This is a genomic window from Mycobacterium sp. IS-1556 (assembly GCF_001499985.1).
GTDB lineage: Bacteria > Actinomycetota > Actinomycetes > Mycobacteriales > Mycobacteriaceae > Mycobacterium.
Genome location: NZ_LQIM01000034.1, coordinates 284417 through 383486, shown reverse-complemented (window position 1 = coordinate 383486; position 99070 = coordinate 284417). Strand labels below are relative to the sequence as shown.

Here is a 99070-nt window from a genome sequence, read left to right as displayed (position 1 = left end):
GACTCAAATCCACCTCAACACCAGAAGGAGCGAACGAAACCATAACCGCATCATGACAGCACCCACCGACAAATCCGACCGACCACTGACACTGCCTGCGAAATCACGCAAATAGCCGCCGCAGCAGCTGTTTTCGATCAGCGATTCACTCGCCGTGGATGTTCAGGCCGTGGGCGGCGGCGTAGGCCAACGCTTGGTCGACATCGATCTTTGCGCCGCGCAGGCTCGCGGTGGTCCACAACGTGGCGTCCGTTCGGGCGCCGCGCAGGTCGGCCTCGTCCAATCGGACGTTCTGCAGCCGGGCGCCGCTCAGATCCGCGCCGCGAAGCACCGCCTTGCGCAGATCGGTGTCGACAAGACCGGCCTCGCGCAACCGGCACCCGGCCAGATCCACCCCGCGCAGGTCACATCCGCCGAGGACCGCCAAGGTCAGGTCGACGTCGACCAGGGTCAGCGGCCGCAACCGGCTCTCGGTGAACACCGAGCCGAGCATGCTGCACTGCCGGAAGATGCCGTGGTGCAACGTGGCCCGCTCGAAGCGGCAGTTGCGGAATGCGGAGCCGACGTGCTCCGATTCGGTGAAGTCGACGCCGCGGAAGTCGCACTCGTCGAACACGGTCCGCGCGGTGCGCAGCCTGCTGAGGTCCTCATCGCGGAAGTCGTGACCGACGAATTCGCGTTCGGTCCAGACCTCTTCGTCAGAACTCACCCGATCAGCCGCGCAACGAGGTCAAGCTGTCGAGCGCGTACTCCGTGATCGCGATCAGCGCCGCCTTGGTGGAGCGCCGGTCGCGAGCGTCGACGGTGATCACCGGGATGTGCTCGGCCAGGGCCAGCGCCTTGCGAACCGCCGCGGCCGGATGCCTTGGCGCACCGTCGAACTCGTTGACCGCGATCAAGAACGGCAGATTTCGCGCCTCGAAGAAGTCGACCGCGGCGAAGCTGTCCTGCAGGCGGCGCACATCGACCAGGATGATCGCGCCGATCGCGCCGCGGACCAGGTCGTCCCACATGAACCAGAACCGGCGCTGCCCGGGCGTCCCGAACAGGTACAGAACCAGATCCTCGGCGAGCGTGATGCGGCCGAAGTCCATCGCCACAGTCGTGGTGTTCTTCTGAGGGGTGGCTTCCAGGCCGTCGAGGCCCGCGGACGCCGTCGTCACCAACGCCTCCGTCCGCAGCGGCATGATCTCTGAGACCGCGCCGACGAACGTCGTCTTGCCGGCGCCGAATCCGCCGGAGATGACGATCTTCGTCGAGGCAGCCTGCCCCGACGTGTTCGGCGCCCGGCGCTCCTCAAAGTGCCCTGAGGCCACGCAGTGTCCTTCCTATCAGCTCACGTCGTTCGTCGATGGTGGTCGACTCGCTCAAGGTGCCGCGCACCGCCACATAACCCTGCGTCACCAGATCCCCGATCAGCACGCGCGCCACGCCGAGCGGCAAGGATAACTTCGCGGCGATCTCGGCAACCGACGGGCGGTCGACGCACATGGTCAGGATCTGGCCGCGCACATCGCTGCTCGGCCATCGCGTCGGCTTGTCCGAGTCGAGCGTCTCGATCGGCGCTTCCAACGGGAGGTAGACGCGGGAGTCGGTGCGGCCCGCGGTCAGGATGTAGGGCCGAACGAGACTCGGCTCTTCCCCGACATCGCGTTCCCACCGCGATCTGCCGGCCGCCTCGTCAGCCTCGTCCCAACCCTTCGGATCATCCATGGGCCGCTCACGAGTGCTGAGGCGCGCGCCGTCGAGCGGACTGGACGACGGTGCCCACCCGTTCGACCAATACCGCCATCTCGTAACCGATCTGGCCGATGTCACAGTTGCGGGTCGCCAAGGTGGCCAGGTTCGAGCCGTCGCCGACCCGCATCAGCAGCAGGTAACCGTTCTCCATCTCGACCACCGACTGCAGCACATGGCCGCCGTCGAACAGTTGCGCCGCGCCGGTGGACAGGCTGGCCAGACCGGACGCCACCGCCGCGAGCTGGTCGGCGCGTTCGGTCGGGATGTGCTCGCTGGCGGCCATCAGCAGACCGTCGGCGGACACCAGAACGGCGTGGGACACTCCGGACACTTCGCGGGCGAATCTCGAAACCAGCCAGTCGAGCGAGTCGCGCTGCGTCGATCGCGCCGGGTAGGTCATTCGGTATCTGTTCCTCTGTTTCCCGTGGTCTCTCTTGCGTGCGAACGGCCGGCATGCACCCCGCCGAAGTGGCTGCTGATGCTCGCGCGAACGGCCTCCGGGTCCCGCTGCGGCGCACCTGCGGATGAGGTTCGCTCTCCCGCGCCGAACTCAGCCGCCGATGCTACCGTCTCGTCGCCGGCGGCAGCGGCGCCCGGCACCAGGCGCGCGCCGGGGTCACGCATCGGAAGGCCCTCGTCGGTGACGCGGGTGACCGGAGCCTCGTCGGCGGCGGCCGCAGCCGACCAGCCATGGTCCCAGACGGACTCCCAGTTCAGGTCCTCGCTGTTGGCCAGTTCAGTCGGATCGACCAGCCACTCCGACAGCATGCTCTGATAGATCGCGTCGTCCGAAGCGGCTTCCCCCGACGGTTCGACCGCAGCAGCGCGCGACGGTTCCGGTTCCGGTTCCGGCGCCCGCTCGCTCGCCGTCTGCGCCCGCGCCGCGAAGAACTCGGAGGTGTCCGTCGGCCGCTCGGCGACGGGCGTAGGGGGCTGTGCGGCGGTGACGTCGGCGATTCCACTGGCGCCGGGGTTGCGTTGCGGCAGAAGCGAAACCGGCGCCTCGGCGTGCCCGTTGAGGTGTTCCGGCTCGGCGTGCCGGCCGTCGCGGTTCGCCTCTCGGTGATCGTCGTCGAGCGCCAACGCCGTCGCGATCCCCGCGTGGGCGTCGGCGGGCATCGCGTACTCGGGTTCGCTGAACTGATCGGGCTCGCCGGCCCGCCTGAGCAGCTCGGCGGGTACGTACACGCCCGCGGTGGTGCCCGAATTCGGTTCGCCCGCAACGGTGCTGCGCAACCGGACCACCAGCCCGTGCTGCGTCGCGAGACGGCCCACCACGAAAAGGCCCATGTGGCGCGCCGTGTACGGGTCGACCTCTCCGCCGGACTGCAGGCGGGTGTTGGCGACCCGCAGGTCCGACTCGGTCATGCCCAGTCCGATGTCGCTGACCTCGATGACCAGTCCGCCATTCGCCGTGTGCACCGCCGAGACCCGCACCTGCGAGATCGGCGGGGAGTACCGCAGCGCGTTGTCGAGCAGTTCGGCCAGCAGGTGAACCAGGTCGCCGGCGACCGCACCGCTGACCTCGCTGTCGGGCACGGTCGCGGTCACCACGCGGGTGTAGTCCTCGACCTCGGACGCGGCGGCGTTGATGACGGCCGATACCGGGACCGGTTCAGCTTGTTCGCGCGGCACCCTGGCGCCCGACAACACCAGAAGGTTGGCACCGTTGCGGCGCATCCGGGCGGCCAGGTGGTCCAACCGGAACAGGCTCTCCAGCCGCTCGGGGTCTTCCTCGTCGCGCTCCAGCCGGTCGATCAGCGACAACTGCTGGTCGACCAGCGACCTGCTGCGGCGCGAGAGGGTTTCGAACATGTCGCCGACCTGCAACTGCAGCCGCGATTGCTCAGCGGCCAGGACGACGGCTTGCTCGTGTAGTTCGTCCACCGCGTGCGCGACCTGACCGACCTCTTCGGAGGTGTGCACCGGAATCGGCGTGATCGGTGGAGCGTCGCCCCCCGCGCGCACCCGCTCGATCTCCTTCGTCAGGTCGTCGTGGGCAACCTTGAGCGCGCTGTCCCGTAGCCGGCGCAGCGGGCGCACCAGCGTGCGCGCCACCAGGATCACGATGATCAGCGCCAGCAGGATCGCCCCGCCGACGATCGCCGCGTCGCGGATCGAGGTGGTGCGCTGCGCGTCGGCCCGCTCCTGGACGGCGGAGGTGACCGCGGTGGTGATGCGGTCGATGATCTGGCGGGCGATCTGCTCGGTGGCGGCCACGGACGCCAACAGTTCGGGGTTGTTGACCAGGGGCACCGCCGGGTTGGTCATCAGCGCCATCCGCTTGACGAACTCGGCCTGAAGCTTCTGCGCCTCCGGCGATCCCACCCCGAGCACCTGGCTCATCCCGAATAGCGTCGACGGCTCGGTGCCCGCGAGCGCGATCACCGCGGTCCGCAGCTCGGGCTCGGGCAGCTCGGCACCGCGGGTGAGCGCCAGCTTCTGCATCGTCATCTGGCCGCGGGCGCCGATCGCGCGGGACAGGCCGAGCGTCTCGGCGCGGATGCGCTCGTCATCGACGCGGACCGATCCGGTGACCGCATCCTCGGCTGGCAGCAGCAGCAACGCGTAGGCCTGGATGGTGTCGCGCAGCCCGATGGTGTTCGAGGCGACCTTGTCCACCAACGCCTGACCGTCGTCGATCATGGTCGTGACACCGCGACGCACGTCGGGTGCGACGTCCGTGCCGTCCAACCGGCGATGCAGTTCCCGACGGCTGCTGTCGAACCGGGTCAGTGCGGCCTGGATGTCCCCGCCGGTGGAAGTTGCCAGCATCGCGCCTTCCAGCGCGGCCATGTAGCTCTCGATGGCGGGCACCATTTCGGTGCGCTCGGCGGCGCGACGCAAATCCGATTCCTCGGTCACGCTGCCGTAGATACGCAAACCGCCGAATGTTCCGGCCAGAATCAGCGGCACCAATACGATCGCGAGCACTTTCCAGCGGACGGGCCAATTCGACAGCGCCCACCGCGACGGCCGCTTTACCGGTGGCTCCGGTTGGGGCTCGAAATCCACGAGCGTGCCATCGGCCTGCTTGAGCTGGGAGAACACGCTCATCGACGCGCGCCCCCGCTGTCGGCCGGCGGCCCGGGATTCAGTAACGGCGCATCGTTCATAAGGCTTCCCACTGATTTCCTACTGATATTGCCCCGCCCCCGGCGGGCACGTTCTGGCCCTGGCAATTGGTCGAGTATGCCAGCGATGTGCGGCCGATTCCACAATTCTTACTGAACAGACAGAGTTCATAACCGCAGCTCAGAGCAGTTGTGCGAATTCCGGGCAAATACCGGAACGCGATTGTGATGCGGGCGCGCCGGCCGCGGATTACGCCGGCCGGAGAAGCGCGACGAGGAAGTCGGAATTGTCGGTGAACGGCCGAACGTCCCAGGTGGACAACAGAAGGTCGGGCGCCAAGCCCGCGGCGCCGGCGTCGTCGAAGAATTCGGCGAATTCATAGTCGCGGCCGGCGCCGAAGCCGATCACCGCCCGACCCTCGACGCGCAGATGGGCACGCAGCCGGGAAAGCACCTGCACCCGGGTGCTCGGCGCGAGGAACGTCATCACGTTGCCTGCCGACACGATCACGTCGAACGGTTCGGTGATTCCCCGTGCGGGCAGGTCGAGCTCGGCGAGATCGCCGACCAGCCATCGCGGGCCGGGGTGGTCCTGTTCGGCTGCTTCGATGAGTGCCGGATCGACGTCGACGCCGACGACGCGGTGACCGGCCGCGGCCAGGTATCCGCCGAGCCGCCCTGGACCACAACCGGCGTCGAGGATGTGGGCACCGCGCGGCGCCATGGCGTCGACGAAGCGGGCCTCGCCGGCCAGATCTTCGCCGGCGCGGGCCATCGCGCGGAAGCGCTCGATGTACCAGTGCGAGTGCCCGGGATCCGCCGACACCTTCTGCATCCAGAGGCTCTGCGCGACCATGGAAGCATTATCGCAGCAGACGGTCGGCGAGCCGGTGGCGGTGACGTCGTAGCGCTCTCACGCTGAAGAGGTCGTAGTTGTTCAGGTTGATGTTCTTTGCGCCGCGCATCGCTCCCAACACCGGGAATGCGATCCGGATGGTGGCCGCGACCGGGTGCGAACTGCACCTGGTCGAGCCGATGGGGTTCGACCTGTCCGAACCGAAACTGCGCCGCGCCGGCCTGGACTACCACGACCTGGCGTCGGTGACCGTGCACCGCGGCCTCGCCGCCGCCTGGGCCGCGCTGGCGCCCGAGCGCGTCTACGCGTTCACCGCGCACGCGGCGACCTCGTTCACCGACGTCGAGTACCGGGCCGGCGATGTGCTGATGTTCGGGCCGGAACCCACCGGATTGGACGCCGAGACGCTGGCCGATCCGCACATCACCGCCCAGCTGCGGATCCCGATGCTGGCGGGCCGGCGCTCGCTGAACCTGTCAAACGCAGCCGCGGTCGCCGTGTACGAGGCGTGGCGCCAACACGGGTTCAGCGGAGCGGTGTAGTCACCTTCCGATGTGGGCCCACGCCCGAAGGGCAGGGACGCTCGTGCGGAGCGCGTTACCAGCTGTTGAAGTGCGCGATCTGCTCGACGGGCAACCGCTTGGCGGGGCGGAAGTCGGTGCCCTTGGTGTAGGCGATCGGGAACAGGCCGCCCTGGCTGTACTTGTCATGCGGGATGCCGAGCAGTTCGGCGGCCTGCTTCTCGCCGTCACCGAGCAGATGCAACGTCGTCCATGCGGAGCCGAGCCCGCGCGAGCGCAACGCCAGCATGTAGCTCCACGCCGCCGGCAGCAGCGAGCCCCAGAAGCTCGCACTCCCCGCGCCGGGTGCACCGTCGACGCGACCCTCGAGACACGGGATCAGCAGCCACGGGACCATCTCCATGTTCTCGGCCAGGTACTCGGCCGACGACACCACCGCCTGTCGCCGTTCCCCGCGGCTGTCGCCGTCGGTGTACTCGGGTTCGGGCATCGTTCGGTACAGCTTCCAGCTGGTGCGGTAGATGTCGGCGAGCGCCTTCTTCTTGTCGGGCTCGTCGACGAAGACCCACTGCCAGCCCTGGGCGTTGGATCCCGTCGGCGCCTGCACCGCGAGCTCGAGACATTCCAGCAGCAGCTCGCGCGGCACCGGCTTGTCCAGATCCAGCCGCTTGCGCACCGAACGGGTGGTGGTCAGGACTTCGTCCACGGACAGGTTCAAGGTCATTTTTCGAGACTACATTCGCCTCATGGCAATCGAATTCACGAAAGAGGTGGCGGACAGGCTCGCCTCCGACAAGTACGGCTGGTTGACCACGGTGGCGAAGTCGGGACAGCCCGTGCCGAAGTTGGTGTGGTTCTTCTTCGACGGGTCCGACGTGTTCGTCTACAGCGAACCGCGCGCCGCCAAGGTCAGACACCTCAGGGCGAATCCGCGGGTCAGCCTGAACCTGGATTCCGACGGGAACGGCAGCGGGATCATCGTCGTCGGCGGCACCGCGACCGTCGACGCCGAGAACGCGAACCCGTTGCAGGACGAGCGGTACCGCGCCAAATATGGCGAGTACGCGGCCAGCCTCGGTTTCAGCGAGGAGTTCCTGGCCGCCTACGACACGCGGCTGAAGATCAGCGTCGACAAGGTGTGGACCACACCGACCGGGGGTTAGTTCGGCCCCCTTTTCTGGCGAGGTACCGGGGCGCTAAACCGTGAGTGCGCTCAGCGTCTTGGCGGCGGCTCGCTCGCCGCTGCGCACAGCGCCTTCCATGTTGTCGGGCCAGCTGCTGCGCTCCGCGCCGGCGAACTCGATGACGCCATGGCCCTTGCTCAGCAACGGACCCACCGCGCACACCTCGCCGGGAGCGAACACCGCGTCGCAGCCCTCGATGTAGTCCTGCTCGGCCCACCGCACGACGGTCGGGCAGCGCAGTTGATGTGGTTGCACCCCGAACGCCTCCGCCAGATCGGCGAGCAGTACATCGTCGTCGATGGCCGTCCCCGTGGCCGGGCAAAAGCCCGTCACCCGGTCACCACGCCGCCAAGCTCCCCACAGCACGTCACCGCCCAACACCGTGTTGTGGCGCACCGAGTGTCCGCGCGGCAGCAACGCGATCACCTTTGTTCCGGCGTCGATGTGCAGTTCGGCTAGTCGCGCCAGATCCGGTGGCAACGGAGGATCGAATACGACGCGGGGCAGTTGCGTCACCGGAATCGCCACGATGACCCGCTCCGCGTCCACGGTAAGGTTGCCCGCCCGGACCTCAGCACCATTGGCGCGCTGCGTGATTCGGCTGACCGGTGTGTTGAGCCGAACAACGTCGCCGAGCGGCGCCGCCATCCGGGCGGCGACCTGTTGAGCGCCTTGGCTGATGCGCCACTGGAACACAGCGGTCATGCTGCGCCACGGGCCGCCGGCAATGCGGAGCAACCAGAGCAAATGCAGCAGCGACATCGAGTCCAGGTTCTCGCGGGCAAGGGAACCGACGAGCCGTTCGAGCAAGTACCGGCTGCCGCCGTCGAGACGGCGCTCGTCGAGCCATTCGGCGACGGATCGTCTGTCGAGTTCGGCTGCCCGCGATGACCTCCACGGTGCGTCGGAATCGATCCTCCGGGACAACCACGCGAGGGAACTGAACGCACGTACCAAACCCAGCCAGGTGCCTGGTGGCGGTAATCGTCGACGGGCCCGCCGGCCCGGCAGTCGCCAAACCATGGGGTATCCGACGTGGCGGGCCGGCTCGACGTCCAACCCGAGCTCGCGTACCAATCGATGCATTCTCCGATGGGCCCGGCCGATCCATTCGCCGCCGAAGTCGGCGACTGATCCGTCCAGATCGCGCGACCGCGCCCGGCCGCCGACCTCGTCACGAGCCTCGGCGACGAACACGCTTTTTCCCGCCCTGCGCAGGTGGCGAGCGGCGGCCAGACCGGCGAGTCCCGCGCCAACCACCGCGACGTCGACACGCAGAGCGGTATCCTCTGCAGCCATGAGACAAACGTATCAGACAAATGTCTCAATCGGAACGGAGTGGAAATGACTCGACGCACCGGAAACCGGCAACGCTTGCTGGATGCAGCCATTCGGTGCATCGAGGACCGGGGCTACGCGCGGACCACCGCCCGTGACCTCGTGCAGGCGTCGGGGACGAACCTCGGCGCGATCACCTACCACTTCGACTCCAAGGAGGCGCTTCTCAACGAGGCACTTGCTGAATGCAGCCGTCGCTGGCTGCAACAGATGCAGCAGGCCGAAACCGCAGTGTCGTCAGGCGATCCGTTGGCAGACACCATCGCCGCTGCGTATGGCGCCCTTCGCGATGGGCGGGTGTTTGCCGTGGCGTATGTCGAAGCGTGGGCCCAGGCGGAGCGCAACCCCGCTCTGCGTGCGCAACTGGCCGCGCACTACCGCGAATTCCGCACGGCCACGGCGACACTCGCTCAGTCCCTGACCCGCTCGTCGTCGCTGCCCGACGCGGAAGCTCTGGCGGCGATACTGGTGGCGGTCGCCGACGGCCTTGTCGTTCAGTGGCTGCTCGACGCCGACTCGTTGCCGGAACCTGCTCGGCTGGCCCGGGCGCTCACACAATTCGGTGTCACGTAATGGGCCGAGACGTCGAGCCGTTGGCGTGCGCCCGCCGCTGGCCTACTTCGCCAACTCGGACCGCCCGCGTGCCGCGAGGTTCGCCGCCACTTCCCGCTCCCACACCCCCATGGCCTGGGTGGTGTCGACCTCGAGTTCGAAGCGGTCGGTCATTTCGGCGGTGACGTCGGCGACGTCGACGTAGAACTGCTCGTACCACCGCCGGTGCTGGTAAACGGCGCCATCCTCTTCCGTCAGCAGCGGGTTGTCGATCCGCGTCTTGTTCTTCCAGATTTCGACGTCCTCGAGGAACCCCTCACCGAAGGACCGGTTCATCGCCGCGGCGAGCTTGTTCGCCTTGTCCGGGGGAAGGCCGGGCATCTGCTGCACGGCGACGCCCCATTGCAGCACAAACGAATTGTGGGTGACCGGATAGTGGCAGTTGATCAGCACGACCTCGACGGTGAAGCCGGGACCGAGATCGTTGTGCAGCCAGTTGATCATGTAGGCAGGGCCGAAATACGTGGCCTCGGAACGCAGATATGTGCCGTCCCAGAGTTTTTCGGGATTGGGCGTGGAATCCGGACGTGGTTTGGATTCCATGTACTGGCTCGCCATGTGACCCTCGATCACATTCTTGAAGTAGGTCGGGTAGGCGTGATGGATGTAGAAGAAGTGCGCCATGTCGACGTTGTTGTCGACGATCTCGCGGCAGTGCGAACCCTCGATCAGGATCGAGTTCCATTGCCAGGGCGACCAGATGCCGTCGCTGTATCCCTCGATCTCCGGCGGAGTCAGCTCCGACGGCGGCGAGGAGCCTTCCGGGTCGTGCCACACCAGCAGCTGGCCGTTGACCTCGCAGGTGGGCCACTTGCGGGTTCGGGCCAGCCGCGGTACCCGGCGCGCATAGGGCACATCGACGCAGCGACCGGTCGAGCCCTGCCACCGCCAATCGTGAAAGGGGCACGCCAGGTTGTCCTCTTTGATGGACCCGCGGGAAAGATCGGCGCCCATGTGCCGGCAGTAGCCGTCGAGGACGTACAGCTCACCGGTCGAGTCGCCGTACACCACGAGTTTGGAGCCGAACGCCTCGACACCGTGCGGTTGCCCGTCACGGAACGCGTCAGCCAGACCGAGACAATGCCAGCCACGGGCGAACCGCGTCATCGGTGCGCCGGTGTCGATCTCGCGAATGTCACTCATCGGCTGTTGATTCCTTACGCGAGCGCTCGTCATGGTCCCTGCCTAACATGTCTTTGATTGCCAGGTGGCTGAACAGCATGCTGGTTCCGATCGGATTGCCGCCGCCCGGATAGGCCGTGCCGCTCGGCGCGGCCATCGTGTTGCCGGCCGCATACAGCCCGCGAATCGGGTTGCCGGAGGTGTCGAGGACCCGCGCCGCGGTGTCGGTGCGCAGACCACCCTTCGTGCCGAGATCGGAGATGCCGAACATGGCGGCGTGAAACGGCGCCTTCTCGATCGCGACGAGTGGTGAGCCACCGCCGAAGAAAGCGCGGTCGTACGCTTCGTCACCCCGGCCGAAGTCCTCATCGGTGCCGTCGGCGACGAATTCGTTGAACCGCGCGACCGTCGCCGCCAGATTCTCCGCGGGCACGGCGATCTTGTCGGCGAGCTCCTCGAGCGTGCCGGCGGTGTGCCAGAGCCCCGCCTCGATGTACTGTGCCGGCTCCACCATCGACACGTTGGTGGCCTTGACCGGCGGTATCTCACCGTCCCGGTCGTCGTAGATCATCCAGTACGGCAACGTGATCGAGCCATCGGTCAATTGGGCGAGAATGTCGCGGCCGATTCGGTCGTACGGCGCGGACTCGTTGACGAACCGCCGGCCGTCCTGGTTGACGAAGATGCCGCCGGTGAACCACAGCGCAAACGCCGAACGCCCGTCGGGATGCGTCATTCCCGGCGACCACCACGCCTGATCCATCAGATCGGTGTCCGCGCCGACCGCGACGGCCGCCTGCAACGCTTCGCCGCGATTCCCCCACGGCCCCATCGTGTCTCGTACCGCACCGGGTACGCCGTAACGGCGACGGAGTTCCTCGTTGCCCTCGAACCCGCCGGCAGCCAGCAGCACGCCCCGCCGCGCGCGGATGGCCCTGCGTTGCCCCTCCGTCTCAACGATCGCGCCGACCACTCGGCCGTCCTCGAGCACCAACTCGACCAGCGCGGTGTTGCGTCGCAGCGCTGCGTGTGAATATTGGCCGATGGCCTTGAGGAACCGGGCGATCAGAGCGCGACCGCCGATGAAGTAGTCGTCGGGCCGTGGCGTGCCGAGCCGATCGGCGTCGAGCGGGCCGCGCACCAGCTCACGCAGTTCCGGTGCCTTGGCAACGGCCAACGGCCGTGCGGCGATATGCCGTTGGCCGTCAAGGCGCGCCTTGGGCACCTTGCCGAAATAGTCCGGCCAGGGCAGCACCTCGAATTTCAGATGCGAGTCGTGTTCGAGGTATTCGATCAGCGGGGCACCGCCGCGGACGTAGGTCTCCTGAAGTTCATACGGCGTGCGGTCTCCGACCACGGCGTGGTAGTACTCGAGCGCATCCTCGATCGTGTCGTCGGTACCGGCCCGCACCAGAACCGGATTGCACGGGAACCACACCCCGCCGCCGCCGGAATATGCTGTTGTGCCGCCGAATTGATCGGTCGCTTCGACGAGGATGACGTCGAGTCCCTCGCGCGCGGCGGTGTACGCGCCGGTGACACCGCCGCCCCCCGATCCGGCGACCAGCACGTCACATTCGTCGTCCCAGCCACTCATGCGTATTGCTGCCGCCCGTGAAGCTCGAATTCGGCGTCCAGTGACCGCTTTTCGTCGTCACTCATACGCTGGTACACGGGTGCACCTCTCCCGGTCCACCGGTACACCGGCTCGTCGGTGTGCCATCGCTGTCGTTGCAGTTGGCGTTTGAGCACCTTGTTGGAGCCGGTGACGGGCAGTCGGGTCGACAGCCTCAGGAACCGAGGAACGCCCTTGCTTCCGAGGTCCTGTTGGCTCGCCAGATAGGCGGTGAACTCCTCGATGTCGAAGGCGTCCGGATCGGCCACCTCGATCGCGGCCATCACCTGATCGCCCGAGCGTGGATCCGGCACCGCGAACACCCCCGCCGCGACCACCCGCGGATGACGTCGCAGCACCCGTTCGATCGTCAAGGCCGAGGTGTTCTCGCCGTCGACCCGGATCCAGTCGCCACGCCTGCCGGCGAAATAGAGGAAGCCGGCCTCGTCGAGGTAGCCGAGGTCTCCGCTCCAGTACCAGCCGTTGCGGATCCGTTCGGCGTTGGCCTCGTCGTTGCGGTAGTAGCCCTCGAAACTGCGGGTGCCGAATTTGTCGACGATCTCGCCGACCGCCGCGTCCGGATTGCGTACACGGCCGTATTCGTCGAGAACCGCTCGCGCACAATCTTTCAACGTGTCCGGGTGCACCACCGCGACACCGTCGTGTAACGGGCGGCCGAGCGCTCCAGCGGGCGCGTGCGGATCAGGAGCCACCACCGCGCCGCCCTCGCTGGACCCGTAGCCCTCGAACAGTTCCGCGCCGAACCGGCGGCGGAACTCGGTCTGGTCGTCAGGTGACGCCTCCGTGCCGAAGCCCCGAACCAACGGGTTGTCGGCGTCGTCCGGTCGCTCCGGGGTGGCCATCAGATAGGCCAGTGCCTTTCCGACGTAGGTGAAGAACGTGGCGCCGAAATACCGCACGTCCGGCAGGAATCCGGACGCCGAGAACGACGGTGTGAGGCACACCGTGGCGCCGTTGGCCAGCGCCGGTGCCCACAGCGCCATGATCGCGTTGCCGTGGAACAACGGCATGCAGCAGTACTCGACGTCGGCTCGCGAATGTCCGAATTTCTCGGTGGCGGCGTAAGCGATACGGGCCAGCCTGCCTTGACTGCATTTGACCGCCTTGGATGCGCCCGTCGTGCCGGAGGTGAAAAGCAGGAGCAGCAGCGAGTCCTCGTCCACGCCCGCGGTGACACTGGGTTCGACCCGATGCGTGTCGACAGCCCTGCCGTAGCCCGGATCGTCGATCACGAGGAATCGATCCGCGGCCAAGCCGAGTTCCAGCTCGCGCAACCGATCGAACCCCGCGGTGTCGGTGACGATCAATTGGCAATCCGCGTGGCGTATTTCGGCTGCCAGCTCGGCCGCACCCCGAGTGGGGTTGATGCCGACCACCGTCGCTCCGACCAGGGCGGCGCCGCCCAGCCAGAACACGAAATCCGGGACATTGTCCAGCAGCACCCCGATATGAAACGGGCCGTCGCACCGCATCGCCTGGGCCAGCGCACCGCGCGCCGCGGATTCACGCACAACCTCATCCCAGGACCAATCCCGCTGGCGGGTGCGCAGACCGAGATGCTCGTCACCGAGGCGATCGAGCAGCAGGTCCGCGATGGACTGGCGTCTTGACGAGACGTCGGAACGCATTTCAGGCGGACGGATGGACAAGGTCCAGGTAGGCCTGCGGCAGTTCCTCGCGCGACAGTTTGGTCATGCTGACCACGCCGGGATTGTAGGAGTCCTCGCCGAGGATCTTTCCGTTTTCGTCGATCGGCCACAGCAGCAACTGTCGGAACACGACGAGGTAGTCGGCGTCGACATCGTCGACGGGAATCCCGATGCGTTGGGCCTCTGCGCCGGGGTAGATCTGTTTGAGCAGACCCTCGGTCACCAGGCAGTGGTCGTCGACGACGAGCCGCTGCACCTCGAACTCGAGAATGTTTGTCCGGGTGGCAAGGAAGTCGGTGTAGTAGGTCTGCACACCCGCGGTGGTCTTGGGACCGAAGTCGCCTTCGGCGCCCCAGAAGTGGTAGTCCGGATGCGGAGCCAGCGTGGCCATCAGGCGATCCATATCCGGGGCGGCTTCGGCTTTCATGTGCTCGATCACGGCGTTCAGCACGAGGCGGTGCCGTTCATTGGTGGTGTCGGCCAGGCGCTTTTCCAGCGGTTCCCACGTTCGGGTGGGATCGATAACTGCCATGTGGTCATCATCACGGAGCCGCAGCGTACAGTCACCCGCCGTCCGTCGATCAAATCCGTTGATCCACCCGACATGTGTCGGGCTCGAGCAACTCCTCCGACGACAGGGCGATGCGGCGCACCATGAGCACCAACGTCGCCAGGAACCGGTCCATCGGGTCATCGAGATCCCACCCCATCGTGCGCGCCACCTGGGCGAGGCGAGCCGCGACGGTGCTGTGGTGCACGTGCAACTCCGCGGCCGTTCGGCGCAGCGAGCCGAACACAAGGAACGCCTCGACGGTCTGCACCGCGAGCGCACCCGTCGGCGCCGCCGCGATCTCGTCGATGCGGGCCATCTCCCGGTTGCCACGCACCCGATCGAGCGGCAAGTCGGCCAGCAGCTCGAGCAAACTGAGCCGTTCGTACGCGATGGCTCGCCTGCCGTAACCGGTCGACGATGCGAAGCGCAACGCGCGCATGGCTTGATGCCAGGACGTCGGCGCGGCGAACACACTCCCACTGGAGCCGATTCCGACCCATGGTCCGCGGTCGGAGTTTGCGCGTCGCGGGGACGGGAACGCGTCGACGATCGCCCGCTCGAGCCCGTCGGAGAGCGCTCGGGTATCGCCGGCGTGCTGGCACAGCACCGCCGTGGCGTTGCCGATCGCGACCGTGCGCACCGCCACATCGGCGAGTTCGCGGGTGATGATCTGCAGCGCATCGGACGGTGATTGCGCAGAAACGGCGAGGACGCGAACCTTGCGGGTTTCGTCGAGCCCGAGCAGGCGAATGGCCCGTGCCCGGTCCTCTCGATGTTCCTTTTCCGAAAGCACGACCTCTAGCAGTGCCGGATCACCGAGCTGCGGTGTGACCGAGCTGCGTGTCAGAACCCTTCGCAACGAGTGGCGCACGCGGTCGATGAGCACCGGGTCCAGCTCCGAAGGGCCGCCCGCACGTTCGACCCACACGACCGGTTCGTCGTCAAGCGACGGCGCCGCCGGGACGTTCCCCGCGGTGTCGAGCGCACCCGCCGTGTCATAGAGGATGACGACGCCGGATGCCCACCGCGCGCCGACCGGGCATTCGGCCAGCAATGCGGCCGAGCGCACAACGGTGTCGGCGCTCGCCGCTGACTCGTCGACCTCGTCGAAGTAGGCAATGATCCGCAACACCGACGCGGGGTCGGATCCCAGCTCCGACATCCGAACCGGGCGGCGGCTCATGCCGCCAGCTTAAGCCGTCGGCTGGGTTGACGTTTCACCATCGAGTGGCTGGGCAACTCGGATGTGACAGTGGGTCAGGAAGGGGCCGGGTCATGGTCGATGGACATTTCACGTCAAAGTGCCGATACGTTGCAGCGCCCGCGTTGCTCGGGGTGTTGGTGGTGGCATTCAGCGGATGCGCCGGCGGTAGCGACGAGGATGCAGGTTCGGCGGGGACCACCCCGGCGCCGGAAACGACAGCTGCTGCGCCCGCGGTGACATCTTCTGCGCCGGCCACGGCTACTCCGGCAAACACCGGCATCGACGCGCTGCGCCGGGCCGGAAGCACTGCGACCGCAGCCGTGCCCGAGAGCACGCTGATCTCCATCGAAACCGAGCGAGATGGCCGGTGGGAGGTTCAGGTCGTCACTGCCGACGGCACCGAGCACGAGATGGACGTCTCCAACGACGGCGCCACGGTGACGATGGGGCCGACGGCCAAAACCGAGGACGAAGCCGACAAGGCCAAGCACCGCGAACGGGTGCAGGCCGCTCAGGTGGACTACCAGGCAGCGGCGGACAAGATCCTCGCCGAGGTGCCCAACGGCACCATCACCGAACTCAACCTCGATAGCAACAACGGAACGACGGTCTGGGAAGCCGATGTCGTCGACGATTCTCAGACCAAGCACGAAGTCACCATCGATGCCGGTTCCGGCCAAGTGCTGCAAAACACGACCGGACGCTGAGCATCGCCTGCGAAAAAACGGCGGGTCGCCGGCCTGAGTAGTCCGGTGAGTTAGCGGAAGTCGCGGGACTTCGAGCCGATGGCCAAGGTGAGCTTGCCCATCCGCTCGGCGACGACGGTGACCGCGCCGGTCGCGTTCTGCACCTGACCGCGAATCAACAATGCCGCGGCGGTCTGCGCCAACTTGCGGTGCCGCGCCCACACCCCGCGCGAGCAGATGATGTTGACCATCCCGGTTTCGTCCTCGAGGTTGAGGAACGTGGCGCCCTGGGCGGTCGCGGGCCGCTGGCGGTGCGTGACGGCCCCGGCCACCAGCACCCGGGAGCCGTCGGGCACGTCGAGCAGCTTGCCCGCCGGTATCACCCCCATGGTGTCGAGATCCTCGCGCAGGAACTGCGTGGGATAGCTGTCGGAAGAGACGCCGGTCGCCCAGACGTCCGCGGCGGCCAACTCGAGTTCGGTCATACCGGGCAGTGCGGGAATGTGTGACGACGCCCCCACCCCGGGCAGCCGGTCGGGCCGCTGGGTGGCGGCCGCCCCCGCCGCCCACAGTCCTTCGCGCCTGCTGATGTCGAAGCAACCCAACGCTCCCGCGGTGGCCAACGCCTCGGTCTGCGGCACCGACAGTTGCACCCGGCGGGTCAAGTCCAACAGGGAGACAAACGCGCCGTTGGCTTTTCGTTCATCGACCAACTTCTCGGCCAGCTCGTCGCCGATGTGGCGGACATTGCCCAGACCCAATCGGACCGCGTTTCCTGCGTCTTCGAGGGTGGCGTGCGCCAGGCTGGCATTGACGTCCGGGCGCCGGACGACGACACCGTGTCTGCGAGCGTCGGCCACCAGCGACTGCGGGGAATAGAAGCCCATCGGTTGCGCGCGCAGCAGCGCGGCGCAGAACGCGGCGGGGTGGTGCAGCTTGAACCACGACGAGTAGAACACCAGCGACGCGAAACTCAGCGAATGGCTTTCCGGGAAGCCGAAGTTCGCGAACGCTTCCAGCTTCTCGTAGATCCGGTCGGCCACCTCGCCGGTGATGCCGTGCCGCTGGCGCATACCGTCGTAGAACCTGCCGCGAAGCCGGCGCATCCGCTCGGTCGACCGTTTGGACCCCATCGCGCGGCGCAGCTGGTCGGCCTCGGCGGCGGAGAATCCCGCGCAGTCCACCGCGAGCTGCATGAGCTGCTCCTGGAACAGCGGTACCCCCAAGGTCTTGTGCAACGCCGACGCCATCGACGGATGTTCATAGGTGACGGGCTCTTCCCCGTTGCGCCGCTTGATGTACGGATGCACCGATCCGCCCTGGATCGGGCCGGGCCGGATCAGCGCCACCTCGACGACCAGGTCGTAGAACACGCGGGGTTTGAGCCGCGGCAGGGTGGCCATCTGCGCGCGCGACTCCACCTGGAACACCCCGACGGAGTCGGCCTTTTGCAGCATCTCGTACACCGCGGGCTCGGACAGGTCCAGCTGGGCCAGGTCGACGTCGATACCTTTGTGCTCGCGCACCAGGTCGATGCAGTAGTGCAGCGCCGAGAGCATGCCCAGGCCGAGCATGTCGAACTTCACCAAACCGATTGCCGCACAGTCATCTTTGTCCCACTGCAGCACACTGCGGTTCTCCATCCGCGCCCATTCCACCGGGCACACGTCGGCGATGGGCCGGTCGCAGATCACCATGCCGCCGGAGTGAATGCCCATGTGCCGCGGCAGGTTGGAGATCTCCTTGGCCAGCTCGATCACCGGCTCGGGGATGTCTTCAACATGCGGCGTCTCGGTGAGGTTGCCCCACTGCCCGAGCTGCTTGCTCCAGGCGTCCTGCTGACCCTGCGAGAAACCCAGGGCGCGAGCCATGTCGCGCACCGCGCTGCGGCCCCGGTAGGTGATCACGTTGGCCACCTGGGCGGCGTAGTCGCGGCCGTATCGGTCGTAGACGTATTGAATCGCCTTCTCCCGCAAGTCCGATTCGATGTCGATGTCGATGTCCGGGGGGCCGTCGCGCGCCGGGGACAGGAACCGCTCGAACAGCAACTCGTTGGCCACCGGGTCCACGTTGGTGACGCCGAGCGCGTAGCAGACCGCGGAGTTGGCCGCCGATCCCCTGCCCTGGGCCAGAATGCTGTTCTCTGCGCAGAACCGGGTGATGTCGTGGACCACCAGGAAATAACCCGGGAAGGTCAGTTGCTCGATGACCTTCAGCTCGTGCTCGATCTGCGCGTACGCCCGCGGCGCCCGCTCCGGCGGCCCGTACCGTCGGCGGGCACCCTCCATCACCAGATGCCGCAGCCAGCTGTCCTCGGTGTGCCCGTCGGGGACGTCGAACGGCGGCAACCGGGGCGCGATCAACGAGAGCCCGAACGCGCACTGCTCGCCGAGGTCGGCCGCGGCGAGCACCACCTCGGGACGGTCGGCGAACAGTCGCGCCATCTCCGCGCCCGACCGCAGGTGCGAACCGCCCAGCGGGGCAAGGTAACCGGCCGCCTCGTCCATCGAGTGCCTGGCGCGGATCGCCCCCATCGCCATGGCCAGCCGGCCCCGCGACGGCTCGGCGAAGTGTGCGGCGGTGGTCGCGACGACGTTCAGGCCGAAGCGCGGCGCGAGTCCGGCCAGAGCGGCATTGCGTTCGTCGTCACACGGATGCCCGTGGTGGGTGAGTTCGATGCTGACCCGGTCCCGGCCGAACCGGTCGACCAGGTCGGCCAGCGCGTCGGCGGCCGCGTCGGGACCACCGGTGCAAAGCGCTTGTCGGACATGGCCTTTGCGGCATCCGGTGAGGATATGCCAGTGCCCGCCCGCAGCCTCGGTCAACGCGTCGTAGTCATAGCGCAGGACTCCCTTCTCGCCGCCGGCCAGATGCGCCCTGGCGAGTTCGCGTGACAGCCGCCGGTAGCCTTCGGGGCCGCGCGCCAGCACCAGCAGATGCGGCCCGGGCGGATCGGGATCTTCGGTGCGGTTACCCCCGCCGAGCGACAATTCGGCGCCGAACACCGTCGACATCTCCAGTTCCTTGGCGGCTTCGGCGAAGCGCACCACCCCGTAGAGGCCGTCGTGGTCGGTCAGCGCGATCGCCCGCAGATCGAGTCGGACCGCTTCCTCGACGAGTTCCTCCGGTGTGCTGGCGCCGTCGAGGAAGCTGTACGCCGAGTGCGCGTGCAGTTCGGCGTACGGCGTCGACGAGGCCGGCCGGTCAACGTCGGCCGTGTACGCAGCACGCTTGCGCGACCAGGCCGGGCTGTCGCCGCCGTCGCCGATCTGCTCGTCTATGGGCCAGCCGGCACGGCGCGGTTTGCCGTTGAGCACCCGCTCCATTTCCGTCCAGCTCGGCGGCCCGGTATGCCAGCCCACCTATGCAGTGTATCGAACATGTGTTCGGTCATGAAGCGAGGTGTTTCGGGTATGCGAAAGACCATGGTCCGAGCTGCGACGGCCGCCGATCAGGTGCGAGGAATCATCGTCGACGCACCCGACGGCGTGCCACCACCCGACGTAATGGACGCGCTCATCGGGGACGCACGGGTGGTGCTGATCGGCGAGAGTTCACACGGCACCCACGAGTTCTATCGAGCCCGGGCCGAGATGACGAAGTGGCTGATCGAGGAGAAGGGCTTCCTCGCCGTCGCCGCCGAGGCCGACTGGCCCGACGCCTACCGGGTGAACCGATATGTCCGCGGCATCGGAGGCGACGCCGACGCCGAGCAGGCCCTGCGCGGTTTCCGTCGCTTCCCCACCTGGATGTGGCGCAACACCGTAATCCGCGACTTCGCCGAGTGGTTGCGTGCCCACAACCGGAACAGGGCCTACGAACAGCAGGCGGGCTTCTACGGCCTCGACATGTACAGCCTGCACCGGTCGATGGAGGAGGTGATCGGGTACCTCGACAAAGTCGACGCGGCCGCGGCGGCGCGCGCGCGTGAACGTTATTCGTGCTTCGACCACGCCTCATCCGACGAAGACGGCCAGGCCTACGGTCACGCCGCCGCGTTCGGCGCGGGTCAGGACTGCGAGCAGGCGGCCATCGACCAACTGCTCGACGTCCAGCGCCATGCCGTCGAGTACGCCCGCCGCGACGGCCTGCTCGCCGAAGACGAGGCCTTCTATGCCGAACGCAATGCGCACGTGGTGCGCAACGGCGAGGCGTACTACCGCGGCATGTTCGCCGGCCGCGTCAACACCTGGAACCTACGCGACACACACATGGCCGACACGCTCGACGCGTTGCTGCAGCACCTCGATCACGACGGCTCCGGCCGAGCCCGAATCGTGGTGTGGGCACACAATTCTCACGTCGGCGACGCCCGGGCCACCGAGATGTCCGCCGACGGGCAGACCACGCTGGGCGCCCTGGCCCGCCAGCGCTACGGCGAGCACACCCGACTGATCGGATTCTCCACCTCCACCGGCACGGTGACTGCGGCCAGCCGGTGGGGCGGCGCCGCCGAGCGCAAGATGGTCCGGCCCGCCCGGCCGGACAGCGTCGAAGGCCTGCTGTCGGAAGTGGGTGCACGCTCCTTCTATGTGGCCATGCGTGCGGACGGCCGCGTCGCAGCCGAGCCGCTCGACCAGACGCGGTTGGCCCGCGCCATCGGCGTCATCTACCGACCGCAGACCGAACGCCAGAGCCATTACTTTCATGTCCGGCCGGCCGGTCAGTTCGACGCGGTGATCCACATCGACCGCACCCAAGCGCTCGAGCCGCTCGAGCGCACCAGTGAGTGGATCGAAGGCGAAGTGCCGGAGACGTATCCGTCCGGGCTGTAGCGCGCGCAGTCCTACGCTCGATATTGCGCGGAGGGCTGCGGTTGTTTCGTCGCAACAACCCTGTGTGCAATCTCGACGTTGGCGTCGTCAGACTGTTACGGCAGGTCCTCTGGGCCGAGTTGTTCGCGCGGCACCACCACCATCGGGACGTGGAGCACGCGCAGCATCTTGGCCGCCGTCGACCCCAGGAACAGCCGCCGCGGCGCGCTGAGTCGGCTCGACCCGACCATGATCAGATCCCCGTCCTGCCAGTCCAGCTTGCTCACCGCCTCTTCGACCGTCGCACCATCGACGATCGTCGACGCCACGGGAAAACCCTGCGGCAGCTCGGCTTTCGCCGACTCGTGAACGTAGCGCGCATGCGCCAGCGCCCGCTCCCGCGCCGCGTCGCCGTCCTTACGCAATGCCCCGAACGTCGGGTCCAAGGCCACCAGCGACACCAACCGCAGCGGCGTACCTGCCGCCCGACTGAATTGAACTGCGGTGTCCAGCAGGATGTCTGCGCCTGCGCGCTCCCCGATCGCACATGTCACTTCTCGCACGCGGTCGATGCCCGAGTCGCGGGTTCCCCGAGGCGCCACCGCGACCGGCACCGGAGCCGAGTGCAGCAGCTCGTTGACCACCGACCCCAGTGAGAAGCCACCCGCCAGACCGCCGCCCGCTGCGCCGACGACGATCATGTCGGCCTCGACGCGCGCCGTCTCCTGAATGAGCCCGTCGGCCGACGAGTCGTCGAACCGGACATGGCTGCTCACGACGATGTCGTCGGGCACCGTGGCACTGGCGGCGGTCAGCCACTCCCGAGCCTGCGCGATGAGGTGCTCCTCGAAATCGCCGATCGGCTTGATCGACGGGGCCACCCGGTCCGGCGGCAGCACGATGCACAGGTCGAGCTCAGCGCCGAGCGTACGGGCCAGCCGCACCCCGAGCGCCACCGCATCGGCACCGCCTGAAGTGGCCAGATAACCAACGACGAGCCTCATGGTCGACCATCCTGTCAATCCAGACCAGGCGATGCCGGCGGATCGACCAAATGCCGGTCAGTCCCGGTATTCCGCGGCGCCGTCCTCGAGGACGAGGCGGGCGTTCGAACCGTCGGGATCGGCGGCCTCCGTGCGGAACACCGCGCGGCCGGCCTCGGTCCGCCAGATCGACGTCGTGAGCGTCTCGCCCGGGAACACCGGCGAGGTGAACCTGGCGTCGATCGCGCTGACTTTCGTCGCATCGCCGCCGCCGAGTTCGGCGACCAGCGCGCGGCCCGCGACGCCGTAGCTGCACAGCCCGTGCAGGATCGGCTTCGGGAAGCCGGCCAACTCGCGGGCGAACCACGGGTCGCTGTGCAGCGGATTGCGGTCGCCCGACAGCCGGTAGATCAACGCCTGGTCTTCGCGCGTGGGCAGCGCAATTCGCGCATCCGGTTCCCGGTCGGGAATCTCCGGCGCGACGGGTCGCTGCCCCGGTTGCCCGCCGAAGCCACCCTCGCCACGGATCACCGCTGTCGTGAAGGTCTCCGCGACGACGTTCGACGTGTCGGGATCGGTACCCGTCGCCTTGAGCATGACGATCGCGTTCTTGCCCTCACCCTTGTCCTGGATGTCGGCGACCTCGGCAACCACGCTGAGCTTGCCCGCGGGCTTGAGCGGTTCGTACAACCGGATCCCCTGCGAGCCGTGCAGCAGCATCGCGAAGTTGAACGAGCCGATCATCGCCGCCGCCGCGAACGGCAGACACGCGATCACCGCGTAGGTCGGCAGCACCTGCTGTTCGATGCCGTGGCTGTTTTCGGTGGTGAACGCGAGATCGGCGGTGCCCGCCCCGACACCCAGCGCGTAAAGCAGGGTGTCGCGGTCGGTCCATTCGAACAGTTGCGGTTCGGTCTTGGCGCCGATGGCGTTGGGGTCGAGTGGCATACCGGGAACGATATCCGCCGGATGACAACGGCTGCGTCACACGGCATTGACGTTTCACCGGGCGAGGACCACGATGACTCGCATGCGTTATGTCGTTACCGGCGGTACCGGGTTTATCGGACGGCGAGTGGTGTCCCAGTTGCTGGCCCGTGACGGGGACGCCGAAGTGCTGGTACTGGTCCGCCGGGAGTCGCTGTCCCGGTTCGAGAAGTTGGCGGCGACGTGGGGTGAGCGCGCGAAACCGCTGGTCGGCGACCTCACCGCGGCGAACCTGGGGCTGACGCCCGAGGCGCTCACCGACGCCGGCGCGGTCGACCACGTGGTGCACTGCGGCGCGATCTACGACATCACCGCCTCGGATGCCGACCAGCGCGCAGCCAACGTGGAGGGCACCCGCGCGGTGATCGAAGTGGCGAAACAACTCGACGCGACGCTGCACCACGTGTCGTCGATCGCGGTCGCGGGCACCTTCCGCGGCGAGTTCACCGAGGACGACTTCGATGTCGGCCAGGAACTGCCCACGCCGTATCACCAGACCAAGTTCGAAGCAGAGTTGCTGGTGCGCAGCGCCGTCGACCTGCGCTACCGGGTGTACCGGCCCGCCGTCGTCGTCGGCGATTCGCGTACCGGTGAAATGGACAAGGTCGACGGGCCGTACTACTTCTTCCCGTTGCTGGCGAAGCTGGCCAAGCTGCCGTCGATCACCCCGATGGCGCTGCCCGACACCGGCCGCACCAATCTGGTTCCGGTCGATTACGTGGTCGACGCGCTCGTCGCGTTGATGCACATGCCGGATCGCGACGGTCAGACGTTCCATCTCACCGCGCCGAAAACCATTGGCCTGCGGGGCATTTACCGCGGCGTCGGCAAGGCGGCGGGACTGCCGCCGCTGCGCGCCTCGCTGCCGCGCTCGGCCGCGACGCCCTTCCTCAAAGTCGGCGGTCGCGCGAAGGTGGTGCGCAACATGGCGGCCACCCAACTCGGAGTGCCCGCCGAGATCCTCGACGTGGTCGACCTGATGCCGACATTCACGGCCGAGCGCACCGAGGAAGCGTTGCGCGACACCGGTATTGCGGTGCCTGAATTCGCCGATTATGCGCCGGCGCTCTGGCGTTACTGGGCCACGCATCTCGACCCCGACCGGGCCCGCCGCGACGATCCGGCGGGACCGCTGGTCGGCAGGCACGTGATCATCACCGGGGCGTCGAGCGGGATCGGCCGGGCGTCGGCGATCGCGGTCGCCGAACGCGGGGCGACGGTGTTCGCGTTGGCGCGCAACGCCGATGCACTCGACGAACTGGTCGCCGAGATCCGCGCCGCCGGTGGCCGAGCAAACGCGTTCACCTGCGATGTCACCGACTCCGATTCGGTCGAGAGCACCGTGAAGGACATTCTGGGCAGGTTCGACCACGTCGACTACCTGGTGAACAACGCGGGACGCTCCATCCGTCGGTCGGTGGTCGCGTCCACCGACCGGCTGCACGACTACGAGCGGGTGATGGCCGTCAACTACTTCGGAGCGGTGCGGATGGTGCTTGCGCTGCTGCCGCATTGGCGCGAACGGCGATTCGGTCACGTCGTCAACGTGTCGAGTGCGGGGGTGCAGGCCCGCAACCCCAAGTACAGCTCGTACCTGCCGACGAAGGCGGCGCTGGACGCGTTCGCCGACGTGGTCGCGAGCGAGACACTGTCGGACCACATCACGTTCACCAACATCCACATGCCCCTGGTGCGCACGCCGATGATCGTGCCGTCGCGGCGGCTCAACCCGGTCCCCGCGATCAGTGCCGAGCACGCCGCGGCGATGGTGGTGCGCGGCCTGATCGACAAACCCGCCCGGATCGACACACCGTTGGGCACGTTCGCCGATTTCGGCAACTACTTCACACCGCGGCTGTCGCGGCGCGTGCTGCACCAGCTGTATCTCGGTTTCCCGGATTCCGCAGCGGCCCGCGGCGAGACGTCCGCGCAGACCAGGCCCAGCGGCACCCGACGCCCCAGGCGGCCGACGCGGGCGGTGCCCACCTTGCGGGTGCCGCGGCCGGTCAAGACCGCGGCGCGGCTGGTCCCGGGTGTGCACTGGTAACCGAGGTTTCCTATCGTTGGCGGCGTGACGCAGCCCGTGTTCGCCGATGTCGACACCGGCGTCGACGATGCGATGGCGTTGGCGTACCTGTTCGCCGGCGCCGACGCCCAGGTGGTGGGGATCGCGTCCACCGCGGGAAACGTTGCGGTACAACAGGTCTGCCGCAACAATTTGGGTCTGCTGGAGTTGTGCCGGATGCCGCCCATCCCGGTCTCGAAGGGATCCGAACAGCCCATCGGCTCGCTGCTGCGCACCGCTGAGGACACCCACGGCCCCGCGGGCCTGGGGTATGCCCGGTTGCCTGCGACCGAGCGGCAACTCACGCCCTACGATGCCGCCGAGGCATGGGTGCGCGCGGCGCGTGCGTATCCGGGTGAACTGGTCGCGATTGCCGTCGGCCCGCTCACCAACCTGGCACTGGCGCTGCGCATGGACCCCGCGCTACCGATGTTGTTGCGCCGGTTGGTGATCATGGGTGGCGCGTTCGACTATCGGGGTAACACCACCCCGGTGGCGGAATGGAACATCAGCGTGGACCCGGAAGCCGCGGCCGAGGTGTTCACGGGATGGAACGCGGCGTGGGGCGGCGGAGAGCCCACACATCTGCCGATTGTGTTGGGGCTGAACCTGACCGAGCACATCGCGATGACACCCGCGCTGCTGAACCGGCTGGCGGCGGAGGCCGGCGCGACGTCGGTGGCGATGAGCGTGTCCGATGACCGCGGCACCCGGTCGGCGACGGCCAACCCGCTGATCGCGGTGCTCGAGGACGCGATGCGGTTCTACTTCGAGTTTCATTTCGACCAGGGCGAAGGCTATCTGGCGCATCTGCACGACCCGTTGGCCGCGGCGGTGGCGCTGGACCCCGACCTCGTCACATGCCGGGCGACCACCGTCGACGTCGAGTTGACGGGCACGTTGACCCGCGGCATGACCATCGCTGACTGGAGCAACCGGTGGGGCCGGAAACCGAACGCGCTCATCGGCGTTGACGTCGACCCGGGCGCGTTCTTCGACCGCTTCATCGCCCGCGTCGGCGCGTTTGCGCGGCGCCTGGCTTAACCGACGATCAGCCACACCGCGGCGGCCAGGAACAACAGTACGAAGAGCGCGACCGCGATGACGCTTGCGACGGCCGTGGGCGTCCACCGATGCCGCGGCCGCGACTCCACCGCGCCCACGCCCGAGGTCTGGTCGGAGTCGGGCGGCGTCGAGCCGGGCGGCACTCCACCACCGGGCTCGAGGTCCGGCGTGTCGGGTGGGTCGGGGTCTGGCGGTATGGCGGTCATCGGTGTGCGGGTACCCGGTGGTGCCGGTGTCACTCATAAATCCCTTCGACGTACCACCGTCGCTGCCGGTAACACAGCAGCAGGGCCTGCCCCGGCTGGGCGTCGCGGGCGGACGCGTCGAGCAGGACCTGCGCGCGTGCGGTGCGGCCGGCCCGGTCTTGTTCGGGATCCCACCACCGCTCGTCGACCGGCCACGGCCCAGCCCACCAGGCCAACCTACCGCCCTTGACCACCTTGCCGGGTGCGGCCAGCCGCGCCGGATCGGTGGAGAACAGGCCGCGAGCGGTCACCCGCACCGGACGGCCGTCGACGTCGAACAACTCGACCGGGTCGTCGAGCAACACGGTCGGCGACGGGTCGGGCAGTCGGCCCGGCCACGGCTGACGAGGGTCGGCCCGCGGTACAGGCTCATCCCCCAGCGGGGTGAGCGTGATGCGTTCGGCGGGCCCCCGACCACCGCTGAGCACCGGCACCTGCACCGCCTCCGGTCCGAGCAGACCCTGCACGCGCACCAGCGCGCGACGGGCCCGCAGCCGATCCTCTTCTCCAACACCACCCCACAGCGGCAGCTGCAGCGCTTCGGCCGACACCACCTCCACCGGACGCAACCGGATCACCGTGATCGGCGCGGTGGGCCGGTCGTTGGGGTTGCGCCTGTTCAGCCAGCCGTCGAGTTGCCAGCGCACCCGGTCGGCGGTGGCGTCCTCGGTCAGTGGTTCGGCGCAGCGCCAAACCCGTTCCAGCTCTTCGCCGTTGGCCGTGATGGCGTGGATGGCAAGGCGGGTGCAACCCACCCCGGACGCCGCCAAGCCACGGTGCAGCTCAGAGGCCAGCGAGCGCCCAGCGAACGCCGCGGCGTCCACCCGGTCGATGGGCGGGTCACAGTCCATGACGGCGTCGAGTTCCGGTTCGGGTTCGCGTCCCGACGGACCCCGGGTGGGCTCGCCGCGGGCGAACTGGTGCGCGGCCACCGCGTCGGCACCGAACCGCGAAGCGACATCGCTGCGGGACAGTGCGGCGAACTGTCCGATGTTGCGAATCCCCATGCGCCACAGCAGGTCTGCCAAGTCTTCCCGCCCCGGCGCGGCCAGGCTGGGCTCGGTGGCCAATTGACGGATCGACAGCGCCGACAGGAACGACGCATCCTGCCCGGGCTCGACGATCCGCCCCGCCCGCGCGGCGAACACAGCGGTGGGCAACTGGTCGGCGACACCTACCTGGCATTCGGCACCCGCAGCGGCCACTGCGTCGACCAACCGCTCAGCGGCGGCTTGTTCGGACCCGAAGTAGCGGGCGGCACCCCGGACCGGCAGTACCAGCAGACCCGGCCGCAACACTTCGGCCCGCGGCACCAGGTCGTCCACCGCGAGTGTCACGCCTTCGAAATGGCGGGCATCGCGCGCCGGGTCGGCCGTGGCCACGTGCAGTTCCGGGCACCGCGCCTGCGCTTCCCGGCGGCGCAGTCCCCGCCGCACACCGGCCGATCGGGCCGACGCCGAACAGGCGATGACCCGGTTGGCCAGCGTCACCGCGATCGGTGCGGTCGACGGCAGGTCCGCCGCTGCCGCCGCGGCGACGGCCGGCCAGTCCATGCACCAGATGGCGAGAACGCGCGTGGACACTCATCCGCCCACTGCACGCCCGGAACCGAAGGCCCGTCCCCCGGCCCGCATGGCCAGTCGCACCCGGCTGATGCGGCCGAACCCCGGGCGCCCCTGACCCGTGATCTCGTAACCGCACACCCTGGCCTCCAGTCGGGCCGACGCCCCCTGCCAGTCGCCGCCGGTGACCAGCAGGGTGCATCCCCTCTGCCGCGCCCTGGCCACCACCGCCCGCGCACGACTTGCCGGCACGGATCGCCCGCGCAGGCCGAGCACAACCAAATCCATACCGTCCATCAGCACCGCGGCGACCTCGACCGGATCGGCCCCGGGTTCGGGGACGACCGCGATCCTGCTCAGGTCGGCACCCATCTCCACGGCCGCCAGCAGACCGACGTCGGGTTGGCCGACGATCGCGGCATGCCCGCCGTCCGCCGTCACCGCCGCCACCATGCTCAGCAGCAGCGACCGGGCCCCGGTCACCACTGCCACGGTGCCGCGCGGCAACGGCGCGGAGGACAGTTCGGCGAGGGTTTCGGGCATCGGCAGCAAAGTTTCCGAGGCCGGAAGCTGATCGGCCGAGGGCGCCGCGCCGCGTCGGCCGGCACCGACCTTGCTGGAGACCGCCGCCATCTTGCGACGCAGGTGTTCTACCTGTTCAGCGCGGGTAAGCTGGCGCCGATCCAGGCTGACGACAGCTGTCACATCAGCACCTCCTGCATCGCCTGACTCACAAGTTTTTCGAATGTATGTTCGATACGCCGAGTAAACACCCACCCACCGACAAGCGTCAAGCGGACTTCTTCCGGCGACCAGACGCAAACTGCCCCGAAACCGCGTCGAAAGCGAGCACCTTGCGACTGCTCGCCGACGAAGGTGGCCCTGGTCGCTCGCCGACGAAGGTGCCCGGCCGCGGTCGCCGACATCAACAATTGATGACATTGACAAATGTCACCAATCGGTGGTGTACTTCGACGGTGCTCAACGATGCGCCGGTGCTTGCGTGGGTGACGCGATGATCTTCGGACGCAAGCGAAGCCGCGACGCCGCGGCCGTCATCACCGGCGCCGGCAGCGGCATCGGCGCCGCCTTCGCCATCGAACTCGCCAACCGCGGTGGCCGAGTGGTGTGTAGCGATATCGACGAAAACGCCGCCCGCACAACGGCAGACGCGATCAAAGCCGATGGCGGCCAGGCGATATCGATGCGTTGCGACGTCACCCGCATCGACGATGTCACCGCGCTGGCCGACGAGGCGCAATCCTGGTTCGACGGTCCGCCCACCGTGGTGATCAACAACGCCGGCGTCGGCGCCGGCGGGCTACCGATCGGCGAGGTGAGCCTCGACGACTGGCGCTGGGTGCTCGACATCAACCTGTGGGGCCCGATAAACGGCTGTCATGTGTTCGCGCCGATTCTGCGCGACGCTGGTTACGGCGGCATCATCAACGTCGCCTCCGCCGCGGCGTTCGGCGCGGCCCCGGGGATGGCCGCCTACAACGTCAGCAAGGCGGGGGTGCTGTCGCTGTCGGAGACCCTGGCCGCCGAACTGAGCGGCACCGGCGTGCACGTCACGGCGCTGTGCCCCACTTTCGTGAAAACCAACATCGTCCAGTCCGGCCGTATCTCGGCCAAGTCCACCCAGTTGGCCGACCGGCTGATGCGCTGGACCGGCTTCTCGCCCAGCCGGGTGGCGCGCACCTGCCTGGACACCCTCGACCGCGGCGGCCTGTACTGCATGCCGCAGCCCGACGCCCGAATCGGCTGGGGCATCAAAAGATTCACGCCGACGGCGTACACCCGCGCCGTCGGGCTCACCAACCGCGTCACCACCTAGGAGGTTCCCGATGACCCCCAAGACCAAGATCGACATGGACGCGATGCTGGCCAAGATCAAAGACCGGCAGTGGGCGTTGGCCGACATCGACTGGGACGCTCCTGGCGCCGAGTTGATCACCGACGAGCAGCGCCCGAAGTTGAAGGCCTTCATGGCCGACCTGTGCTGGATCGAGAACATCGGGGCACGCGGGTTTGCGGCGCTGGCCAAGAAGGCGCCGACGCCGACGATCGCGGAGATCTACCGCTACTTCCATGCCGAGGAGCAACGGCATGCCAACGCCGAACTGGCGCTGATGAAGCGGTGGGGCATGCTCGAAGACGGTGAGGTTCCCGAGCCCAACGTCAACATCCGGCTGGCCATCGACTGGCTGGACCGGTGGGCCGACGACATGCCGCTGTCGCTGCTCGGCACGGTCATTCCGATGCTCGAGGTCGCCCTCGACGGCGCGCTGCTGAAGTTCCTGCTCGACGAGGTGCACGACCCCGTGTGCCACCGGGTGTTCGAGAAGATCAACAACGACGAGTCCCGGCACCTCGTGGTCGATTTCGAGGTGCTCGACATGATCGGCCATGCCAGGATCCGGCGGTTGCTGATCGACTTCGTCGGCCACAACGCCACTCCGGGGCTGATCATCGGCGCGGTCATGGGTGCACCGTTGATCAACAGGATCCGCAACGAGATCGTCGCCATGGGCATGGAGCCGGAGCGGCTGTACCGGGCGGTGAAGAGGTTCAAGGAACTAGGCGATCGCGGCGAGTACACCAACCGGGTGCCGACATACCGCTTCCTGCGGCGCTACGCCGGCGTCGTCACCAACCCGCGCCACCCCTACCACCTCCTTGCCAACTCCATGGTGTGGCTGTCCGACCGGTACCCGAGGCCGTTGTTGCCGTCGGTGCCGAGCTGGGTCAAAGAGGTCACCCACGAGCCGGCGGCCTGACATGGAGATCCACGACACGCTGATCGTCGGCGCCGGGTTCACCGGCATCGGCGCGGCGATCAAGCTCACTGAGGCGGGTGTGCAGGACTTCGTCATCCTCGAACGCGGCGACCGGGTCGGCGGCACCTGGCGCGACAACACTTATCCCGGTGCGGCATGCGACATTCCGTCGCTGCTGTACTCATTCTCGTTCGCCAGGAATCCGAACTGGACTCGGTCCTACTCGCCGGGCGAGGAGATCCGCGCGCACATCGAGGACATGGTCGACGATTTCGGTCTTCGCCAGCGCATCAGGTTCGGTGTTGAGGTGAGCGGCCTGCACTTCGATGAGGCCGATGGCGTGTGGACGGTGAAAGCCAAGGGACGTAAACGCTTTCGGGCGCGCACCGTCGTCATGGCATCCGGGCCGCTGCCCGACCACAAGTGGCCCGACATCCGCGGCCTCGACACCTACCGGGGTCACAAGATCCACAGCGCGCGGTGGGACCACGACTACGACTTCACCGGCAAGCGGGTGGCCGTCGTCGGTACGGGCGCCAGCGCGGTGCAGATTGTGCCCGAACTGGTGAAGCGGGCCGACTTCGTCAAGGTCTTCCAGCGCACGCCGGGCTGGGTGCTGCCCCGACTGGACATCGCCACACCGGCTGCCGCGCAGACCTTGTTCGCGAAAGTTCCTGCAGCGCAGGAGGTCGCGCGGCAGGCGTTGTTCTGGGGTCACGAACTCACCGCGACCGCGCTGGTGTGGGACACCCCGCTCACTGGGCTGGTCGCCCGGCTGGGCAAGGCGCACTTACGGTTACAGGTCAAGGATCCATGGCTGCGCCGCCAGCTCACCCCCGACTTCACGCCGGGCTGCAAGCGGATGTTGATGTCCAGTGACTACTATCCGGCGCTGCAACGGGACAATTGCAAGCTCATCGACTGGCCGATCGCGACCATGAGCCCGGCCGGCATCCGTACCAGCGACGGCGTCGAACACCACTTGGACTGCGTGGTTTTCGCCACCGGTTACGACGTTCATCTGACCGGACCGCCGTTTCCGGTGACCGGTGTCGGTGGCCGCAAGCTGAGCGAGGACTGGGCCGGCGGCGCACAGGCCTACAAGAGCGTCAACGCCCACGGCTACCCCAACCTGTTCTTCATGACGGGTCCGAACTCCGGCCCGGGCCACAACTCGCTTCTGGTCTACGTCGAGGGCCAGCTCGACTACACCGTGCGGGCGATCACCACCATTCTCCGCGAACGCCTTCGTTATCTCGATGTGCGCGAGGACGTCCAGCGGCGCTACAACGAGCAGATCCAGAAGCGGCTGACCAAGACCACCTGGATGTCGGGTTGCCGCAGTTGGTACCTGACCGCCGACGGGTTCAACGCGTCGATGTACCCGGGCTTCGCCACCCAGTATCTTCGACAGATGCGGGACTTCCGGCGCGACGACTACGTCGCGGTAGCGCGCGACGCCTACGCGGTCACGACACCGGCCTGACGTGACAGGACGGCAGCCGCGACCGCCGGCGGGACCGATCTCGGCGATCCTCAACGGGCTTCGGCGAGCGGACAAACGCGTGCGCCGCGGTTCACGCGATGTGGTCGCGACGGCGGTCTCGCAACTGTTCGACGCGGCCGTGCAACCCCACGGTGTCGAGGCGTCCGGCGAGTACCGCATCGAGGAACTCGCCCGGTTGGCCGGCACCACCACCCGCAACATCCGGGTGTACCGCGACCGTGGTCTACTGCACCCGCCGCTGCGGGTCGGCCGGATCGCGCTGTTCAACGACACCCATCTGACGCGGTTGCGGCTGATCACGTCGCTGCTGGACCGCGGCTACAACATCTCGCATGTGCGCGAGATGTTGTCGGCGTGGGAGCAGGGCAAGGGCGTCGGCGAGATCCTCGGGCTCGAGTCGGCGATCGCGGGCAGCTGGGCGACGGAGAAGCCCGAGCGGATGAGCGTCGCCGACGCGAGGCGGCTGGTCGACGACGACCCCGGTTTCGACCGGATGGTCGGGCTCGGCGTGATCAAGCTGGAGGACGGAGAGGCCGTCATCGTGCGGCCCAAGCTCATCGAGGCGTTCAACGACATCCGCCAGTACGGCGTCGGCACCGACAAGCTCATCGATCTGCACGAGCGGATCGCCCCGCTGATCGACCAGATCAGCGGCATCCTGGTTCAGGCGGGCATCGAGGAGGTGCTGCACCGCATCAACCCGGGCGCCGCGCTACCGCCGGACACCGAGATCGCCGAACTGATCACCATGCTCGTGCGGTTCCGCACCCAGGCGGTGTCCGCGGTATCGGCGACCTTGGCGTTCTCGATCGAGTCGACGATCGAGTCGCTGGTCGGTGAGGTCCTCGGGGACGTCATCGAGAAGGACGCCGGAAGCAAGGGCGAGCAGACCTGAAGTGCCCCGAAAAGCGGCGGAAAAGGGGCACTTCGCGATCCCCTACCTGCGGTGTGGGCCCAGCTCGCGGGGAAGGCTACTCCCACTCGATGGTGCCGGGCGGTTTGCTCGTCACGTCCAACACCACCCGGTTGACCTCCGCCACCTCGTTGGTGATGCGGGTCGAGATGCGTTCGAGCACTTCGTAAGGCACCCGAGTCCAGTCGGCGGTCATGGCGTCTTCGCTGGACACCGGACGCAGCACGATCGGATGCCCGTAGGTCCGGCCATCGCCCTGCACGCCCACCGACCGGATGTCGGCCAGCAGCACGACGGGGCACTGCCAGATCTGGTTGTCGAGCCCGGCGGCGGTGAGTTCCTCGCGGGCGATCGCATCGGCGCGACGCAGGGTCTCCAGCCGCGACGCCGTGACCTCGCCGACAATCCGGATGCCCAGGCCGGGGCCCGGAAACGGTTGGCGCGCAACGATTTCCTCAGGCAGACCCAGTTCACGGCCGACCGCTCGCACCTCGTCCTTGAACAGTAACCGCAGCGGCTCGACCAACTTGAACTTCAGGTCGTCGGGCAGGCCCCCGACGTTGTGGTGGCTCTTGATGTTTGCGGTGCCAGAACCTCCGCCGGACTCCACCACATCGGGATACAGCGTGCCCTGCACCAGGTATTCGACATCACCAGTTGGCTCCTCGCGCAAGCGCTCGTCGGCGGAGCCACCACCCTCCACGAGGCCGCGCACCGCCCCTTCGAACGCCCGGATGAACTCCCTGCCGATGACCTTGCGTTTGCCTTCCGGGTTGGTCACCCCCGTCAGCGCCTCGAGAAACCGGTCGCCGACGTCGACGGTGACCAGGTTGGCGTGGGTGGCGGCGACGAAGTCACGCTGCACCTGCGCCCGCTCCCCCGCCCGCAGCAGCCCGTGGTCGACGAACACGCACGTCAACCGGTCGCCGATGGCCCGTTGCACGAGCGCGGCGGCCACCGCAGAGTCCACCCCGCCGGACAACCCGCAGATGGCCCGCCCGTCGCCGATCTCCTCGCGCACCTGCTCGACGAGCGCCTCGGCGATGTTGGCCGGCGTCCAGGTCGAGTCGATACCGGCGAATTCGTGCAGGAAGCGGCTCAACACCTGCTGACCGTGCGGCGTGTGCATCACCTCGGGGTGGTACTGCACACCGGCCAGTCGCCTGCCCCGATTCTCGAACGCCGCGACCGGCGCACCGGTGCTGGCGGCCACCACCTCGAAGCCCTCGGGAGCCTCGGTGACCGCGTCGCCATGGCTCATCCATACCGGCTGAGTTGCAGGCAGATCCGAATGCAATTCTCCACCAGTGACTTTCAACTCGGTGCGGCCGTACTCGCGCGTCCCGGTGCGCGCGACGGTTCCGCCGAGCACCTGTGCCATCGCCTGAAAGCCGTAGCAGATGCCGAATACCGGTACGTCCAAGTCGAACAGCTCCGGGTTCAGCCGCGGGGCGCCGTCCTCGTAGACGCTGGCCGGGCCGCCGGAGAGCACGATGGCCTGAGGATCACGGGCCTTGATCTCCTCCACGCTGGCGGTGTGCGGGATCACCTCGGAATACACCCGCGCCTCGCGGACCCGGCGAGCGATCAACTGCGCGTACTGCGCTCCGAAGTCGACAACCAGTACGGGTCGGAGAGATCCTGATGTCACCGGGCCAGTCTAGTTGGCGGCGTCGACGTCAGACGCCCCCAGCGCGGCGAACGGGCGTATGTCCGTCACATGCCGTACGACATACCGCCCGCGACGGCGATGATCCCGTAGATGACGATGACGATCACGCCGGCGATCGCACCCCATATCGCCCACTTCTTTGCGTCGTCCGACGCCTTCTGCGCCTGCGCATACTGACCCTGCGCCCACAGCCCGGACACCTTGCTGGCGTACACGATCGACACGATGCCAAACGGCAAGCAGCACAACACCGTGACGAGGATTCCCCACACGAGGTTGCTGTCGGGCTGCTGCGCGGGAACACCGCCGGGCGGCGGGCCGTACCCCTGCGGAGGCGGAGGCGGAGGCGGAGACTGCGGCGGATAAGTCATCGGTGTCCCTTTCTCGGGTAGCGCCTGCGGGTGGGAACCGGCAAGCCCGCTCAATATAAGGCACCGGTTTGCTGTGTGCGTCAATTTCAGTTCAACGCCGTAACCGCGCAGTCGAAGGCGCGTCGCCACGGCCACTTCGCCGCCGCAGCCGAAACGATATGCGCGCCAGACACCTAACGCCCGCCGGACCGCGAGTCATGTTCCGCTCAGCCGGCTCGGGCCCGCGCCGCCGGCGCTCGCATCGCAGGCTCGACCGCGTGATCGGCACCCCTGCGCGCCTTCGCTGCAGTAAGTTCCTCGATGCACAAGCATGCCCGCGCGCGATAACGGGAATGGGTTAATGGTGCCTGGAACCGAAGAGCTGACGGAAAAACTTGGTCTGCCCGCCGGGATCCGAGCGGTGCTGTTCGACCTCGACGGCGTGCTCACGGACACCGCAAGCGTGCACAAGAAGGCGTGGAAGGCGATGTTCGACGATTTCCTTCGACGGCGGGCGGAACGCATCGGCGAGTTGTTCACACCGTTCGACGTCCAGAGCGACTACCTGAGCTACGTCGACGGCAAGAAGCGGGAGGACGGCGTGCGGTCATTCCTGCTCAGCCGGGGCATCGAGTTGCCCGACGGTGCCCCGGACGACGGGCCCGAGCGCGAATCCGTGTCCGGGCTGGGCAACCGGAAGAACGAGATGTTCCAGCGCGTTCTGCAGACCGACGGTGTCGAGGTGTTCGAGGGATCGCGCCGCTATCTGGAGGCGGTCGCGAACGCCGGACTGGGGATCGCCGTGGTCTCCTCGAGCGCCAACACGCGCGAGGTACTCGAGTTGACGGGGCTGGCGCAATACGTGCGACACCGGGTCGACGGTGTCGTGCTGCGGGAGGAGAACATCGCCGGAAAGCCCGCACCCGATTCGTTCCTGCGCGCAGCGGAACTTCTCGGCGTCGAACCCGGACAAGGCGCCGTGTTCGAAGACGCGCTGTCCGGCGTGGCGGCAGGACGGGCCGGACACTTCGGTCTGGTGGTCGGCGTCGACCGGGTCGGGCAGGCAGAAGCGTTGCGACGCAACGGAGCCGACGTCGTGGTGTCCGACCTGGCGGAGCTGCTCACATGACGTTCAACGACGACATATTCCCCGTCGAGCCGTGGCAGGTCCGGGAGACGTCGCTCGACCTCGACATGCTCGCGCAATCGGAGTCGCTGTTCGCGTTGTCGAACGGTCACATCGGGTTACGCGGAAACCTCGACGAAGGAGAACCACACGCCCTTCCCGGCACGTACCTGAACTCCTTCTACGAGTGCCGTCCCCTGCCGTACGCCGAGGCCGGATTCGGCTATCCCGAGGACGGGCAGACCGTCGTCAACGTCACCAACGGCAAACTGGTGCGACTGCTGGTCGACGACGAACCGTTCGACGTGCGCTACGGCGCTCTACACGAGCACGAACGTGTACTGGATCTGCGGTCAGGCACCCTGACCCGCACCGCGCTCTGGGAGTCACCGGCAGGCAAGAAGGTCAAAGTCGTTTCCACGCGGGTTGTTTCGCTCACCCAGCGCAGTGTCGCGGCAATCGAGTACGTCGTGGAGGCGGTCGACGAGTTCGCGCGGGTGACTTTGCAATCCGAACTCGTCGCCAACGAGGAGTTGCCCGCGTCGTCGAAGGATCCTCGGGTGTCGGCCGTCCTCGAGAAGCCATTGGACCCGGTGCAGCACGAACACTCGGACCGGGGCGCGATCCTGCTGCACCGCACCCGGGGCAGCAACCTGATGATGGCCGCGGCGATGGACCACGACATCGAGGTGCCGGGCCGCTTCGAGGTCGACACCGGCGCAGGCCTGGATTGGGCCAACACCACGGTGATCTGCGGGTTGCGGCCCGGCCAGCAGCTGCGCATCGTCAAGTATCTCGCGTACGGGTGGTCCAGCCTGCGGTCGCGCCCTGCGCTGCGGGACCAGGCAGCCGCCGCGCTGAGCAGCGCCCGGTACACCGGCTGGCAGGGCCTACTCGATGCGCAGCGGGCGTATCTCGACGATTTCTGGGACGGCGCCGACGTCGAGGTGGAGGGCGACCCCGACTGCCAGCAGGCGGTTCGCTTCGGGCTCTTCCACGTGCTGCAGGCCAGCGCGCGCGCCGAGCGCCGCGCGATTCCCGGCAAAGGGCTGACCGGAACGGGTTATGACGGCCACGCCTTCTGGGACACCGAGGGTTACGTCCTTCCGGTGCTGACCTACACCCATCCGACGGCGGCGGCCGACGCGCTGCGCTGGCGCGCGTCGATCCTGCCGCTCGCCCAGAAACGGGCGGCTCAACTCGATCTCGAAGGTGCCGCATACCCGTGGCGCACGATCCGCGGCGAGGAGTGCTCGGCGTACTGGCCGGCAGGCACCGCCGGCTTTCACGTCAACGCCGACATCGCGATGGCGTTCGAGCGGTACCGCATCGTGACCGGCGACCATTCGCTGGAAGCGGAATGCGGGCTCAACGTGCTCATCGAGACCGCCCGGCTGTGGCAGTCGCTCGGGCATCACGACCGACACGGGGTCTGGCATGTCGACGGTGTGACCGGCCCCGACGAGTACACGGCGGTGGTGCGCGACAACGTGTTCACGAACTTGATGGCGGCGGCCAACCTCCGGGCAGCCGCCGACGCCTGCGCGCGCAACGTGGACGCAGCCCACGCTGCGGGCGTCACCACTCAGGAGATGGCCGCTTGGCGCCACGCCGCCGATTCCGCGCACATTCCGTTCGACGAGGAGCTGGGTGTGCATCCCCAGTGCGAGGGTTTCACCACGCTGCGGGAGTGGGACTTCACGAGCAACACGATCTACCCGCTGCTGATGAACGAGCCGTATGTCCGGCTCTATCCGGCTCAGGTGCTCAAGCAGGCCGACCTGGTGCTGGCGATGCACTGGCAGGGCCACGCTTTCACCGCCGAACAGAAGGCCCGCAACGTCGACTACTACGAACGACGCACGACCCGGGATTCGTCGCTGTCGGCCTGTACGCAGGCGGTGATGTGCGCCGACGTCGGTCATCTCGAACTCGCTCACGACTACACCTACGAAGCCGCGATGATCGACCTGCGGGATCTGCACCGCAACACCCGCGACGGTCTGCACATGGCGTCGCTCGCCGGGGCGTGGACCGCGCTGGTGGCGGGTTTCGGCGGCTTGCGTGACGACGAAGGGGTGCTTTCGCTGGACCCGCGGCTGCCCGATGGGATCTCGTGTCTCCGATTCCGGTTGCGGTGGAGGAACTTCCGGCTGACCGTCGACGTGAACCACGACGACGTCACCTACACGCTTCGTGACGGCCCGGACGCCTCGCTGTGGATCCGCCACGGCGGCGAGTATCTGGAGCTGGACTCCCGAGCGCCGAGCACCGTGCCGGTCCACCGGTGCGAGCCGCTGCTGCCGACGCCACAGCAGCCGCCGGGGCGCGAGCCACTGCGCCGGCGGCGGGTCTAGCGTTACGCCATCTGCTTGTGCACCGGGAGACCACCGGTCGCCTCGAACACCACGCGCCTGCCGATCTCGACGGCGTGGTCGGCGAAGCGTTCGTAGTAGCGGCCGAGCAACGCGACGTCGACGGCGGAACAGACCCCGTCCTGCCACTTGTGGTCCATCAGCAGCGTGAACAGGTGCCGGTGCTCGGCGTCGACGGCGTCGTCCTCGTCACGCAGCCGCGCCGCCTTCTCGGGATCGCGCGACAGCAGTACCTCCTGTGCCGACTTCGCGAGTTCGACCGCGCGAGCCCCCATCTCGGCGAAGCTGGTGCGCACGTCGGCCGGCAACGCGCAGTCCGGATGCCGCAATCGGGAGATTCCCGCGACGTGGACCGCCAACGCACCCATCCGGTCGATGTCGGCGGCGATGTGGATGGAGCCGACCACCGTGCGCAGCTCGCTCGCGACGGGCTGCTGCAGTGCGAGGATCCGCAGTGCGGCTTCCTCCGTCCGCCGATTCAGCGCGACGATGTGCTCGTGGTCGGCGATGACCTGCTCGGCCAGCGATAGATCGGCCTCGAGCAGGGCCTGGGTTGCGCGTTCCATCGCGCTGACCGCCAGCCCGCACATCTGCCCGAGCTGGGCGCACAGTCCGGCCAACTGCTCGTGATACGCGGTCCGCATCGCGATCCTCCTCCCTCGCGAGACGCCACCCCCTCAGACGATGTCAGGTACCCCTATCGCCGAGTTTTCAACCAGCCGAGGTGACCGGCTCGATCGGCAGTCGCCGCAACGCCGCCGGCGCCTCGGCGGGGACCGCCGGGTGTTCCGGCGGCACGGGCGCCAACCGGCGGTACGGCCCGCCCTGCTCCGGCCGCAGGTCCTGCTGCCCCTTGTTGGGCCACAGCGACGTCGCGCGTTCGGCTTGTGCGGTGATCGAAAGTGACGGATTGACACCGAGATTCGCGGAGATCGCCGCCCCGTCGTGCACCGACAACGTCGGATAGCCGTACACCCGGTGGTACGGGTCGATGACACCGTGCTGCGGGTCGTCACCGATCGCCGCACCGCCGAGGAAATGCGCTGTGAGCGGGATGTTGAACAGTTCGCCCCACGTGCCGCCCGCGACCCCGTCGATCTTCTCGGCGATCCGGCGTGTCACCTGGTTGCCGACGGGGATCCAGGTCGGATTGGGCGCCCCGTGGCCCTGCTTGCTCAGATACCGCCGGACGCCGAACCTGTTCCGTTTGGTGTAGGTGGTGATCGAGTTGTCGAGATGCTGCATCACCAGGGCGATCAGTGTCCGCTCACTCCACTGCCCGACGTTGAGCATGCGCAGCGTGCCGCGGGGGTTTGTTCGGGCGTTGTGGAGGAACTGTTTCCAGCGCGGTACATCGGTTCCTTCCGGGCCCGCCCCATCGGTCATGAGGGTCTGCAACAGTCCCATCGCATTCGAGCCCTTGCCGTAGCGCACCGGTTCGATGTGGGTGTCGGAGGTGGGGTGGATCGACGAGGTGATCGCGACGCCGTGGGTGAGGTCGAGATCTGGCGTCACCTCGAAGCGTCCGGCTCCCACGATCGACTCCGAGTTCGTCCGTGTCAGGACCCCCAACTTGTCCGACAGCTTTGGCAGCTTGCCCTTGTCGCGCATCTTGAACAACAGCTTCTGGGTGTTGTACGTCCCCGCGGCGAGCACCACGTGCTGCGCGGTGAATGTCCGCTTCCTTTTGCGCACCCAACTGCCGGTGCGGACGGTGTGCACGTTCCAGAGCCCGTCGGGACGCTGCTCGAAGCCGGTGACCGTCGTCATCGGAAAGACTTGTGCCCCAGACTTTTCGGCGAGATACAAGTAGTTCTTGACCAAGGTGTTCTTGGCGTTGTGGCGGCACCCGGTCATGCATTCGCCGACTTCGATGCAGCCGGTCCGCGCAGGCCCGGCACCGCCGAAATACGGGTCGGGCACCGTCATGCCGGGCGCCTTGGTGCCGTCCGGGCCGAAGAAGACGCCCACCGGCGTCGGCACGAAGGTGTCCCCGACACCCATCTCGTCGGCGACCTGCTTGACGACGCGGTCGGCGTCGGTGAACGTCGGGTTCGTGACCACCCCGAGCATGCGCTGCGCCTGGTCGTAGTGCGGCATCAACTCGGCGCGCCAGTCAGTGATGTCCTTCCACTGCGGGTCGTTGAAGAACGGGTCCGGCGGCACGTACAGGGTGTTGGCATAGTTCAGCGACCCCCCGCCGACGCCCGCGCCGGCCAGAATCATCACGTTGCGCAGCAGGTGGATCCGCTGGATGCCGTACATGCCGAGCCGCGGCGCCCATAGGAACTTGCGCAGATTCCACGACGTCTTGGCGAAATCCTCGTCGGCGAAGCGCCGACCGGCTTCCAGCACGGCGACGCGGTATCCCTTTTCGGTCAGCCGCAGCGCGGTGACGCTGCCGCCGAACCCCGAACCGATCACCAGGACGTCGTAGTCAGGCTCCATCGGTCCAGTATGACGTTACCGAGGGGTAACTTTCTAGCAAGGTCAGAGGCCGACGGCGGTGCCGCAGATGCCGCAGACCTCGAAGTGCCTGCGGTTCCAGCGTGCCACCGGCACGAAGAACAACGTGAACTGCTTGAACTCGCGGACCCGCGACCACTGCGTGGTGTTGTGGCAGCGCGGGCACGTCCTGACCTCCCCCGCACCGAGGTGTTGCTGCTTGGTGCCGTAACCGAAGAGGAAGAAGAACACCCCGCTCAGCGTAGGCGCAATTCAGCTGCCGACGGTCAGGCCCACTTTCTGGAATTCCTTGAGGTCGCAGTACCCCGCCTTGGCCATCGAGCGACGCAGCCCGCCGACGAGGTTCAGCGAGCCGAACGGGTCGTCGGACGGGCCGGTGAGAACCTGCTCCAGCGACGGCCGTTCACCGACGGCGACCTGCAGGAACGCGCCCCGCGGCAGGGACGGATGGGCCGCGGCGGCTGGCCAGAACCAGCCGTCGCCCAGCGCCTCGGCCGAGCTGGCCAGCGGTGTGCCGAGCACCACCGCGTCCGCGCCGCACGCGATGGCCTTGGCCAGATCGCCGGAGGTGTGCATGTCGCCGTCGGCCAGCACGTGCACATACCGCCCACCGGTCTCGTCGAGGTATTCGCGCCGCGCTGCGGCCGCGTCGGCGATCGCGGTGGCCATCGGCACGCTGATGCCCAGCACTTCGTCGCTGGTGGTCACGCCGCTGGTCGAGCCGTAGCCGACGATGACGCCGGCCGCGCCGGTGCGCATCAGGTGCAGGGCGGTGCGGTGGTCGAGCACACCGCCGGCGACCACCGGCACGTCGAGTTCGGCGATGAAGGTCTTGAGGTTCAGCGGCTCACCGTCGGACGCCACGCGTTCGGCCGAGATGATCGTGCCCTGAATGACCAGAAGGTCGATCCCGGCGGAGAGCAGCGCCGGCGTCAGCGCCCGAGCGTTCTGCGGGCTGACGCGCACCGCGGTCGTCACCCCGGCTTCGCGGATCCGCGCGACCGCCGCTCCCAACATGTCCGGGTCCAGCGGTGCGGCGTGCAACTGCTGCAGCAGGCGGATCGCCGCCGACGGTTCGGGCTCCTTCTCGGCCGCCTCGATGACCTCGGCGATCTTGGCCTCCACGTCGGCGTGCCGACCGATGAGCCCCTCGCCGTTGAGCACACCCAGGCCGCCGAGCCGGCCCATCTCGATGGCGAACTCGGGCGACACCAGCGCATCGGTGGGATGGGCGACCACCGGTATCTCGAACCGGTAGGCATCCAGTTGCCAGGCGGTCGAGACGTCCTGAGACGACCGCGTGCGCCGCGACGGGACGATGTTGATGTCGTCGAGTTCGTAAGTGCGGCGGGCGGTTCGGCCCATGCCGATCTCAACCATGTCTCGCATGGCGGTGGATCCCCCTGTCAGCGGGTGTAGTAATTCGGCGCTTCGACCGTCATCGTGATGTCGTGGGGGTGGCTCTCTTTGAGCCCGGCGGCCGTGATCTGCACGAACTGCGCCTGCTGCAACTGTTCGATCGTCGCCGACCCGGTGTACCCCATGGCGGCACGCAGACCGCCGGTGAGCTGGTGGATCACGGTCGAGAGCGGCCCGCGGAACGGTACGCGACCTTCGATACCTTCGGGCACCAGCTTGTCCTCGGACAGCACGTCGTCCTGGAAATAGCGGTCCTTGCTGAACGATTTGGCGGCGCCGCGGCCCTGCATCGCGCCGAGCGACCCCATGCCGCGGTAGCTCTTGAACTGCTTGCCGTTGACGAAGATCAGCTCGCCGGGCGACTCGGCGGTGCCCGCCAAAAGCGAGCCGAGCATCGCGGTCGACGCTCCCGCGGCCAGTGCCTTGGCGATGTCGCCGGAGTACTGCAGCCCGCCGTCGGCGATGACCGGCACACCCGAGGGTGCGCATGCGGCAACGGCTTCCATGATCGCGGTGATCTGCGGTGCGCCGACGCCGGCCACCACGCGGGTGGTGCAGATCGAACCCGGTCCCACCCCGACCTTCACCGCGTCGGCTCCGGCTTGTACGAGGGCGGCCGCGGCGGCCCGCGTCGCGACGTTGCCGCCGATCACCTCGACCCGGTCACCGACAGCGGCCTTGACCCGGCTCACCATGTCGAGCACACCGCGGTTGTGCGCGTGCGCAGTGTCCACGACCAGCACGTCGACGCCGGCGTCCACCAGCGTCATCGCCCGCGTCCAGGCGTCGTCGCCGACACCGACCGCGGCGCCGACGAGCAGCCTGCCGTCCTTGTCCTTGGTCGACAGCGGGAACTGTTCGGTCTTGACGAAGTCCTTGACGGTGATCAGCCCGGTCAGCTTGCCGTGCCCGTCGACGATCGGCAGCTTCTCGATCTTGTTGCGGCGCAACAGGCCCAGCGCCGCCTCGGCGGACACCCCCTCGCGCGCGGTGATCAGCGGCGCCTTGGTCATCACCTCGGAGACCGGCTTGGACTGGTCCACCTCGAAACGCATGTCGCGGTTGGTGATGATGCCGACCAGCTCGCCGGTGTCGTCGACGACGGGCAGCCCGGAGATGCGGAACCGCGCGCACATCGCGTCCACCTCGGCCAGCGTGTTGTCCGGTGAGCAGGTGACCGGATCGGTGACCATCCCGGCCTCCGAGCGCTTGACCGTCTCGACCTGACCGGCCTGCTCGGCCACCGGGAGGTTGCGGTGCAGCACGCCCATGCCGCCAGCGCGGGCCATCGCGATCGCCATGCGCGATTCGGTGACGGTGTCCATCGCAGAACTCACCAGCGGCACCTTGAGCCGGATCTTGCGGGTCAGTTGGCTCGAGGTGTCGGCGGTTGCGGGCACCACGTCGGAGGCGGCGGGCAGCAGCAGCACGTCGTCGAAGGTGAGGCCGAGCATGGCGACTTTCGTCGGGTCATCCCCGCCGGTCGGCACAGGCACCGCGATCGGGATGCTGCTTTCGGCAGTCGACGTGGGTATCGACAAAATGAGCCTCCAGTAACAAACGCAGCCGAGCGAGCTAGAAAACCATCCTATCGGCTGCGGACCGGCATCCCGGCCTCACGTGCCATGACGCACAGAACTATTGGCGCGCCTGTTGAGGAGCCGCCGCCAACGGCGGTAACGGCTGGCGCGATCGCGGGGCCGCTGCGTAGGGTGGACTCGTGCGTGACCACCTGCCACCGGGTTTGCCACCCGACCCGTTCGCCGATGACCCGTGCGACCCTTCGGCGGCGCTGGACGCCCTTGAGCCCGGCCAGCCGCTGGACCCGCAGGAGCGGACCGCGGTCGAGGCCGACCTCGCCGATCTGGCGGTGTACGAGGCGCTTCTCGCGCACAAGGGGATCCGCGGTCTGGTGGTGTGCTGCGACGAGTGCCAGCAGGACCACTATCACGACTGGGACATGCTGCGGGCCAACCTGCTGCAGCTGCTGGTCGACGGTACGGTGCGGCCCCATGAGCCGGCCTACGACCCCGAGCCCGATGCCTACGTGACGTGGGATTACTGCCGTGGCTACGCCGACGCGTCACTCAACGAGGCGACGTCGGACACCGACGGCTACCGCTGACGCTAGCTCGGCTCCTCGACCGCATCCGGGACCAGCACGGTGGTGGTGATCTCCGTCTGAGGCTCGGGCGCCTCCACGATCGGCTGCTCTGCAGACGGTTGCTCGTCTTCCTGCTGCTCGACCACCGACGGTTGTGACGACGGCGTGGGAACCGGAATCCGGCTGGTCGTCGGCAGCGGCGTGTCCGCGGTCGGCGTCGGCACCGGGGTGTCCTGAGCCGATGTCGGCAGCGGCGTCGGACGCGGAGTGCCTGTCGGGGTCGGCAGCGCGGTGCCGGGCACCGAAGTCGGAGTGCTCGGCAGCACCGTCGGCACCTGCGTTGACGGCGACGGCGACGGCACCGATGGCGAGGTGGTCTGCGACGGCGACGTGGTCGGCGACGGCGAGGTGGTCTGCGACGGCGAGGTGGTCGGTGACGTCGTGGTCTGCGACGGCGTTGTCGACGATGTGATGGCGTCTGTCGGTGTGTCGAGTACGACCGCCGGAACATCGGGGAAGGTCGGCAGCGGTGCACCCGGCGGTACGGTCGCCGCGGGGTTCTGTGCCTCGACCTTGACCGTCAACTCCTGCCACTGATTGACCAGTTCTTCCTTGCGCGTGGAGTCGTTCACCGTCGCGACGGTCGTGGTCAGCGTCTGCAGCTTGTCCTGGGCGGCTTGCCACTGCCCCTGATCGATCAGCTGCTGCACCTCGGCCATCTGCGTCTGCGCGGCGAGGACGACGGCGTCCTGGCGGGTGTCCTGCTGCTCACCGAACAGCATCGTGCGCAGTCCGTACAGGGAGTCGCCCGGACCCGCTCCGGCCACCACCGCGCCGAATCCTCCGATGCACAACACCGCGGCCGCCGCCGACCCGACGACCGCCAGCGACGTGCGGCCGCGTCGGTGCGAAGCGGCGGCGCGGTCCAGGGCCAGCACCGCGTCGCGCGGGGTGACCGTCGCGGTGAGCGGGGCCTCGCGGATCTCGTCGCGCCAGCCGGCCATCAGCTGTGCCAGCTCGGCCTCGCTGGGGTCCGTCGAGTACACCGGCTGCTGGTGGGCCAGCGCATCGAGGAACCGGTCAGTGCGGTGCAGCTCGTTGAGCGACGGGTCTCCGCCGTTGGAGGTCCAGCGTCCGAAATCAGGCATAGTCGCGCCCCGTTGCGACGATCTCGGACTTGAGGCGCGCCAGCGCGCGGTGCTGGGCGACCCGGACGGCGCCCGCGGTGCTGCCGACGGCCTCTGCGGTCTCTTCGGCGCTCATCCCGACAACGACCCGCAAGATCAGGATCTCGCGCTGCTTTTCGGGCAGTACGGCCAGGAGACTGTTCATCCGCGCCGACGCCTCGGCGTCCAGTGCCATCTGCTCGGGTCCGGCGTCCAGCGAGAACCGCTCCGGCACGACATCTGTCGGGTCGGATCGGTTCCTGGCTGCTGCGCGATGCGCGTCAGCAACCTTGTGGGCCGCAATGCCGTACACAAAGGCCAGGAACGGTCGTCCCTGATCCTTGTAGCGCGGCAGCGCCGTGATGGCGGCCAAGCAAACCTCCTGCGCAACGTCGTCTGCTGAAAGGCCACTACGTTCGGTCGCCCCCACCCTTGCGCGGCAGTACCGAACAACGATCGGGCGGATGGTCTCCAGCACCTCCCTGAGCGCGTCCCGGTTCCCTGCCACAGCCTCAGCAACGACAGCATCGAGACGTTCTCCCGAAATTGTCATCGTGGGCGATCTCTCCAACGTTACGAACGGGACCGAACCCGGAAGGGTGGTCAGCTAAACAATAACTTTGACGTACGCGCGGATCCGGTTACCGCACCGACCACTCGCCGCCCCGCCGACGCACTGTATCGGCACAGCCATCGCGAAGCACCACGATGTCTTGCGTCGAATGCACGGCGCTGCCGATGTCGGTCAGCAAGCAGGCCAACGCCCATTGCAGCGGAACCATTCCGAAGCGCTGCGCATCCTCGAGCGCCGCGTCGGCCACGGCGCGGGCGGCGTCCAGGTCGCCGGCGCTGCACCGCGCTGCCGAGAGCACGACGGACGACTTCACCCTGTGACGCGCCGAACCCAGGGCGGCGGCGTGGTCGACGGCGCGTTCGGCATGGTGGACCGCCGTTACGCCTTCGCCGCGCGCCATCGCGAGTTCGGCGGTCACCCAGTCCAGTCGCACCCGCAACCGCGGCGGCGCCGAGGACGCCGCAAGCGCGGCGGCGCGGTCCAGCGCGCGTGCCGATGCCTCGAAGCGGCCCACCCCCAGGGCGTCGGCGGCAAGACCGATGAACGCGTCCGCTTTCCCCTCCGTGTCCGATCCGGCGAGCGCCAGCGCCCGCCCGTCCCATCGCCGAGCCCTGGTATGCCAGCCCAGCTGGCGCAGAAACGACGCCTGAGTGCTGTGTGCCAACGCGTTCTCCGGCCCCCCGCGCCGGTACAGCTGGGCCAAGTCGGCACGCGCACTCGCGTAGCGGCCCTGACCGCCCGCGGCGACGGCGCGCAGCCACAATCCCCGTGGCGTGGCGGCGGCGGGCAGCGGCCACAGCCCAGGGTCGTCGCCGAAGGCGGCGTTCGCCAGAACGGTGTCTGCGGGCATCGAGTGGCGACGGTATCAATCGACCCGAGGCTTCGGTTAACAGTTGATGGCAGCAATGTTACTTCCGTGTAAGCGGAAAGAAGTAGCTGGCGCCGCGTCGATTGACGCGAACTGGAGCAATACGTCGAACATTCAACCGCGAGGCATTTAATTGGCACCGTTCGCGTTCCAAAGCATCGCAATGATGAACGTGATGTAAATTCTTGGCCTGCGGTTATGTCAATGGCCACACGTTCGGCCTATTGACGGAATTTCGTGACCCTCCATACTTTATGTGCACGAGTGGTCATCGGCGACATGAGCTCGAATCGGATTTGAAACTCACGCACCCGTTCGTTTTGTGAATGGGTGTGCAGAGAGGGGTTTTCCAATGCCACAGCCGCAAGAGTTGCCCGGGCCCAATGCCGACCTCTGGGACTGGCAGATGGCCGGGCTTTGCCGAGGCGTCGATTCCTCCGTGTTCTTTCACCCCGATGGCGAGCGTGGTCGCGCTCGCGCCCAACGCGAGGTACGCGCCAAGGAGATGTGCCGGCGATGCCCGGTCATCGCTCAGTGCCGCGCGCACGCCCTCGCCGTCGGTGAGCCGTACGGCATCTGGGGCGGGCTGTCCGAATCCGAGCGCGAGCTGTTGCTGAAGCGAGGCATCCGCCGCGCGTCATGAGGCGTCGGGCACATCAGACATCGTCGAGGTGTAGGCGGCCCGGCGGACCGCTGATGACCATCACCTCGTCGTAGAAATACTCCGTCGGTCCGTCGGGCCGGTCGATGAGCAGGCGCCACGGCGAATCGTCGTCGCCTTGGTCGCGGATCAACCAGGCTCCTGCCGCTTCGGGCCCGAAGATCTCCGCTGCGGGAACGGCCCACCGATGACCGAGCGCCTGACACGCCTGCGAATTCAGATGTCGGTCCGTCGTCACCCGTGCCAACCACGTCCGGACGGCGAACTGCAACCGGCTCGCCGCGAAGTCGGGCAGGGTTTCGTCGATCAGCAATGAGATCGGAGTGGGCGAGCCCTCGCCGTCGTTCCAGGCGAAGACGGTCCGGTAGGCATGGCCGCCGACCCCATGGTCGAGGGCGCGGGCATGAATGCGACGCACTCTGTGCGCTCGCCGGGCCCGCGTCCACCACATCCAGTAGCAGCCGACGGCCACCAGTAGCGCCGCGATCACCGTGAGCCCGACGCCGAGCACACCGTCGAAGTCCTTCAGCCAGGCCAGGAATACCAGGAATACCCCCATCGCGACGGTTCCGGTCGGTGACGGCGTGGCGTGCGGCAACAGCACACGGCTGGTGAACACCTCCGGCTCACGCCAATTCGGGGCGTTTGGACGTGGCAACGATCGCAGCCCATGGCGTCTTGTGGCGTCGGCCCAGGCTTCGTGTGGCGCTCCCGGCCAATCGCGTTGCCGACTCTTCCTGACCACATTCACAGCATCCAGTTCGCCACTGAAGCGAACTATGTTGTAGCTCTGTGCTTTTCGTGAGAATCCGACGACCCCGGCTTTCCGAGGACCCGCTTGACGAATCCCCATGGCAATACTGGAGGCTCGCCGTCGGTCCGGGGCCGAAAGGAGCGCCAATGGTCAGCGACGCCAAGAGTGCTCTCCCGTGTTGGGAAGACACCATGCCGCACTTCTCCACTCGCGAGAAGGGTGATCGCATCACGGCGATGCCTCTCGATGCGCCCGGGATGCTGACCTTCTTCGCCGTGGCGACGTTCATCCTCTGGGTGCCCGCAGGAGTCGGCGGGGCGCTCTACTGCCACACCCTCAGCCAAGGAGGCAAGGAACCGTGGCTGCTCGGGGTCTGCTCCATCTTCTACTCGTTCCTGCCGGCGACTGTCACCAACACCACCACCGACGAAGCACGCAACTTCTTCGGACAGCGCACGACGGCCAAACGCATCTCCGCCATTCCGTCGTTCACGGGAGCGGGCGTGGGCATTCTTGGCACGGCGATATGGGTGTGCTGTTCGAGCGGAGCGTGGTTGGCGTTGGCAAGCGCGGGATGTGGTGTCGCAGCGGCCGTGGCCACGTTGGCCGCGTGGAGAGGTATTCGGTACACCCGTGACCGCCAGGCCGGGATGGCCTGGCTGCGCCACCACGGCCAGCGCACCCACGGCGTTCTGCGCGAGATCAGATTCCTGGAGAAGTGGAGCGACACCCACCCCTTGTTCACCGTGGTCGTGGAGTTCAGCACCGAGTACGGCCCTCGGCGGGTCGAGGCGAACATGGTCACCGCAAAGCGCCGGGTGCCACGAAAGGGAACCGCCGTGGTAGTCACCCGTTCCCCCAACGATTCCCGGGCCGATGTGCACATCGAACTCGACTATGCCCAGCGACCCGAGTTCGACCCAGCTGCCTGGAAGTACGGGCAGCCTTCCGGCAACTAGCCGCGGTGGGCCAGCTCGCGCAGCACCGAATCGGTTGTCGCCCAGTCCATGCACTTGTCGGTGACCGACTGCCCGTAGGTCAGCGGCCGGGCGTCCGAGGACTGCGCTCCGGCGACCAGGAAGCTCTCGAGCATCACCCCGCTGACAGGAAGTCCGTCGCGCATGAGCTGTGCCACCTCGCGGGCCACCGCGGCTTGGCGGATGTGGTCCTTGCCGGAATTGGCGTGGCTGCAGTCGATCACGACCCGACCGGGCAGCCCCGCCGCGGTCAGTTTCGCAGCCGTGGCGCGCACCGTCTCGGCGTCGTAGTTCGGCCCGCCGGTGCCGCCGCGCAGAATCACGTGGCAATCCTCGTTGCCGGCGGTGTTGACCAGGGCGCCGCGCCCCAAGTCGTCCATCCCGAAGAAGACATGTTGAGCGGCAGCGGCTTTCACGCCATCGACCGCGACCTGAATGTTGCCGTCAGTCCCGTTCTTGAACCCGACGGGCATCGACAACCCGGAGGCCAGCTGCCGGTGCACCTGAGACTCGGTGGTGCGCGCACCGATCGCGCCCCACGCGACGGCGTCGGCGATGTACTGCGGGCTGGTCGGTTCGAGGAACTCGCATCCGACGGGCAGGCCGATATCGATGATGTCGAGGAGCAGGTGACGCGCGATGCGCAGCCCGCGGGCCACATCGAAGGTGCCGTCCATGCCGGGGTCGTTGATCAGACCCTTCCAGCCGATCGTCGTGCGCGGCTTCTCGAAGTACACCCGCATCACGATCTTGAGCCGGTCATCGAGTTCGTCGGCGACTTTGACGAGCCGGCTGGCATAGTCCAGCGCCGCGGCAGGATCGTGCACCGAGCACGGTCCCACCACAACCAGCAGCCGACCGTCACGCCCGGCGAGAATGTCGGCGATCTCGTCGCGGTCGCGGGCCACCCGCTCGGCGCGCCGAGCACCCAGCGGGAACTCGGTGAGCACGTCATGCGGGCTGGGAATCTCGCGGAAACCGCGGACGCGCCGGTCCGACGTGGCGGGAGGGGTGGCGGTCTGCGCCAGGTTCATGTTCGGGTGCCTTTCTTGGTGCGGGCACCTGCGTGAATGTCCGGTGCCCTTGAACGACGAAAGGCAGCGACCTGGTGGTCACTGCCTGGGCTCCGGGTGGATGTGCGCTTAGCGCTGCGCCTTATCGGCTCCGCCCGGAGCCTCGATAAAGCGCCAATAGCTGGCACGCACACCGATGTTCACGCGGGCCAGGCTACACGGCGGTCGTCGTCCGGCCAAATGCGATCTATTTTCCCTCCACTCTGCTGCCCATTTCCCCGGTCACCCCCGCTTGGACTAAGCCCGATCCTGTGCCAGACCGGCGAGGTGCTTGAGCGAGTTGTCCAGGTGCTGCCGGTCGAACGGCGGGAAGCTGATGTGGTCGCGAATGGCGGGCGGCACCGCTGACCAGTCGTAGGTCAGCGTGACTTTCGTCCGGTCGGCACCGAGCGGCTCGAGATCGTAGCGCCAGATCCAGCCGCCGAAGTCGAGGTTGGCGTCGTCAGCGCCTTGGCCCGGCAACCACGCAATTGCGTGCGGCGGCTCGAAAACCTCGACCCGGTTGGCCATCTCGTAGTGCATGCCGCCGTAGTTGTTGTGGTACATCGCCATCCGGAAGATCTGCCCGGCAGCCGTCAGCCGCTTGTCGTCGAGCGGCTCCCGCACCCAGCCGGTGCCGTCGATCGTCTGATGGGTGGTCGGGTCGGCCAGCACCGCGAACACGGTTTCGGCCGGCGCGTTGATGGTGCACACGGTGCTCATGGTGTCGTCAGTCATACCCGTACCGACCGAGGGCAGCTCAGAAACTCATCGAGACTGCGCGTAGATCGTCATTTCGCCGAAAATCGCGATCTCACGGCAGGCTCGGCGTGCTGCCCGAAGCCTGGTGCTCGAACCGGCTGCCGCTAGCAGTGAGGCAGCCAGGCACCGTCGAGCATCACCTGGTGCACGTGTAAATCTTCGTCCAGCACAACGCAATTGCCGTCCATGCCAACGCGTAAGCTGCCGACGCGGTCGAGCCTCAACGCGTGAGCCGGGGTGGTCGCCGTCATCCGTGCCGCCTTGGCCAGCGCCTCATCCGAGCCGCCGAGCTGGCCGACCGCGGTCCGGAAAAGCTGATCCATGGTCGCCGTGCTGCCGGCGATGGTCGACGTCCCCCGCACCCGCGCTATCCGCTCGGCGACCTCCACCTCGAGTGCGCCGATCCGAAATGGTCCGTCGGGCAAGCCGGCTGCCGCCATCGCGTCGGTGATCAGCGCGACGCGATCGGGACCGACCGTCTCGATGACCTGCCGCACGAGCGCGCGGTGGACGTGCACGCCGTCGGCAATGAGCTCCACGGTCACCCGCGGTTCTTCCAGCAGCGCCAGCGCCGGACCGGGGTCGCGGTGGTGCAGCGGTCGCATCCCGTTGAACACATGGGTGCCGACCGTCGCACCCAGTTCGATCGCACGCTTCGCGTCGTCGTAGCTGGTATCTGTATGGCCGATGGCGACGATGACATCCGCGTCCGCAAGTCGGGTGATGGCGTCCTGACTGCCCGGCAGTTCGGGTGCCAGCGTGACCATCCGGATGGTGCCGTCGGCGGCGGCGAGCAGGGCGTCGATCTCGGCAGGGTCGGGGTTACGCAACAGCGTTGAGTCGTGTGCACCGCAGCGCGCCGCGCTCAGCCAGGGGCCCTCCAGGTGCACCCCGGCCACGGTCTGCTGTCGAGTCATCTCGGCGAGCGCCTGGACTTGGCGCAGAAGATCGTCGGGAGATGCGGTGACCAGGCTGGCCACCGTCGTGGTGGTGCCGTGGCGGCGGTGGAACTCGGCTGCCTGTTCAATCTCTGAGCTGATGCCGTCGGTGTACGACGCGCCGCCGCCGCCGTGCACGTGCATGTCGACAAACCCAGGCACCACTACGTGATTCGCGAAGTCGCGGTCGGGCGGTCGCGGCGCCGGGCCGTGGCCGCATTCGCTGATTCGCCCGGCAGAGATAGCCAACCAACCCGGCTTGCAGACCTGGTCATCCAGGACCATGGTCCCCGCGGCGATGAGCGTCACGGAGCGTCCGTCACCTTATCCAGCCCGCGGGATTCATCAGGCCAGCGCCCGCCGTTCTCCCAGAAGTGCCGGATCTCTTCCAGCTGGCGGCCTTTCGTCTCCGGCGCGAAGCGATAGACGAATACGAGCGCGGCGAGCGCGAAGGCGCCGAACACCGCGAATGTTCCCCCGCCGCCGAGCGAATTGAGCATGGTCAGGAAGAAGGCGGCGATGATGGCATTGGCCACCAGATCGGAGGTGAGCATTGCACTCGAACCCATCGAGCGGAGTCGCGTCGGGAAGCTCTCACCGGCGTAGACCCATACCAGCGCGCCGAAGCCAAAGGTGAACCCGATGGTGAACAGCAGCACGCCGAGAAACCCGATCGTCGTGAGCGCCCCGCCGAACTCCGTCCCGACCACGAAGACGCCGATCAGCATGGCATTGGCGACGATCATCATCGCAATGCCGCCCAAAAGGATCGGCCGTCGACCGACTCGATCGACCATCATCAGTGAGACGAACACCGCCGCCAAAGCCGCCACTTGTATCAGCGCCGGAAGTATCAGCAGCGCGAAGTCGCCTTTGAAGCCCATGGCTTCGAACAGTCGTGGGCTGTAGTAGACGATCGCGTTGATGCCGGTGATCTGGATGAAGAAGCCGAGCACCACCACGAAGACCGTGGCGCGAAGGTAGGGCCGCCGCAGCATTTCGCGCACCGCGCCGCCGGTTTCTTCCCTGAGCGCGCGGCTGATTTCGGCGAGTTCGGCCTCGACGTCGGCGGTCGGCTCGACCCGGCGCAGCGTTTGGCGGGCCTCCTCGACCCGGCCCTTGATCATGTACCACCGCGCCGTGTCCGGCATCCACAGCAGCACCAACGTCACCAGCACTGCCGGGATCGCGGCCAGGCCGAGCATCCAGCGCCAACTGCCCGAGCCGGCCAGGAAGTACGCGGCCAGGTAGCCGATGATGATGCCGACCACCGTGGCCACCTGATAGGCGACCAACAACGAGCCGCGGACCTTCGCCGGCGCTGATTCGGCGACGAAGACCGGCACGACCACCACCGACACACCGATGGTGAGGCCCAGCAGAAAGCGCGACACCAACAACATGGGCACCGACACCGACAACGCGCTCAGAAGTGCGAAGGCCGCGTAGGTGACGGCGACGAGCACCATCGACTTCTTGCGTCCGATGGCGTTGGCGAGCATCCCGCCGCCGATCGCCCCGGCGATCTGGCCGATGACGATCGCTGTGGTCACCAACTCCTGCTGGCGGGTGGTCAGCCCGAATTCATCGGTGATGAAAAGAAGCGCGCCGGCGATGTTGGAGAGGTCGTAGCCGTAGATGACGCCGACACTGGCCGCCGCCACGGCCACCAGCGTTCCCAGGCGGGGGGCTCGCCGGATAGCGGTGTTGCCCACGTTGATCCTCTCGCCGGGGTTTGGATTGGTATATACCAATTCTGTCGTCAGGAGCTCATCGGCGCGCTGGTTCCCGACTGGGCGGAGAGTCGAGTGGACTCGATCGGTGTAGCGACGCGATCGCTTCCGCTTCGTCGCCAGGTCGTATTGGTCTCGAACCGCGCATGTCGCAGAGGCGCCCGACTTGATCCGCTCGACGATTGCCAAGGCTGCGAAGCAGCCAGCATGGACCATGCCGCTGAATGGCGGCCGCGCTCTCCGCGCCGCACTAACCGGCGGAAAGGGACAGTCAACGACCGACGCCCGTGACTCGACTGCGGAACAAAGGCGTGTAGATCTGGTCAGCGCCGTGCCGAACTGGAGACTGCCTCTCGGATCCACCCGCTAACCTCGCTGGTAGCGGACCGATTGCGTTGATGACGCTACAGAAGCGGAGCGCGCGTAAACGTATCTACCGATGATCAAACTCCGTGAGTGGACAGCTGCCCTGCGCCGGTTCCTGGCGGGCTTGGACAGCCGATACTCAGCCCAGGTGCGCGGTGAGCAGGAGGGCCGGCAGAGACTTTCGACCGTTGGGCTCATCCCTGAGGTCACGCATCGGGAACAGGTTCTCGATGCCCTCGGGAAACACCGCGTGGATGCGCGCAGGCTTGATGTCGTCGATCACCCAGTATCTCGCCACGATTTCCCGCAGCTCATCTTCGGTGACGGCGTAGGCGGGAATGCCGTCGGGCAGGCCCGCCTTGTCGAACACCAGGACGAAGTACGACGCTGCTGGCGCGGCGGCGCGCACGAGGGATTGGTGGTAACCGGCGCGAGCCTCGACTGGAATCGCGTCGAACACCGAGCTGTCGACGATGGTGCCGAACCGGCCGTCGTGGCCGGTGAACGCGCTGATGTCGGCGACCTCGAAGCTGGCGTTGGTCAGGCCACGCCTTTCGGCTTCTGCCGTGGCTAGTTTGATGGCGGTGGGCGATACGTCCAATCCGACGGTGGTGAACCCCCGCTGCGCCAGATGCAGCGAGATGGCGGCCTCACCGCAGCCCACGTCAAGTACGTCGCCGTGGAATCTGCCCTGCTCGACTAACGCGGCGAGCTCCGGCTGCGGTTCGCCGATGCTCCACGGCGGTTTCCCTCCCGCACTTATCTCGGGCGTCTCGCCCCGGTAGGCCGATTCGAACATTTCGTCTGTCGGTTCAAACATGACAGCGTGTCTCCTTCGTATCGGGGTTCGGGCACAAGGTTTTGGGGTTCGGGCACAATCCTGCGAGCAGTTGGTGTTCGGGGCCGGGGTTCGGTTAGGCGGGTATCGCGCCGAGTTGCCGCAGCTGGGAGTAGACGTCGACGACGCCCCAGATTTCAGCGATTTTGCCGTCGGTGAATCGGGCGATGAAGATCTCGTTGTAGGTGATGGTTTTCCCGGTGGGGGGCAGACCGCGGTAGTCGCCTTGATGGGTCCCGGTGACCGTGTTTCGGAGCACGACTTTGTCGTGGTGGGCGATGGCGTCGTTGGTGGTGACGTGGATATCGGGGAATGCCTGCAGGAGGACTGTCCACACCTGCTTTATCGCTTGCGGTCCCGATTCGTTGGTGGGTACGGGCGCGTGAAAGATCGCGTCCGGCCGAAAGGTCTCATCGATCAACATGGAAATCCGTTGTAAGTCACCGCTGTTGGTCGCATCATGGAACCGCTCGAAGGTGGCGATGTTGGTGCTTTCTTCGGGTGTGACCATGGTGCTCTCCTTGGGGTCTAGGTGGAGGGTGGATTGCTGTTCGTGGACTGGGATGGCCTCGTGGTCGCTGGGCATGAATGCACCCGAAGTGAACACGGCCAGTGCGGCTGTCAGGATGGCGAGGATCGCGGGCGCTGCAGTATGGGTGAGTTCGTGGCGGCGGAAATGCACGATCACCGCACCGACCATCAAAACCGTAAGCCCAATGGCTGCCGCCAAACTCACGGCGGGCCAAAGGCGAAAAATTGGCGGGGCGATGAGTCCGATGGCCCCTACACACTCTGCGGCACCTATCCATCGGATTTGAGATCGTGTGAAGTCCTCGGCCCATCGGTAGCCACGGTCGAGGAGTTTCTCGCGAGATTGAATGACCTTCATCGCGCCGGAAGCAAAGAAAGCCACTGCCAGTACGGCGGTGACGATCCAGGCCACTATCGACATCTCTAACCCACCTTCTGATGGGGCGCAGCATTCGCCGTCGAATGCACCGCAACACACCTTCGGGCGGTGGGTTGCATGGGTCGAACTCGGGCTCGCTGGGGATCAGTGGTTCGGGACAGGACCAGCCCGCGGCCACGTGGTCGATGGTCGCCGCTGGCGGCGAAAATGCCGCGGACTTCGGCCACCACTGTCGCGGTGGCGTCGGGGTCAAGTGGAGGTTTCATCGGTGAGCGCTTTCGTCGGGGTGCCTCTACCTACTTCGACGACACAGCGACCCGATCTGTCAGGTCGAACGATGAACCTGACATATCGCGGTCGCATTTCGTCGAAGTAGACGAGACCCTGATGAGACGACGTCTGCGCGAGGGAGACTGGCCACACGATGAGCACCGATGACATGTCGACACCGGACAGCCAGGATGCCGGCTTGCCCGCGGTGATCCGGGAACGGCGCCATCTGATCAACCTGGCCTACCGGCTGCTGGGGTCGGTTACGGATGCCGAGGACGCGGTGCAAGAGGCCTACGTCCGCTGGTACGCCATGGCGACCCGAGAGCGCGACGGCATCAAATCTCCTGGCGGCTGGCTGACCACAGTAACCAGTCGAATCTGCCTCGATCTACTCGGCTCGGCCCGGGCGCGCCGAGAACGCTATGTCGGCCAATGGGTTCCCGAGCCGCTGCCCGCAACAGCCGACTGGATCGGTGCTAACGAAACACCTGGCCCGACCGTCGGCGACCCCGCTGACCGCATCACCCTCGATGAGTCGGTAACCATGGCCTTCCTTGTCACTCTGGAATCCATGACTCCCGCCGAGCGTGTCGCGCTGATTCTGCATGACGTGTTCGGTTTCTCGTTTCCCGAAGTCGGTGACATCGTCGGCCGCACAGCGGGCGCATGCCGCCAGCTGGCTTCCTCGGCGCGCCAGCGCGCTCGCACGCACACGACCGCCCCGACTCCGCAGTCCCGGCAGGCCGACACAGTCGGGGCGTTCAAGAAAGCCTGGGAATCCCAGAACATCGACGCTCTCCTCAGCCTTCTCGATCCCAACGCAACCGCGATCGCCGACGGCGGGGGTGTCGCCCGCGCGGCCCTCAGCCCGATCGAGGGAGCCGAACGCATCGCACACCACTACATGGCGCTCGCTGCCGCCATGCCCGCCGACGTGACCGTTGTCGAATGCACGGTCAACGGCCAACCCGGCCTGGCAATGCACTACGGCGATGCCACCGTAACGGTGTTCGCATTCGACATCGCGAACGACCGCGTCAAACGGATCTGGGCCGTTCGCAATCCCGACAAGCTCACGCACTGGCAGCCCACGACCGTGGGCCACGACATGCGACAAGAACAAACCGACAACTCCATCGAGAAGGAAGGCGATGAGGGTTGACTTCGCCAACAAGACCGTCGCCGGCTTCAATTACGAGTTCCTCCGCGGATTGTCGCGCCGTTGCCCCTGCATGGAGGACCCCAAAACCTCAGCAAGACAGCACAAGTCACCCGACGGCGCGTCTGGGACATTGCCGTGGCCATTCTCGAACAGGGGCGACTCGACCACACCATTCGCAACGACGTCACCGACGTCATCGGATTCGGCGCACTACTGGCCCACACTCGCGGTGCTGCACCGACAAAAGCAGATCTATCTCGCGGGCCTTGCACCGCGTGGCTCGACATTGAAGGAGTTGCCGAAATGACCACCGAGACTGTCCTTGCCGTCGGTGCCGCCGGACACGCCGCCGGAAACGTGGTGACGTCCTTGGCGGCGCGAGGGCTACGAGTGCGCGGATTCATCCATGACCCAGAGAAGACTCAACAAGTCAAGCAGCGGGGAGCCAGCGAAGTCAGCGTCGGCGACCTGAGCAACCCCACAGACGTGCGGGCCGCACTGGACGGTGTGGCGTTGGCGTTCTACATCGCGCCTGCCTTCATCGACGACGAAGCGGACATCGGCGTTTCCTTCGTCAAGCAAGCACGCGCCGCGGGCGTGCGCCGCTTCGCGTTCTCCTCGGTGATCCATCCGTCGCTCGACCTGATGAATCACGCCGCCAAGGCACCCGTTGAACGTGCGCTGTACGACTCGGGCATGCAATACGCCGTCTTCCAACCGGCACTGTTCTTCCAGAACTATGCGGCCTCTTGGAAGCGCATCCTCGACACCGGCGTACTGGCAGAGCCGTGGGCGAACGAAACCCGTTTCTCCCGTGTGGATTACCGCGACGTCGCTGATGCCGTCGCGCTCGCGCTCACCGAGGACCGACTGGTAGGCGGAACCTACGAGTTGGCATCCGATGGTCAACTCGATCGCTACGACGTCGCCGACGTGATAAGCCGCGTCGTGGGCCGCCCCATACGACCTCAACGCCTCGATCCCAACGACCTCGGCGACGTCAAGCCTGCGATGAAGATCATGTTCAGCCACTACGACCATGCGGGGCTTGTGAGCACCGACGTCACGCTGACCGCCGTCCTCGGCCGGCCGCCACGCACTCTCGAGGATTACTTCCGCGAGCTGTCAGCGCAGGGCACGTGAGCTCACCATGAACCCCGAACGAACGTTCACCGAACCCACTCACCGTCCGATTGCTCTGGGAGCCATCGTGACTCACGACCGACGCATCGCCGCCGATGCCGACCCGCTGCCTGTGGTCGATGCTCTGCAAGCCGAACTGCCGGGCTCGGTCCTCAGTTCCGGCGACGATGGACTGACGGCACCATGGCGCCGCCGCCGAACCCACTGCATATCTGTAACGTCTCACACCGGACGCTGGGTACGAGCATCAGATCGGGCCCCGCATCGACCAGTTCCCCAGACGCAGAACACCCCGGCCGAGTGACCGGGGGCGTTCTGTAGAGCTCACTCAGTGATGGTGGTGATGACCGTGGCCGTGGCCGTCGTCCTCCGGTTCCTCCGGCTTGTCGACCACCGCGGTTTCCGTCGTCAGCACCATGCGGGCCACCGACGCCGCGTTCAGCACCGCCGATCGAGTGACCTTGACCGGGTCGACGACACCGTCGGCCGCGAGATCGCCGAAGGCCAGCGTGGCGGCGTTGAAGCCCTGCCCGGCGGGAAGTTCGGCGACCTTGTTCACCACGACCGCACCGTCGAACCCGGCATTGGTGGCGATCCAGTACAGCGGTGCCGCGAGCGCGGCGTCGAACACGTCGACGCCGAGGCGCTCGTCACCGGTCACGCTGTCGCGCAGCTTGTTCAGCGCCTCGCGCGCCTTGACCAGCGCCGCACCGCCGCCGGCGATGATGCCCTCCTCGACGGCCGCCTTGGCCGCCGCGACGGCGTCCTCGACGGCCTCCTTGCGCTTCTTCAGATCGGTTTCGGTGGCCGCGCCGACCTGGATGACGGCGACGCCGCCCGCCAGTTTGGCCAACCGCTCCTCGAGCTTCTCGCGGTCCCAGTCGGAGTCGCTGGCTTCGATTTCGGCCCGCAGCTGCGCTTTACGCGCCTCGATGGCCTCCTTGGTGCCGCCACCGTCGACGATCGTGGTGCTGTCCTTGTCCACCACCACCCGCCGCGCCGTGCCCAGCACGTCGAGGCCGACCTCGCGCAGCACCAGCCCGACGTCCGGGTTGACGACCTGACCGCCGGTGACGATGGCGAGGTCGTCGAGGAACGCCTTGCGGCGGTCGCCGAAGAACGGCGCCTTGACCGCGACGGCCTTCAGCGTCTTGCGGATCGCGTTGACCACCAGTGTCGAAAGCGCCTCGCCTTCAACGTCTTCGGCGACGATCAGGAGCGGCTTGCCCGCCTCGGCGACCTTCTCCAGCAGCGGCAGCAGGTCCGGCAGCGAGCTGATCTTCTCGCGGTGCAGCAGCACCAGCACGTCCTCGAGCACCGCCTCCTGGGCGTCGAAGTCGGTGACGAAGTACGCCGACAGGTAACCCTTGTCGAAGCCGATGCCGTCGGTGATCTGCAATTCGGTGTTCAGCGTCGACGATTCCTCGACCGAGACGACGCCGTCGGCGCCGACCTTCGTCATCGCCTCGCCGACCAGTTCGCCCACCTGCTGGTCACGCGAGGAGACGGTGGCGACCTGCGCGATGCCGCTCTTGTCCGACACCGGCGTCGCCGAGGCCAACAGCGCCTCGGACACCGCGTCGGCGGCCTTGGAGATGCCTGCACCCAGCGCGATCGGGTTTGCGCCCGCCGCGACGTTGCGCAGACCGCCCTTGACCAGGGACTGCGCCAGCACCGTCGCGGTGGTGGTGCCGTCGCCTGCAACGTCGTTGGTCTTGGTGGCGACCGACTTGACCAGCTGGGCGCCGAGGTTCTCGAACGGGTCTTCCAGCTCGATCTCACGGGCGATGGTCACGCCGTCGTTGGTGACGGTCGGCCCGCCCCAGGCCTTGGCCAGCACGACGTTCCTGCCGCGCGGACCCAGAGTCACCCGCACCGCGTCGGCCAGCTTGTCTACGCCGGCCTCCATTGCGCGGCGCGCAGTCTCGTTGAACTCAATCTGCTTGCTCATCGCTGCCTTTCCTTACGCCTCAACGGGCTGCAATTCCCCATGGACGCATGCCGCCCCGGAAATCACCCGTGTAGACGGGGATTCCCGGGGCGGAACACGGGTGCTTACTTGTTGACGACGGCCAGCACGTCGCGAGCCGACAGGATCAGGTACTCCTCGCCGTTGTACTTGATCTCGGTGCCGCCGTACTTGCTGTAGATGACGGTGTCGCCCTCGGAGACGTCCAGCGGGATGCGCTTCTCGCCGTCCTCATCCCAGCGGCCGGGGCCGACTGCGACGACGGTGCCTTCCTGCGGCTTTTCCTTGGCGGTGTCGGGAATGACCAGACCGGAAGCGGTCGTGGTCTCGGCCTCGTTGGCCTGAACGAGGATCTTGTCCTCGAGTGGCTTGATGTTAACGCTCGCCACGATGGAGCCCTCCACTAGTTCGGGTATCGATCCGGGGTCCCGGATCTCTCAGTTACCAGGTGTTCGGCATGCGTCCGTGCCCACGCACCGTCGTCGCGGGTGCCGGCGCAGGGGTTGGCCGCGTGCCACCTAGCACTCTATACACGAGAGTGCTAGCACTCAAGGTCGGGCTGCGACAAGATCACGCCACTTGGCCCTGCACCACCGGCAGCCCCGGGTCGCTGGCCGCATCCAGCGGCGACGGCGACGCTCCCGCAGCGATCAGGTGCGCGGCGAACGAAGCGATCATCGCGCCGTTGTCGGTGCACAACCTGGGCCGCGGGATACGCAGCGTCAGCCCGTTGGCGCTGCACCGCTCCTCGGCCAGTTCCCGGAGCCGGGAGTTCGCCGCCACCCCGCCGGCGATCAACAGCGTCTTGACTCCCAGTTCGTTGCACGCGCGCACGGCCTTGAGCGTCAGCACGTCGGCGACCGCCTCCTGGAAGCCCGCGGCCACGTCGGCCTGCGACGCGTCCGGATGGCTCTCGACGTAGCGCGCCACACTGGTCTTGAGTCCGGAGAAGCTGAACGCGTACGGGTCGTCGCGTGGGCCGGTCATTCCGCGAGGGAACACAATTGCATCGCGATCCCCCTCTCGCGCAAGTTCGTCGAGCACTTTGCCGCCGGGATACCCGAGGCCGAGCAGCCGCGCGACCTTGTCGTAGGCCTCGCCTGCGGCGTCGTCGACGGTGCTGCCCAGTTCGATGATCGGCTCGCCCAGCGACCGCACGTGCAACAGGTTGGTATGCCCGCCCGACACCAGCAGGCCGACGCTCTCGGGCAGCGGGCCGTGGTCGTACACGTCGGCGGCCAGGTGCCCGCCCAGGTGGTTGACGGCGTAGAACGGCACCTGCCACGCCGCCGAATACGCCTTGGCCGCAGCCACTCCCACGAGCAGTGCACCCGCCAGGCCGGGTCCGATCGTCGCCGCAACGATGTCCGGTTTGGCCACATCAGCTGCCTGCAGCGCGCGTCGCATCGTGGGGCCCAACGCCTCCAGGTGTGCGCGGGACGCGATCTCCGGGACGACGCCGCCGAACCGCGCGTGTTCGTCGACGCTCGATGCGACCTCGTCGGCGAGCAGCGTCACCGATCCATCAGGACCCAATTCGGCGATCCCGACGCCGGTTTCGTCACACGAGCTCTCGATGGCCAGGATGATCATGTCGAATCGCGCCTCATCGTATAGGCGTCCGCGCCGCTGGCGCGATAGTAGCGCTTGCGTATCCCGACGTTGACGAAGCCGACGCTCTCGTAGAGCTTGATCGCCGCTTCGTTGTCCGTGCGGACCTCCAGAAATACCGCGCCGCCTGCCGCGTGCTCGAGGAGTTCGGCGAGCATCCGGCGGCCGATACCCTGCCCCTGATAGGCCGGGTCGACGCCGATTGTGTGAATCTCGTACTCGTAGGGCTGCTTTCGTCCCAGCCGCGCGATTCCCGCGTATCCGACGAGCTTGTCCTCGTCGCGCGCGGCGACGTAGCGGATGTGCTTGGCGGCGAGTTCGGCGAGGAATGCGCGCGTCGGCCACGGGTCGTCACCGTCGAACAGCTGCGCCTCCAACTCGGCGCACCGGCCGGCGTCGGACGGCTTGAGCGGGCCGTACTCGATGTTCATCGGCCGACGACCGACGGTTTGGCGTCGGGGCGGCGCAGATACAGCGGCACCAGGGGCGCCGGCTCGGTCGTCCAGTCCGTCACCGCACGCACCAACCCCGCGACGGTCGGATAGACCGGCGGTCGCGCGAGCACCTCCGCGGCCCCGGGCACGTCTGCCGGCGCGTTCACCGCCGGCCCGTCGACGCGGACCCCGTCGCGGTAGCGCGCCCAGTACACCTCTCGGCGGCGCGCGTCGGTCACGACAAGAACGTCCGAGCCGTCGCCTCTGCTTTCAATGCCGATCGCGTCGAGGCTGCACACGCCGTGCACCGGTACGCCGAGGGCGTGCCCGAAGGCGGCGGCGCTGGCCATCCCGACGCGCAGGCCGGTGAACGGCCCAGGCCCGCAGCCGACGACGACGGCGCCGAGGTCGGCGACGGTCACCTGGGCGTCGGCGAGGGCGGCGACCACGTTGGGCGTGAGCTGTTCGGCGTGCGCCCTGGCGTCTACGGTCACCCGCTCGGCCAACACCTCGAGCCCATCCAGGCGGACGACGCCCGCGGTGACCGCCGGCGTCGCAGTGTCGATGGCCAGGATGAGCGTCACGGGCTGCTCCACGTCCAGATCGCGGTGCGGACCTCGGTATCGCAAGCCCGCTCCAGCCGGATGTCGAGATGGCTGTCGGAGAGCCGTTCGGCCAGTCCCTCGCCCCATTCCACGACGACCACGGCGTCGTCGAGATCTGTGTCGAGATCCAGCGAGTCAAGTTCGGCGAGCAGGTCTACCGAACCGTGGTCCAGGAGCCGGTACAGGTCGACGTGGATCATCGCCGGCGCGGCCGGGTGGCGGGCACGGTGTACCCGAGCCAGCACGAACGTCGGTGAGATCACCGGTCCGTCCACATCCATCGCTTGCGCGATGCCCTTGGCCAACACGGTTTTTCCCGCTCCCAGCGGCCCGGACAACACGACGACGTCGCCCGCGCGCAGCTGCTGCCCGAGTTGCGCACCGAGCGCGACGGTGTCGTCGGCGGTGGGGAGTTCTGCTGTGCCCGAGGCGCGCTCAGCCATGGTTGCGGACCTTTTCGCGTACCCGGCGGGTGAGCGCGACGAGCTTCGAAGGTGTCGAGCGTTCGACGAGCCGCACGAGTGCGTCGTTGATGGCCTCGGGCTGCTCGAGCTGGACGAGATGGCCTGCGCCGCCGACGATCACCAGCTGGGCCTTCGGCAGTGCGGCTGCCATGGCCTGCGAGTACTCCATCGGTGTGAGCAGGTCGCGGTCCCCGCACGCGATCAGCGTCGGTACCTTGCGCAATGTCGCCAAACCCTCGCTCTCGTCGTGCACTTCGAGGGCGTGCAGGAACTCGACGAGGGTCGCGATCGGGGTGCCGTGCATCATCCGTTCGGAGAACGCCACGACGCTCGGGCTGATCTCCTCGTCACCATAGGACGCGGCCCGCAGAACCGGGGCGATCACCGACTTCGCGGCGCCGCGCGTTCGGTGCACCGTCTTCGGCGCGTAGCGCACCGCGAATCGGGCCGCCTCCAGCGCCGGGTTCTTCAGGATCTCGCCGAGCGGGGACCGCGAAACACCCTCGGCGGCAGAGGCGATGAGCGCGGCACCGACAACCCGGGTCGGATACCGGTGCGGGAACTGCCGTGCGTGCGACAGTACGGTCATCCCGCCCATCGAGTGACCGACCAACACCACCGGACCGCGCGGGGCCACCACCGCCAACACCGCCTCCAGGTCCTGCCCGAGCTGTGTCACCGTGTACGTCTCGGGCGGCGCCTCGTCCGACTGACCGTGACCACGCTGGTCGTAGAACACCATCCGGACCTGGGTGCCCCACTGCTCGGTCAACCTGACGCGCTGAAAGTAGAAGGCGCCCATCCGCAGACAGAACCCGTGCGCGAACAGCACCGTCAACGGTGCGTCTTCGGGGCCGACCTCGCGGACGGCCAGCGACACCCCGTCCGGGGTGGTGACGACGGAACTACGGTCGGCGTCGAGAAGCTCGAAATCCTCGTCGCGGTACTGGTCGTCGGCGGTGACGCGGCGCCGCAGCGACCGGGCGACAGACATCCCGGCGGCGCTGCCGACCGCGGTCAGTCCAGCCGCGCCCGCGAGCCAACGCGTGTTCGAGTTGCGGCCGCGTGGCCGGGGGAAACCGAGTTCACTCAACGTGTTTCGCCCGTCGACCCGGTGTAGGTCCGCACGAAACGACCGCGAGGACTGGTCACCACTTCGTAGTTGATGGTGCCGAGCAGGTCGGCCCAGTCCTGCGCGGTCGATTCACCCTGGGCGCCCGGCCCGAACAGGATCGCGTCGTCACCCTCGACGACGTCGCCATCGGGTCCGAGGTCGACGACGAACTGGTCCATGCAGATTCGCCCGACACCACGGCGCAGTCGGCCGTTGATCAGCACGTCGATGCGGTTGCTCAAATTGCGGAAGACACCGTCGGCGTACCCGACCGGCAACAGCGCCACCGTGGTGTCGCGGTCGGCGACCCAGGTGTGCCCGTAGGACACACCGTCCCCGGCCCGCAGCGACCGCACCAGCGCCACCGGGCATTTCAGCGTCATCGCCGGGCGCAGCCCCATGTCGCCTCGTTCGGGTATCGGGGTCTGGCCGTACACCGCGATGCCGGGGCGCACCAGATCGAAGGCCAGGTCGGGCCGCGTCATCGCCGCCGGGCTGTTGCTCAGGTGCAAGATCTCGAAGTGCACGCCCTGTTCGGCCGCATAGCTTCTCATCTCGATGAGTCGTTGCGCCTGTTGGCTATTGAGCGGATCGTCGGGATTGTCGCCGTGTACGAGGTGCGACATCAGTCCGCGGACCCTGAGCGCGCCGTCGGCCTGCGCGCGCTTAACGGCGGTGATCATCGCCGGGTAGTCGGCCGGGCCGACGCCGTTGCGGCTCAGCCCGGTGTCGGCTTTGACGGTGACCGATGCGCTGCGTCCGGTCCTGGTGACAGCGTCGAGCAGTTCGCCGAGCTGGCGCACCGACGACACGGCGATCTGGACATCGGCGGCCACCGCGGGCGCGAAGTCGGTGCCGGGCGGGTGCAGCCAGGCCAGCACCGGAGCGGTGATGCCGTCGCGTCGCAGCGCCAATGCCTCGGCGACGGTCGCCACCCCGAGTTCGGCGGCGCCTGCGGCCAGGGCCGCCCGACCCACCTGGGTGGCGCCGTGGCCGTAGCCGTCGGCTTTGACGACGACGAGCACCTGCGCCGTGCCCGCGCGTTCGCGCAGCAGCCGCACGTTGTGGGCGATCGCATCGAGGTCGACGACCGCCTGCGGGGCCGCGGTCGCGGTCGAATATGCCTGCAAGGTATCCATCTGGCCCAATTGTCCCAGACCGCCCACTCAGGCCGTCGAAGGTGAACTTGTGTTCGATTCTTCGCCGATTTTCGCGCACAGGTCGACGGTCGACGCGCGCTTCAGTGCGCGAACGGCTGCTCGCGGTCGAAGTGGCCCTGCGGCTTGAGCTCGTCGAGGTGGGCCAGCACCGTGGCCAGATCGTCGTACAGCGCCCGGGCCAGGTCTGCGGACAAACCCTCCCGCACCACGATGCGCAGCATCGTGACGTCCGCGGCGCCTTCCGGCATCGTGTAGGCGGGCACCTGCCAGCCGTAGGAGCGCAACGCCTGGGACACGTCGAACTCGGTGTAGCCGAAGTCGCCGGCCAGTTTGAAGCTGACCACCGGGATCGCGGACCCGTCGGCGACGACCTCGAAGTGCTTGCTATCGCGCAGCTGGTCGCCCAGCCACCGTGCCGTCTGCGAAAGACACTGCATCACTTGCGAATACCCGCCGCGGCCCAGACGCAGGAAGTTGTAATACTGGCCGACCACCTGGTTGCCGGGCCGCGAGAAGTTCAGCGTGAAGGTCGGCATGTCGCCGCCGAGGTAGTTGACGTGGAAGACCAGGCCCTCGGGCAGGCACTCCGAATTGCGCCACACCACAAACCCGATGCCCGGATAGGTCAGGCCGTACTTGTGGCCGCTGACGTTGATCGACACCACCCGCGGCAGCCGGAAGTCCCATTCCAGGTCGGGATGCAGGAACGGCACCACGAAACCGCCGCTGGCCGCGTCCACGTGGACCGGAACATCGAGCCCGCCGCCCGCGGCGAGGTCGTCGAGCGCCGAGCAGATCTCGGCGATCGGCTCGAGTTCACCGGTGTACGTGGTGCCCAGGATGGCCACCACCCCGATGGTGTCCTCGTCGATGTTCTCCAGCACCTGCTCGGGCGTGATGACGTAACGGTCCTCCGCCATCGGTAGATATCGCGGTTCGACGTCGAAGTAGCGACAGAACTTCTCCCAGACCACCTGAACGTTGGCGCCCATCACCAGGTTCGGCGTGCGGCCCTTCCAGTCTTTCCCAACGCGTTCGCGCCAACGCCACTTCATCGCGAGGCCGGCCAGCATCACCGCTTCGCTGGAACCGATCGTCGACACCCCGACCGCGCTCGACGGGTCGTCGTCGCGCAGGCCCTCGGCGTGGAACAGGTCGGCCACCATGCACACGCAGCGCTGCTCGATCGCTGCGGTCGCCGGGTACTCGTCTTTGTCGATCATGTTCTTGTCGAAGGTCTCGGCCATCAGCTTTTCGGCCTGCGGGTCCATCCATGTCGTGACGAACGTCGCCAGATTCAGCCGCGAGCTGCCGTCGAGCATGAGCTCGTCGTGGATGAAGCGGTACGCGGCATCGGGATCCATCGCATCGTGGGGCAGCCGCAGCGACGGCACGGGCGCCATCGCCAGCCGTCCGGTGTAGGCGGGGGCGACCTGCGGCGCGTGACTGCGCGTGGGCGACATGTGGTTCCTCTCGTTACAGACTGGCTAGGGCACTTCGGACGTGCGCGAGAATCCGCGACGCAGAAGTCGGGGCGGGATGCGGTCCCGGATCGGAAGCGGCCAGGTTTGCGGCACGGGCGTGGACGAATGCCGCGGCGGCGGCGGCCTCGCCGGCGGGCAGACCCGCAGCCAGTAGCGCGCCGATGATGCCCGTCAACACGTCGCCGGATCCGGCTGTGGCGGCCCATGATTGGCCCGCGGGATTGAGGTACACCGGTCCGCCGGGCTCGGCGATGACAGTCACGTTGCCCTTCAGCAGCACAGTCACACCGAGCCGGTCGGCCAGCTTGCGGGTGGCTCCGACGCGGTCATCGCCGGGAGCCGAACCGGCCAGCCGCGCGAACTCACCGGCGTGCGGCGTCAGCACCGTGGGCGCCGCGCGACCGTCGACGAGATCGGGATGCGCAGCCAGGATCGTCAGGCCGTCGGCGTCGACGACCACCGGCAGGCCGCTGTCCAAGGCGAACCACAGCGCCGCCGCACCGGTGTCATCGGTACCCAGACCGGGTCCGACCGCCCACGCCTGCACGCGGCCCGAAGCGCTGGCGCTCGGCGCGGCAATCACCTCCGGCCACTGCGAAAGAACCTGCTGCCCAGCACTTCCCGCGTAACGCACCATGCCCGACGTCGCCGCGACCGCCGCCCCGGAGCACAGGACCGCGGCGCCCGGGTAGGTGGCGGACCCCGCGAGGACGCCGGTGACCCCCTGGGTGTACTTGTCGTCCTTCGGGCCCGGCACCGGCCAACGGGCGGCCACATCGGCGGCGTCGAACGACATCATGTCGGACAACGTCAGATCCAGCCCGATGTCGACCAACTCGACGCGGCCGCAGTCGCCCAGTGCGTGAACGGGTTTGAGGCCACCGAAAGTCACGGTCACCGTGGCCCGCACATGCGGCCCGTCGGCCACCCCGGTCTGCACATCCACGCCGCTGGGAATGTCGACGGCGACCACGGGAATGGCGGCTTCCTCGACGGCGGTGAACACCTCGGCCGCGTTCGGCCGCAGTGACCCGGTGCCCGAGATTCCGACCACGCCGTCGATCACCAGGTCTGTCTCTGCGGGGACCGTTTCGACGATCCGTCCGCGTGCGCCGGTGAACGCCGCGAGCGCCGTGCGGTGAGTGCGGTCGGGATTGAGCAGGATTGCGTCGGCCGCGGCGCCGCGACGGCGCAGGAACGTCGCCGCCCACAGCGCGTCGCCGCCGTTGTCGCCGGAACCGACCACCGCGCAGACGCGGCGACCCGAAATCCCGCCGGTGCGCAGCATGAGTTCGCGGGCGATCGCGACGGCGAGACCGTAGGCGGCGCGGCGCATCAGGGCACCGTCGGGCAGGGACGCCAGGAGCGGCGCTTCAGCCTCGCGGATCTGGTCGGCGGTGTAATAGTGCCGCATCGTCGCCCACGTTAGTGTGCGCGGCGCCCGACCGTCAGGCATTCGCGCCGCGCGATGGGGCGCCGCCCGACCGCCGAAACTGAACCGATTGTCGAAATTCCTACAGATTCGCGCTCATATGCTCAGGTTCGGCGATCGGCCTGCTTCCAGAAATCCGCTGCCCGTTCGGCGATCTCGGCCGCGTACTCGCCGTTGATAGCGTGCGAGGCGTCGCGCCACAGTTCGACCTGCCCGCGGGCCAGCAGCCTTCGCGCCCGCTCCGCCGCCCGCTCCGCGTCGTGCATCACGCTGCGACCGCCGATCAAAGCCAGCACCGGGATGTCCAACGAGCGCAACTGCTCATCGGTGATCATCGCGGGCATCGCCTTGCGCACTGTGTAATCGCTTGAACCGGCCGAGATCAGTGCCGCCTCGCTGTCCGCTTCATCGATGTCGGCGCCACCGGAGATCCAGCTGAGCACACGTCTGCGCAGGGCCGCGGGAACGCCGGGAAGGAACAACGCGGGCGAGGCCAGCACCGCCTTGATGGCGATCGGGGCGAACGTGAACACCGGATCGAGCAGCACCAGTGAGGCGGCTCGGCCCGGGCGTCGGACGGCGTAATTGGTCGCCGTCCATCCGCCGATCGACACCCCCATCAGGTGCACCCGGGCCAGCCCCAGGCCCGCGACTGTTTCGTCCAGCCACTGCGCCTCATCGTCGGGGCCGCTGATCGGCTCGTCCTGCACGGACAACCCCGCCTCGCCGAGCAGGTCGATGCCGAAGACGGTCCGGTGCTGCAGCAGGTGGGCGATGTTGCCCCGCCACATCGGGGTGGACGCATTGCGCCCGGGTAGCAACACCACCGGCGTCCGCTCCGCAGGCTCGCCGAACCGATACACCCGGACGGCACCGAACGAGGTTGACACATCCTGGGATTCGCTGACGGTCGGCAGCTCGGCCATCGCCGCCCGGTAGACGTCGAGGAAGTGGGCGCGAGCCTGGCCGCTCTTGAAGCCTCCGACTCGGCTCGGCACTACTCGACGGTGACGGACTTGGCCAGGTTGCGCGGCTTGTCGACGTCGTAGCCGCGGGCCTGCGCGACGCCGGCAGCGAACACCTGCAGCGGGATCGTCGACAGCAGCGGCTGGAAAAGCGTTGAGACGGCGGGGATCTCGATCAGATGGTCGGCGTACGGGCGGACGGTGTCGTCCCCCTCCTCGGCGATGACGATGGTGATCGCGCCGCGGGCCTGGATCTCGCGGATGTTCGACAGCAGCTTGGCGTGCAACATCGGCGAGTTCTTCGGTGACGGCATCACGACGATGACGGGGAGGTCGTCTTCGATCAGCGCGATCGGACCGTGTTTCAGTTCGCCCGCCGCGAAGCCCTCGGCGTGCATGTATGCCAGTTCTTTGAGTTTGAGGGCGCCTTCGAGCGCGACCGGGTAGCCGACATGCCTGCCGAGGAACAGCACGGTCTGCGACTGCGCGAAGCGGTGCGCCAACGCCTTGACCGGTTCGACGGTCTCCAGGACGCGGGCGACGAGGTCGGGCATGGCCTCCAGTTCGCGGTATTCGCGCTCCACCTCGTCGGGGTACTTGGTGCCGCGCGCCTGCGCCAGCGCAAGCCCGACAAGATAGTTCGCCGCGATCTGAGCGAGGAAGGTCTTCGTCGACGCCACCCCGATCTCCGGTCCGGCGCGGGTGTAGAGCACCGCATCGCATTCGCGTGGTATCTGGCTGCCGTTGGTGTTGCAGATCGCCAGCACCTTGGCCTTCTGCTCCTTGGCGTGCCGGACCGCTTCCAGCGTATCGGCGGTCTCACCGGACTGCGAGATCGCGACAACGAGCGTGTGTTGGTCCAAAACCGGGTCACGGTAACGGAATTCGCTGGCGAGCTCGGCTTCTACCGGCAGCCGGGTCCAGTGCTCGATCGCGTACTTGGCCAGCAGCCCGGAATGGTAGGCGGTGCCGCAGGCGACCACGAACACCTTGTCGATCTCGCGCAGTTCCTGATCCGACAGGCGCTGCTCGTCGAGCACGATGCGGTTGCCGGCGAAATGGCCGAGCAGCGTGTCGGAGACCGCCGCGGGCTGCTCGGCGATCTCCTTGAGCATGAAGTACTCGTAACCGCCCTTTTCGGCAGCCGACATGTCCCAGTCGATATGAAAAGTGCGAGCACTCGCGGACCCGTCGTGGCCGTTGAAGTCGGTGATGCGGTAACCGTCGGCGGTGACGACGACCGCCTGATCCTGGCCGAGTTCCACTGCGTCGCGGGTGTGTTCGATGAACGCGGCGACATCCGACCCGACGAACATCTCGCCGTCGCCGACGCCGACGACCAGTGGGGTGGAACGGCGCGCCGCGACGATCGTGCCCGGATCGTCGGCGTTGGCGAACACCAGCGTGAAGTGGCCCTCCAACCGGCGCAGCACCGCGAGGACGGACGCGGGGAAGTCGCCCGCGGTGGGGCCGTGGCGGAACTGCAACGAGACGAGGTGCACCGCGACCTCGGTGTCGGTGTCGCTGGCGAACTCGACCCCGGCCTGCTCGAGTTCGGCCCGCAGGGCGGCGTAGTTCTCGATGATGCCGTTGTGGACGACCGCGATCTTGCCCGCGGCGTCACGATGCGGGTGCGCGTTGCGGTCGGTGGGCCGGCCGTGGGTGGCCCAGCGGGTGTGACCGAGGCCGGTGCTGCCCGCCAGGCCGGCGGCGCCGGTTTCGGTCAGCGCCGCTTCCAGGTTGGCGAGCCGCCCGGCCCGGCGACGGACGGTGAGCCCGCCGTGGCCGTCGAGCAGGGCGATACCCGAGGAGTCGTATCCGCGATACTCCATCCGGCGCAGCGCGTCGACGACGATCTCGCAGGCAGGACGCTGCCCGACGTAGCCGACGATTCCGCACATAGGCATTCAGGGTAGTGCAAGAGCCGGCTGAAACCCGGTCGGCTACGGTCGTCTGGTGGCCAGCACGAAGAAGCTCTTCAAGGCCCTTACCCGCCGCGGCCCGCACCGCGTTTTACGCGGTGACCTGGCCTTCGCCGGGATTCCCGGCGTCGTCTTCACTCCCGAAGCCGGGCTGAACCTGCCCGGTGTCGCGTTCGGCCACGACTGGCTTGCCGGAGCGGACCGGTACCACGGCACCCTCGAGCACTTGGCGTCCTGGGGCATCGTCGCGGCGGCGCCGGCGACGGAAACGAGCCTGGCTCCGTCCGCGCTCAATCTGGCCTATGACCTGGGCACGACGCTCGACATCATTTCCGGTGTCCGACTGGGCCACGGAGACATCAGCGTGCACCCGACCAAGCTCGGCGTGCTCGGGCACGGGTTCGGTGGCTCGGCAGCGGTGTTCACCGCGGCCGGGATGCCCGTCAAACCGAAATCCGTGGTTGCGATCTTCCCCACAGTCACCGCGCCACCCGCCGAGGAGCCCGCGACGACGCTGCAGGTGCCCGGGTTGGTGCTGAGCGGGCCGGGCGACCCGATGACACTGCGGTCCAACGCGGTGGAACTGGCTCGGGTGTGGAAGACGGCGACGCTGCGCACCGTGAACAAAGCCAAGCCCGGCGGCCTCATCGAGGGCCGCCGATTGGCCCGGGTCGTCGGCCTGCCGGGAGCCGACCGCAGCACCCAGAAGGTGGTCCGAGCGCTGATCACCGGTTATCTGCTGCACACGCTGGCCGGCGACAAGGCGTACCGCGACTTCGCCGACCCCGAAGCGGCGCTGCCGAAGGCGCCGCCCGTCGACCCGTTCGCCGACGATCCGGTGGATCTGGAGAACAAGGTCGTCGCACTGCTCAAGCCCTAAGGTGACCAACCAACCGGTTGGGTGTATAACTCGATGATGCGCACCGGCATCTTTCTCAACTACACCGACGGTTTCCTGCAGGCGGTGGACCAGGTCGTCGAGCTCGAGAAGGTCGGCGTGGACCTCGCGTTGGTGGCCGAGGCGTACTCCTACGATGCGATCAGCCAGCTCGGCTTTCTGGCGGCGAAGACGTCCAGCATGGAACTGGGCACCGGTGTGGTGCCGATCTACATCCGCACGCCGACGTTGTTGGCGATGTCGGCCGCGGGGCTCGATTACGTCTCCGGCGGCCGCTTCCGACTCGGCATCGGGACATCGGGCCCGCAGGTGATGGAGGGCTTTCACGGCGTGCCGTTCGACGCGCCGCTGGGGCGCACCCGCGAAGTGGTCGAGATCTGTCGGCAGGTGTGGCGTCGCGAGCGCGTGCACTTCGAGGGCAAGCATTATCAGATCCCGTTGCCCGCCGATCGGGGCACCGGTCTGGGCAAGCCCTTGCAACTGATCAATCACCCTGTCCGCGATCGTATTCCGATCACGATCGCGGCTCTGGGACCCAAGAACGTCGAACTCACTGCCGAGATCGCCGAGGGTTGGCAGCCGGTGTTCTTCTATCCCGAGCGAGCCGACGACGTGTGGGGTGAGGCGCTGCGGGCGGGGTTCGCCAAACGCGATTCCTCGCTGGGTCCGCTCGACGTGATGGTCAGCGCCCCCTTGGCGATCGGTGAAGATCTCGATGACCGGTTGTCCTGGGTGAAGCCGCAGTTGGCGCTCTACATCGGGGGGATGGGTGCACGCGGCCGCAACTTCTATCACAACCTGGCCACCCGCTATGGCTACGGCGAGGTGGCCGATGTGATCCAGGATCTGTACCTGTCGGGCAAGAAGGCAGAAGCGATCGCCGCGGTGCCGGACGACTTGGTGCGCAACGTGTCTCTGGTCGGACCGCGCGGATTCGTCAAGGAGCGCATTGCCGCATTCGCCGAAGCCGGTGCGACGACGCTTCTGTTGCAACCGCTTTCCGTCGACCGGCGCGAAACCGTCGGATTCGTCGAGGAATTGCGCAGCCTACTGCCGTAGCTGATTTCCCGGAAGCGCCGACTCCCCTGTACAGTGTCTGTAGCGGCATCTTCTGTTCTGCCTTTTGCCGCTTCTCGATCGTCATACCGAGCGCCGCGGGTCATCCGCGCCGGGCAGGACGACCACTCTAATCTTTCGGAGCTTTTACTTGTCTGTCGAAATCGTCAGTGGCACAACCGTGCCCACCTTCGCCGACCTCGGTCTCCCGCAGGCCGTTGTCGCCACCCTCTCCGCGAACGGGATCGCGTCACCCTTCCCCATTCAGGCGGCGACGCTGCCCGATTCGTTGGCCGGCCGTGACGTACTCGGCCGCGGTCGCACCGGATCGGGCAAGACCTATGCGTTCCTGCTGCCGGTAGTGACCAGGCTCACTACGAGCCCGGCCAAACGCGTTCCCGGTCGTCCGCGCGCGCTCATCCTCGCGCCCACCCGCGAACTGGCCGCCCAGATCAGCGCGTCCCTGGCGCCGTTGGCAGCGGCCACCAACCTGCGGTCGGTGACGATCATCGGCGGCGTCGGGCCGAATCCCCAGATTCAAGCGCTGCGTGAAGGTGTCGACATCGTGATCGCCTGCCCGGGCCGGCTGGAAGACCATGTCAAGTCACGCCATGCCGACCTCTCGGCGGTTGAGATCACCGTGCTCGACGAGGCGGACCACATGGCCGACCTCGGCTTCCTGCCGCCGGTGAAACGACTGTTGGACAAGACTCCGCGCTCGGGGCAGCGGATGCTGTTCTCGGCGACGCTCGATGGTGGTGTCGATGTTCTCGTGAAGCGGTATCTGACCGATCCCGTTGTGCACAGCGTTGATTCGGAGCAGTCCCCGGTCGCCGCCATGGAGCATCACGTATTGCATGTCGACAAGGCCGCACGCCTCAATGTGCTGGCCGACCTGGCCGCGTCACCGGGTCGGACCATCGTGTTCGCACGAACGAAGCACGGTGCGAAAAACCTTGCTCGCCAGTTGAACACACGCGGTGTTCCGGCGGTGGAGTTGCACGGCAACTTGTCACAGAATGCGCGTACCCGAAACCTCACCGCGTTCTCCGACGGCTCGGCCACCGTGCTGGTGGCCACGGACATCGCAGCACGAGGCATCCACGTCAACGACGTGGGGCTGGTCGTACACGCAGACCCACCTGTCGAGCACAAGGCGTATCTGCACCGGTCGGGCCGGACGGCGCGCGCCGGTGCCGACGGCACGGTGGTGACGTTGATGCTCGATGAGCAGGTGTCGGATGTGCGGCAGCTGACCCGCAAGGCTGGGGTGAAGCCGACGATCACCCGCTTCAGCGGTTCCTCGCATCCGGTCCTGCACGAAATTGCTCCCGGCGAGCGGACCTTCGGCAACCCCATCGTCGCCAGCCGGCCCGAGCCCGCGAGGCCGCACCAGCCTTCGGCAGCTAGGGGACACCAGCCACGTCGGCGTCGCCCGGCGCGGTCGAGGCGTCGAGCGAACGCCTGACCAAGGGCCGGGCCGGCGACAGTTCTCAATCAGTGGTCGCCCAGCCCGGTGTACTCCGACATTTCGGCTCTTTTGCGAGGTGTGTCCTCCCCGCACCACAAGAATCGGCTGCCAAGATAGACCTATGAGGAGTCCAAGATGAGTGCTCTCTCATGAACGTTGTCTGCCAACTCACCGGCCAGCCCGAACCGTCCGGAGGTTCCCGCCAAACGCCCGCATAAACGGCACACCTGTGGGTATCCAGGTTTCACTCTCGAAGGAGATGCAGCTATGAACTCTGATACTTATGGGCTGCAACACAACACCGGAATTTGTGCACACCCCCCGCGGCCACTGGCCTACCGCCGGACAACCACGGGAGCAGGGGTCGCGATGATCCTGAGCCGCGGGCGCCGACGGACTGATCACCGCATGGTTCATCGCTGGTGTGAGCACTGCGGCACGACCCATCGCGATCGATTGGTGACGGCCGAGTGCTTGCGACTACTGGTCAACGGTCCCGACTGGCTGGAATAGGCCCTCGAATCTGCGCGATGTCCGGCTCTGACGCCGAACGTCACTCCCCCACCTGGGGTTGTTCATCGGCGGCGATCTCACACGGTGTCCCGGAATCCGATCCGGCAGGCAGTGGATCGGAAGGCGGTTCCGGCGTGACCGCCAAAGGTTCCGCCGGCAGGGGCTCAGGCGGTGGCGTCGCCGCCGACTCGTCAGGCGGTGGAACATCGGCCTCGCTCGGCGGCTCGGTTGCACAAATTGGCTCGACCGCGCCCGGGTCGCCGGAGGCGTCCGGCACCTCCTCGCTGTCCGCCGCTTCGTCGGTCTCCTCGTCAGGATCGCCGTCTTCACTGCCGGGCTCGTCGATGTCCGGATCGTCGACATCGAGCCCGTCGTCGATGTCGGGCTCGGTCGGCTCCGGCGGCTCGTCAACCTCCATGGGTTCATTGAGGGCACCATCGCCGAGCAATCCGCCGAGCATGTCGCCGAGCTGCTGGCCGAAACTCGATATGCCACTTCCGAAGTCGGGCACTCCCCCGCCCAGGGAGGGCAGCGACGGGGCGGCCGCCGGCTGCGCCATTGCGGCGTCGGTCAGTAGCGCGGCTGGAGGCGGCGCGGCGGCTGGCGGCATCGGCGCCGCAGTCGGCGCGGCAGCGGGCGCCGGTGCAGCGGTCGCGGGCGCCCCCCATGCCGCCGGTATGACGGACGCCGACGCGCCGGGCACAGCGCCCGAAACAGGCGCCGCGGTAACGGTTCCCACGGGTGCCGTCGGTAGGGCGCCCTCGTTCACCGGCGGTGGAGTCCATGCCGGTCCGATTTCGCCCGGCACATCGAACGTCGCTTCGGCCTCCGAGGCGAGTTCCGCCTGCACCGCTTGGTAAGCCGCCTCCACCGCGTCGACGGCTGCCCGCATCGCCGCAAGCCACTGACCGCCGATCACGTTGTCCACGAACGGCTTCACTTCTTGGTCCACGAGCTCGCTGGCGACCGCCCGGTCCCCGGCGCCCGTAGTGACAGTGTGCGACGCCGCCAGCCAGTCGGCGCGTCGACCCTGCACGCCGTCACCGACGGCCAGCACCGTCGCGACCTTGCCGTCCACGGCCCGCCAAAGGCGGTCGCGCAGATCGGCATAGGCCTGTGCCGCAGTGCCCACCGCCGCGGCCGCGAGGGCGGACGCTTCACTGTGGCGGCGCAGGAACTCCCGAGACGAGTTCGCGCCAGCGCCCTGCCAGGCCGTCATGAGCCTGCCGAGCTGATCCTCCTGGCGAGCGAGCGCGTCGCCGACCGCCGTCGCTGCGGCCCGCAGTGCAACGCAATCGGTGTCAAGCGCACCAAGATCCATGCCTTCTTCGTTGACATACCAGTCGCGCACCTGCGCCGGGTGCGCTGTCAGATCCGGATGCTGGTAGCCCAGAGACTGGCACGCCCGCACGTACTGCTCGATATCGGCGACACCGGGCATCCCGTCCGCCAAACGCGCGGCGACGTCGAACGCTTCGGCCATCTCAGCCCACCCTGCGTGCGGCGCGCTCATCGGCTTCGACGTATCGGTCGGCGGAAACCCGTAGCGCTGCGGCGATCTCCGCCGCCGCCCGCGACCATCGCCGCAGTTGGCCCACGACATCCTCGGCCGCGGACCGCACCGCGTCACCATGCGCGACATACGCCCGGCCGGCACCGGCACCGTCAAACACCAAGTCGCTCAGATGCGTCCGCACAGCCCCGTCGACGATGTCGACGACGACCTCATACTGATCCGCGATGCTCAACAACGCGGCGACGTCGACGCGGGACGCGTCCCTTGCTCCCATGTAAAGGTTGGACGCGCAGGGACCCTCGCGGGTTCCCCTCTAGTGTTGAGCGCTGACCTGCTCGGCGACCCGCACCGCCAGTTGCCGCGCGGTGTCTTCGTCGGCCGCCTCGACCATCACGCGCACGACTTGCTCGGTTCCGGACGGGCGCAACAGGATTCGGCCTGTGTCGCCGAGTTGCGCTTCCACCTCGGCGACCGCGGTACGGACCGACGGAGCGTCGGCCACGGTCGCCTTGTCCGCGACCTTGACGTTGATCAGAACCTGGGGCAGGGTCCGCATCGGCTCAGCGAGCACGGCGAGCGGAGTGCGGGTCTGCGCCATTCGCGACATCAGCCGCAGCCCGGTGACGATGCCGTCGCCTGTTGTGCCCAAGGCGGGCATGACGATATGTCCGGATTGCTCGCCGCCGAGCGCATACGTCCCGGCGCGCAGTTCCTCCAGAACGTAACGGTCCCCGACGCTGGTGGTGCGGACCTCGACCCCGGCCGCCCGCATCGCCAGATGCAGTCCCAGGTTGCTCATCACGGTCGCCACCAGCGTGTTCGACGTCAGTTCGCCGCTCTCTTGCATGGCGAGGGCGAGGATTACCAGGATCGCGTCGCCGTCGATCACGCGGCCGTGCGCGTCGACGGCAAGGCACCGGTCGGCATCGCCGTCGTGCGCGAGCCCGAGATCGGCACCGTGAGACACGACCGCGGACCTCAGCGTCTCCATGTGGGTCGAGCCGCAGCGGTCGTTGATGTTCAAGCCGTCCGGCGCTGCGTTGATCGTGATGACGTTGGCGCCCGCGGCGCGGTAGGCGTGCGGCGCGGCGGCCGAAGCGGCGCCGTTGGCGCAGTCGACGACGACCGTGAGCTGGTCCAACCTGGTGGTCACGGCCTTGCTGACGTGCCGGAGATAGCGGTCCAAAGCATCCTCGGCATCCACCACGCGCCCGATCCCCGCGCCGGTGGGCCGGTTCACCGGACCCTGGGTGACCAGTTCTTCGATCCGGTCCTCGGTGGCGTCGTCGAGCTTGTGCCCGCCCGGGCCGAAGATCTTGATGCCGTTGTCGGGCATCGGATTGTGCGACGCGCTGATCATCACGCCGAAGTCCGCGTCGTAGGCGCTGGTCAGGTAGGCGACCGCCGGCGTCGGCAGTATCCCGACGCGCAGTGCGTCCACACCCTCGCTGGTCAGGCCCGCGATGACGGCCGCTTCGAGCATTTCTCCGCTGGCCCGCGGGTCACGCCCGACGACGGCCACTCGCCTCGCGTGCCCGCCGGAGCTGGCCAACCGGCGCGCCGCCGCGGAGCCGAGCGCCAGCGCCAGCTCAGCGGTCAGGTCCTGGTTGGCGACGCCGCGCACTCCGTCGGTGCCGAACAGTCGAGGCATGCCGACAAACTTCTCATACCTGCCCGGCGAAGACACAACCGACGAGGTGATCAACCATCTCTACGTCGAACTGGTACTCGGCCGAGACCCGACAGAAAACACCGCCCGCATCACTGAGGATGCGGGCGGTGTGTCATCCGGTTTTAGCGAGCCGGACCGCCCGGGGTCGGGTTGCCCGGAGCCTGAGCGGGGCCGCCGCCCGGCGCCTGACCCGATTGACCCGGAGTACCGGCGTTCTGCGTGAGGTTGATGGGGCCGCCCGTGACGTCGCAGACCGTCTCGGTACCGCCGTCGGCGTCAACCGACTCGGCCAGCACGTTGACCGGTCCGACCTCGAGACCGCAGATCGCGGCAGCCACATTCGCGGCCACGCCGACGTTCACGTCTTCGAGGATGGTCACATCGCCGACAGCGACGTTGACCAGGCCGTCCTGCAGGTTCAGCGGCTGGGCCTGGGCAATTCCCAAGCCCGCGGTGAACAGCAGCGATCCTCCCATCACGGCGCCTGCAGACGCCCTCTTCACGATGTTGTGCATGAGATATTCCTTCCTGTCAGGAAGCAGCGGATCCGGCCCCCGACGGGCGAATGCCCCGGTGGCAGGGTCTGCCTGCCCTGGCGCGAAAGGCGCCTCTGCTTCCGGGGGTCTGGGTTCCACGATCAATCGGGAAGTCAAACCGGGATCTTGGAATAAAGATTGCGCGTCGTGGGTATTCTGCGACCGGCTAATTAACTGAGGCGACAATTAGTTCTGGCATACGCCGCAGGTCGGACCCTCTACTCCCACATCGCGTCGCCCCGCGCAGAGCGTTACTCGTGGGCGCTAAATCAATCCCGGCGTCCTTTCGTTGGAAACGAAAACCGCCGGGTATGCGGTGCACACCCGGCGGTTTCGCGGCTTGATCAGCGCTTGCTGTACTGAGGCGCCTTACGGGCCTTCTTCAGGCCGTACTTCTTGCGCTCGATGGCCCGCGGGTCGCGGGTCAGGAAGCCGGCCTTCTTCAGCGCGGGCCGGTCCTCGGGCTGCACCAGGATCAGCGCACGCGCGATGGCCAGGCGCAGCGCGCCCGCCTGACCGGACGGGCCACCACCATCGAGGTGGGCGTAGATGTCGAAGCTTTCCAGCCGGTCGACGGTGACCAGCGGGGCCTTGATCAGCTGCTGGTGGACCTTGTTCGGGAAGTAGTCCTCGAGGTTGCGACCGTCGAGGTCGAACTTGCCCGTGCCGGGAACCAGGCGCACCCGGACCACGGCCTCTTTGCGGCGGCCGACGGTCTGGATCGGGCGATCGATGAAGACGGGCTCACGGGGAGCCGCTTCGACCGCTGCATCGGTCGTTGCTTCGGTGGTGTCAACGGTCGTCTCTGGCTGAGTCACTGGGCCACCTGCTTGATTTCGTACGGAATCGGCTGCTGGGCGGTATGCGGATGATCCGGCCCGACGTAGACCCGCAGCTTCTTCTGGATCTGACGGCCCAGCTTGGTGTGCGGAATCATGCCGAGGATCGCCCTCTCGACGACCCGGTCGGCGTGCTTTTCCATCTCGTCGCCGAGCGAACGCTTGCGCAGGCCGCCGGGATAACCCGAGTGGCGGTAGGCGAACTTCTTCTGCAGCTTGTCGCCGCCGATGGCGACCTTCTCGGCATTGATGACGATGACGAAATCGCCACCGTCGACGTTCGGCGTGAATGTCGGCTTGTGCTTGCCCCGCAGCAGATTCGCTGCCGCGACGGCGAGCCGGCCGAGCACCACGTCGGTGGCGTCGATGACGTACCACGAACGTGTGGTGTCACCCGCCTTCGGCGTGTACGTAGGCACAGCGCTACCTTCCTTTTGCCCTGTCGGGTTTCGAGTCCCGGTGACCGGGTGCCGGTCAGGCGTTTGCGGAGGGGTTGATCTCGGCGACCGACGTTGACCCGAGGACCCGTGCTTACCGCACGCCAACCAGGCAGCTTACCTGCGGGCGTCGTCGCAGGTCAAAACGGTGCCTCGTTGGGCTCGTCCGATCACCGCGAGCCTGACCCGAACATAGGGAAATCCCGGATTCCTTTTCACTTCCACCGCCCTAGCGTCGTCGCGGGGGTGGCAGCAAACCGGCCGTCTCGCATCCGGAAATTCAACATCGCAATGGAGTGAAAATGATTCGTGGCTTGATCGTCGCCGCATTCGTCGTCGCCGCAACCGCGGCCGGCGCTGCGACCGCGTCTGCCGACGTGTACTACAAGAACTGCACCGCTGCGCGGGACGCCGGGGTGGCGCCGATCCTGCAGGGTGAAGACGGTTACGCCGAGCACCTGGACCGCGACGGCGACGGGGTCGCCTGCGAGTAGGCGGTATGCGCCACCGTGGCCGCTCTCCTCGACCACGGTGGCGCGAACCGTGCGATCCCGGTGGCTCCCCTCCACTCGGGACCGCACAGGCATCTTCCGGGGTCACGACCCCCAAGCGTTCGCGGCGCTGCGGTCGGTCGCGGCGACGTCGTCGGCGCCATCGCGAACCGCATTGCCGAGGCTGATCAGGATCTCGTTGAGCGCGCCGGCCGCCTGCTCCCATCTCGCCTGTTCGATGCGATATGCGTCGGCCGCTTGGCGGGTCCACGCTTCCTGCAGCGGCGCGATCTGAGCGCGCACGTCCTCGAGCGCGCCGTTCAACCGGGCCGACGTGGCATGGATCTCCTGCCGGACGGTGTACTCGATCTCGTCGAAGTTGTAGAAGACAACATGTAGTAGATGACATGCTTTGGCAGCAAGTGCTTGAATGCGACGATCCCCCTCGACAAGGATCACTCTTCTAACCGAGAACTTAATAAATTAGGCGGACAGCATAGAGTTAGTCGGACGCCACGTCGATCATTTGTCCGACCCATGTGCAGAAATTCTCAACGGCATGGAAAGAAATAACAAGGATCGCGGCGGCTGCAGCGAAATTGATGACAATAGCGAAGATCGGAACCTTTTGGTATCCAGGAAACTTTTTACGTTTGAACTTCGTCGTGCGTGTATAGATTGTCGGGTCGGCGGCCGCAACTCGGAAGAAAACAATAAGCATAGCGACGACAGCAACCAAGCTGATAACCACTGCTGCAACGGCGCTGAGCTCGCCAGATGAACCGATAATCGCGCTGACCACAGGTAGAAGTCCCGCTGGAATCACTTGTATCAAGTCAGACGACCAAGTTACGTAATTATCCATCTGATCTAACGACAGAGCGTTGGTCGTATTAGTTTGCTTATCTCTGATTAAGTGCGCCTGGATCTTGCCCTTTAGCCGATCTGCAACGTCGTAAGTAATCACAGGGGCGATCAGCCAAAAGAGAACAGCGAAAATGTTCGGCGCAATCGACGTAAAAACCGTAAAAACCATTTCGCGCCGCCTTCCTTCGACGGCGAGCTCCCTAACTCTCGGGCTCGACGGTGTCTACTGAGATCGAGATTGACTCGCTCGCCGCGAGCGTCGTGCCCGGGTAGCCCCAATTCACTGTGGTATCGATAATTTGATCGGTGGATCGACGAAGACTCTTAATGGGCTTGGACCGGCTTTCGGTCACAAACTGAGGCGTACCCCACCCCGGCTTGTTGCTCGGAACTGTGAAATCATCAGGATTCCACTGCACGTCAGTGGTGCCGTCAGAATCGCAGTAACGGAGATCATTGCCGCACTTTGCCAGAACTGCTATTTCGTACGGGCTGTTCGTCCAGTTCCTCGCTGTGACTTTCTGCGCATCACGCCCGCTGGCCGAAACTTGACATCGCCCCAACTCCGAGACGGCTTCGGTCGTGATTGTCAACGACTGCGCGGTCGCCTGCGTCGACTTCTTGCACTTCATTCTATACACCGAGGCTCAATATAGCGGCTGACAAGTGTGTGTTTTATTAAGCCCACCAAATCGTCCTTATTAACGGTGTCTCTGATATAACTTTCGATTCGACCCCACTGTAGGGGATGTCGAAGTTCATCGATCCTGTCTCCCATTCCAATCAGAATTGGTCCCGACGGTGCAAGCAGAGACTGCCATTCAAAAGTTCGAGTTTCAGAAACATCAAGCCTGAGAAAGTTGCATTCGGATTCGAAAGCGCTCGTCATCAAGATGTCCGGATAGAAAATCGGATATTTTGTGGACTCGATCTGGTGTTTCCCGAGACCGTAGGTAATGAAGCTATGGGTTACATCTTGGTGCGAGGTTGTCGTTTCAAAGAACTCCCAGACCTTTAGACCAGTCGACCAATTCACCGTCACAAACTCGCCGTCAGTGTCGATGACTGCGCAGTAGTCATCGCTACCTATCTGCGTCATGAAATTGTTGACGCCATACTTGCGGTCCAGGACTTCCACCGCGCCTCCGTAAGCGTTCTATGCTGTCTACGAGTTCGTGCCCGCGACGCGCTCGGCACCGTGCTGTCGATTATCCACGAAACGCCTCAACTGGCAGACGTTTTGACGATCGGCCCTATTTCAGCCTGGCAACGATCTGCGGATCGTCTACCGTGTCGGTCTGTGAATACTTCCAGCAACCCCACGCTGGAGGTCTCAAACCGGACTATCCCCGTCCAAAACCTGGGTGGAGCACTGTCCTCCACCGAAAGGTGCTTCGTCGTGGCTCTTCGCTGGGGCCTCGTTCGTCGGCACCCACACATAAGTGCTCCGTTGTGTCGAACCGAAGATCACGCACCCCGGGGGACTGGAATACCGACTCGCAATCAGTTGGTCGCATCTGATGCCACCGACAGTCCGACGTAGGCGAGTATGTCAGCCCCGAGCAGTGGAAGCCTTTAACGCCTGTCCGAGAAAAGCCTGCTACCGCAACACGCGACACGCCCGAGCGCGTGGGTATCTGGGACCGACACGCTGGGAGTTTCAAGAGTGTCATTCAGAAGATGTTGTATTCCTTAGCAATGTCGGACACTAGGGGTAGTGTTTCGTGCGTCGGATCACGACAAAAGGAAGACCCCCTTCCCGGGGGTAGTCCACCGGGCCGAGGGTCACCTGGGTTGCATTGGGTAGATGCGCCGACAGGTTAGCACCTGGAATTGCTCTGGGTTCTCCGTATGAGAACAACGGACTTTCTTCCTGTGTTTCGACACGGATAAAGAAGGAGGTCCGCTAATGGCGGAACTTAACGAGGATGAGCAGAAGGCGCTGCTGGCCGCCGGCGTCGTGCTGGGCGCCCTGGGCACCTTCGCCGCGCTGGTCAAGGCAGCGCTGGATCGGGCCGCCGCGAAGGAGGCCGACAACTAAATAAGGCTGGTTGTGCGGGGCGGGACTCCAATCGGGATCGGGTCCCGCTCCCGTACACCGCCTTCGACATCAACGGCTACCCGTACGTCAACTTCTTGGTTCTCGTTCGACTGATTTCCGTGCGGAGCTTCTGCGCGTTCAGCGGAGAGAGTTGTCTCCACTCACCGTTGCCACGCGGCATACGCGCGAACGCATCCGACGCCACTACCGGACGGTTCGCTGCCCCACAATCCCTACCTGCAATATGGGTGGTGGACCCGCGGCGAAGACGAAGCCAGGAAATCGGGCCGAACGCACATCCCGGCGATCTGCGGCGACGAAATGGAACTCCCTCCCCGGCAAGAGTGCTCAGATAACGCAGGGGCTTCCTCACGCCCGGCGAGGTCCGCGATCAAGAGTACGAAGACCCCGAGACAGGTCTGTTGTGGGTCGAGATGGACTGTGTCAACTGCCTGCGCGTTATGAATACCGCCCGACTCGAACGGCAACGGCAGGTGTTGAGGGATGAACTGATACTGCTAGCGACCAGCACAAGCGGGGTGAGCGCCGAGCAAGTCACCGCGTTTCGGGAGCAAAATCCAATTGGTGCGCGGAGCGGCGTCACCGCCGCAGTAATCTGAAGTCCTCCCCTCGGCCCGCCATCTTCTCTCCTGGTGGCGGGCCGAATCTTGCTGCGGCTCGACCTGCCCAGGACCATTTGTTTGGCTTGACCTGCCAGTATCATCGCCCACCATGCCACCGCAGCGGCGCGTATGGGCGTATGTAGACGAAACCGGCGACCGGGGGTCGCCCGGCGCGGGGTCGAGTCCCATCTTCGGTATGGCAGCTGTGCTAGTTACGGATAGGGGTGCTGTAGACCTACGAAAAGCTGTGACGACGCTCAGGTCTGATTTCGGAGTTCCGACCAAGAAGGTGCTTTCGTGGAAGGACCATGTAAAGACTCATGATCGCCGTCGGCGGGCGGCTGACGTTTTGTCTGCCGTCGACGAGTTGAAGGTGTGCTATGTCTACGCCATCAAGAACGAGCTCGATCCCGCGTCGTACGTGAACGACGTCCCTCGGTTCTACAACTACGTCGCCTTCACCATGTACAAATCAATCGCATGGGCAGCCAGAAACTGGCAGGGCCCGGATGCCCGCCTGTGGACGCGGTTCGGCCATGTCCGAGGGCACGACCACAACACCACTGATGCATATATCCGCGAGCAGGTCGCGAAAGACCCACGCATTCCCTTTCATATGGAACAAGGCTTGCGTTGGGTGTCTGCCGACCAGTACCTCGAAAGTCAGGCGGCAGACCTTTTCGGAGGCTTCCTCAAAGCCGCAACATGGCCAGACGGCGCCTTTGGCTACACGGAGGCCAGCTACTTACTCAGCATCTGGAGCAAGATACGCAACAGCGAGAATTGCGCGATCCCGCTCGGAATTATGTCGATGCCTGAGAACAGGCTGACCTGCGAGATGCCTTGGTTCCCTTGTCAATCTTGCCCAAAGAAGCCGGACACCTGAGAGCCGCCGCGGGCCGATCCCCGCAGGGAGGGCGGTGGCAGCACCGCTGGCGATCCGCGGCCGGCACTGCGGTGCCCGGCATTGGCAACGATAGACCTACGAGCTGACAATTTGCATTGGACCTACCATAGATGCAGCTAAGAGGCAGAAGAACGCCGGGACTCGCATCGTGTCGTCACGCCGGTGGGCGGCCGCCCTCCCCAGCAACCCGCTTGAGAGTGTAATCAGCCAATGCATCAGCGTCGGCGGCCGTTGGCATGTAGTTCAAAATCTCCGGAGGCCGGCCGTCGAACACGAACTCCGTGCGGAGTCCGCCGAGGCCGTCGAGCTTGAAGTACACGGTCGCGTGCGGGTATGCCGTTATGGAAACAGATGGAGTCATTCCGTGCGCCATGCTAGTGCCCAGGCGGCGTCTGCTGAGCGCCTCAACAAGCATGCGTGCGGCGTCGTCCTGCAAACCCATAGCAACCAGGTTAAGTGTCAGAGCTGACAAGGCCGTCCATTGTGCGGACAGGCTTGTCGGCTCGTCACTATTCACGAAGGACGCGCCGATCTAGTCGTCCCCGAATTCTTGCTCGATCTTGTCTGCTAAGGCTCGAATTGCGGCGGCCACCAGGCGGGCCTCGTTAAGCGAGAACTCTCCTCGAACGTTAATTTCGATTCCGGGGAATTTAAGTTGTCCGCCAGCGCCCTGCAGAACAAAGGCGCGGACAAGGTCCTGCCGCTCTTGACCGTTCTCGTCAACTTTTGGATATCCGGAGTATTCAGAGGGCCACGCCAGTTTTCTCGCCCTGCCAATTTGAGTCATCTCCCACTTGCCGACATGCTCGACGCTGGACGGCACTTCGGGTTCGTCAATGTCAGGCATCACATCACGTCCTCAATTAGGGTGGTCAATTCGTACCCGAATGTTACGGCCTTACCGTGTCTTTCTTTGAAGTTGATCGCCCGGCGGCTTGTTGTCACCGGACTACCCGCCCTTTCACTGCTCTCGGCGACATAACCTGCGGACTATGAGCTACGAAGTGCACACACCAAACGACTGCCCGGAATGTGGCGAATCCGAGTACTACCAAGTGATACAGAGGGGCCGGTGGAAGAGAAACGCGGATTCTCCTGCTGGGAAGCAAAGTGCAGCCGCCACCGGGAGTGGTATCGGCGCACGCGCGGCGGGACGCTTCCGGACCCTTGATTTCAACTTTTTCAAATTGCCAACGCAACGGGCTGGTTCTGTAGGACCTGCCCGAAGTTCATGAAGTCCTGCACCGCGCGCCGCCTTTCCCACAACGCGACCGGGCCGATTCAGTGTGCCGTGCTAGATAGGGCTTTACTGGTCACCACAACCGCTGCAGGGCGTAGCCAATCCAGTCCCGCAGGCTCCACCCATCTACCCGGTTGACGTCATTCTGCAGGGCCACAGCGGCTTCTCGCGACGCATCAGCTAACTCGTTGACATGGTCCGGACTGCAGCTTCTTGCAAAGCACTCTGAGGCAAGCTGCTGACCGGTATCAGCCCAAGTGCGAGCGAGTTCCAATTCACGAAACTTCCCTTATATAGGGGTCAGATATTCAGGACTTCGTCGTGCGGTCTGCTCCAATGCTGCTCGATGTCGAGTGTGATCGCAGTTAGGTCTTCAGGCGTCGATGCAGGATCGGAGAGTTCGGCCATCTTAGTTCGCGCAAAGCCGAAGCCCGCTTGGTAGTCATTCAGTGAAGTGTTGCACTCATCCGCTCTTTCGCCGATGCCGCCACTACTGCCTTCCATGACTCCCAAGACGTAGCCGCCGAATGCGAGTAGAAACTGATCGTCCAGAACCGGACGGCCCGGGCCGGAATCAACCGGCCCGTGCCGCGCATCTCCTAGCGTTGATGTGCCCACACCAACAGAAGGAGACGCGCCGTGGATGATAAGCCCCGTACCCTCGGCGACGTCGTTCGCGATATCACCGCGATCGACATCCCCGAGCATCTGACGTCCAGCCGGACCATCCAGCAGGAGCTGCGAACTCTCTCCGCTGACCCGACGCTGTTCGACGCGTTCCGGCTCATCGTGCTGTTGGCCGGCGAGTTGATGATGGTCGAGACTCGGCTGCACAACCTTGAATACGACTTCCGAACAAGCAGCGGCTAGACGCGCGGGAAGCATCGTCAGCGTTGAGTTTTCGGGCAGAGGCGTGTCGAGAATGCCGGTCATCGCGCACCGCCCTGAGGGGACTCCACGTCCGGCGTCTCAGCACTCGGGTGCTCGGCATCAACTGGTAGACCGAGCGCGCCACGGACCTGGCCGCGCCACGTTTGTATCTGGGATTCGGTCGCGGGGGAGGCGAGCCATTGCCGCTCGTGGTGCGCGACTGAGACGTTGTCCCGGACGCTCTTGATGTCCCATGCCGGCCCCACCGCGATCTCCTCGCGCACGTTCTCCCGAACGCGGGCCTCAGTTGGAACGGTCATTGTTAGTTGTCATTTCGGCCCGTCCGAGCGGTGGTGGTGGTGGTGGAAAAACGTGGGGGGAGATCGCGGACACTAGCCACGCGTATCCGGGACCCCAAAAAGCGAGTGCCGGCGGCGGGGTTGTGTGCGTTAGTCACGCCGTGTGGTGATTCTCTTGTTGCCGCGACTTCCGTTGCAGTGTGCGCAGGCGCCACTCAGGTTTGAGTGGACCATCGTTAGGTCTGGTCGTAGTGAGCGTGGGGTGACGTGGTCTGCCGTTTGTGGTGATGCGGACGCAGCCGGGGGTTGCAGCCAACAGGTGGGTTTCACATATGACTTGCGCTCTGAGCTTGCGCCATGCCCGCGTTTTGAATCCGCTACATAAAGCGGCCTCTTGCCACACCCTTCGGTAACTCCCAGACCCGTACACACCGCGAGATGGTGACTGCCCGGGTCTAGAAGCCGGGCACAAGAAATCGGTCACCTCAGCTGCGGCGTAGTCGATCCAGTCCTCGAGATCGCAACGACGCTGTCGGGTAAGCGGTACGGAGCTTTCAGGCCGTCCCGCGCGACTAGCGGCCGCGACACTGAGTTCCGGTCCTCGTGGCAGTCGCGCCAGCAGCGGCCACGGTGCCGGTACCGGCTCGCCGGTCAGGCCGAGCCGCTCGGCCGTTTCCTCCTCGCGGATACCGAACACCACACCGGCGTCGTTGACCAGGTACAGCGTTCCGTTCCGTGCCCCGTCGCCGCTCACGCCGACCGCTCGGACGTACGCGCTGCGTCCCTCGCCCATCGAGAAACCGTCGATCTCGGCGCCTGCGGCGTCGGCCTGCGCGAGCTGTACCGGAGGTGCGTGCCCGCAGGGGAAGTGAGCCGACGGTGATGGTCGCGGTGGCAACGGATTTCGAGCCGGCCGACCACCGCCACGGCCCGCACAGCACCGGATCATCCACCATGACGATCGGGACGTCGCCGAGCGCTGCTCGTGGCGAAAGGAACGCGAGAACGGCGCATGCCCCGATCGCGATGACCGCGAGCACGCCGCCGACCAGCAGAGAAAGCGCCTGCGCGCGCATCGGATCGTCGAGCATCCCGACATCACCGCGCACAAGAGCGTGTTCCATCCGCCGCAGCAGAAACCGGTGTCCGCTGATCTGCAGTTTTGTGGTCGACCGCCCTGTCATCACTCCCCCCGCGGTCAGCCTAAGCCCGGCGGGACGCCCCGCCGGTCACCGTTTCACCGACCGCCAGGGGAATGAGCAGCGGGGCGGCTGAGCGTCCTCGTCAAGGCAAACTGTTGGCCGACGGCCCCGTCGATATGTGAGTATGTCCGCGTGACTTTGCTGCGTGAGACGGCCCGACTGGCGGCCGCCGCGGCCGCTGTCGTCGCCCTCGTCGGCGGCGTGGCCCCGCTGTCGGCGGCCCAACCCGGTCCCCCGCCGGGACCGGTCAGCCCCGGATACGGCTCCGGCCCCGCGCCCGGGTCGGCGGCCACGCCCGGATACGGCTCCTCGGACTCCTCGGACTCTTCGGCCTCTTCGTGCGCCGACATCGAGGTGATCTTCGCCCGCGGCACCGACGACACGCCGGGCCTCGGGACACCCGGCACGGCGTTCGCCAACGCGCTGCGCAGCTTGACCAGCGGCCGCAGCCTCAGCACGTACGCGGTCAACTATCCCGCCTCGTACGACTTCCTGGCCGCCGCCGACGGCGCGACCGACGCGACCAACCGCATCGCGATGATGTCGCAGCAGTGCCCGTCGACCCGCCTGGTGCTCGGTGGCTACTCGCAGGGGGCCGCGGTCATCGACATGCTGGCCGGCGTGCCTCCGCTCGGCAACAAGATCGGCTCGGTGGGTTCGGCTCCTCCGCTACCCAGGAGCCTGGTGCCCAACATCGCCGCCGTCGCGGTGTTCGGAAACCCGGCAACCAAGTTCAGCAACCCGATCACCAGCTCCGTGTTCGCGGGCCGGGCGATCGACCTCTGCAAGGACGGCGATCCGATCTGCTCACGCGGACGCAACCCGTTCGCGCACAACGACTACGTGAGCTCCGGAATGGTTCAGCAGGCGGCGAATTTCGTCGCCGGTCTCGTCTGACCGCACCGACGGCGTAGCAAATCTGTCTACTCGCGCGTTGATTAGTTCCGTTAAGATCGGCGGGGTGCAAAGTGATCTTGTTCACCGTTGGGGCCGTCGGGGGACGCTGCTCGTAGGTGCAGTCGTTCTTGCCGCGGCCGGACTCATCGCGCCCGCCATCACCGGCCAGCGGGAGGCCGTGCCGCTGGCCGCGGCTCAGTCGTGTCCCGAGGCCGAGCTCATCTTCGCGCGCGGCCGTACCGAATCGCCCGGCGCGGGAGTGGTCGGTAACGCGCTCATCAGCGCCCTGCGCAACAAGACCGACAAGAACGTCAACCTCTACGCCGTCAGTTATCCCGCCGATTACGAGATTGACATCGGCGCGAACGACATGAGCTCGCGCATCCAGGACATGGCCGGCCGTTGCCCCGACACCCGGCTGGTGCTGGGCGGCTATTCGCTGGGCGCTGCGGTCACCGACGTTGTGCTGGCCGCGCCTATTGCGGCGTTCGGCTTCGACAAGCCGCTGCCACCGGGCATGGACCGGCATATCGCGGCGATCGCGCTGTTCGGAAACGGGGCCGCGTGGGTGGGTCCGATCACCAACTTCAGCCCGCTCTACCGGGAGCGCACCATTGAGCTCTGCCACGGCGCGGACCCGATCTGCAACCCTGCCGAGCCCAAGACCTGGGAAGGCAACTGGCCCGACCACGCGGCGAGGGCCTACATCAACGCGGGAATGGTCAACCAGGCCGCGGATTTCATTTCGGGCCGAATCTGACGAGCGAAATCACTCTTCGGCGACGCGCAGGTCGCGGGTGACCTTGGTGCGGGCCTCGAGTTCGTCGTCGGGCGGATAGTCGACGCCGACGAGCGTCAGGCCCTGCGGTGGTGCGGCCGCGAATTCGCTGGAGCGTCGCTCGGCCGTCAACAGTGTGGCGCACCAACCGATCTCGCGGCGGTGTTCGCCGACCGCCAGCAGCGCACCCACCAGCGACCGGACCATCGACCAGCAGAACGCGTCGGCGGTCACATGAGCGGTGACCCGGGAGCCCTCGCTCGACCAGTCGAGGCGCTGCAGGTCGCGAATGGTGGTGGCGCCTTGGCGGTGGCGGCAGAATGCGGCGAAGTCGTGCAGACCCAACAACTGCCGCGAAGCCACGCTCATCGCCGCGACATCGAGGGGTCGCGGCCAGGCGGTCACGTAGCGCGCGTCGTGCGGTTCGACCCCGTACGACGCCGTCGACAACCGGTAGACATAGTGCCGACGGAGCGCGGAGAACCGGGCGTCGAAACCCGGTGCGGCCCGAACAACGTCGAGTACCCGAACGTCCTGAGGGAGGAACCGCCCGAGCCTTCGCACCAAGGGCAGGAATTCGCTGTCGCCGGGACGTGTGGCGCGTGGATAGGCGTTCGGCAACGCATCCTCCGGCACGTCGACATGCGCGACCTGACCGGTGGCGTGCACCCCGGCATCTGTGCGGCCTGCCGCCCGCAGCGCCACCGGGATGCGGAACACCGTTGACAGCGCGTCTTCGAGGACACCACTGACGGTGCGTTGCCCCGCCTGCACCGCCCACCCCGCGAATTCGGTTCCGTCGTAGGCGATGTCGAGCCGGAGACGAACGAACCCGCCACCGTTGCCGATGGCGGGTTCGTTCACAGCACTACTAGGACTTGTCGTCATCCTCGGCTTCGGCCGTCTCGGCCTCGTCGGCGGGCGCCTCGGCCTCGGTGGCTTCGGTCGAATCCGCCTTTGCCTCCTCAACCGTCTCTGTCTCCGTCGGGCCCTCGGTGGCCTCCGGCTCCACGGCCGCCTGCGGCGCGGCCGCTGCAGCGACGGGCTGATCGGCCGCCTTCTGTGCGCCGGCAGACCGGCGAGCACGGTTGGCCTCGGAGGTCACCGTCTTCTCCCGCACCAACTCGATGACCGCCATGGGCGCATTGTCGCCCTTGCGGTTCTCGACCTTGATGATGCGGGTGTAGCCACCGTCGCGGTCGGCGAAGAAAGGACCGATCTCGGCGAACAGCACATGCACGATGTCCTTGTCGCGGATCTTCTTCATCACCTCACGCCGGTTGTGCAGCGTGCCCTTCTTGGCGTGCGTGATGAGCTTCTCCGCGTAGGGCCGCAACGCCCGCGCCTTCGGCTCGGTCGTCTTGATCCGGCCGTGCTCGAAGAGCGCGGTGGCCAGATTGGCCAGGAGCGCCTTCTGGTGAGCGGAGCCCCCGCCGAGACGAGGACCCTTGGTGGGCTTGGGCATTGCGACTATCTCCTAAATGGGGCCGGCCCCCGTATCAGGTAGGACCGGGACGGTTCGTTCTGTTAGAGCTGTTCGGTTTCGGCGTAGTCCTGGTTGTCGTCCAGGTCGTAACCGGCGTCGCTGTTCCAGGTACCGGTGGCGACGTCGTAGCCGGCGACCTCGGACGGATCGAACGTGGCCGGGCTGTCCTTGAGCGACAGACCCAGCTGGTGCAGCTTGATCTTCACCTCGTCGATGGACTTCTGACCGAAGTTGCGGATGTCCAGCAGGTCGGACTCCGTGCGGGCCACCAACTCGCCCACCGTGTGCACACCCTCGCGCTTGAGGCAGTTGTACGACCGCACCGTGAGGTCCAGGTCGTCGATCGGCAGCGCGAAGCTGGCGATGTGGTCGGCCTCGGCCGGCGACGGGCCGATCTCGATGCCCTCGGCCTCGACGTTGAGTTCCCGTGCCAGACCGAACAATTCGACCAGCGTCTTACCGGCCGATGCCAGCGCGTCACGCGGGGTGATCGAGTTCTTCGTCTCGACGTCGAGGATCAGCTTGTCGAAGTCGGTGCGCTGCTCGACGCGGGTCGCCTCCACCTTGTAGGTGACCTTGAGCACCGGCGAGTAGATGGAATCGACCGGAATGCGGCCGATTTCGGCGCCCGACGCCTTGTTCTGCACGGCGGGGACGTAGCCACGACCGCGCTCGACGACTAGCTCGACCTCGAGCTTGCCCTTGTCGTTGAGGGTGGCGATGTGCATCTCGGGGTTGTGCACCGTCACACCCGCGGGCGGAACGATGTCGCCGGCGGTGACCTCACCCGGGCCCTGCTTGCGCAGGTACATGGTCACCGGCTCGTCCTCCTCGGACGACACGACCAGGCCCTTGAGGTTCAGGATGATGTCGGTGACGTCTTCCTTGACGCCCGGCACCGTGGTGAACTCGTGCAGCACCCCGTCGATGCGGATGCTGGTGACCGCCGCGCCCGGGATGGACGACAGCAGCGTGCGCCGAAGCGAATTGCCAAGGGTGTAACCGAAACCGGGCTCCAGCGGCTCGATGACGAACTGGGAGCGGTTCTCGGCACTGACTTCTTCGGACAGTGTGGGTCGCTGAGAGATCAGCATGTGTTTCTTTCCTCCTCTACGGCACCCGCTATTTGATGCCGCAAACTCCCCTAGCTTCGCTGGGGACCCCAGACCGCCATCGGGACGGCTTGGGAAGCCTTACTTCGAGTAGAGCTCGACGATCAGCTGCTCGGTGAGCGGGACGTCGATCTGAGCGCGTTCCGGCAGCTGATGCACCAGGATGCGCTGGCGTTCGCCGACGACCTGAAGCCACGACGGGATCGGCCGCTCACCCGCGGTCTCCCGCGAGATCACGAACGGATCGGTGTTCAGCGACTTCTCCTTCACGTCGATGATGTCGTACTGCGACACCCGGTAGCTCGGGATGTCGACCTTGACACCGTTGACGGTGAAGTGGCCGTGGCTGACCAGCTGGCGGGCCATCCGGCGGGTGCGCGCCAGGCCGGCGCGGTACACCACGTTGTCCAGGCGGCTCTCCAGGATGCGCAGCAGGTTGTCACCGGTCTTGCCGGGCTGACGCACCGCCTCGTCGTAGTAGCGACGGAACTGCTTCTCCATCACGCCGTAGGTGAAGCGGGCCTTCTGCTTCTCCTGCAGCTGCAGGCGGTATTCGCTCTCCTTGATCCGCGCGCGGCCGTGCTGGCCGGGTGGGTAGGGGCGCTTCTCGAACGACTGATCGCCGCCGACCAGGTCGACGCCGAGGCGGCGTGACTTGCGGGTCGCGGGTCCGGTGTAACGAGCCATGACTTAGTTCCTCCCTAGACCCGACGCCGCTTGGGCGGACGGCAGCCGTTGTGCGGCTGCGGCGTGACATCGGCAATCGCGCCGACCTCGAGACCGGCGGCCTGCAGCGACCGGATGGCGGTCTCGCGGCCCGAGCCCGGGCCCTTGACGAACACGTCGACCTTCTTCACGCCGTGCTCCTGCGCCTTGCGGGCGGCGTTCTCGGCGGCCAGCTGCGCGGCGAACGGCGTGGACTTACGCGAGCCCTTGAAGCCCACGTGGCCCGACGACGCCCAGGCGATGACGTTGCCCTGCGGATCGGTGATCGTCACGATCGTGTTGTTGAACGTGCTCTTGATATGCGCGGCGCCGTGCGGGACGTTCTTCTTTTCCCGGCGACGGGTCTTCTGACCCTTCTTGGGGGCGGCGGCCTTCTTAGCTGGAGGCATCTCTCTTACCTGGCCTTCTTCTTACCCGCGATAGTGCGCTTCGGTCCCTTACGGGTGCGCGCATTGGTCTTGGTCCGCTGACCGCGCACCGGAAGGCCGCGGCGGTGCCGCAGACCCTGGTAGCAGCCGATCTCGATCTTGCGGCGGATGTCGGCCTGCACCTCGCGACGCAGATCGCCTTCCACCTTGAGGTTGCCCTCGATGTAATCGCGCAGTGCCGTCACCTGATCATCGGTGAGGTCTTTGGTGCGCTGGTCCTTGTCGATACCGGTCGCCGCCAGGATCTCCTGGGACCGGGTACGGCCGACGCCGTAGATGTAGGTCAGCGCGATCTCCATGCGCTTGTCGCGCGGGAGGTCGACGCCCATGAGACGTGCCATCAGGCAGTGTTCCTTCTTCTCTGCGGAGGTCTGGTCCCAGCCCGTTCCCTCTTCGTGATGGGGTCCGGCCTCCGTGCCGGACGTGTCGAGCGGCGTATCCGCTCAGTGGTGCTGGGAGTTCGTCATTGAGTTGTGTTTTGAGCGGAAGCGGAAGCTCAAGCTATTTGTCCCCTGCCCTTCGGGCGGGGGCCCCACTTCGCGCAAGCGCTCATCGCCGACTAGCCTTGTCTCTGCTTGTGGCGTGGATCTGAGCAGATAACCATGACCCGCCCATGCCGACGGATCACCCTGCACTTATCGCAAATGGGCTTGACGCTCGGGTTCACCTTCACGGCTTGTTCGATCCCCTGTGCTCTCTGTAGTCGACTCGCGCAAGCGCTCGTCGATGGTCTGGTTACTTGTACCGGTAAACGATGCGGCCCCGGGACAGGTCGTAGGGAGACAGCTCCACCACGACGCGGTCCTCGGGCAGGATGCGGATGTAGTGCTGCCGCATCTTGCCGCTGATGTGGGCAAGGACCTTGTGTCCGTTCTCCAGCTCAATGCGGAACATCGCATTGGGCAGAGGTTCGACCACCCGGCCCTCGACCTCGATGGCACCGTCTTTCTTGGCCATTGGTTTTCGGAGATCCTCCGTGTCCGTCTAGATAGTTGGCGCCTTTCCGCCGCGAGCGGCGGATACTACTCGAGCGCAGCATCCGCTCCGACTACAAAACGTGAGCCAGTAGCCAGAAATTCCAGAACAGGGCACGCAAGAGTCGGCGCGATCACCGCACCGTTGGTCCATATTACCTGCTGGAGCGCTCGCCCCAAAATCGCCGGACGACCATCTCACAGCGACTGGATTCACCACTATATCCGCTGGACAACCGGCGCATACTTGATCACGATGACCGGCGCCACTCCGCAACCTCGCAAGCCCGTGATCCTCTCCGTCGACGACGACCCTGCCGTGTCGCGCGCGGTCGCCCGCGATCTGCGACGCCACTACGGCGAGAACTTCCGCATCGTGCGCGCCGAATCAGGACCCGACGCGCTCGAGACACTCAACGAGCTGAAGCTGCGCGGCGAGACCGTCGCGGTGTTCGTCGCCGACTACCGGATGCCGCAGATGAGCGGTATCGACTTCCTCGAAGAGGCGATGGACATCTACCCGATGGCCCGCCGGGTGCTGCTCACCGCATACGCGGACACCCACGCCGCGATCGACGCCATCAACGTCGTCGACCTGGACCACTATCTGCTCAAGCCCTGGGACCCGCCGGAAGAGAAGCTCTACCCGGTGCTCGACGCGCTCATCGAGGCCTGGCGCGAGACCGGCGACCGCGCGATTCCCCACACCAAGGTGATCGGCCACCGCTGGAACGAGCGATCGTGGCAGGTACGCCAGTTCCTGGCGCGCAACCAACACTCGTTCCGCTCGTTCATGGCCGACGAGCAGAAGGGCAAGCAGCTTCTGGACGCGGCCGGGCTCGACGAGTACCGGCTCCCGGTGGTGATCACCGAACAGGGCGAGACGCTGGTCGAGCCGACCGACGCCGAGTTGGCCGCGATGCTCGGGCTGTCCACCAACCCCGCGCTCGAGCTGTATGACCTGGCCGTCATCGGCGGCGGGCCCGCTGGCCTGGCGGCGGCGGTGTACGGCGCCTCGGAGGGCCTGAAGACCGTGCTGATCGAGGCGACGACGACCGGCGGCCAGGCCGGCCGCAGTTCGCGAATCGAGAATTACCTCGGCTTCCCGACCGGCATCTCGGGCGCCGAACTGACCACCTCGGCCCGCAGGCAGGCCGAGCGCTTCGGCGCCGAAGTCATCACCACGCGCAAGGCGGTCAGGATGCATGCCGACGACAGCGGTGCCGCGCGGACCATCGAATTCGCCGACGGCGGAACCATCGCCGCCCGAGCGGTCATCCTCGCCACCGGCGTCGCCTACCGCCAGCTGCGCGACGTCCCGGGCTGCTGGGACGACCCCGACGAGAACGCATGCAACTACATCGGCCGCGGCGTCTTCTACGGCGCTTCGGTGTCGGAGGCCTCCGAATGCGCGGGCGAGGACGTGTACATCGTGGGGGGCGCCAACTCGGCGGGCCAGGCCGCCATCTTCATGTCGGAGAAGGCCAAGTCGGTGACCCTGCTGGTGCGCGGTCCGTCGCTGGCCGCGTCGATGTCGCACTATCTCGTGGATCGCATCGAGAAGAACCCCAAGATCCACGTTCGCACCTGCACCGAGGTCGTCGACACCTTCGGCGAGGACGACCATCTCGCGGGCCTTGTTCTGCTCGACAAGCAAACGGGCGCCAAGGGACGCGTCAACTGCGACCGGATGTGCTGCTTCATCGGCGCCGAACCACGGACCGAATGGCTGGACCTGGTGGCCAAGGACGACCACGGGTTCATCCTGTCCGGCCCGGACGTGACGAAGGTCGCCGGGTGGACCTTGGACCGCCCGCCGCACCATCTGGAAACAAGCGTGCCCGGTGTGTTTGTTGCAGGAGATGTGCGTTCTGAATCCGCCAAACGGGTGGCGGCCGCCGTCGGCGAAGGGTCGATGGCGGTGATGTTGGTGCACCGGTACCTGGCGGAAGCGTGATTGTCGGCACCGCCGACGAAGCATGATTGTCGGCACCGCCACGAAGCGTGATTGTCGGCACCGCCGACGCGGCATAGGAGGAACGACATGGGCAACTCACCGCAGTGCCTGCCTGACGAACTGCGGACACTGTTCCTGTTCGAGAAGCTGACCGACGCGCAGCTTCAGATCCTGTGCGAGAACGGGCACATCCAGACGTTCGAGCCCGGCCCCGTCGTGGTGGAGGGCGAGCCGGCGACCTGTTTCTACGTGTTGATCGACGGTGAGTTGGTGATGTCGAAGCGCTCAGGAGGCCTTGACATCGAGACCAACCGCACGTCGCAGCGCGGCGTGTACTGCGGGGCGTGGTCGGCGTACATCCCCGGTGCCGAAGCGGCCTACTCCGCCTCGGTGCGCGTCACCAAGCCGTCGCGGTTCTTCGTGCTCGACGCGGATGCGTTTGCGCGCTTCATGCAGTCGGAATTCCCGATGGCCGTGCATCTGCTCGAGGGACACCTGGTCGGCGGCCGACGGCACAGCCAGATCATCGGCCAGCGCGAGAAGTTGTTGGCGCTGGGACAGCTCTCGGCGGGACTGACCCATCAACTCAACAATCCCGCGGCGGCAACTGCCCGTGCTGTGGCAGATCTGCGTGACCGGGTCGGCAAGATGCGGCACAAGCTGTCGATGCTGGCCGACGGGAAGTTCAGCCCGGAGGCCTTGTGCGTGCTGGTGCGGATGCAGGACGAGGTCGCCGAGCAGGTCGCCAAATCGAAGGCCACCGAACTCACCGCGCTGGAGGCCGCCGATCGGGAGGAAGCGATCGGCGAATGGCTCGAGGGACACGGCATCACCGGCGGATGGGATTACGCACCGACTTTCGTCGACGCCGGGCTGGACACCGATTGGCTGGAACGGGTGTCCGCCTCGGTCGATGAGGTGTTGGGAGAAGAGCAAGCTTCGGCGTCGTTGCAGGGCGCCATCGGCTGGCTGAAATACACGATCGACACCGAACTGCTGATGAACCAGATCGCCGAGGCCAGCAAACGGATCTCGGCGCTGCTCGCCGGCGCCAAGCAGTACTCGCAGATGGACCGTGCCCCATACCAGTCCGCCGACGTCCATGAGCTACTGCACAGCACGTTGATGATGTTCGGCGAGAAGGTCGGCAAGGACCGGCCGGTCAAGGTCGTCAAAGAAATGGACAAGTCGATACCCGAGTTGCTCTGTTACCCAGGTGATCTCAATCAGGTATGGACGAACATCATCGACAACGCGATCCAGGCGATGGGTGGTAGCGGCACGTTGACGTTGCGGACCATGCGTGAGAACGAAGAGATGATCCGCGTTGAGATCTGCGACGACGGGCC

The 99070-nt window shown here is 66.6% G+C and carries 98 protein-coding genes and 2 pseudogenes (1 of these 100 only partly in view); 28 read left to right on the top strand and 72 right to left on the bottom strand.

The window, feature by feature from the left end; translation table 11 throughout:
- Positions 1-145: 145 nt before the first annotated feature.
- From AU187_RS18370 to AU187_RS18345, 6 genes are all read right to left on the bottom strand, one after another.
- Positions 146-709 carry a pentapeptide repeat-containing protein gene (locus tag AU187_RS18370; protein ID WP_059167118.1) on the bottom strand — a complete coding sequence of 188 codons (564 nt, stop codon included), beginning with the start codon at positions 707-709 and terminating at the stop codon, positions 146-148.
- Positions 710-713: 4 nt separating this feature from the next.
- Positions 714-1316, bottom strand: a complete 603-nt coding sequence (locus AU187_RS18365; RefSeq protein ID WP_059167117.1) for a GTP-binding protein — start codon at positions 1314-1316, stop codon at positions 714-716.
- Positions 1297-1713, bottom strand: a complete 417-nt coding sequence (locus tag AU187_RS18360) for a DUF742 domain-containing protein (protein WP_059167116.1) — start codon at positions 1711-1713, stop codon at positions 1297-1299. Before AU187_RS18360 ends, AU187_RS18365 begins: the two co-directional genes overlap by 20 nt.
- Positions 1714-1720: 7 nt before the next feature.
- A complete protein-coding gene (locus tag AU187_RS18355; RefSeq protein WP_059101474.1) occupies positions 1721-2140 on the bottom strand; it encodes a roadblock/LC7 domain-containing protein in 420 nt (139 codons plus the stop codon).
- Positions 2137-4797 (bottom strand): HAMP domain-containing sensor histidine kinase, encoded by a 2661-nt coding sequence (locus tag AU187_RS18350; protein WP_059167115.1) that lies wholly within the window; start codon positions 4795-4797, stop codon positions 2137-2139. Before AU187_RS18350 ends, AU187_RS18355 begins: the two co-directional genes overlap by 4 nt.
- Positions 4798-5064: 267 nt before the next feature.
- Positions 5065-5670 (bottom strand): class I SAM-dependent methyltransferase, encoded by a 606-nt coding sequence (locus AU187_RS18345; RefSeq protein WP_059167114.1) that lies wholly within the window; start codon positions 5668-5670, stop codon positions 5065-5067.
- A 77-nt stretch (positions 5671-5747) separates the two neighbouring features.
- Between AU187_RS18345 and AU187_RS18340 the strand changes: the two genes are divergently transcribed.
- Complete coding sequence (locus tag AU187_RS18340; RefSeq protein WP_059167113.1) at positions 5748-6212, top strand: tRNA (cytidine(34)-2'-O)-methyltransferase; 465 nt, start codon at positions 5748-5750, stop codon at positions 6210-6212.
- A gap of 55 nt (positions 6213-6267) precedes the next feature.
- Here AU187_RS18340 and AU187_RS18335 read toward each other — a convergent pair whose 3' ends face one another.
- Positions 6268-6915, bottom strand: a complete 648-nt coding sequence (locus AU187_RS18335; RefSeq protein ID WP_059167112.1) for a nitroreductase family protein — start codon at positions 6913-6915, stop codon at positions 6268-6270.
- Positions 6916-6937: 22 nt separating this feature from the next.
- On the opposite strand from AU187_RS18335, the gene AU187_RS18330 reads away from it, so the two are divergent.
- Positions 6938-7354: a TIGR03667 family PPOX class F420-dependent oxidoreductase gene (locus AU187_RS18330; RefSeq protein ID WP_059167111.1), complete on the top strand. Its 417-nt coding sequence runs from the start codon at positions 6938-6940 to the stop codon at positions 7352-7354.
- Between the two features lie 33 nt (positions 7355-7387).
- Here the strand turns inward: AU187_RS18330 and AU187_RS18325 are convergent, their stop codons facing one another.
- Positions 7388-8674 carry a flavin monoamine oxidase family protein gene (locus tag AU187_RS18325; RefSeq protein ID WP_059167110.1) on the bottom strand — a complete coding sequence of 429 codons (1287 nt, stop codon included), beginning with the start codon at positions 8672-8674 and terminating at the stop codon, positions 7388-7390.
- Positions 8675-8719: 45 nt separating this feature from the next.
- On the opposite strand from AU187_RS18325, the gene AU187_RS18320 reads away from it, so the two are divergent.
- Positions 8720-9286 (top strand): TetR/AcrR family transcriptional regulator, encoded by a 567-nt coding sequence (locus tag AU187_RS18320; protein WP_059167109.1) that lies wholly within the window; start codon positions 8720-8722, stop codon positions 9284-9286.
- 42 nt (positions 9287-9328) lie between these two features.
- Here AU187_RS18320 and AU187_RS18315 read toward each other — a convergent pair whose 3' ends face one another.
- From AU187_RS18315 to AU187_RS18295, 5 genes are read right to left on the bottom strand one after another with little or no spacing between them, the layout of a single operon-like run.
- Positions 9329-10468, bottom strand: coding sequence for a 3-ketosteroid-9-alpha-monooxygenase, oxygenase component (locus AU187_RS18315; protein WP_059167108.1), 1140 nt, complete (start codon positions 10466-10468; stop codon positions 9329-9331).
- On the bottom strand, positions 10461-12044 hold the full coding sequence (locus AU187_RS18310; protein ID WP_059167107.1) for an FAD-binding protein: 1584 nt from the start codon (positions 12042-12044) through the stop codon (positions 10461-10463). Before AU187_RS18310 ends, AU187_RS18315 begins: the two co-directional genes overlap by 8 nt.
- On the bottom strand, positions 12041-13711 hold the full coding sequence (gene casI / locus AU187_RS18305; RefSeq protein WP_059167106.1) for a steroid-22-oyl-CoA synthetase: 1671 nt from the start codon (positions 13709-13711) through the stop codon (positions 12041-12043). Before casI ends, AU187_RS18310 begins: the two co-directional genes overlap by 4 nt.
- Position 13712: 1 nt before the next feature.
- Positions 13713-14264: a hypothetical protein gene (locus tag AU187_RS18300; RefSeq protein WP_059167105.1), complete on the bottom strand. Its 552-nt coding sequence runs from the start codon at positions 14262-14264 to the stop codon at positions 13713-13715.
- Positions 14265-14313: 49 nt separating this feature from the next.
- On the bottom strand, positions 14314-15468 hold the full coding sequence (locus AU187_RS18295) for a PucR family transcriptional regulator (protein ID WP_059167104.1): 1155 nt from the start codon (positions 15466-15468) through the stop codon (positions 14314-14316).
- A 92-nt stretch (positions 15469-15560) separates the two neighbouring features.
- Here AU187_RS18295 and AU187_RS18290 point away from each other — a divergent pair, with 92 nt between their 5' ends.
- Positions 15561-16196: a PepSY domain-containing protein gene (locus AU187_RS18290; RefSeq protein WP_059167103.1), complete on the top strand. Its 636-nt coding sequence runs from the start codon at positions 15561-15563 to the stop codon at positions 16194-16196.
- A gap of 50 nt (positions 16197-16246) precedes the next feature.
- Here AU187_RS18290 and AU187_RS18285 read toward each other — a convergent pair whose 3' ends face one another.
- The gene (locus AU187_RS18285) at positions 16247-19537 is read right to left on the bottom strand and encodes an error-prone DNA polymerase (RefSeq protein ID WP_059167102.1); all 3291 of its coding nucleotides are present in this window, start codon (positions 19535-19537) and stop codon (positions 16247-16249) included.
- A gap of 72 nt (positions 19538-19609) precedes the next feature.
- On the opposite strand from AU187_RS18285, the pseudogene AU187_RS18280 reads away from it, so the two are divergent.
- A pseudogene (locus AU187_RS18280) lies at positions 19610-20950 on the top strand (erythromycin esterase family protein); the annotation flags it as partial.
- A gap of 95 nt (positions 20951-21045) precedes the next feature.
- On the opposite strand, the gene AU187_RS18275 reads toward AU187_RS18280, so the two are convergent.
- A complete protein-coding gene (locus tag AU187_RS18275) occupies positions 21046-21933 on the bottom strand; it encodes a universal stress protein (RefSeq protein ID WP_059167101.1) in 888 nt (295 codons plus the stop codon).
- Positions 21934-21990: 57 nt separating this feature from the next.
- Positions 21991-22860: a MaoC family dehydratase gene (locus AU187_RS18270; protein WP_059167100.1), complete on the bottom strand. Its 870-nt coding sequence runs from the start codon at positions 22858-22860 to the stop codon at positions 21991-21993.
- An 82-nt stretch (positions 22861-22942) separates the two neighbouring features.
- Here AU187_RS18270 and AU187_RS18265 point away from each other — a divergent pair, with 82 nt between their 5' ends.
- A complete protein-coding gene (locus tag AU187_RS18265; RefSeq protein ID WP_172800295.1) occupies positions 22943-24946 on the top strand; it encodes an SDR family oxidoreductase in 2004 nt (667 codons plus the stop codon).
- A gap of 24 nt (positions 24947-24970) precedes the next feature.
- Positions 24971-26008 (top strand): nucleoside hydrolase, encoded by a 1038-nt coding sequence (locus tag AU187_RS18260; RefSeq protein ID WP_059167098.1) that lies wholly within the window; start codon positions 24971-24973, stop codon positions 26006-26008.
- Here AU187_RS18260 and AU187_RS18255 read toward each other — a convergent pair.
- Genes AU187_RS18255 through imuA' form a run of 3 tightly spaced genes read right to left on the bottom strand, consistent with a single transcriptional unit; the run spans position 26005 to position 28541 of the window.
- Positions 26005-26235, bottom strand: coding sequence for a DUF6480 family protein (locus tag AU187_RS18255; RefSeq protein ID WP_059101455.1), 231 nt, complete (start codon positions 26233-26235; stop codon positions 26005-26007). The two genes, AU187_RS18260 and AU187_RS18255, sit on opposite strands and share 4 nt — an antisense overlap.
- Before the next feature lie 29 nt (positions 26236-26264).
- The gene (locus AU187_RS18250) at positions 26265-27827 is read right to left on the bottom strand and encodes a DNA polymerase Y family protein (protein WP_059167162.1); all 1563 of its coding nucleotides are present in this window, start codon (positions 27825-27827) and stop codon (positions 26265-26267) included.
- A gap of 30 nt (positions 27828-27857) precedes the next feature.
- Positions 27858-28541, bottom strand: a complete 684-nt coding sequence (gene imuA', locus AU187_RS18245; protein ID WP_059101454.1) for a DnaE2-dependent mutagenesis accessory factor ImuA' — start codon at positions 28539-28541, stop codon at positions 27858-27860.
- A gap of 310 nt (positions 28542-28851) precedes the next feature.
- On the opposite strand from imuA', the gene AU187_RS18240 reads away from it, so the two are divergent.
- Genes AU187_RS18240 through AU187_RS18225 form a run of 4 tightly spaced genes read left to right on the top strand, consistent with a single transcriptional unit; the run spans position 28852 to position 33018 of the window.
- Positions 28852-29673, top strand: coding sequence for an SDR family NAD(P)-dependent oxidoreductase (locus tag AU187_RS18240; RefSeq protein WP_059167161.1), 822 nt, complete (start codon positions 28852-28854; stop codon positions 29671-29673).
- A gap of 10 nt (positions 29674-29683) precedes the next feature.
- Positions 29684-30616: a ferritin family protein gene (locus AU187_RS18235; RefSeq protein ID WP_059167097.1), complete on the top strand. Its 933-nt coding sequence runs from the start codon at positions 29684-29686 to the stop codon at positions 30614-30616.
- A gap of 1 nt (position 30617) precedes the next feature.
- Positions 30618-32102, top strand: a complete 1485-nt coding sequence (locus tag AU187_RS18230; RefSeq protein ID WP_059167096.1) for a flavin-containing monooxygenase — start codon at positions 30618-30620, stop codon at positions 32100-32102.
- A 1-nt stretch (position 32103) separates the two neighbouring features.
- Positions 32104-33018: a MerR family transcriptional regulator gene (locus AU187_RS18225; RefSeq protein ID WP_059167095.1), complete on the top strand. Its 915-nt coding sequence runs from the start codon at positions 32104-32106 to the stop codon at positions 33016-33018.
- Positions 33019-33094: 76 nt separating this feature from the next.
- On the opposite strand, the gene guaA is transcribed toward AU187_RS18225, so the two are convergent.
- The gene (guaA, locus tag AU187_RS18220) at positions 33095-34687 is read right to left on the bottom strand and encodes a glutamine-hydrolyzing GMP synthase (protein ID WP_059167094.1); all 1593 of its coding nucleotides are present in this window, start codon (positions 34685-34687) and stop codon (positions 33095-33097) included.
- A 65-nt stretch (positions 34688-34752) separates the two neighbouring features.
- Positions 34753-35079, bottom strand: coding sequence for a CD225/dispanin family protein (locus AU187_RS18215; protein ID WP_082691851.1), 327 nt, complete (start codon positions 35077-35079; stop codon positions 34753-34755).
- A 361-nt stretch (positions 35080-35440) separates the two neighbouring features.
- On the opposite strand from AU187_RS18215, the gene AU187_RS18210 reads away from it, so the two are divergent.
- Positions 35441-36187: a beta-phosphoglucomutase family hydrolase gene (locus tag AU187_RS18210; protein ID WP_286132050.1), complete on the top strand. Its 747-nt coding sequence runs from the start codon at positions 35441-35443 to the stop codon at positions 36185-36187.
- On the top strand, positions 36184-38541 hold the full coding sequence (locus tag AU187_RS18205) for a glycoside hydrolase family 65 protein (protein ID WP_059167091.1): 2358 nt from the start codon (positions 36184-36186) through the stop codon (positions 38539-38541). The genes AU187_RS18210 and AU187_RS18205 overlap by 4 nt, the downstream gene beginning before the upstream one ends.
- 2 nt (positions 38542-38543) lie before the next feature.
- On the opposite strand, the gene phoU is transcribed toward AU187_RS18205, so the two are convergent.
- From phoU to guaB, 5 genes are all read right to left on the bottom strand, one after another.
- Positions 38544-39203 (bottom strand): phosphate signaling complex protein PhoU, encoded by a 660-nt coding sequence (phoU, locus tag AU187_RS18200; RefSeq protein ID WP_059101446.1) that lies wholly within the window; start codon positions 39201-39203, stop codon positions 38544-38546.
- 67 nt (positions 39204-39270) lie between these two features.
- A complete protein-coding gene (locus AU187_RS18195) occupies positions 39271-41007 on the bottom strand; it encodes a GMC family oxidoreductase (protein ID WP_059167090.1) in 1737 nt (578 codons plus the stop codon).
- Between the two features lie 42 nt (positions 41008-41049).
- Entirely contained in the window at positions 41050-41256 is a 207-nt protein-coding gene (locus AU187_RS18190; protein ID WP_059101444.1) for a zinc-ribbon domain-containing protein, read from the bottom strand.
- A gap of 21 nt (positions 41257-41277) precedes the next feature.
- A complete protein-coding gene (locus tag AU187_RS18185; RefSeq protein WP_172800302.1) occupies positions 41278-42405 on the bottom strand; it encodes a GuaB3 family IMP dehydrogenase-related protein in 1128 nt (375 codons plus the stop codon).
- A 26-nt stretch (positions 42406-42431) separates the two neighbouring features.
- Positions 42432-43898 (bottom strand): IMP dehydrogenase, encoded by a 1467-nt coding sequence (guaB, locus tag AU187_RS18180; protein ID WP_231740428.1) that lies wholly within the window; start codon positions 43896-43898, stop codon positions 42432-42434.
- Between the two features lie 266 nt (positions 43899-44164).
- On the opposite strand from guaB, the gene AU187_RS18175 reads away from it, so the two are divergent.
- Positions 44165-44569 (top strand): DUF5319 domain-containing protein, encoded by a 405-nt coding sequence (locus AU187_RS18175; protein ID WP_059101442.1) that lies wholly within the window; start codon positions 44165-44167, stop codon positions 44567-44569.
- A gap of 2 nt (positions 44570-44571) precedes the next feature.
- On the opposite strand, the gene AU187_RS18170 is transcribed toward AU187_RS18175, so the two are convergent.
- From AU187_RS18170 to AU187_RS18160, 3 genes are all read right to left on the bottom strand, one after another.
- Positions 44572-45696 (bottom strand): anti-sigma-D factor RsdA, encoded by a 1125-nt coding sequence (locus tag AU187_RS18170; protein ID WP_059167088.1) that lies wholly within the window; start codon positions 45694-45696, stop codon positions 44572-44574.
- Positions 45689-46267 carry a sigma-70 family RNA polymerase sigma factor gene (locus tag AU187_RS18165; RefSeq protein WP_059101440.1) on the bottom strand — a complete coding sequence of 193 codons (579 nt, stop codon included), beginning with the start codon at positions 46265-46267 and terminating at the stop codon, positions 45689-45691. Before AU187_RS18165 ends, AU187_RS18170 begins: the two co-directional genes overlap by 8 nt.
- 88 nt (positions 46268-46355) lie before the next feature.
- Complete coding sequence (locus AU187_RS18160) at positions 46356-47138, bottom strand: hypothetical protein (protein WP_059167087.1); 783 nt, start codon at positions 47136-47138, stop codon at positions 46356-46358.
- A gap of 370 nt (positions 47139-47508) precedes the next feature.
- Here AU187_RS18160 and AU187_RS18155 point away from each other — a divergent pair, with 370 nt between their 5' ends.
- Positions 47509-47799, top strand: a complete 291-nt coding sequence (locus AU187_RS18155) for a WhiB family transcriptional regulator (RefSeq protein ID WP_059101438.1) — start codon at positions 47509-47511, stop codon at positions 47797-47799.
- Positions 47800-47812: 13 nt separating this feature from the next.
- Here AU187_RS18155 and AU187_RS18150 read toward each other — a convergent pair whose 3' ends face one another.
- On the bottom strand, positions 47813-48436 hold the full coding sequence (locus AU187_RS18150; RefSeq protein WP_286132043.1) for a hypothetical protein: 624 nt from the start codon (positions 48434-48436) through the stop codon (positions 47813-47815).
- Positions 48437-48717: 281 nt separating this feature from the next.
- Here AU187_RS18150 and AU187_RS18145 point away from each other — a divergent pair, with 281 nt between their 5' ends.
- A complete protein-coding gene (locus AU187_RS18145; protein ID WP_059167086.1) occupies positions 48718-49530 on the top strand; it encodes a hypothetical protein in 813 nt (270 codons plus the stop codon).
- On the opposite strand, the gene AU187_RS18140 is transcribed toward AU187_RS18145, so the two are convergent.
- From AU187_RS18140 to AU187_RS25195, 6 genes are all read right to left on the bottom strand, one after another.
- The gene (locus tag AU187_RS18140) at positions 49527-50582 is read right to left on the bottom strand and encodes a 3-deoxy-7-phosphoheptulonate synthase (protein ID WP_059167085.1); all 1056 of its coding nucleotides are present in this window, start codon (positions 50580-50582) and stop codon (positions 49527-49529) included. The two genes, AU187_RS18145 and AU187_RS18140, sit on opposite strands and share 4 nt — an antisense overlap.
- 276 nt (positions 50583-50858) lie before the next feature.
- Positions 50859-51338 carry an SRPBCC family protein gene (locus AU187_RS18135; RefSeq protein WP_059167084.1) on the bottom strand — a complete coding sequence of 160 codons (480 nt, stop codon included), beginning with the start codon at positions 51336-51338 and terminating at the stop codon, positions 50859-50861.
- A 128-nt stretch (positions 51339-51466) separates the two neighbouring features.
- Positions 51467-52609, bottom strand: coding sequence for an N-acetylglucosamine-6-phosphate deacetylase (gene nagA, locus AU187_RS18130; RefSeq protein WP_059167083.1), 1143 nt, complete (start codon positions 52607-52609; stop codon positions 51467-51469).
- Positions 52606-54015 carry a sugar porter family MFS transporter gene (locus AU187_RS18125; protein ID WP_082691850.1) on the bottom strand — a complete coding sequence of 470 codons (1410 nt, stop codon included), beginning with the start codon at positions 54013-54015 and terminating at the stop codon, positions 52606-52608. The genes nagA and AU187_RS18125 overlap by 4 nt, the downstream gene beginning before the upstream one ends.
- Positions 54016-54538: 523 nt before the next feature.
- Positions 54539-55219: a class I SAM-dependent methyltransferase gene (locus tag AU187_RS18120; RefSeq protein ID WP_059167082.1), complete on the bottom strand. Its 681-nt coding sequence runs from the start codon at positions 55217-55219 to the stop codon at positions 54539-54541.
- 94 nt (positions 55220-55313) lie between these two features.
- Positions 55314-56189, bottom strand: a complete 876-nt coding sequence (locus AU187_RS25195) for an ester cyclase (RefSeq protein WP_082691849.1) — start codon at positions 56187-56189, stop codon at positions 55314-55316.
- Positions 56190-56571: 382 nt separating this feature from the next.
- Between AU187_RS25195 and sigJ the strand changes: the two genes are divergently transcribed.
- Together sigJ and AU187_RS18105 are read left to right on the top strand one after the other, a co-directional pair.
- Positions 56572-57582: an RNA polymerase sigma factor SigJ gene (gene sigJ, locus AU187_RS18110; protein ID WP_082691848.1), complete on the top strand. Its 1011-nt coding sequence runs from the start codon at positions 56572-56574 to the stop codon at positions 57580-57582.
- A 303-nt stretch (positions 57583-57885) separates the two neighbouring features.
- Positions 57886-58725 carry an NmrA family NAD(P)-binding protein gene (locus tag AU187_RS18105; protein WP_059167157.1) on the top strand — a complete coding sequence of 280 codons (840 nt, stop codon included), beginning with the start codon at positions 57886-57888 and terminating at the stop codon, positions 58723-58725.
- Between the two features lie 328 nt (positions 58726-59053).
- Here the strand turns inward: AU187_RS18105 and groL are convergent, their stop codons facing one another.
- From groL to glmS, 12 genes are all read right to left on the bottom strand, one after another.
- The gene (gene groL, locus AU187_RS18100; protein ID WP_059167081.1) at positions 59054-60676 is read right to left on the bottom strand and encodes a chaperonin GroEL; all 1623 of its coding nucleotides are present in this window, start codon (positions 60674-60676) and stop codon (positions 59054-59056) included.
- Between the two features lie 104 nt (positions 60677-60780).
- Complete coding sequence (gene groES, locus AU187_RS18095; RefSeq protein ID WP_046754122.1) at positions 60781-61083, bottom strand: co-chaperone GroES; 303 nt, start codon at positions 61081-61083, stop codon at positions 60781-60783.
- Between the two features lie 181 nt (positions 61084-61264).
- Positions 61265-62287: a tRNA (adenosine(37)-N6)-threonylcarbamoyltransferase complex transferase subunit TsaD gene (gene tsaD / locus AU187_RS18090; RefSeq protein WP_059167080.1), complete on the bottom strand. Its 1023-nt coding sequence runs from the start codon at positions 62285-62287 to the stop codon at positions 61265-61267.
- Complete coding sequence (gene rimI / locus AU187_RS18085) at positions 62284-62736, bottom strand: ribosomal protein S18-alanine N-acetyltransferase (protein WP_059167079.1); 453 nt, start codon at positions 62734-62736, stop codon at positions 62284-62286. The genes tsaD and rimI overlap by 4 nt, the downstream gene beginning before the upstream one ends.
- Positions 62733-63335 carry a tRNA (adenosine(37)-N6)-threonylcarbamoyltransferase complex dimerization subunit type 1 TsaB gene (gene tsaB, locus AU187_RS18080; RefSeq protein WP_286132040.1) on the bottom strand — a complete coding sequence of 201 codons (603 nt, stop codon included), beginning with the start codon at positions 63333-63335 and terminating at the stop codon, positions 62733-62735. The genes rimI and tsaB overlap by 4 nt, the downstream gene beginning before the upstream one ends.
- Positions 63320-63787, bottom strand: a complete 468-nt coding sequence (gene tsaE, locus AU187_RS18075; protein WP_059167078.1) for a tRNA (adenosine(37)-N6)-threonylcarbamoyltransferase complex ATPase subunit type 1 TsaE — start codon at positions 63785-63787, stop codon at positions 63320-63322. Before tsaE ends, tsaB begins: the two co-directional genes overlap by 16 nt.
- Complete coding sequence (locus tag AU187_RS18070; RefSeq protein ID WP_082684007.1) at positions 63780-64802, bottom strand: alpha/beta fold hydrolase; 1023 nt, start codon at positions 64800-64802, stop codon at positions 63780-63782. Before AU187_RS18070 ends, tsaE begins: the two co-directional genes overlap by 8 nt.
- 95 nt (positions 64803-64897) lie before the next feature.
- Positions 64898-66061, bottom strand: a complete 1164-nt coding sequence (gene alr / locus AU187_RS18065; RefSeq protein WP_059167077.1) for an alanine racemase — start codon at positions 66059-66061, stop codon at positions 64898-64900.
- A gap of 101 nt (positions 66062-66162) precedes the next feature.
- On the bottom strand, positions 66163-67545 hold the full coding sequence (gene gad / locus AU187_RS18060) for a glutamate decarboxylase (RefSeq protein ID WP_059167076.1): 1383 nt from the start codon (positions 67543-67545) through the stop codon (positions 66163-66165).
- Positions 67546-67558: 13 nt separating this feature from the next.
- Positions 67559-68980, bottom strand: a complete 1422-nt coding sequence (locus AU187_RS18055) for a bifunctional ADP-dependent NAD(P)H-hydrate dehydratase/NAD(P)H-hydrate epimerase (RefSeq protein WP_059167075.1) — start codon at positions 68978-68980, stop codon at positions 67559-67561.
- Positions 68981-69102: 122 nt separating this feature from the next.
- The gene (locus tag AU187_RS18050; protein ID WP_059167074.1) at positions 69103-69996 is read right to left on the bottom strand and encodes an alpha/beta fold hydrolase; all 894 of its coding nucleotides are present in this window, start codon (positions 69994-69996) and stop codon (positions 69103-69105) included.
- Positions 69996-71864 carry a glutamine--fructose-6-phosphate transaminase (isomerizing) gene (glmS, locus tag AU187_RS18045; protein WP_059167073.1) on the bottom strand — a complete coding sequence of 623 codons (1869 nt, stop codon included), beginning with the start codon at positions 71862-71864 and terminating at the stop codon, positions 69996-69998. Before glmS ends, AU187_RS18050 begins: the two co-directional genes overlap by 1 nt.
- A 55-nt stretch (positions 71865-71919) precedes the next feature.
- Here glmS and AU187_RS18040 point away from each other — a divergent pair, with 55 nt between their 5' ends.
- The 3 genes from AU187_RS18040 to AU187_RS18030 all read left to right on the top strand — a co-directional run bounded on the left by AU187_RS18040 (position 71920) and on the right by AU187_RS18030 (position 75307).
- Positions 71920-72765 (top strand): dienelactone hydrolase family protein, encoded by an 846-nt coding sequence (locus tag AU187_RS18040; RefSeq protein WP_059101419.1) that lies wholly within the window; start codon positions 71920-71922, stop codon positions 72763-72765.
- 36 nt (positions 72766-72801) lie between these two features.
- Complete coding sequence (locus tag AU187_RS18035) at positions 72802-73842, top strand: LLM class F420-dependent oxidoreductase (RefSeq protein ID WP_059167072.1); 1041 nt, start codon at positions 72802-72804, stop codon at positions 73840-73842.
- 178 nt (positions 73843-74020) lie between these two features.
- A complete protein-coding gene (locus AU187_RS18030) occupies positions 74021-75307 on the top strand; it encodes a DEAD/DEAH box helicase (protein ID WP_059167071.1) in 1287 nt (428 codons plus the stop codon).
- 556 nt (positions 75308-75863) lie between these two features.
- Here AU187_RS18030 and AU187_RS18025 read toward each other — a convergent pair.
- The 6 genes from AU187_RS18025 to rplM form a co-directional block, all read right to left on the bottom strand.
- Positions 75864-77306 (bottom strand): hypothetical protein, encoded by a 1443-nt coding sequence (locus tag AU187_RS18025; protein ID WP_059167070.1) that lies wholly within the window; start codon positions 77304-77306, stop codon positions 75864-75866.
- Between the two features lies 1 nt (position 77307).
- Positions 77308-77613 carry a type VII secretion target gene (locus AU187_RS18020; protein ID WP_059167069.1) on the bottom strand — a complete coding sequence of 102 codons (306 nt, stop codon included), beginning with the start codon at positions 77611-77613 and terminating at the stop codon, positions 77308-77310.
- A 39-nt stretch (positions 77614-77652) separates the two neighbouring features.
- Complete coding sequence (gene glmM / locus AU187_RS18015; RefSeq protein WP_059101535.1) at positions 77653-78990, bottom strand: phosphoglucosamine mutase; 1338 nt, start codon at positions 78988-78990, stop codon at positions 77653-77655.
- 143 nt (positions 78991-79133) lie between these two features.
- Positions 79134-79526 carry a hypothetical protein gene (locus AU187_RS18010; RefSeq protein ID WP_059101414.1) on the bottom strand — a complete coding sequence of 131 codons (393 nt, stop codon included), beginning with the start codon at positions 79524-79526 and terminating at the stop codon, positions 79134-79136.
- Positions 79527-79891: 365 nt separating this feature from the next.
- Positions 79892-80365: a 30S ribosomal protein S9 gene (gene rpsI, locus AU187_RS18005; RefSeq protein WP_082691846.1), complete on the bottom strand. Its 474-nt coding sequence runs from the start codon at positions 80363-80365 to the stop codon at positions 79892-79894.
- On the bottom strand, positions 80362-80805 hold the full coding sequence (gene rplM, locus AU187_RS18000) for a 50S ribosomal protein L13 (protein WP_059101413.1): 444 nt from the start codon (positions 80803-80805) through the stop codon (positions 80362-80364). Before rplM ends, rpsI begins: the two co-directional genes overlap by 4 nt.
- A gap of 320 nt (positions 80806-81125) precedes the next feature.
- Here rplM and AU187_RS17995 point away from each other — a divergent pair, with 320 nt between their 5' ends.
- Positions 81126-81317: an excalibur calcium-binding domain-containing protein gene (locus AU187_RS17995; RefSeq protein ID WP_059167068.1), complete on the top strand. Its 192-nt coding sequence runs from the start codon at positions 81126-81128 to the stop codon at positions 81315-81317.
- 102 nt (positions 81318-81419) lie between these two features.
- Here the strand turns inward: AU187_RS17995 and AU187_RS17990 are convergent, their stop codons facing one another.
- The 4 genes from AU187_RS17990 to AU187_RS17980 all read right to left on the bottom strand — a co-directional run bounded on the left by AU187_RS17990 (position 81420) and on the right by AU187_RS17980 (position 83319).
- Positions 81420-81746 carry a WXG100 family type VII secretion target gene (locus AU187_RS17990; RefSeq protein ID WP_059167154.1) on the bottom strand — a complete coding sequence of 109 codons (327 nt, stop codon included), beginning with the start codon at positions 81744-81746 and terminating at the stop codon, positions 81420-81422.
- Positions 81747-81816: 70 nt separating this feature from the next.
- The gene (locus tag AU187_RS17985) at positions 81817-82350 is read right to left on the bottom strand and encodes a hypothetical protein (protein ID WP_059167067.1); all 534 of its coding nucleotides are present in this window, start codon (positions 82348-82350) and stop codon (positions 81817-81819) included.
- A gap of 31 nt (positions 82351-82381) precedes the next feature.
- The gene (locus tag AU187_RS25520) at positions 82382-82813 is read right to left on the bottom strand and encodes a hypothetical protein (RefSeq protein WP_156442377.1); all 432 of its coding nucleotides are present in this window, start codon (positions 82811-82813) and stop codon (positions 82382-82384) included.
- Positions 82810-83319: a hypothetical protein gene (locus AU187_RS17980; protein WP_059167066.1), complete on the bottom strand. Its 510-nt coding sequence runs from the start codon at positions 83317-83319 to the stop codon at positions 82810-82812. Before AU187_RS17980 ends, AU187_RS25520 begins: the two co-directional genes overlap by 4 nt.
- 771 nt (positions 83320-84090) lie before the next feature.
- On the opposite strand from AU187_RS17980, the gene AU187_RS26030 reads away from it, so the two are divergent.
- Positions 84091-84222, top strand: coding sequence for a hypothetical protein (locus tag AU187_RS26030; protein ID WP_286132036.1), 132 nt, complete (start codon positions 84091-84093; stop codon positions 84220-84222).
- Between the two features lie 732 nt (positions 84223-84954).
- Positions 84955-85731 carry a DUF3800 domain-containing protein gene (locus AU187_RS17975; RefSeq protein ID WP_059167065.1) on the top strand — a complete coding sequence of 259 codons (777 nt, stop codon included), beginning with the start codon at positions 84955-84957 and terminating at the stop codon, positions 85729-85731.
- A gap of 175 nt (positions 85732-85906) precedes the next feature.
- On the opposite strand, the gene AU187_RS17970 is transcribed toward AU187_RS17975, so the two are convergent.
- The 6 genes and pseudogenes from AU187_RS17970 to AU187_RS26225 all read right to left on the bottom strand — a co-directional run.
- Positions 85907-86194, bottom strand: a complete 288-nt coding sequence (locus tag AU187_RS17970) for a hypothetical protein (RefSeq protein ID WP_059167064.1) — start codon at positions 86192-86194, stop codon at positions 85907-85909.
- A 90-nt stretch (positions 86195-86284) separates the two neighbouring features.
- Positions 86285-86599: a hypothetical protein gene (locus tag AU187_RS17965; protein WP_059167063.1), complete on the bottom strand. Its 315-nt coding sequence runs from the start codon at positions 86597-86599 to the stop codon at positions 86285-86287.
- Between the two features lie 693 nt (positions 86600-87292).
- Positions 87293-87925, bottom strand: a complete 633-nt coding sequence (locus AU187_RS25515) for a hypothetical protein (protein ID WP_156442376.1) — start codon at positions 87923-87925, stop codon at positions 87293-87295.
- A complete protein-coding gene (locus AU187_RS17955; RefSeq protein ID WP_059167061.1) occupies positions 87922-88182 on the bottom strand; it encodes a hypothetical protein in 261 nt (86 codons plus the stop codon). The genes AU187_RS25515 and AU187_RS17955 overlap by 4 nt, the downstream gene beginning before the upstream one ends.
- 133 nt (positions 88183-88315) lie before the next feature.
- Positions 88316-89110 (bottom strand): type VII secretion protein EccB, encoded by a 795-nt coding sequence (locus AU187_RS26025; RefSeq protein WP_286132032.1) that lies wholly within the window; start codon positions 89108-89110, stop codon positions 88316-88318.
- Positions 89106-89345: pseudogene (locus AU187_RS26225) on the bottom strand (type VII secretion protein EccB); the annotation flags it as partial. The pseudogene AU187_RS26225 and the gene AU187_RS26025, both read right to left, overlap by 5 nt.
- A 150-nt stretch (positions 89346-89495) precedes the next feature.
- On the opposite strand from AU187_RS26225, the gene AU187_RS17950 reads away from it, so the two are divergent.
- On the top strand, positions 89496-90260 hold the full coding sequence (locus AU187_RS17950; RefSeq protein ID WP_059167060.1) for a cutinase family protein: 765 nt from the start codon (positions 89496-89498) through the stop codon (positions 90258-90260).
- Positions 90261-90324: 64 nt separating this feature from the next.
- Positions 90325-91020, top strand: a complete 696-nt coding sequence (locus AU187_RS17945) for a cutinase family protein (protein WP_059167059.1) — start codon at positions 90325-90327, stop codon at positions 91018-91020.
- A 9-nt stretch (positions 91021-91029) separates the two neighbouring features.
- On the opposite strand, the gene truA is transcribed toward AU187_RS17945, so the two are convergent.
- The 8 genes from truA to infA all read right to left on the bottom strand — a co-directional run bounded on the left by truA (position 91030) and on the right by infA (position 95747).
- Positions 91030-91926, bottom strand: coding sequence for a tRNA pseudouridine(38-40) synthase TruA (truA, locus tag AU187_RS17940; protein ID WP_172800293.1), 897 nt, complete (start codon positions 91924-91926; stop codon positions 91030-91032).
- Positions 91910-92503 carry a 50S ribosomal protein L17 gene (rplQ, locus tag AU187_RS17935; protein ID WP_059167057.1) on the bottom strand — a complete coding sequence of 198 codons (594 nt, stop codon included), beginning with the start codon at positions 92501-92503 and terminating at the stop codon, positions 91910-91912. Before rplQ ends, truA begins: the two co-directional genes overlap by 17 nt.
- Before the next feature lie 62 nt (positions 92504-92565).
- Positions 92566-93618 (bottom strand): DNA-directed RNA polymerase subunit alpha, encoded by a 1053-nt coding sequence (locus AU187_RS17930; protein ID WP_059101402.1) that lies wholly within the window; start codon positions 93616-93618, stop codon positions 92566-92568.
- 99 nt (positions 93619-93717) lie between these two features.
- The gene (gene rpsD / locus AU187_RS17925; protein WP_059167056.1) at positions 93718-94323 is read right to left on the bottom strand and encodes a 30S ribosomal protein S4; all 606 of its coding nucleotides are present in this window, start codon (positions 94321-94323) and stop codon (positions 93718-93720) included.
- Positions 94324-94337: 14 nt separating this feature from the next.
- Positions 94338-94751: a 30S ribosomal protein S11 gene (gene rpsK, locus AU187_RS17920; RefSeq protein WP_059101400.1), complete on the bottom strand. Its 414-nt coding sequence runs from the start codon at positions 94749-94751 to the stop codon at positions 94338-94340.
- A gap of 5 nt (positions 94752-94756) precedes the next feature.
- A complete protein-coding gene (gene rpsM / locus AU187_RS17915; protein WP_059101399.1) occupies positions 94757-95131 on the bottom strand; it encodes a 30S ribosomal protein S13 in 375 nt (124 codons plus the stop codon).
- 218 nt (positions 95132-95349) lie between these two features.
- A complete protein-coding gene (rpmJ, locus tag AU187_RS25185; RefSeq protein ID WP_003879483.1) occupies positions 95350-95463 on the bottom strand; it encodes a 50S ribosomal protein L36 in 114 nt (37 codons plus the stop codon).
- Positions 95464-95525: 62 nt separating this feature from the next.
- Positions 95526-95747 carry a translation initiation factor IF-1 gene (gene infA / locus AU187_RS17910; RefSeq protein WP_003418601.1) on the bottom strand — a complete coding sequence of 74 codons (222 nt, stop codon included), beginning with the start codon at positions 95745-95747 and terminating at the stop codon, positions 95526-95528.
- A 273-nt stretch (positions 95748-96020) separates the two neighbouring features.
- On the opposite strand from infA, the gene AU187_RS17905 reads away from it, so the two are divergent.
- Positions 96021-97721: an NAD(P)/FAD-dependent oxidoreductase gene (locus AU187_RS17905; RefSeq protein ID WP_059167055.1), complete on the top strand. Its 1701-nt coding sequence runs from the start codon at positions 96021-96023 to the stop codon at positions 97719-97721.
- A gap of 87 nt (positions 97722-97808) precedes the next feature.
- Positions 97809-99070: the 5' portion of an ATP-binding protein gene (locus AU187_RS17900; protein WP_059167054.1), read on the top strand. The gene runs 238 nt beyond the window's last position; 1262 of the gene's 1500 nt are visible here — the first part of the coding sequence; it begins with the start codon at positions 97809-97811; its stop codon lies off the right edge, out of view.

Excerpts from the sequence above, each read along its gene's own strand:
- AU187_RS18215 (WP_082691851.1), bottom strand. The coding sequence starts at position 35,079 with ATGACTTATCCGCCGCAGTCTCCGCCTCCGCCTCCGCCTCCGCAGGGG.
- AU187_RS18120 (WP_059167082.1), bottom strand. The coding sequence starts at position 55,219 with ATGTTTGAACCGACAGACGAAATGTTCGAATCGGCCTACCGGGGCGAG.
- AU187_RS18315 (WP_059167108.1), bottom strand. The coding sequence starts at position 10,468 with ATGAGTGACATTCGCGAGATCGACACCGGCGCACCGATGACGCGGTTC.
- AU187_RS18270 (WP_059167100.1), bottom strand. The coding sequence starts at position 22,860 with ATGCCACTCGACCCCAACGCCATCGGCGCCAAGACCGAACCGCAACTG.
- AU187_RS18055 (WP_059167075.1), bottom strand. The coding sequence starts at position 68,980 with ATGCGGCACTATTACACCGCCGACCAGATCCGCGAGGCTGAAGCGCCG.
- phoU (WP_059101446.1), bottom strand. The coding sequence starts at position 39,203 with ATGCGGACCGCGTATCACGAGCAGTTGGCCGGACTGTGCGCCCAGCTC.
- AU187_RS18205 (WP_059167091.1), top strand. The coding sequence starts at position 36,184 with ATGACGTTCAACGACGACATATTCCCCGTCGAGCCGTGGCAGGTCCGG.
- AU187_RS18195 (WP_059167090.1), bottom strand. The coding sequence starts at position 41,007 with ATGGAGCCTGACTACGACGTCCTGGTGATCGGTTCGGGGTTCGGCGGC.
- AU187_RS18145 (WP_059167086.1), top strand. The coding sequence starts at position 48,718 with ATGGTCAGCGACGCCAAGAGTGCTCTCCCGTGTTGGGAAGACACCATG.
- AU187_RS25520 (WP_156442377.1), bottom strand. The coding sequence starts at position 82,813 with ATGAAGTGCAAGAAGTCGACGCAGGCGACCGCGCAGTCGTTGACAATC.
- AU187_RS17930 (WP_059101402.1), bottom strand. The coding sequence starts at position 93,618 with ATGCTGATCTCTCAGCGACCCACACTGTCCGAAGAAGTCAGTGCCGAG.
- glmM (WP_059101535.1), bottom strand. The coding sequence starts at position 78,990 with ATGCCTCGACTGTTCGGCACCGACGGAGTGCGCGGCGTCGCCAACCAG.
- tsaE (WP_059167078.1), bottom strand. The coding sequence starts at position 63,787 with ATGGCTGAGCGCGCCTCGGGCACAGCAGAACTCCCCACCGCCGACGAC.
- AU187_RS18135 (WP_059167084.1), bottom strand. The coding sequence starts at position 51,338 with ATGACTGACGACACCATGAGCACCGTGTGCACCATCAACGCGCCGGCC.
- AU187_RS18275 (WP_059167101.1), bottom strand. The coding sequence starts at position 21,933 with ATGAGGCTCGTCGTTGGTTATCTGGCCACTTCAGGCGGTGCCGATGCG.
- AU187_RS18350 (WP_059167115.1), bottom strand. The coding sequence starts at position 4,797 with ATGAGCGTGTTCTCCCAGCTCAAGCAGGCCGATGGCACGCTCGTGGAT.
- AU187_RS18335 (WP_059167112.1), bottom strand. The coding sequence starts at position 6,915 with ATGACCTTGAACCTGTCCGTGGACGAAGTCCTGACCACCACCCGTTCG.
- AU187_RS26025 (WP_286132032.1), bottom strand. The coding sequence starts at position 89,110 with ATGATCCGGTGCTGTGCGGGCCGTGGCGGTGGTCGGCCGGCTCGAAAT.
- AU187_RS18185 (WP_172800302.1), bottom strand. The coding sequence starts at position 42,405 with ATGGTTGAGATCGGCATGGGCCGAACCGCCCGCCGCACTTACGAACTC.
- AU187_RS18290 (WP_059167103.1), top strand. The coding sequence starts at position 15,561 with ATGGTCGATGGACATTTCACGTCAAAGTGCCGATACGTTGCAGCGCCC.
- AU187_RS18355 (WP_059101474.1), bottom strand. The coding sequence starts at position 2,140 with ATGACCTACCCGGCGCGATCGACGCAGCGCGACTCGCTCGACTGGCTG.
- AU187_RS17905 (WP_059167055.1), top strand. The coding sequence starts at position 96,021 with ATGACCGGCGCCACTCCGCAACCTCGCAAGCCCGTGATCCTCTCCGTC.
- AU187_RS18255 (WP_059101455.1), bottom strand. The coding sequence starts at position 26,235 with ATGACCGCCATACCGCCAGACCCCGACCCACCCGACACGCCGGACCTC.
- AU187_RS18020 (WP_059167069.1), bottom strand. The coding sequence starts at position 77,613 with ATGGGAGCAAGGGACGCGTCCCGCGTCGACGTCGCCGCGTTGTTGAGC.
- AU187_RS18265 (WP_172800295.1), top strand. The coding sequence starts at position 22,943 with ATGCGTTATGTCGTTACCGGCGGTACCGGGTTTATCGGACGGCGAGTG.
- rimI (WP_059167079.1), bottom strand. The coding sequence starts at position 62,736 with ATGAACATCGAGTACGGCCCGCTCAAGCCGTCCGACGCCGGCCGGTGC.
- truA (WP_172800293.1), bottom strand. The coding sequence starts at position 91,926 with ATGACGACAAGTCCTAGTAGTGCTGTGAACGAACCCGCCATCGGCAAC.
- alr (WP_059167077.1), bottom strand. The coding sequence starts at position 66,061 with ATGGATACCTTGCAGGCATATTCGACCGCGACCGCGGCCCCGCAGGCG.
- AU187_RS18320 (WP_059167109.1), top strand. The coding sequence starts at position 8,720 with ATGACTCGACGCACCGGAAACCGGCAACGCTTGCTGGATGCAGCCATT.
- rplQ (WP_059167057.1), bottom strand. The coding sequence starts at position 92,503 with ATGCCCAAGCCCACCAAGGGTCCTCGTCTCGGCGGGGGCTCCGCTCAC.
- AU187_RS18360 (WP_059167116.1), bottom strand. The coding sequence starts at position 1,713 with ATGGATGATCCGAAGGGTTGGGACGAGGCTGACGAGGCGGCCGGCAGA.
- AU187_RS17985 (WP_059167067.1), bottom strand. The coding sequence starts at position 82,350 with ATGGTTTTTACGGTTTTTACGTCGATTGCGCCGAACATTTTCGCTGTT.
- AU187_RS18250 (WP_059167162.1), bottom strand. The coding sequence starts at position 27,827 with ATGGACTGGCCGGCCGTCGCCGCGGCGGCAGCGGCGGACCTGCCGTCG.
- AU187_RS18235 (WP_059167097.1), top strand. The coding sequence starts at position 29,684 with ATGACCCCCAAGACCAAGATCGACATGGACGCGATGCTGGCCAAGATC.
- guaB (WP_231740428.1), bottom strand. The coding sequence starts at position 43,898 with ATGCTCGGCCTCACCTTCGACGACGTGCTGCTGCTGCCCGCCGCCTCC.
- AU187_RS25195 (WP_082691849.1), bottom strand. The coding sequence starts at position 56,189 with ATGTCGATAGTGGCCTGGATCGTCACCGCCGTACTGGCAGTGGCTTTC.
- tsaD (WP_059167080.1), bottom strand. The coding sequence starts at position 62,287 with ATGATCATCCTGGCCATCGAGAGCTCGTGTGACGAAACCGGCGTCGGG.
- groL (WP_059167081.1), bottom strand. The coding sequence starts at position 60,676 with ATGAGCAAGCAGATTGAGTTCAACGAGACTGCGCGCCGCGCAATGGAG.
- AU187_RS18035 (WP_059167072.1), top strand. The coding sequence starts at position 72,802 with ATGCGCACCGGCATCTTTCTCAACTACACCGACGGTTTCCTGCAGGCG.
- AU187_RS18330 (WP_059167111.1), top strand. The coding sequence starts at position 6,938 with ATGGCAATCGAATTCACGAAAGAGGTGGCGGACAGGCTCGCCTCCGAC.
- AU187_RS18105 (WP_059167157.1), top strand. The coding sequence starts at position 57,886 with ATGACCACCGAGACTGTCCTTGCCGTCGGTGCCGCCGGACACGCCGCC.
- AU187_RS18230 (WP_059167096.1), top strand. The coding sequence starts at position 30,618 with ATGGAGATCCACGACACGCTGATCGTCGGCGCCGGGTTCACCGGCATC.
- rpsD (WP_059167056.1), bottom strand. The coding sequence starts at position 94,323 with ATGGCTCGTTACACCGGACCCGCGACCCGCAAGTCACGCCGCCTCGGC.
- rpsM (WP_059101399.1), bottom strand. The coding sequence starts at position 95,131 with ATGGCACGTCTCATGGGCGTCGACCTCCCGCGCGACAAGCGCATGGAG.
- AU187_RS18295 (WP_059167104.1), bottom strand. The coding sequence starts at position 15,468 with ATGAGCCGCCGCCCGGTTCGGATGTCGGAGCTGGGATCCGACCCCGCG.
- AU187_RS25515 (WP_156442376.1), bottom strand. The coding sequence starts at position 87,925 with ATGACCGGCATTCTCGACACGCCTCTGCCCGAAAACTCAACGCTGACG.
- rpsK (WP_059101400.1), bottom strand. The coding sequence starts at position 94,751 with ATGCCTCCAGCTAAGAAGGCCGCCGCCCCCAAGAAGGGTCAGAAGACC.
- AU187_RS17955 (WP_059167061.1), bottom strand. The coding sequence starts at position 88,182 with ATGACCGTTCCAACTGAGGCCCGCGTTCGGGAGAACGTGCGCGAGGAG.
- AU187_RS18310 (WP_059167107.1), bottom strand. The coding sequence starts at position 12,044 with ATGAGTGGCTGGGACGACGAATGTGACGTGCTGGTCGCCGGATCGGGG.
- sigJ (WP_082691848.1), top strand. The coding sequence starts at position 56,572 with ATGAGCACCGATGACATGTCGACACCGGACAGCCAGGATGCCGGCTTG.
- gad (WP_059167076.1), bottom strand. The coding sequence starts at position 67,545 with ATGTCGCCCACGCGCAGTCACGCGCCGCAGGTCGCCCCCGCCTACACC.
- AU187_RS17970 (WP_059167064.1), bottom strand. The coding sequence starts at position 86,194 with ATGGGTTTGCAGGACGACGCCGCACGCATGCTTGTTGAGGCGCTCAGC.
- AU187_RS17995 (WP_059167068.1), top strand. The coding sequence starts at position 81,126 with ATGATTCGTGGCTTGATCGTCGCCGCATTCGTCGTCGCCGCAACCGCG.
- AU187_RS18170 (WP_059167088.1), bottom strand. The coding sequence starts at position 45,696 with ATGCCTGATTTCGGACGCTGGACCTCCAACGGCGGAGACCCGTCGCTC.
- AU187_RS17965 (WP_059167063.1), bottom strand. The coding sequence starts at position 86,599 with ATGCCTGACATTGACGAACCCGAAGTGCCGTCCAGCGTCGAGCATGTC.
- AU187_RS18160 (WP_059167087.1), bottom strand. The coding sequence starts at position 47,138 with ATGCCCGCAGACACCGTTCTGGCGAACGCCGCCTTCGGCGACGACCCT.
- AU187_RS18240 (WP_059167161.1), top strand. The coding sequence starts at position 28,852 with ATGATCTTCGGACGCAAGCGAAGCCGCGACGCCGCGGCCGTCATCACC.
- AU187_RS18070 (WP_082684007.1), bottom strand. The coding sequence starts at position 64,802 with ATGTCTGTCGCCCGGTCGCTGCGGCGCCGCGTCACCGCCGACGACCAG.
- AU187_RS18140 (WP_059167085.1), bottom strand. The coding sequence starts at position 50,582 with ATGAACCTGGCGCAGACCGCCACCCCTCCCGCCACGTCGGACCGGCGC.
- AU187_RS18155 (WP_059101438.1), top strand. The coding sequence starts at position 47,509 with ATGCCACAGCCGCAAGAGTTGCCCGGGCCCAATGCCGACCTCTGGGAC.
- AU187_RS18025 (WP_059167070.1), bottom strand. The coding sequence starts at position 77,306 with ATGGCCGAAGCGTTCGACGTCGCCGCGCGTTTGGCGGACGGGATGCCC.
- infA (WP_003418601.1), bottom strand. The coding sequence starts at position 95,747 with ATGGCCAAGAAAGACGGTGCCATCGAGGTCGAGGGCCGGGTGGTCGAA.
- AU187_RS18345 (WP_059167114.1), bottom strand. The coding sequence starts at position 5,670 with ATGGTCGCGCAGAGCCTCTGGATGCAGAAGGTGTCGGCGGATCCCGGG.
- casI (WP_059167106.1), bottom strand. The coding sequence starts at position 13,711 with ATGCGTTCCGACGTCTCGTCAAGACGCCAGTCCATCGCGGACCTGCTG.
- glmS (WP_059167073.1), bottom strand. The coding sequence starts at position 71,864 with ATGTGCGGAATCGTCGGCTACGTCGGGCAGCGTCCTGCCTGCGAGATC.
- AU187_RS26030 (WP_286132036.1), top strand. The coding sequence starts at position 84,091 with ATGGCGGAACTTAACGAGGATGAGCAGAAGGCGCTGCTGGCCGCCGGC.
- AU187_RS18325 (WP_059167110.1), bottom strand. The coding sequence starts at position 8,674 with ATGGCTGCAGAGGATACCGCTCTGCGTGTCGACGTCGCGGTGGTTGGC.
- AU187_RS17975 (WP_059167065.1), top strand. The coding sequence starts at position 84,955 with ATGCCACCGCAGCGGCGCGTATGGGCGTATGTAGACGAAACCGGCGAC.
- AU187_RS18010 (WP_059101414.1), bottom strand. The coding sequence starts at position 79,526 with ATGCACAACATCGTGAAGAGGGCGTCTGCAGGCGCCGTGATGGGAGGA.
- AU187_RS18300 (WP_059167105.1), bottom strand. The coding sequence starts at position 14,264 with ATGGCAGTTATCGATCCCACCCGAACGTGGGAACCGCTGGAAAAGCGC.
- AU187_RS18165 (WP_059101440.1), bottom strand. The coding sequence starts at position 46,267 with ATGACAATTTCGGGAGAACGTCTCGATGCTGTCGTTGCTGAGGCTGTG.